Raw genomic sequence first — 115343 nt, forward strand, 5'->3', positions numbered from 1 at the left:
CGTCCCGCATCGCAGTTAGAGCGCAGGCGGTACTGCCCCAATGGCTTGCGCGAATTGTTCGGGCAGGTAGGTCAATAGGCCGGGAAGGATGCCACCGAACTCCGCGCCGCCGAGAGGGAAGGGCACTCCGGGCGTGATGTCTGTGATGAGTTGGCCACCTTGCAGCGGAGTGAGTATCCCGCCCAGCGGCAGATACGTCGTCGAATTTAGAACCCCACTGCCTCCTGGGAAAGAGACCCCAGCATTCAGTGGCAGCGCCGTCTGCCCGTTGAGGAAGCCGTTGGCAACGTTCGCTGGGGCCGCCAGGATTGCGGCTGCGGCCCCGGCCACATCGCCGGTTTGTACCGCTGCCGACAATGACGCCAGGCTCGATTGCATCGCATCGCCGGTGGTGAGCACGGGACCTACAGCGTCGAGAGCCAGAACGACGGGCAACCCGACGTGCAAAGGGATAGGAAGGCTGCTCACACCGAGGTTGATCCACTGTGACGTGTCGGTCGCGGTGTCGATGACGTTGGTGAGGTTCTGGGAGATCATCGCCGGAATCGAACCGGCGGGCAATAGGTTGGTGAAGTTCTGTGCCATCTGTCCAGGGATGGCGAAGATCGGGGTCAGATCTCCGAAGGCGCCCTCCGGCGTTACGTTGACGAAGCCGGTGCCGAAGTCGAGCTCACCACTGAACCCGGTCAGGAACAGATTGACGAAGCCGGCCGACACGTCGTCGACCGCGCCCTGCAAATCTCCTGCCTGCAGGGCTTGGCCAGCTGCCTGGAAACTGGCGGGCAACGCCTGCAAGCCCGCCATGAAATCTTTGCCAGCAGCTTGAAGTGACGTCGAGATCGTGTTGAAGTAGCCGATCTGATTGTTGATCACCGACTGCGCAAGAGCGCTGGGTTGGAAATTCGCGAGGACCTGTATGTTGCCCTGAATCGAGAGCGGTAAGTTGGCTATCGCAGCAGGCGCGTTTCGAACAGCATCGACGAACGCGACTGCGGCTGTCTGCAGGTAACTGCCTTGATTTGCGATTAACTGACGCAGGAACGGCATCGGATTCGCCGCGATGGCACTACCCAGGCTCTGTAGGTTCGCGACGGTGTTTGCGAAAAGCGTCTGGTAGGGGGCCGCGACAGCACCCGCGAATGACGACAGCGGCTCCACGGGCGACGTCCCCGCACTGGCACCGGAGCCGGCGAGCAGCGCTGCCGCAGTCGCTTCGGCACTGGCATACTGCGCCGCACCTGAAGTCAATAGGCTGACAAACTCGTTGTGAAACAACGTGGCCCGGGTACTGAAAGCCTGAAAGGCTTGGCCATGAGCACCGAACAGTGCGGCGATCGCCGTGGACACCTCGTCGGCTCCGGCCGGCAACACAGATGTCGTCGCAGCCGCCGCGGATGCCGTCGCCTCCCCCACGGCTGATCTAATGCCCTCCAGGTCTTCGGCTGCCACCTCTACCAACTCGGGTACGGCGATCACGAAAGACATCTACGTCTCCTTTGATTAGCTGCGGGCAATGACCAGTGGTCGCTGAACGAAGATGAATTTAATGCGCGACGGCACGGTAATCGCTATTCTCAGCCAACTGGCAGGAACTTTTACTCAAGTACCAAGATTGAATCTTGAGCAGCGCCTATTGCCCCCCAAGAACATCACTTGGGGAGTGCCTAATATGCATGAATAGAGCAGCCATTCCGCGCGCTCTGCGATCGAACGAAGTTAGCTGGAGACCATTCCCGTCCAGCCGATCACCGGCGCAACGCGCGGTTGATCGACGTCGTGCTCGTGACGAGTCGTGGACCTACTTCTCAGGCGACCCCCCAGTAACTTACCGCAGAGTAATATTCCGAAGGCTAACTGCTGTTCCATACGTGCGCAATAGGGTTGGTCGTAGCAACAGACTGACCGACAGCCGAAGGAAGCAGATCGGTCGGGCCTGCGAAGCTGGCTATGCTGAGCCCGTAATGGCGAGCACCGGCCCCGACCCGACGACACCGCTGTGGCGCGCGGCGCAGCTGTTTCGGCTGCTGAGCTGCCTCTACGCATTGGGCTTTCACGTCGCTATCAGTTCGGACCTGCGTCATCCCGCGGTGGGCTGGTTGCTGTTCGGCGTGCTGCTCGGCTGGAGCGCAGTGTGCGCATTCGCATACCTGCGCGGGTTCGGCCGGCGGCCGGCGTGGGTGGTCGCCGAACTCGTGGTGGTGGTGGCGCTCATGCTGTCGACCGAGTTGGTCGCGTCCGGGCAGTGGGCCCACAACAATCAGACCTGGCCGACGACCCTGTGGGCCAGCAACGCCACCATCTCGGCGGCCCTGCAGTTCGGCCCTACCGGCGGCATGTTGACCGGGCTGGCGGTCACCGCAGCCAGTGAGTTCGTCAAGGGCTACATCAACGTCAACCTGGGACGCAACGCGACGATCATCGTCGAGTTGGCGGCCGGTCTCGCGGTGGGACTCGCGGCCAGCACGGCCCGGCGTGCCCACGACGAACTGCAACGCGCGGCCCGTCTGTCGGCAGCTCTGGAAGAACGGGAGCGGCTATCCCGCCAGGTGCACGACGGTGTCATTCAGGTGCTGGCGCTGGTCGCCAAGAGAGGCCGCGAAATCGGTGGCGCGGCATCCGAACTCGCCACGCTCGCCGGCGAACAGGAACGGGCGCTGCGCAGTTGGGTGACCTCCACCGAGATGGAACGCGAGAGCGACCGGACGGTCGACGTGCGGGCGCTGCTGCGCCGCCGGGAAGGCGAGCGCGTCTCGATGAGCCTGCCCGGCACCGCCGTGGTGCTGGACGGAAATGTCGCCACCGAACTGGACGCGGCGGTGGGTAACGCCCTGGACAACGTGCGGGCGCACGCCGGGCCGGAGGCCCGCACCTTCGTCCTGCTCGAGGACCTGGGCGATGCCGTCACGGTCAGCATCCGCGATGACGGCGTGGGCATTGCGCCCGGACGCTTGCAGGAGGCGGTTGACCAAGGGCACGTGGGCATTTCGAAGTCGATTGTGGGACGGTTGAAATCGTTGGGCGGCAGCGCCGAACTGCACACCGGTGTGGGAGAGGGAACGGAATGGGAATTGAGCGTGCCCCGTCATGACTGAGGCGGCCGAGCCCACGGTGATGGTCGTCGACGACCACCCGATCTGGCGGGACGCGGTGGCCCGTGACCTCGCCGACGACGGTTTCAAAGTGGTCGCCACCGCCGACGGTGTCGCGTCCGCACGCCGGCGCGCGGCAGTGGTCAAGCCGGACGTGGTGGTGATGGACATGCGACTGGCCGACGGTGACGGCGTGGCGGCGACGACCGAGGTCCTGGAGGTGTCGCCGGACACCAGAGTCCTGGTGCTCTCGGCCTCCGACGAACGCGACGACGTGCTGGAAGCGGTCAAGGCCGGTGCGACGGGATACCTGGTCAAGAGCGCCTCCAAGGCCGAACTCGCAGACGCGGTGCGGGCCACCGCGGCCGGGCGCGCCGTGTTCACGCCGAGCCTGGCCGGGCTGGTGCTGGGCGAATACCGGCGTATCGCAACGAACCCGACCTCCGACCCGGCCACCCCCCGCCTCACCGAGCGCGAGACGGAGATACTGCGATTCGTGGCAAAAGGATTGTCTTCCAAGCAAATTGCGGAGCGGCTCTCGTTGAGCCATCGAACGGTGGAAAACCATGTGCAGGCGACGTTCCGCAAGTTGCAGGTAGCCAACCGGGTGGAGCTGACGCGCTACGCCATCGAGCACGGACTCGACGAATAGCGGCATTCAGGTAGTCCTACTCATCCGATGGCGCCGCCGCCCCGGCAGGGTGGGACACCATGACCGAGTCGCATCAGGCTGTGATCAGCCGGCTTTCGCACGAGTTCGACGCCCTGGCCCGGCAAATGTCCCGGGTGTCGGGCGAACTCACGCAGTTGGACAGGCTGTTCGCCAACACTGAGGCCACCCCCGCGCCAGCGCCCGCTCCGCAGTCAGCGCCCGCTTCGCCGCAGGCGCCCGCTCCGCGCCCGGCGCCCGTGTTCGTACCACCGCCGCCAGTCGCGCCCCAGCAGGCATCGCCTCAGCAGGAGGCAGCGTCGTACTGGCAGAACTACTGGCAGTATTGGCAGCCCGCATCGGTTGCGCCGCCCGCACCCCGACCTCCGCGCCAATACCCGCCAAGGCCGGTTGTGTCCCCTCCCGCCCAGCGCCCGGACACCGGGTCCGACCCCGCCGAATCCGGCTGGATCGGCAAGCTGCTCGCGGTCGCCGGAGTGGCGGTGACACTGATCGGCGTCGTGCTGCTGCTGGTGCTGGCCGCGCAGGCCGGGCTGCTTCGACCGGAGATCCGGGTAACCGGTGGCATCGCTTTGGCGGGTGCGTTGCTGGGGATCGCAGTCCGGTTGCGCGGACGGCCCGGCGGCCGAATCGGAGCAATTGCGTTGGCGGCCACAGGTATTGCCACCGCGTATCTGGACGTCGTCGCGGTCGTCACCATCTATAAGTGGGTGGCCGCACCGGCCGGGCTGGTCCTGGCCGCCGTCGTGGGCGGTGCGGGACTCGCCTTGGCCCGGCGCTGGGACTCCGAACACCTGGCTCTGCTGGTACTGGTGCCGCTGATCGTGCTGGCACCTGAGATCACCCACGGCGTGCACCTGTTGCTGATCAGCTTCATGCTGGCACTCTCCGCCGCCGCGCTGCCGGTGCAGCTGGGCAAGGATTGGACCTGGATGCACGCCGCCCGGATCGCGGCGACGACGCTGCCGTTGCTGGTCGCGTTGCCGGCGGCCCGCGACAACGCGTGGCTGCTCGGCGGTGCGTGCGCGGTGGCCGCAATCTTGGCGATCGCCAGCGGTCTCATTCTGCTGCCGTCCACCAAAAACCCCAGCGCGCTGGCTATTTTGACCTCGGTCGGCACTGCCCCGGTGCTGGCCGCTGCGATCTCGGTAGATCGTGTGTTGGCCGCCGTTCTTGCGGCCGCGTTGGCGGTGGGCATGTTGACGGCCGCGCTCATTGACCGGCACCCGCGGATCGTCACGCAGATCTGGTTGGTGTGGTCGGCGATCTCAGGGCTGATCGCCCTCACCGTCGCCTGCTCCGGTTACGTCGAAGGCCCGGTGCTGTTGGCACTGGCCATCGTCATCGCCATGGTGGGCCGCCAGGAGACCGTGGCCCGCTGGATTGCTTTGGGATTCGGCATCATCGGCTGCGGACTGTTCTACAGCTATGCGCCGCTGCACGCGTTGGTGCGGGCCACCGCGATGCCGGGTGCGGTCGCGGCGTCCACTCTGGCGGCCAGCCTGCTCGTCATTGCCTTCGCGGTGGTGATGACCCGGGTATGGCTGGACTCCGAAGCCGCTGGCTTGCTGATGGCCACCGCGGCAGCGCTGATCGTCTACGCCGTGACGGCTTTCACGGTGACGGCCGGTGTCTTCATCGGTGGCACCGGCGGCGGATTCCTGGCCGGTCACATGGCTGCGACAATCTGCTGGATCGGTATGGCCGCAGCACTTTTCGTCTACGCGCTGCGGCTGGCCGGCGGGGAGCGTCGTACCGAGTCGATCACCGCCGGTCTGGCGTTGACTGGTGCGGCCACCGGCAAGCTGTTCCTGTTCGACCTGGCCACCCTCGACGGCATCTTCCGGGTGGCGGCGTTCGTCATCGTGGGTCTGGTGCTGCTGAGCATGGGCGCCGGTTACGCCCGCAGCCTGGCTCGCTAACTCCCGCGGGTTTCCCGCGAGCTTTCCCCCGCCTCGCGCAGCGCCGCGTCCTCGGTGACCGGGTCGGCGAGCAGGAGGCCGCCGCTGCCCGGTGAGCCGCCGGAGCCCAGCCTGTTCATCCGCTTGGGCAGCGGTACGCCCTGATAGCTCAACGGAATTGAACGCGCCAACGGCTGGTGCACTTCGATATACGCGCCATGCGGGAGGCGCTTGATGATGCCGGTCTCGACGCCGTGTTCGAGAACGTCGCGATCGCTGCGCTGCAATCCGACGGCCCACCGGTAGGTGATGAAGTAGACCAGCGGCGGCAGCAGCACCATGCCGATACGCCCGATCCAGGTGGTGGCATTCAGCGAAACATGGAACGTGACCGCGATGATGTCGTTCATCGCCGCCAGGGTGAGCACCAGATAGAAACTGATCGCCATGGCGCCGATTGCGGTGCGCACCGGCACATCCCGCGGTCGCTGCAACACGTTGTGATGCGCGTGATCCCCGGTGAACCGTTTCTCCAGGAATGGATACGCGGTCAGCAGAATGAAGACCAGACCCATGATTAACGCGATCGCGACGGTCGCCGGCACCGTGTGGTGGCCGATGTACAGTTCCCAGCCCGGCCATAGGCGTTGCAGACCGTCCGGCCACATCATGTAGAAGTCCGGCTGCGAGCCCGCGGACACCTGAGATGGCTTGTACGGTCCGAGATTCCAGATCGGGTTGATCTGCAGCAGCCCGCCCATCAGACCCAGCACGCCGACGATCGACGCGAAGAAGGCGCCGGACTTGACCGCGAAGGTCGGCATCACGCGCACGCCGATCACGTTGTGCTCGGTGCGGCCCGGTGCGGGGAACTGGGTGTGCTTCTGGAACCACACCAACGCCACATGCAATCCGATCAGCGCCAACAGAATCCCCGGAATCAGCAGGACGTGCAGGGCGTACAGCCGCGGTATCAATACCGTGCCGGGAAAGTCGCCGCCGACCAATGCCCAGTGCAACCATGTTCCAATCACCGGTAATCCGAGCGTGATTGACGACAGCGCCGCACGTAACCCGATGCCGGACAGCAGGTCGTCGGGCAGCGAGTAGCCGAAGTAGCCCTCGAACATCGTGAGGATCAGCAACAGCGACCCGATCACCCAGTTGGCCTCGCGAGGCCGCCGGAACGCACCGGTGAAGAACACCCGCGCCAGGTGCACCATGATCGACGCGGCAAACATCAGCGCCGCCCAGTGGTGGATTTGGCGGACGAACAGACCGCCACGGACTTCGAACGAGATGTTCAGCGCCGTCTCGTAGGCCCGCGACATCTCGACGCCGCGCAGCGGCTGATACACGCCGTGATACGTCACCTCGGCCATCGACGGGTCGAAGAACAACGTCAGATACACGCCGGTGATCAGCAGCACGATGAAGCTGTACAGCGCGATCTCACCCAGCAGAAACGACCAGTGCGTCGGGAAGACCTTGTTCAGCTGCTGGCGCAGCGTTGCCGACGGATGGTAGCGGGAGTCGATTGCATGGGCCGTCACAGCGGTCATCCCCTCACCACCGAACCCGCGCCGTTGCGAGCCGGCTGTCGCACGTATTACTACGTTCGGTAGTACCACAAAGAGTAGTACTTCAGCCGCCTCGTGTAAATGAATTCATTCAGCCGCATAGTGCGGCTTGGCCAAACATGTTGCGCGGCAGTCTAGTACAACCACCGAGACTGCAAATCTGCAGCGAAAGTGCGAGTGAAAACCTGCACATTTACCGCGTCGGCGGAGACACGCCGACCGCCACCAAGGTCCCCCTCCCCGCCCGCGCGAGCAGACACAAAATCGCGTTGGAGCGCAAGGCGGGTTCACGCGGTCGTCGCAACACTCTCGATTTGAGAGGTTGCGGCGACCGTGTCGTTTTCCAAGGACTGTGTTCGGCTTGGTGATTTGTTAGCAAAGTTGGTGGATGCCGGTGTGCCCGTGAAGGAGGCCGCCGCCCAGTTGGGTGTCTCGCGGGGTCATGGGTATGCGATTTTGGCGGCCTTGGGCCGGCCCGTGGGTTCCCCGCGCCCGGATGTTAGTGGTGTGGATATCAGCCGGGTCGTGGCGGTCTTCGAGGCTACGGGTTCAGTCAATGCGGCGGCGAAGGCGGTCGGTGTGTCGCACAGTACTGCCCGGCGGATGCTGGTGGAGCTTGGCTTGGTCAGCCAGCAGCGGCGGCCGTTCGGTAAGCCGGTGGCCCGGGCCCGGTTCTTTGAGTTGCTTGAGCAGGGCTGGTCGGTCAGCCGGGCGGCGCGCGAGGTCGGGGTCCACGTAGGCACGGCCCGGAATTGGCGCGACGGTATCGTGCGGGTCGCCGACACGCGGGTGCGCCGAGACGGCACGGTCATCCAGTACCGCGCCGCCGGGCGCTACACACAGGTGGTGAACACCGACAAAGTGGCCGTGGCGGCGATCAGTGAGCGCTACCTGTCGTTATCGGATCGGTTGGCCATCGCCGACGGGTTGGTCAACGGATGGACCTTGACCGCGATCGGCGCCCGGATCGGCAAGCACAAGTCAACGGTCTCGCGTGAGGTCGCCGCGCGCAGTGTGCAGGGGGTGTATCTGCCCTATCACGCTGATCGGGCCGCCCACGCCGCTCGGAGCCGGCCTAAAGCAGCCAAACTGGTGATCAACCAGAAGCTGCGCCAGGCGGTGGAGCAGGGGCTGTCCCAACGGTGGTCTCCCGAAGAGATCTCTTACCGCCTGGTCAAGGACTTCCCCGACGATGAAAGCATGCGGGTGAGCACGGAAACGATCTACCAGGCCCTGTACTTTCAAGCCCGAGGTGGCCTCAAACGTGAACTCACACAGGCACTTCGCAGTGGACGCACAATACGCAAACCCCGTCGCCGCCCTGATCAGCGCACCCAACGGTTTATCGATCCGATGATCATGATCAGTGATCGCCCCGCCGAAATCGCCGACCGCGCGGTACCTGGGCACTGGGAAGGCGACTTGATCATGGGACAAGCCAACAAGACCGCGATCGCCACCCTGGTCGAACGCGCCACCCGTTACACACTTCTGGTGCCTCTACCCAACGGCCACCACGCCGAAGCCGTCCGTGATGGCCTGATCGCCACGATCGCATCGCTGCCAGCTCATCTGCGCGGCTCACTGACCTGGGATCAGGGATCGGAAATGGCAGGACATAAACAGTTCTCCATGGCCACCGACATGGCCGTCTACTTCTGCGATCCCGCCAGCCCCTGGCAGCGCGGCACCAACGAGAACACCAACGGCCTTTTGCGCCAATACTTCCCCAAGGGAACCGACCTAAGTGTCTATGGCCCCGAAGACCTCGAACACGTCGCCCAGCAACTCAACGGACGCCCACGCAAAACACTCGACTGGGATACCCCAGCCGAGCGCCTGCGTGATCTACTACTGGCCAACTAACCAGCAGTGTTGCAACGACTCCTAGAAACCGCCCAAGCTCCACGACGATTTTGTGTCTGCTCGCGCTACGAGGTCTCCAGGATCGCGACCGCGGCCGCGGTGTCGGCTTCGTGCGTCAGCGACACGTGAATGGTCACGTCGGCCAGATGCTTGGCGATCTCACCGCTCAACCGGACCCGCGGCCGGCCCCACATGTCGGTGACCACCTCGATGTCGCGGTGGATGTCCTCCGGCAACACCGGCCGCTGAGCGAACCGGGAACCGGACCACGCCTTGATCACCGCCTCCTTGGCCGCCCACCGGGCGGCCAGGTGACGCGCCGCCGACGAACTCTTGTCAGAGGCGTCGCGGCGCTCACCCGGAGTGAAGGTCTCCGCGAACACCGTTCCCGGCTGGTCGACCTGCTCAGCGAAATCAGGTATGGAGACAAGGTCAATCCCGATTCCGACGATTCCCATGGGTGGCCAGGTTAACGGATCCGGTGAGTCACTCGGCAGAGACCTGGTAGGCCCCATAGATCTGGTCGTCGCCCAACCGGGCGGCCGGGTTCAGCAGCATGGAAGCCTCCTGTCGCTTCTCCGGCGCGTCGTGGTCGAATCGGCGGTCCGGCGGTCGCTGGTACATCGGCTCGCCGCCGGCGATCGCCGACGCGAGACGGCGCTGACCGGCCAGCAGCCGCGCGTCCGCACGCCGCTGATAGTCAGCCCGCTGGCCGGCGTCCAGTGAGGCGATGAACGCCTGCGGGTGCACCAGCGCGACCAGACCCGACACATGGCCGAACCCGAGGCTGGTGAGCAGTCCGGCCTTGAGCGGGAACTTGTCGCCGAGCCGCAGCGTGTCGCGCAGCCAGACGAAGTGCGACGAACCGGCGAGCTCGTCGTCGACGCAGTCCAGGCTGCGGTTGGGCGGGATGACCCCGTCGCGCAGCATCTGGCACAGCCCCATCGTCTGGAAGACCGCCGCACCACCCTTGGCGTGACCGGTCAGGCTCTTCTGCGACACCACGAACAGCGGCGCCCCCTCGGAACGTCCCAGCGAGTCGGCGAGCCGCTCGTGCAGCTCCGTCTCGTTGGGGTCGTTGGCCAGCGTCGAGGTGTCGTGCTTGGACACCACCGCGATGTCGTCGGCGGTCACACCCAGCTTGGCCAGCGAGCGCGCCAGCGCCGAATCCCTTCCGCCGCGGCCGGCGCCCAGCGCGCCGAGTCCCGGCGCCGGGATCGAGGTGTGCACTCCGTCGCCGAAGGACTGCGCGAAGGCCACCACGGCCAGCACCGGCAGTCCCATCCGCAGTGCCAGATCGCCGCGCGCCAGCAGGATGGTGCCACCGCCCTGGGCTTCGACGAAGCCCAGCCGGCGCCGGTCGTTGGGCCGGGAGAACTTCGAGTCCTCGATGCCGCGCCCACGCATCATCGACGTGTCGGCGGTGGCGGCCATGTCACCGAAGCCGATGATGGCTTCCAGCGTCAGGTCGTCCAAGCCGCCGGCCACCACCAGCTCGGCCTTGCCGAGCCGGATCTTGTCGACGCCCTCCTCGACCGACACCGCCGCCGTCGCACAGGCCGCGACCGGGTGGATCATCGACCCGTAGCTACCCACGTACGACTGAACCACATGCGCCGCAACGACATTCGGCAGAACTTCCTGCAGGATGTCGTTCGGCTTGTTACGGCCGAGCAGGTTTCCGTGGTACATGGTCTGCATCGATGTCATGCCGCCCATGCCGGTGCCCTGGGTGCTGGCCACCAGGCTCGGGTGCACGTAACGCATCACCTCGGCCGGGCTGAACCCGGCGGACAGGAACGCATCCACCGTTGTCACGATGTTCCACAGCGCCACCCGGTCGATCGAGGTGGCCATGTCGGGGCTGATCCCCCACACCGTCGGGTCGAACCCGGTCGGGATCTGCGCGCCGACGACTCGCGACAGCTTGGTCTTGCGCGGAACCCGGACTTCGGTGCCGGCCTTGCGGGTGACCTGCCAGTCCCCCGAATCGGGCGCCGGACGGATCACGGTGTGCTCGGGGTCGAACTCGGCGAAGGACCGGGCCTCGGCTTCCGACGACACGACGAAGGTGAAGTCCTTGTCCAGGAACACCGACACCAGCAGCGGCGAGGCGTGGTCGGGGTCGATCGCGCCGTCGTCGACGAACTCGCGGATGCCGCAACGTTCCACGACGGCGTCGTGGTACCGCTCGACCAGTTCGGACTCGTCCACCAGATCGCCGGATTGTGTGTCGTACCAACCCGGTTGGGGGTCGTCCTCCCAGCGGATCAGTCCGGTGGTCCAGGCGAGTTCGAGAACGCCGGCGGCCGACAGTTCGTTCTCGACCTCCATCTCGAAGCGGGTGCGCGACGATCCGTACGGACCCAGTTCGGCACCACCGACGATCACCACCAGGTCGGCCGGGTCGACGTCGAGGTCGGCCCATTCCGGTGGCGGTGCCGGGGTGTATCCGCGGGGCGGTGACGGCAGCGCAGAAATGGTGCCTTCGGTCGGCGCGTCGTCATCGGCGTGCGACTCGGCGGTCATCTCCTCGCGGGCCTTGGCCGCCAGTTCGGCCATGTCGAGGTTGACCTCGGCCAGGCCGCCGGTCAGGTCCGCCCTGATCGGCGAACTGGCTGCAGCCACTTTGGATTCCACATCGCACAAGTCGAGCAGGAACCCGGCCATCTCATCAGTCGAGTAGGTCGTGACGCCGGCCTCTTCGACGGCGGTGACGATGGCGTCGTTGTGACCCATCAGCCCGGTGCCGCGGGTCCAGCCGATCAGCGCGTGCGCCAGGCTGACCCGTTCCGCCCACGACGTTTCAGCGTGCCAACGGGTCACCACGGCGTCCAGCGCCGACTTGGCCTCGCCGTAGGCGCCGTCGCCGCCGAACATTCCGCGGTTGGGCGAGCCGGGAAGCACCACGTGCAGTCGCGAGGCGATGTCACGTTCGGCGCCGATCTTCGACAGCCCGCTGATCAGCCGCTGCACGGCCCACAGCAGCACCTTCATCTCCATCTCGGCGCGGGCACCGACCTCGGACAGGTCACCGACCACGCGTGGGGCCGCGAACGGGAACAGCAGCGTCGGGGTCTGTGCGTCCTTGATGTGAATCGACTGCGGCCCAAGGCTTTCGCTCTGCTCATTGCCGATCCACTCGACCAGTGCGTCGATGTCGGAGTAGGAGGCCATGTTGGCCGGCACCACCCACAGCGCCGCGCCGTAGCGGGCGTGGTCGCGGTAGAGGGTGCGGTAGAACGCCAGCCGCTCGTCGTTGAGCTTGGACGTGGTGGCGATGACCGTGGCACCGCCGTCGAGCAGCCGGGCTGCCACCGAGGCGGCGATCGAGCCCTTGGAAGCGCCTGTCACCACGGCGATTTCGCTGCTGTGGGGACCGGGGTCGGGATTCTCCGCGCCGGCGGCGATCCGGCCGTACAGCGAGGCGTGGATCTGCTTGCCGGCGGCCAGCGACTTACCCTGCCACCAGGTGGCCTGGGTGGCGACGACGTGTCCGGCTCCCTCGAAACGCTCGGACAGCCGCAGCCAGTCGGCGTCGATGTCACCCTCGTCGGTGAGCCACAGTTTGACCAGGTCCTCACGGGCGCTGGCCCAGCGGTCGTCGAAGACGACGGCCTTCTTGCCGTCGAACGTCGGCGCCACCAAACGTGGCCAGTCCGCACCCAATTCGGCGGTGACGAGGTCGATCAGCTCGGCATCGCTAGCCCCGGTCGGAGCGGTGACCGGGTCGTCCAGGCCCAGCTGACCCAGCACCAGACGGGCCGCCGCGGCCAGCACGCCGTCACGGCCGGTGATCTGGTCGGTGAACTCGCTCAGCGCCGCGGCGTCGACGGTCGCACCGCCCCCTCCGCCCGCGGACGGCATCGAGACGGGGATCCCCAGCCGGGCGCCGACGGAGGTCACCGCGGCGTCGATGACCTTGTCCACCGACGCGGCGTCGGCCAGCGCGCCCTCGTGCAGGTGGCCCATTGCGCCGCCCCGCACGCTGGTGCCTTCGCGGGTGCCCAGCGCCACCTCGACGGTGACGTGCTTGGCCCAGCCCTCGCCCAGCTCCCACGTCTTCGTCACGCGTTCGGCGATCGCCGCCGGCCGCTTGCCCGAGGGTCCGAGCACCGTGCGCAGCTGGTCGTTGATCGCGTCGGAAAGCACTGGGCCGAATGGCTTGTAGGTGCGGGCCAGCTTGGTGACCTGCGCGCGCAGCCCGGCCAGGTCGGCCTCGGCGGCGCCGTCGATGGCGCCGAGGTTCAGCTCGGAGCCGAGGTCGACCAGCAGCTGGTTACGCCGCGACGAGGCGCCATCGGTGATCGACTCGATCGAGTCCAGCGGCTCGATCTGGTCCAGGCGCATCTTGGCCGAGATGGCGATCAGGGCCAAAGTGGCGTCGGCGGCGTCGAATCCGATGTCGTCGGGGCGCGGAGCTCCGGACGGAGCCGCTGGCGCCGGCGCGGCCGGCGCGGCCTCAGACGGTGCGGCCTCAGACGCGGCCGAGTCGGAATCCTCAACCGGTTCGTCTTCCGGCTCCGGGTCGGTGTCGGTGGCGAACAGCACCGCCGCGTCGCGCTCGGCGTTGAGCACTTCGATTGTGCTGTGCGCATATTCGGGCAACTTGAGGGTATTGGTGGCCAGGCCCGCGACGGTCGGCGCGGTCTTCACCCCGATCTCGACGAACCGCTCCACGCCCAGGCCGCCGGCGGCCTCCTCGATGAACAGCAGGTCCTGCGTCTCGATCCAGCGCACCGGGCTGGCGAACTGCCATGCCAGCAGCTCGATCAGGACCTTGCGCGCCAGGTCGCGCGGGCGCTCATTACGCCACGTGTCGTAGTCGGCGAGGATCTCGTCGAGCGGCTCGGCGGGCACCAGATCCCGGATCTCCTGGATGAAGTCGCGGTCCAGGGTGAACGGCCGCGGGACCAGGTTGGGGATGTAGCGCCCGATGATCACGTCGGGATCCTTGTCGCGCGGCATCAGGCGCTCGAGCGACCGACGGAACTCGGCCACACCCACCCGCAGCACCCGCGAGTGGAACGGCACGTCGATACCGGGCACCAGGATGAACGAGCGCTTGCCGCCGGTGATTTCGCGGCGCCGCTCGACCTCTTCCTCCAAGGCTTCCAGTCCGCGGACCGTGCCGGCGATCGCATACTGCGAACCGCGCAGGTTGAAGTTGACAATCTCCAGAAATTCCCCGGTGCGCTCGGCGATTCCGGCCACGAATTCGGTGACCTCGTCGTCGGGCAGGTCGATCTGGGAGGGCCGGATGGCGGCCAGGCGGTAGTTGGAGCGGCCCAACTCGTCGCGCGGCACGATGTCGTGCATCTTGGAGCCGCGGTGGAACACGGCCTCCAGCAACGCATCCAGTTCGAACACGCCGCTGACGCAGGCCAGCGCGGTGTATTCACCGACCGAGTGGCCGCAGGTGATCGCGGTTTCGACGAAGGCGCCCTGCTCGCGCATCTCGGCCACCTGCGCGGCCGCTACCGTCGCCATCGCGACCTGGGTGAACTGTGTCAGGAACAGCACGCCGTCCGGGTGGTGGTAGTGCACGCCGCTGGCGATGATGCTGGTCGGGTTGTCCCGGACCACGTGCAGCACCGAGAAGCCCAGCGTGTCGCGGGTGAAGCGGTCGGCCTCGTCCCAGACCTTGCGGGCCGCCTTGGACCGGGCCCGAACGTCCATGCCCATGCCCTTGTGCTGGATGCCCTGGCCGGGGAACGCGTAGACCGTCTTCGGCGAGGCCAGCCGTGCGGTCGCTGACATCACCAGATCTGATCCGATCCGGGCGGCAACCTCCAAAACCTCTGCGCCCTGGTCGATTCCGACCCGGTCGACCCGGAAGTCAACCTCGTCACCGGGGCGCACCATGCCGAGGAAGCGGGCGGTCCAGCCGATCAGGCGGGCGGGCGGCCGCGCCTGTCCGTCGGTGGCGGTCACCGCGTGCTGCGCTGCGGCGGACAGCCACATGCCATGCACGATCGGCGATTCCAGCCCGGCCAGCAGGGCGGCAGCCTTGTCGGTGTGGATGGGGTTGTGGTCCCCGGACACCTCGGCGAACGGGCGCATGTCGACCGGTGCGCCGATCGTGACGTCGCGGCGCCGGCGACGTGGGGTGTCGGTGGCGTTCTCGGAGACCGCGCCACCGGCCCGGGCGGGGTCGGTGAGTTCGGCGGCGCCGGTGCGACCCAGGATCGCGAACCGCTCCTCCATGGTGGCGACGGCGGCACCGTCACTCGCGGTGACGGCGACGGTGACCGGGACGACTCGTCCCATGTCGGTGTCGACGGCCTCGGAAGCGGTTGCGGCGATGGTCAATCGAGCCGGTTCCTTGGGCAACTGACCGGCCAACTGGACGGCGTGGTCCAGGTGCACAAGGCTGAGCAGGCCTTCCACCACCGGGACACCGGCATCCGTGGCAGCCGCGCCGATGGCGGCGAAAACGGCCGGCCAGCAATGTCCGACGAGCGCGTCGGGCACGGTGGTCAGGCTCGGGGCCAGGAGCTCGCTGAAAGTGGCGGTGACCCCGGTGTGGTCGGCGACCCGTTCGGGGTCCCAGTCCACCGTCAGGGTGGCGGTGCCGTTGACCACCTCGGGCAGCGAGTCCGGCCCGTCCACGCCGGCCGCGATGGCCAGCACGGAACGCATTGCGGCGGTGGCGTCTTCGGTGGAGACGACGGGGATGCCGCCGTCGATGGTGTTGGCGGGCAGGGTGAACTGGATGTCGATCCAGGTGCCCGAGACCGGCACGCTCAGGGTGACGCTGTCGGATGTCACCTGCAAGCGTGATCCGGTGGATGTGTGTGTCGCGGTGCGGTTTTCGTGTACCTGCCAGTCGCCCGGCTCGGCGATGCGGTGCACCGGGTTGATGGTGGTGCGACCCGCCCACAGCACGTCGGGCGCGTCGAGCACCACGGCCAGCGGTCCGCGGATGTCGGCGCGACCGAGCCTGCGTGCGGTCACGTCTTGCGGCTCGGCCCCGCCGCCCAACACCTCGTCGATAGCGGCCTGCTCGAAGCGGTCCAGCAGCTCGCCGACCGGTTCGTCCAGCCGGGTGATGCCCGCGACCGCCGCGGGGCCGGGGATGATGCAGACCTGGTCGGCGTCATAGCGCGCGTCGTGGGCCTGCCACAGCGAGTCGCTGCGCCACCAGCGCCGGACGTCCTTGTCGATGACCGGCACGAAGTTCACCGGCTTGCCCAGGGTCTTGCACAGGGAGATGAAGAACGGAACGTCGGCCGGGTGCAGCTGCACCGTCTCGGCGTCGGGGTAGTGCGTCACCAGCGTGGTGATGGCGCGCTCCGGGTCTTCCAGCAGCGCGGCGTCGCCGAACTGAGTCTCGATGGGACCGAAATCCTTTGCGTGCAAACGTGCTTCGGCCCGTTTGAGCATCTCCGCGAACCGCTCGCGCCAGGTGTCGGCCAGCCACGGGCTACCCGGCGCCGCGGTGTCTGCGGTCGAATTGCCTTCTCCAATGGCCAGTTCGACGTAGCGCCGGAGCCACTGCAGGTAGGTCATGTCGCCGACGTCGCCGAAATACGGCTTGGCGGTCTTGGCCATCGCGGCGATGATCTCGTCGCGACGCTCCGCGACGGCATCCGCGTCACCGGCCACCTCGTCGAGCAGCTGACCGCAGCGCGAGGCGCTGTTATCGATCTCGTGAATGTCGGCGCCCAACTGGCTGCGGCTGGAAGCCATGCCGCCCTGGGCTTTTCCGGCGCCGATCCATTGATCGGTGCCGCCGGTTTCCACCAGCATCTTCTTCACCGAGGGTGACGTGGTGGATTCCAGCGTCGCCATCGCGGCGGTACCGACCAGGATCCCGTCGATCGGCATCAGCGGGAAGCCGTAGTCCTGCGCCCAGCGCCCCGACAGGTAGTCGGCGGCACGCTCCGGCGTGCCGATCCCGCCGCCGACGCAGACGGTGATGTTGGAGCGCGAGCGCAGCTCCGAGTACGTCGCCAGCAGCAGGTCGTCCAGGTCTTCCCAGGAGTGGTGCCCACCGGCGCGGCCGCCCTCGATGTGCATGATCACCGGGCGGGTAGGCACCTCGGTGGCGATGCGGATGACGGAGCGGATCTGCTCGATGGTCCCGGGCTTGAAGACGACGTGGCTGATGCCGATGTCGTTGAGTTCCTCGATCAGCTCGACGGCTTCTTCCAGGTCCGGGATTCCGGCGCTGACCACGACGCCGTCGATGGCGGCGCCGGACTGGCGCGCCTTCTGCACCAGGCGCTTTCCGCCCAGCTGCAACTTCCACAGGTACGGGTCCAGGAACAGCGCGTTGAACTGATAGGTGCGGCCGGGCTCGAGCAGCTGGGACAGCTCCGCGACGCGGGCGGCGAAGATCTCTTCGGTCACCTGCCCGCCGCCGGCCAGCTCGGCCCAGTGCCCGGCGTTGGCCGCGGCGGCCACAATCTTGGCGTCGACGGTGGTCGGGGTCATGCCGGCGAGCAGGATGGGCGACCGGCCGGTCAGCCGGGTGAACTTGGTCGACAGCTTGACCCTGCCGTCGGGCAGGCGGACAACCGTCGGAGCGTAGCTGGACCAGGCACGGGCCACCTCCGGGGTGGCGCCGACGGTGAACAGGTTGCGCTGGCCGCCGCGGGTGGCCGCAGGCACGATGCCGATGCCCAGGCCGCGGATCACCGGCGCGGTCAGCCGGGTGAGGATGTCACCGGGGCCCAGGTCAAGAATCCAACGGGCGCCGGCGTCATTCACCTTGGTGATCTCGTCGACCCAGTCGACCTTGCGGACCAGGATGGCCTCGGCCATCTCTCGGGCGAGCGCGACGTCCAGGCCGACCTTCTCGGCCCAGCCGCCGACGATGTCGATGCCGTCGGACAACCGCGGCGTGTGGAAGCCGACCTCGACCTTGACCGGATCGAAGACCGGCGCGAAAACGTCGCCGCCCCGCAGCTTGTTCTTGCGGTCGGCTTCCTCTTTCTCGGAGATCTGCTGGCAGTAGAGCTCGAACCGCGACAGCTGCTCGGGGGTTCCGGTGATGACGACGGACCGGCGGCCGTTGCGAATCGACAGCACCGGCGGGAGGACCGTGCGTACGTCCTGCGCGAACTCGTCGAGTAGCTGGCTGATGCGCTCGGGGTCGGCGTTGGTGACCGACACCATCGGTGGCCGGTCGCCGAGCACCGAGATACCACGACGGCGCGCCACCAGCGTGCCGGCCGCGCCGACGAGCTGAGCCATGGCCAGCAACTCCACGTCACGGGTGCCGCCGGCTTTGAGCGCCTCCACCGCCAGCACGCCCTGCGAGTGCCCTGCCAGCGCTACCGGCGGGGTTTCGATCAGGTCCATGCCCTGGCGTGCCAGCGCGCGAACCGCGGCCACCTGGGTGAGCAGGACGCCCGGTATCGACACCGCCGCCGACGTCAGGTGCTTTTCCGAGGGAACGGTGTCCTCGGCCGCCAGGGCACGGACCCATTGCAGCGGCTCGAAGCCGATCGGACGGACCACGACCAGTTCTTTGGCGACGGGCTCGAGCAGCAGCTGCACCTCGCCGACCAGCTCAGCCAGTTCCGATTCGATGCCGGCCCCCGAGACCAGCTCCTCGAGCGTCTCCAGCCAGGCGCTGCCCTGGCCGCCGAACGCGACCGCGTAGGGCTCGCCCGCTGTCAGCCGATCGACCAGAGCGTGGGCGCTGTGCGGTCCACTGCCGTCGCGGTCGGCCGAGAGGCTATCTTGCTCGTGGATCGTCACCTTTTAATCTCCTGTATGCGTCTGTGTCGCGCGTCTGCGTGTGCCACGTGTCGTTCGTTCGGGCCGGCCCCTGCCAAAAGGCCCCGTCACAATCCGGGCGATTCCACACCGAATCGCAGCCGATAGTCGTCTGACCGGTGCTTTGTCGGCGCCTGGACCCTCCGTGAAGAGGCGGCATCGACCTGCATCGGACCCCATAAGAGTGTCATAAGGGCCTGTACGTTTTCTTGACGTCGGAAGGTTACTGACGAGTTCTACGCGCGGGTAACCGTGTCGCGGGTAACACCGGCCCAAACGGGCGGCACGAGCGTCCAGAACAAACGTCCTGCATGCAGGTGGTTACGGTCGAGTAGCTATAACGGCGCTGTTCAAAGCAGCATTGTTACCAAATCGTTATGTCAAAAATTTCAGCTGTGTCGGCAACCGTCGATGTCACGGGTCGCGGCCGACCCGATTCATCGGTGTAGGCGACGGTGTGCACTGAGCGAACGAGTGTTTGCTGGAATGTTTGTCGAAGTCTTAGAAACCGGCCGGCTCACGCCCACTGGCCGAACTGCGGCTTGAGAATCTCGTTGACGTCGACGCCGACGCCGCCTACCGACCGTTTGTCGATCTCCACCTGATGCAGATGCGCCGCGGGGTGGGTGTAGCCCTGGGGCGAGCCCCAGTTGTGCTGCCAGAAGTAGCTGCCCAATCCGTCCTGCACGGCCCAGTCGATGGTCTTGGAGTTCGCGTACACGCCCGTGCGCTGGTGCCCGATGACCGATTCCCAGGAGCGCAGATACGGCACGATCTGGTTCTTGTACTGCTCCAACGACGGGTTGTCGTCGATCGACGCGTAGATCGGGGCCGCGGCGGGACCCCCGGCCGCGGCGTGCAGCTCTGCGCCCCGCTTGGCGTGCTGGATGCCCGCCGCCGCCCCACCCAGCCAGTCGGAGGAGCTGCTCTTGCCGAATTGGTAACACGAGACGATTTTGAGACCGCTGCCGTGCAGGTCCTGGGCTTCAGCGAGCTGAATCGGCTTTCCGAGCATCCAGTTGCCACCGGGCCGGCGATCCGACACGTATCGGATAGCCCCGACCGCACCCGCTGCCCTGATCTGACTGGCTGGGATGACACCTGCCGCATAGTCCAGCAATGTGCCCAGCGAGGCCGACGCCGGTGCAGCGCACACCGATGCCGCTGCGACCCCGAGCCCGAGCAGGCCCGGCGTCGCGGCGGCGAGCTTCAGCACGTCACGTCGCGATACCGGCACATCGCACAGGGTACGCAACAACCTCAACAGGCTCAGGGACCTCACAAGTCACAGGTGTGTCACTTTGTCGCAACGCCGCCAGGCAAGCTCCGACCCGACGGGGTAGGTACGGCCGCATTTTGTTGTCACTATAAAGTTAGTAAAGTTAGCCACAGGCAATCGCTAAACCCGGGGGTTTCGGGATGCAACATGACCAGCTCATCGACCTCACCCGCCGCGCCCTGAAGCTGGCGCGCGACAAGACAACTGACCTGGCGCCCGCCGAGCATCTGATCGACGCGCGCGAATACACCTCGGCAGAGCGGCACGAGCGCGACCGCGCCATGGTGATGGCCAGCCCCCAGTTGGTCGGCTACGCCTCCGAACTCGGCCGCCCGGGCGCGTACTGCACGAAGACGGTGATGGGCCGATCCATCCTGCTGACCAGAAGCACCGACGGTTCGGTCCGGGCTTTCGACAATGTCTGTCTGCACCGACAGGCACAGGTGGCATCGGGCTGTGGCGTGGCAAAGCGCTTCACGTGCCCTTACCACGCCTGGACATACGACAACACTGGCCGCCTGGTCGCCGTCCCGGGGCGCGAAGGCTTTCCCGATGTGCCGGTGAAGGCCGACGGGCTGACCGAGCTGCCCGCCACCGAATTCGCCGGATTCCTCTGGGTGGCAATGACTCCCGGGTCACATCTGGACGTGGCGGCGCACCTGGGTCCGCTGGCCGAAGAGCTTGATTCGTGGGGCGTCGGCCGGTGGTCGCCACTGGGTGAGAAGGTGCTCGACTCCCCCATCAACTGGAAGCTCGCGATCGACACCTTCGCCGAGAACTATCACTTCGCCACGGTGCACGAGAAGACCTTCGCGACCATCGCCCGCAGTAACTGCACCGTGTTCGACGCGTTCGGGCCGCACCACCGATTGATCTTCCCGCTCAACACAATCCATGATCTGGACGGCACTCCTGAGGACCAGTGGATTCCGCTGAACAACCTGGTGGTCATCTACGCGCTGTTCCCCAACATCGTGATTTCGGTGACGATCGCCAACGGCGAACTGTTCCGCGTCTACCCGGGCGACCTGCCGGGCCGGTCGACCACCGTTCACCAGAACTCCACACCGCTGGACATGTCCGACGAATCGGTCGCCGCCGGCGCACAAGCCGTGTTCGAGTACGCGCACGCTACCGTTCGCGACGAGGACTACCGCCTGGTCGAGGGTCTGCAGGCGAATCTGGAATCCGGTGCCCGGCAACGGCTGCGGTTCGGCCGCAATGAGCCTGGCCTGCAGCATCGACACATCGCGTGGGAGCGTGCGGTGGACAAAATGGACAACGGATCGGTTAAGGCATCCTCCGCATCCTGACCACGTGTTCACCCAGCGGCGAACCAGCAGCCCAGGATCACAGCCGTGACCACCGCGGGCCATGCCTCGAAAAAGGCACGTACCGGCAACGGCGCTTGACGCAGTTCCATGAAGTCCAGGATCACGTACCTGACCTTCACGGCGGCGATCAGGAAGGTCCCCACAACCGTCACCGCCGGGCTGAACAGATCCTTCGACAGCCCCCAGGTCGTCAGGCAGGTCAACGCGATCAAGGCCAGCCACACTCGGGTGATCCGCTCCTGCAATACCGACATCAGGCCGCCTTCATCAGGTAAAGCAACGGGAACAGCACGATCCACAACAGGTCGACCAAGTGCCAGAACGAAGCCACCGATTCCGGAATGGCCCGGTGCGCGCTGCTGAAGGCCCCGCGCCGAGATTTGACCCACAGGAAGGTGAGCAGGCTGGTGCCGAGCAGCACGTGTGCGAGGTGGATCCCGGTCAGAGTGAAGTACCACATGTAGAAGGGGTCCGTGCCCGGCGTGATGCCGTGAGCGAATTTCTGAACGTATTCAGTCGATTTCGACACGACGAACATCAAGCCGGTAAGCACGCCCCCGAGCAGATAGCGGGGCACGCGTTCGATGAGATCTCGCCTGAGGGCTTGCATCGCCAAGGCGACTGACCACGAGCTGGTCAACAGGATCAGCGTGTCGATGCCACCCAGATTCACGTTGAGCGTGTGGCGGGAGGCCTCGAAGAGAGCCGGATCCTTCAGCCGATCCTGCATGAATGTCAGGAACAGGATCCCGAAGATGACCGAGTCGGCTCCGATGAAAACCCAAACGCCTTCCATACCGGGAAGGCGTCTGGGTTTCACCTGCTCTGCGGTGAAAACACTCATGCTCGGCAGCTAGGCATTCAGCCGTTCCGCTGCCTCGTCCTCGGCCTGCAGCCGCGGGATCGCCTTGAGGATGTAGTAGGACAGCCCCGGGATCCAGAAGAACCAGGTGAAGAACGCGATCCAGAAACTGATCACGCCGTTGAAGGCTAACGGTCCAGTGTTGACGAATGGGATGGCGCTGACGACGAAGAACGACAGGATCGTGATCCAGCCCCACCAGCTGACGAAGTTGGGGACCAGCTTCTTCTCCCGCTTGTCACGCATGAAAACGATGCTGGCACCGGCGATTTGCCACGAGGTGACGAAGTAGGCCAGGTCGATCAGAAGCCAGCCGAACCAGTAGAAGGTGTGCGCCATTGCGGGACTGAGGTTGTCGATCTCGTGTGCGGCGGTGAGCCAGATGGCGCATGCCGTCATGATCGGGGCGCAGGTGATTGTGCCGCCCATCATCTCGAGCTTGGACCACACACCCCCGGGGCCCTCGATGCGTTCCATCACCCGGGAGACGGCCACGCTCCACACCATGTACAGCGCCGTCATCGTCAGGCAGACGCTCATCCCGATCATGATGGGCACCCTGAGGTTCTTGTAGTGGTCCCAAACCGCCTGCGGCTCGGCCCAAGCAGGGAAGGGCGAGATGTTGCGGGCCAACAGCCCCCATAGGCAGAAGAATGCGGTGATGAAACCGAAGCCCATCCACGCCATGACCTTCCATGAGGTGTAGTCAGTCCGGGCTGCCGAGTCTCGCATTGGCGCGCGAACGGTAGGTGGGGATTGTATTGCCATCGGGCCTACTCCTTAGGCGGGTTGTGTCACGCACCGCGCGCTGAACGAACGCAATGCTTCTAGGGCATCACCATCATCTGCAGTTACGGCGGTTGGCGGCTTCCCCCGAATGAGTCAACTTTCGCTACCTGTTCGGGGCATCCCTGGCATGTCCGCGTCGAATGGCGGGGGCGCCCCCCTTAACCTGCGCCGAAAAACCGGCAGGCAGAGTGCGTTCGCTTTAGAAGCCTGCTCCGTCAATCTCATGGCCGGGTTTCTCGGCCGCGAGGCCCCGGTACGCCATATCGGGGGTGGAGCCGTGATTGATGACGGCGTCGACCTCGCGGGCGATCGGTAGCGCAATGCCGCAGTCACTGGCGAAATCCATGATGACGCTGACCGCCCTGACGCCTTCGGCGACCTGATTCATCGAGGCGATGATCTCGTCGATCGACTTACCCGAGCCGAGTTGCTCACCGACATAACGGTTACGGCTGCGCTCGCTGGTACATGTGACGATGAGATCGCCGATACCGGCCAGGCCGGCGAAAGTGTCCCGGTGCCCGCCGAGCGCTTCGCCGAGCTTGGTCATCTCACGGACCGCGCGGGACATCACCATGGCACGGGTGTTCTCCCCGATACCGATCGAATAGCCCATACCGACGGCAATGGCGTAGACGTTCTTCAGGGCCCCTGCCATTTCGACGCCTATCACATCATCGGTGGTGTATGTCCGAAATCTCCTGGTGCGGAACAGCTGTGCAAGGGTGGCAGCCATATGCCGGTCGGGCATGGCCAGCACCGCCGCGGCCGCGTATCCCTGGGCCACCTCAATGGCGATGTTCGGCCCGGCGAGGATGCCGGCCGGATGCCCGGGCAGCACCTCATTGACGATCTGACTCATCCGCAGGTTGGTGCCCTGCTCGAGGCCTTTGACCAGCGACACCACCGGCACCCAGGGGCGCAACTCCGTCGCTAGCTCCGTCAGCACCTGGCGAAAACCATGCGACGGAACGGCCATGACGACCACGTCCGCACAGTTGGCGGCCTCGGTGAAATCGGTCGTGGCGCGCAGCGTCTCGCTCAGCGCGACATCGTTGCCCAGGTAGTGGCTGTTGCGGTGGTTGTCGTTGATGTCCTTGGCCGTCGTCTGCGAGCGCACCCATTGCAACGTGGGCCCGCGTCGCGCGCAGATGGATGCGATGGTGCTGCCCCAGGAACCGCCCCCCAGGACAACGACATTAGGTTGGCGCTGAACAACATTCATCCTGAGCGCACCTTGTCGCTCCGCTGTCGGAGGCTGTGATCAGACGTGCTCATCAGCGCATCCGCTGCTGTCACTGTCTTCACGAGGCCATGTGCACTTTCTGTATTGGGCGGCTGCGCCGGGCCTGCTCGACGCCCGGACCCTGGTGGGCAGGCACCCCAGCCGTCCGAGGTATCGCAATCCTTGCCGATCTGAACCGCGCGGGCTTCCCCCGAAGAGCGCATATTGCTCCCCACTTGGAGGCATCTCCGACGTGCTTCGAAGGTCGTCTCGTCCGAGGCATTGTTTTTGGTCAGTCCATTCGTATGATTAGACCGTAGCTCGTCAGTCCATTTCAGCAGGGAGCGTGAGTATGCAGGACTCCGGACGGCTCGGGTCGCAACAGTTCGGGCTCTGGTGCAACTGGATATTCGTTCTACTGACGGCAGTTGGCTGGCTGGGCATCGCGCACTTCTACCAGCCGGCGCGGGCAGACCTCGGCCTGGAAGCCACCAAGGTGTGGTTCAGCGAGACGCATCACTGGGGAACGATCGTCGGTTGCAGCCTCTTCTACATCGCGGCGGGAATCCTCACACCCGGCTCGATCATGTTCGGCGTCATGCTGGCAAAAATCGAGGGCCGGTGGCCGGTGTGGTCACTGACCACCGCAGTGTGCGGGGTCTTCATTTCGTTGATCGTCTTCCTGAACGCGTGCGCATGGATCGTCTCCGCTTACCGAAAGGAGACCGGGCCCGACGTGGTCCAGGCGTTTTCCGACTGGGCGTGGTTCGCTTTCCTACTCGGTTGGATATACCTGGCCATCGAGATGCTGGCGACCGGGGTCGTGGAGTTGATGGACCACCGGCCCGAACCGATGATCCCACGCTGGTTCACCTGGCTGACGTTTGCCGGTGCGGCGACCCTGTTCTTCGCAGCCGGCCCGGCATTCCTGAAGAGCGGACCGTTTGCCTACCACGGATTGCTCGCTTTCTATCTGCCGGTGGTCATCTGGGGCGCATACATCACTGTGACGACGTGGTTCATGCTCAAGGAACTCGGCCGTGCACCCGAACCAACCGCCAGCCCCGAGTTCGCCGCAAACTCAGCTTGACCAGAACCCCGACACGAATCATTGCCGCGCAGATAAAGCCGCGAAGCAAGGAGAGACACCGATGCACCTCGAGCTTTCCGACGAACAGGACATGTTCACTGCTTCGCTGCGAGACTGGTTGAGCGAACGTGCCGGCCCACCGAAAGTCCGGGGCTGGTTGGACACCAACAACCCCGCCGCCTTCGAACACCTCTTCGTCCAAGACGGCTGGGCCGGTGTCGGTTTCGACGAGGAGACCGGGGGCCAGGGCGGTGGCCTACTGGAATTGGCGCTCACCTCGCGTGAACTCGGACGCGCGGCGGCGCCGGCGGCGGGTTGGCTGCAGTCGGCGATCGTCGTCCCCGCACTGGCCGGCGAGCCCGGGCTGGCGCGAGCGGCGGCGGAATCCGGTGAGGTGACTGTGTTGGCGGTGCGGTCGGACCGCATCCCGACGGCCGTCACGTCGGTGCACAGTAGTGCCGGCCGTCTCCGGGGGCGGATACCGTGCGTCCTGGGAGCCACCCGGTCGCAGCATCTGGTGGTCCCCGTTGTCGACGAGGGGGCCGCGTCGCTATGGCTGGTGGATGCCGCCGAGGAGGGAGTCGAGGTACTACCCCGCGCGCTGTTGGATCGTTCGCGCGACGTCGCCGATGTCGTTCTCCAGAACGCGACCGGACGCCGGCTCGATGTCGACGCCGCCGTTGCCCTCGGCGAAATCGCGGCGAGGGCAGCGGTTCTCGTGGCCGCGGACGCGCTGGGCGCCGCCGAACGGATGTTGCAACTGGCCGTCGAGTACAGCAAACAGCGCCACCAGTTCGGCCAACCGATCGGTTCATTCCAAGCGGTGAAACACGCCGCCGCGCAGATGCTGGTCACCGTGGAATCGTCGATGTCCATCGTCTGCTATGCCGCACAGTCGGCGGAAGAGAACTTGCCCGAACATGCGACGCATGCTGCCATAGCCAAGGCCCAGGTAACCCGCGGCGCGGCCGAAATCGCCGACAGCGCACTGACTTTGCATGGCGCGGTGGGTTACACCTGGGAACACGACCTGCAGCTGTTCTACAAGCGCGCCAAACTCGACCGTGTTCTCTTCGGCGCTCCGGCGTCGTGGAACGAGCGCATCGCAGACTCGCTCCCACTGCTTCCCGCCGCGGGCTGACCGACCGAAGGTCAGGCAGAGCCGGTCTTTTCTTTTGGTCTGTCCATTAGTATGATTTGCATGTACGTAGATTAATCAGCGTCGTGGAGCGGAGATCGGCATGGACTTCGAATTGACTGAGGATCAGCAGACGATTCGCGCCGCGGTTGCTGAACTGGCGGGCAAGTTCGACGACCACTACTGGCTCCAAAAGGACCAGCAGCACGAGTTCCCGACAGAGTTCTACGACGCCTTCGCCGCGGGCGGTTGGCTTGGCATCACCACGCCGGAGGAATATGGCGGCCACGGTTTCGGTATCACCGAGGCGTGCCTCCTGCTGGAGGAGGTCGCCGCCGCAGGCGGCGGGATGAACGCGGCGAGCTCGATGCACCTATCGATATTCGGCATGCACCCGGTCATCCTGCACGGCTCCGAGGAGCTCAAGGCGCGCACGCTGCCTCGCATCGTCAATGGCGATCTGCACGTGTGCTTCGGTGTCACCGAGCCCGGCGCGGGACTGGACACGACGAGGATCACCACCTTCGCCCGTCGCGCGGGAGATCACTACGTCGTCAACGGCCGCAAAGTCTGGATCTCCAAAGCGCTTGAATCCGAGAAGGTCCTGCTGCTGACCCGCACCACGAAGTTCGAAGACGCCGCGCGCAAGACCGATGGCCTCACCCTGTTCCTGACCGACCTGGACCGCAACAAGATCGATATTCGCCCGATCCCCAAGATGGGCCGCAACGCCATCTCATCCAACGAACTGTTCATCGACGGCCTCGAGATCCCGGTCGAGGACCGCGTGGGTGAAGAGGGACAGGGTTTCCGGTACATCCTGGACGGCCTGAACCCCGAACGTTGTCTGGTGGCGGCCGAGGCGCTCGGCATTGGGCGCGCCGCGTTGCGCGCGGCGGTCCGATACGGCAACGAGCGTGAAGTGTTCGGACGGCCGATCGGAATGAATCAAGGACTGCAATTCCCGCTTGCCGATTCGCTGGCCCGCCTGGACGCAGCGGAGCTGATGCTGCGCAAGGCCACCTGGCTCTACGACAACGGCAAACCCTGTGCCCGTGAGGCCAATTCGGCCAAGTACCTGTGCGCTGACGCCGCATTCGACGCAGCCGACCGCGCGGTGCAGACACACGGCGGAATGGGCTATTCCGAGGAGTACCACGTCGCGCGCTATTTCCGTGAAGCCCGCTTGACCCGCATCGCCCCGCTCAGCCAGGAGATGGTCCTCAACTACCTGGGCGAGCATGTGTTGGGCCTGCCGAGGAGCTACTGATGACCGCACCGCGGGATGTGTTCAGGCTCGACGGCCGATCGGCGCTGGTGACGGGTGCTGGCAGCGGCGTCGGCGAAGCGGTCGCCCGCGCATTCGCCCTCGCCGGGGCCAAGGTGCTGGTGACCGATGTCGATAAGGATGCCGCCGTGGCCAGCGCGGAATCGATCACCGCGGCAGGAGGCGTCGCGCGCCCGTTCGTACTCGACGTGCGCGACTCCGCCGCTGCGACCGAAGCCACCGCCACCGCAGCGGAACTCGGCGACGGTGCACTGCACGTGCTCGTCAACAATGCCGGCGCCATCTCACCGGCCATGTTCGGGGATATGTCGGAGGACAATTTCCGCCGTATCGTCGACATCCACCTGGTGGGCAGCTTCGTGTGCAGCCAAGCCGCACTGCACCACCTGCCGACCGACGGCACCGGCCGCATCATCAATGTCACCTCCGCCGCCGGCCTGACCGGCACCATCGGTCAAGTCAACTACGGCGCCGCCAAAGCCGGCATCATCGGGCTGACCAAGTCACTGGCCCGCGAATTGGCCCGACAATCCATCACCGTCAACGCTGTCGCGCCACTGGCCGCCACCGCGATGACCGAGAACATCCGCAGCAACGAAAAACTGGCCGCCAAAACGCTGGCCCGAATCCCCCTGGGACGTTGGGCATTGCCAGAGGAGATTGCGCCGGCCTTCGTCTTCCTTGCTTCAGATGCCGCGTCCTACATCACCGGCCAGGTGTTGCCGGTCGACGGCGGAACGGTGATCTGATGGGCCACCATGTCACGGGGCCGTTCGCCTCGACGGGCCGCGAAGTGTATGTCGCCGAGGCGGTGCGCACCCCGACCGGCAAGTCACATCCCGATCGCGGGTGGTACCGCGACATTCACCCCAACGCCATGCTCGCCTCTTGCTACACCGAGCTGATCAGTCGCACGGGAATCGACCCCGCACTCGTCGAGGACCTCGTGATCGGCTGTACCGCTCCGTTCGGTGAACAATCCCGCAACATCGCCCGCAACGCGTGGCTGCAAGCCGGCTATCCGGCGGAGGTACCGGCCACGACTCTCGATCGGCGGTGCGGCTCGGCGCAGACCGCGCTGGCCATGGGCGCGGCCCTGGTGGCCTCGGGCACTCATGAGGTGGTGATCGCCGGCGGCGTCGAGCACATGGGCCACGTCCCGATCGACTCTCCCGCCAAAATCTCGGAACTGTACGGAGACCCGTGGCCGGCCGAGTTGCGCGACCGCTACAGCTTCGTGCACCAGGGCGAGAGCGCAGAGTTGATCGCCGACCGCTGGGAGCTGGGCCGCCCGGAGATGGACGCCTTCGCCGCGCGGTCGCACGCAAACGCCGCCAAGGCCATCGCCGACAACCGTTTCCACGCCGAGATGGTGCCGATGACACTTGACGGCCAGGTCCGCAATGCCGACCAGTGCGTGCGCCCCGAGACCACGGTCGAGACGCTGGCCGATCTCAAACCGGTGTTCCGCAAGGCGAACGGACGGATCACGGCGGGGTCGTCGTCGCCCATCAGCGACGGCGCCGCCGCCGTACTGCTGTGCTCCGGTGACGCCGCACGCCGGCTCGGGTTGCGGGTGCGGGCCCGCATAGTCGACCAGACCACCGTAGGCGTCGATCCCGTCATCATGCTCACCGGACCCATCCCTGCCACGCGGAAGATTCTGCAGCGCAACAATATAACCGTCTCCGACATCGATCTGTTCGAGGTCAACGAGGCGTTCTCGTCCGTGGTGCTGGCCTGGCAGCGCGAGCTGCGCCCCGACATTGATCGAGTGAATGTCAACGGCGGCGCGATCGCGCTGGGTCACGCGGTGGGCGCCACCGGCGCCCGGTTGACGGCCACACTCGTCTCCGAACTCGAACGCCGCGATGGCGACCTCGGTCTGGTGACGATGTGCTGCGGCGGGGGTCTCGGCACCGCCACGTTGCTGCAACGGGTTTCGACGTGATCGATTTCACCAGGTTTCTGTCCCGAGGTGACGGTGTCTGGTGGGGTCAGGCCGCCGCGGAGCCGCGGCCGCTTGTCGACGCGCTGATATTGCAGAATCCCCGGATCGGCCCGATCCGCACCTTCACCGGAGTCAGCTGGAACGACCAACTCGCGGTCACCATCCCCGGCCGGATGTCCATGGTGTCCTACGGCGGGCTCGGCGAGCTTCGCGAACTGAGCCGGTCCGGACGCCTCGACGTGGTGCCGTGCCACTATTCCGCGCTGCCCCGGATGTTTGCCGAACGCAGGCTCCCCTGTGATGTAGGCCTTCTGCAAGTGTCCGCTCCTGACCAGCACGGAACGTGCTCGTTGGGGATCGGTGTCGACTACGTCGCGGATGCGATCCAGCACACACCGGTGCTGATCGCCGAGATCAACCGCAGAATGCCCGAATCCGTTGGGACGCCTCGAATCCCGCTCGAGCGTTTTGCAGCGACCATCACCACCGACCGGCCGCTGGCCGAAGATCCCAAACGCCCACCGGGGGCGACCGAGCAGCGAATCGCCGCCCACGTCGCCGGACTCGTCGAGGACGGCGACACCGTCCAATTCGGGGTCGGCTCGCTGGGTGACGCCGTGCTTGACGCGCTCAGCGGCCACGCGGACTTGGGATTCCACACGGGCATGGTCACCGACGGGCTGCTCCGGCTGGTGGACAAGGGGGTGGCCACCGGAAGGCGCAAAGAGATCGACCCGGGACTGATTGTGGCCGGCACCGCGCTGGGTTCTGCCGAGCTGTACAACCGGGTCGCCGAATTGCCTGCCCGGTTCCTGCCGACCAGCTACACGCACAGCCCGCGAGTGCTGTCGCAGCTGCAATCGCTGGTATCGGTGAATTTCGCTGTGGAGGTCGACCTGACCGGACAGGTCGGCGCCGAGATCAGCCGCGGCGTGTACATCGGCGCCGTTGGCGGACAGGTCGACTTCACCCGCGCCGCCTCGCTCACCGGCAAACGGTCGATCATCGCGTTGCGGGCCACATCCGGTGGCCAGTCCACGATCAAAGCCATGCTCGACGGCGGGGTGGTCACCACCACGCGCTCCGACGTCGACACCGTCGTCACCGAATACGGTGTCGCGCATCTGCGTGGCTGCAGCCTCAAAGAACGCGCACGCCGACTCATCGAGATCGCCCAACCCAGATTCCGCGACCGGTTGGACCGTGAAGGGAGCACATTGTGACCAGACTGCCCGGGCACGTCGACATCCGAGAAGTCGGACCCCGCGACGGATTTCAGAACGAACCGGACATCATCGCCACCCGCGACAAGATCGAGCTCATCAACCGGCTCGCCCAGACCGGTCTCCGGCGCATAGAGGTGGCCAGTTTCGTACGTCCCGATGTCATCCCGCAGTTATCAGACGGCGTCGAGGTGCTGCGCAGCATCACGGTGCCCGACCATGTCTCGCTCATGGTGCTGGTACCGAACAGCAAAGGGCTGGACAACGCACTCAAGGTGCGCCAGACCTTCTCCGAGGTAGCGATCTTCGTCAGCGCGTCAGAGACGCACAACAAGAAGAACGTGAATCGCACCATCGCCGAGTCGATGGCCGACAATGCGATCATTGCCAAACGCATTGTCGCCGAGGATCTGCGCTGCGCCGCCGTCATCGCCACGTCCTACGGTTGCCCGTTCGAAGGAAAGGTGCCGATGAACCGGGTGCTCGACATCGCCGAGGAATTCGCGGCGGCAGGCGCCACCGAAGTGGGATTCGGCGACACCACCGGAATGGCCAACCCCGCCTATGTCGGTGAATTCTTCTCCGCCGCAATCGAAAGACTTCCCGGCGTTGAGGTCACCGCCCACTTCCACAACACCCGCGGACAGGGACTGGCCAACGCCTACGCTGCACTGCAGGCCGGGTGCACCAGCTTTGAATCCAGCTTCGGCGAACTCGGCGGTTGCCCCGTACCAGCCGGTTCCACCGGCAACATCGCCTCTGAGGATCTGGTCAGCATGTTCGAGGAGATGGGGGTATCCACCGGGATATCGCTACCGGCGTTGATCGATACGGCTCGCGCCGCCCAGGACGTGCTCGGGCGCACCCTGACCAGTCACTCCCTCGTTGCCGGTCCGATCGACTGGAGCCCCGGCCCCCACGCTCCGTCCTGCCGCTAGCGCGCCCAACCAACCACTACAAGGAGATTCTCAATGAACCACCGCGTCGCGTTCGTCACCGGCGGAGCCCAAGGAATCGGCCAGGGCATATCAGAGACGCTGGCATCCAACGGTTTTCGGGTCGCGGTCGCCGACCTGAACCTCGAGGTGGCAGAGGCCACAGCCAAGCGCATCGCCGACTCCGGCGGTGAAGCCATCGCCGTCCACGTCGACGTCACGAACACCGAATCGGTTCGCAGCGCAGTCAAAACCGTCACCGCCGAACTCGGGGACATCGAGATCGTCGTCAACAACGCCGGCTGGGACGACTTCATGCCCTTCCTGAACACCTCAGAAGAGTTCTGGGACAGGATCATCGACATCAACTTCAAGGGTGCGCTGCGCGTCATCCACACCGTTGTTCCCGGCATGGTCGAGCGGGGCTTCGGCCGGGTCATCAACATCGGTTCGGACGCCGGCCGCGTCGGGTCATCGCTGGAGGCGGTGTACTCCGGAGCCAAAGGCGGCATCATCGCATTCACGAAGACACTGGCCAGGGAGGTGGCCACCAAGGGCGTCACTGCCAACACCGTCTGCCCGGGTCCGACCGACACACCCGCGCTGCGCAAGTTCGCCGACAGCTCAGGTCAGGATGCCGACAAGGTGATCGGCGGCATGACCCGCTCCGTACCGATGAAGCGCCTGGCCCAGCCCTCCGACATCGCCGCCGCCGTCGCGTACTTCGCGTCAGATGCGGCGGAGTACGTCACCGGCCAGACGCTCTCCGTCAGCGGTGGCCTGACGATGTCCTGACCCAATCCTCACGCGATCAAAGGAGATCCTGTGGCACAACCCCAAACCCGCGAGGCCGTGGCCTGGAACCGCGATGGGGCGTTCGTTGAATTCGTCATCGACAGTCCTCCGGCCAACGCGCTCGGCCCGGCGGTCATCGCCGGCCTGCACAACGCCATGGACTACGCCCAGAGCGTCAAAGCCAAAGTCATCGTGGTGACGTCGGCCGTAGACGGCTTTTTCGCTGCCGGCGCCGACATCAAACACATGACAACGGTTGACGCGGCCTCATTCCGGGCGTACGGAGACTCACTGCGCGGCGCGCTGGAACGCCTGGCCGCGCTGCCGATGATCTCCGTCGCGGCGATCGACGGCCTCGCCCTGGGGGGCGGTCTCGAACTGTCGATGGCGTGCACGTTGCGAGTCGCCTCGACACGGGCCCGACTGGGTCTGCCGGAAGTCAAGCTCGGGTTGATCCCCGGCGGCGGAGGCACCCAGCGACTCCCCCGCCTCGTCGGACGCGGCCGGGCACTGGATCTGATGCTGACCGGCCGCCAGGTCACGGCAGAAGAGGCGTTCCGGATGGGGCTGATCGACCGTCTGGCCGACCCCGCCACCACCGCGCAGGCGGCAGCGCGGCAATTGGCCACCGAGTTGGCCGCAGCCTCGACGCCTGCCCAACTGGCCGTGGTGCGGACCGTCGACGCAGCCTACGACCGACCACTGCCCGATGGCCTTCGCTTCGAAGTCGACCAGATCCAGAATCTCTTCGAGCAGGGCGAGGCGGCCGAGGGACTCCGCGCGTTCATCGACAAACGCAAGCCGCAATTCGGCTGAGCAACCGTCAGATTCGACGCGATCCGGGCCCTTCGAGGTTCGGACGTTGAAGGATTGGAATGGATAAGCATGATCGATATCGAACGGCGTTATGAGACACTGCGTCTGGAGTCTCCGGCTGACGGCGTGGTCCAGATAACTCTCGACCGGCCCGACCGGCTCAACGCCATGACGATGGCGATGTTCGGCGAAATCGAGTCGGTGGCGCACGCCGTCGCAGCCGATCGCGATGTCCGAGTCGTCATCCTGACCGGCGCCGGCACGGCGTTCTGTGCCGGCTACGACCTCGACGAAGCCGAGGAGTTGGCGTCGTTGTCGGCCCTGAACATGTTGGAACGCCAGGAGCGCGCCGCCCGGGCCCTCAGCGCGGTGCGTGCCGTCCCGGTTCCGGTGGTCGCCGCGATCAACGGTCCCGCCGCGGGCGGCGGCATGTCGCTGGCCCTGATGGCCGATATCCGGCTGGGATCGCCAGCCGCGAAGTTCAACGCCGCGTTCGTGCGTATTGGGCTCTCCGCGGGCGACCTGGGTGCCTCGTGGTTGTTGCCACGGTTGATCGGGCCGTCCGCGGCAGCGGAGATGGGCTTCACCGGACGCATTGTGGAGGCCGTCGAGGCCGAACGACTCGGCCTGCTCAACCGGGTGACCGATGCCGAGGACCTGCTCGACCAGACCCTGACCCTGGCCCGGCAGATCTGCGCCAACTCCCCCGGCGGCATCCGCATGTCCAAGCGGGCGCTGCAGGCGAATATGGAGGTCACCTCCTTCGCCGCAGCGCTGGAACTGGAGAATCGCGGCCAGGCACTTCTGACGCGCTGTGCGGATATGAGTGAGGCGCTGGACGCCTTCAAAACCAAGCGCGTACCGAACTTTTCCGGGCGGTGACGATGACCACGGCGCGCTGGAATCGGGTGTCGCGGCGCCCGGTAGCCGACGTCCTGGACGAGCTACGCGGCGCCGAGACGCTGTCCTTCGACCAACACGGTCCCGACGTCGTGGTGATGTCGGTCAACCGCCCGCATCGGGCAAACTCGCAAACCATCGACATGTTCGGCGAAATCGCCTGGGCCACCCACATATTGCGGAGCGCTTCGGCACGGGCGCTGATCATTACCGGTGCGGGCGGAAAGGCGTTCTGCACCGGCTTCGATCTCGACGAGGTCGATGTACTCACCCGGATGTCGGTGTCGGACTTCACCGATCTGGTGGAGACGGCCGCCTCAGGATCCACCGCATTGCGGGCTTTGCCTTATCCGGTGATCGCCGCGGTGAGCGGCCCAGCCGCTGGCGGTGGTCTGTCCCTGGCGCTGGCGGCCGACATCAGGATCGCCGACCGGACAGCCAGTTTCAGCGCCGGCTTCGTGCGAGTCGGGTTGTCGATCGGGGAATTGGGTACGTCGTGGAATCTGGTTCGGATCATCGGACCCGGCCGCGCCGCCGAGATGGCGTTCACAGGTCGCACCGTCCGAGCCCCCGAGGCGTTGCGCATCGGGCTTGCTAATCGGCTCACCGAAAGCGGGACCGCTCTGGAGGCGGCGCTGGGGTTGGCCGAGGCCATTGCCGACAATTCAGACGACAGCATCCGCTCCACCAAGAACGCGTTGACCCGCAGCATGGAGAACAGCTCCTTGCAATCCGCCCTGGAGATGGAGAACCGCGGGCAGGCGCTTGCCATGCAGGTTCCGGGCACCCGCCGCGCGCTTGCCCCTTAGCGACACCAGACCCATCGACCGGCATTACTTCTTTTCACGACATCCGTCAATTTCCGTTGGTGCGGAGTCACTCTCGTCAGGGAGAAAGCTCCTCTCATCGGGGGACGCGGGTCGATGGCCTCGTCTCGTAACGTGACTGTGTGCCACCAGTCGATCATGCATTGAATCTCACCACGCAGGCGATCCTGACGGATCTCAGTTGGGGTCTGACGGGGGTGCTCCTGCTGATCGCCATCCGGATGGGCGTGCGCGAGCGCACCCCCGTCTACGTGCTGATGGTGTTGGCCACACTGGTCGGTGCGTTCGCCGAGCCGCTCTATGACGTGGCGATGATGCTCTACTTCTACTCCACCCCAGGCATGTGGACACATTTCACGGCATTCGATATCCCGCAACCGATTTGGACTCACAGCGGCTACGCGGTGCTGTACGCCGCACCCGCGATCTACATCTCGCGCCAGATCGCCCGCAACCTGATCACCCGCCGCGCATTGTTCGGCTGGGCCGGCGTCGCACTGCTCGAATCGGCCGCCTTCGAGATGATCGGCATCAACGGCGGTCTGTACAGTTATTGGGGGCCACACGTATTCCGGATCGTCCAGTACCCGTTGGTGATCGGTGTACTGGAAGCCGCTCAGGTGATCTGCTTCGCGATGGCGGCATCGCGGCTGCGGGCCGGCTGCACCAATCAGTGGCAGCTGCTGGGCCTGTTCGTGTTGTTCCCCTGCACGTTCTTCATGGCCAATTTCGGTGCGGGCTGGCCCACTATCATCGCAATTCACCTCGAGCACACGTCGACTGCGGTGACCGCCGCCGCGACAGTGCTCAGCATCTGCTTCGCGGTCGCGCTCGTGCGCGCTGCCTCGTCGTTCCTGCCACCGACCTCAGGAAAGCCCCACCCCGAACCCGGGCATGCCGTCGTCAGCGCGCCCGCGAAGACATTCGGTCCATGAAGCACCCAATGTCGCGGACCGCCCTGATATTCGCCGCCGCCGTCGTATGCGCGATCCCCGTTGCGGCAGCGCCCGTACCGGCCTACGCGGCTCCGGCCCCCGAGGTGGAATATCTCTACAACGTGACCGCCCGGCGGCACTACACCTTTCCCGACGGCGACGCGCTCAACTACGGATACGGAATCTGCGGCAAGGTCACCGCGGGCGAACGCTACGCCCAGGTGATGAGCGACGTGAAAAGCGACATCACCCCGAACGACGAATTCGCGGCCAACTACCTGGTCTCGTATGCAGTGAATCTTCTTTGCCCAGAACAGATCTGGGCGTTGCGGAACTCCGCGGCAAACTACCAGCCGCCGACTCAGTAAGCCGGCCTACTGCGCCGGCATTCCGGGCGGCGGGTACACGCCGCGCAGAATCCACGGGAGCCAACTGATGCCGAATTCGACCTCGTCGGTGGCGTCGTAGTCCGGGCTAGGGTCCAGTGGAACATTCTGGGGCAGCACCACAATCGGTGCGGGCCCCGATTGCTGCCCGACCGTCGTGCTCTGGGCCGGCCGCTCCGACTGCCCATAAACCGCCACCACGACGGTGCGATCCGGACTGTTCTCCGACCACACCCCCACCTGGCTGTTGGCGCAGTTGGACATGATCGCGAAATACGCGGGGTTGTAATACCACTGGTTCATCAATTCGACGCCGCTGATGGCCACCGCGGGATTGATCGCCACGGTCTCGGCCACGCCGCCTCGGAAGCCGGCGGCGTTCGCCCGACTTTGTGGCGTCGAACCGTCAGATCCGATGTCGCCGTCGATATTTCGGTTGTTCAACATATCGACTGCGTGCCATTGCGCGGCCAGTTGCAGTTGCAGGTTGATCTTGACGTCATTGGTGCAACCTGCCTGATGCTGAACGGTGTAGACGTTCGCGACCACGCCGTCGTTGAGCCGCTTGTTGTCGGCGTGCGCCGCGGGCGCACACACGAGGGGGCCGCACGCCATCGCGCACAGGATCAGCGGTCGATAGTGCATGTCAGTTCCTTTGCGTCCGCCGTTGGCTTCGTCGTGGGCTCAGACCGGGTCGAATTGCGAGATCAGCCAACGGCCGCCGATCTTGTCGAGGGTGACCCGAACACTGGACGCGGTGCTGGCGGGCGCATCCTGCCCGACGATGACGGTCTGATTCACCAGCAGCAGGACGACGGCGTGCTCGGCCGTCGCCGAGGTCGACGCGGCGGCAGGAACGGTGGCCACGGCCGAAATCTGCTTCTGCTTCGCCCCGGGGATCACAACGTCGTGGGTCAGAGAGGTATACGCCTGCAGGAACGCGCCGGTCAGTCGGTCCCGCGCGCGCTCGAGGTCGGCCTGCACGGTGTCGGGCCGGTAGGACAGCAGCGCAATGGTCCCCTCGGTGGCGGCACGCACGGATTCCGCACGGGCCGCCGCCGCGTCGCGAGCCGACGTGTCCTGCCATTTGAGGTAACCCACAGCCAGCGACAGCGCCAGCGCCAGCCCGGGCAGCACACCGTAGGCAATTGCCCGTGACCAGCTGGGGCGCCGCCGGACGCGCGGTGGCGGCGCATCGAGCGTCTCCTCGGCGACGGACTCTTCGTCGACAGGCAGGTCCATTGTCCCAGTGGAGATTTCAGCCACCGACTCACCGCACTTCGAGTTGCGGTTCCGGCGCAATCTGAGCCGGCTCATGACACGAATCCGACGTTGGAGACCTTGATCTGATCGCCGGCCCGCTGCACGGAGATCCGCATTCGCCACGACCTGGGCGCCGGGTCGGGTTCGCCGGCATTCGACGTCTGAACGGCCACCACCACCAGTACCTGTGCGCCGTCGGCGGTTTGCGACTCGATCCCAGCCTCCGTGATCGAGCCCACCGTCGTCGCCTTGGCTTGCTGGAGTACCTCGATGAACGGCTGCGACCGTTTGGCGAAGTCGTTGTAGAACTCTCCTGTCGCCCCGTCCAGGATGCGGCGCACGTCGGCGTCGGCGTGCTGCCAGTTGATGGTCGTCAAGTTCAGGGCGCCCTGCCTGGCCACCTGCAGGTACTGGCTCCGCTGGGCTTGCAGCTGGTGGGACTGTTGCAGTCGGAAACCCCACCACCCGGCCAGTGCCGCCATAGCGATAACAGCGGTGAGGCCGAACAACATCGCACGGCGGTGCACGGGCACGCGTTTTCTGATCCGGGTCGCCGGCGGGCTGTCGGTGTCGTCCGCTGCGGACTCGGCAGAACTGTGCTCGACGGCCTCGACGTCGTCGGTGCTTTCGTCTCCGATGTCCACCGACAGTTCGGGGTCACTCAATACGGTCATACCGCCCTCCGTTTTTCGTGGGTCTAGGTGTCGTTGCCGTCACGGGGGTGGCAGCAGCATCGACTGCCACGTCCTGTCCTTCGGCGCGGTCTGGGCCAGATCGGACCGGGTGTACTGATGTCCGTCGGGTCCGACGTAGCTGCCCGTCGCCGGGTCGTACTGGGCGGCGGCGATCGGCGGCAGTGGCGGATCGGGTCCGGGCGCGGCCCCGGGCACCGGCGGCGGGGATCCGGGCGGCAGCTGCGGGATGCCCTGACCGGACAACGTCGCGTTGGGGTCGCCCTTCCAGTTGTTGCCGTCGTTGAGTGGCACGTACTGTTCGTTGCTTTCGCACAACTTGACGGTGGGTGCGCGCTTGCCGGGCACGGTTTCACAGGGAGTGTTGCGGGCACCGCGCACGTTGAGCGGCGAGTCCTGCGGAACCCTGCAGTACAGGTCGCCGGGTGCTCGCTGCGGGTAGTCCTCGAAGGTGGGGTTCCGCTGCTGCTGTGCCGGCAGGAAGCCGGTGGTGCACGGCGGCGGCAGGTTGAGATTGAGGTTGAAGCTCAGGTACTGGCCCCGGTAGGCCTGTTTGGTATTGACGTTGGCGAGGATGCCCGCCTGTTCAGCGGCAATGGATTCCGGGAATACGACCAGCAGTTGCTCGATGTCGTTCTGATAGGTGAGCGCCACCTGTCCGACGCTGACGAGGTTGGCGAGCAGGATCGGCAAGGTGGGTTGAACCCGATCGATGAGTTGCCGCATTTCCCCGAGCGCGGGGCCCCCCTGGTCGATGGAGCCCGCGACCGCGCTGTCGTGCGTCTGCAATTCCGTGGTCACGGCGGCCAGGTGTGACGCCCACCCCGCAATCGCACCGGATGTGTGGGTCTGTGAATCCAGCACCGGTTGCGCCTGGTCAATCAGCGTGACGAGCGGGTCGAGGTTCTTGCGGGCGTCGATCGCCAGGTTCGACGAACCCGAGATCAAGCGGGAAAGCTCGGGACCCAGCCCACCCACCGCCGTGTACGACTCATCGACGACGGTCTTCAGGTTGTCGCGAGGTATCGCCGCCAATGCGGTGTTGGCAGCGCTCAGCAATTGGTTGATGTTCGGCGGCACGGAGGTGTCGGGGCGCCGGATCACGTCGCCGTCCTTGAGCGGTGGCGAAGTGGCGTTGCGCGGCAACAACTCGATGTAGGACTCACCGATCGCCGATTGACTGTGCACCTCGGCCTTGAGGTCGGACGGAATGTCGATGCCGGATTTCAGGGACAGCACCGCTTCGACACCGTTGTCGGTCAGACTCACGGACTGCACCTGGCCGACTTCGGTGCCGCGGTAGGTGACGTTTCCCGTGCTGTAGATCCCGCCGCTCTCGGGCAGTTCCACCTTCACTGTGTAACGGCCGACCCCGAACAGCATGGCCGGCAGTTTCACGAAATGCAGCGACATCACGGCGAGGGCGGCCAGCGCGATCACGGTGAAGACTGCCAGCTGGATCTTGACTCGTCGGTGCAGATGCAGCATCTAGGACCCCTGGTCAAAGTGGTACGGGATGGCCAGCGGGTTGCCGGGAGTACCCCGATAGCCTGCTGTGCAGGGGCTGGGGTACTGGCCGATGGTGCGTCCCCACTGCAGCTCCAGCTCGGTCAGATGGCACTCCCATCGGGTTCCGGTGAATATGCCCTGGTCGATTCGGCTGAGCGTGAGGTCGATGATCGCTGTGAGGTTTGCGTAGTCACCGCGTTGAAAGTTCTGGAAGGTTTCGTTCGGAAAGGGGAAGGTGGCGATCAGGCTGAGCGCCCGGGTCAGGCTCGGACCGGCGTTGGCGAGCGACTCCAGCACGGGCCCAAGGTCTTTCAATTCTTTGACCAGGTTCGCTTTGGTTTTGTTCACCGAGTCGACGGTCAGTGCGCTGAATTTGCTCAATTGATCGGCCGCCTCGACCAGGGTGTGCCGCTCGTCGTTGAGTACCGCGAGCGCGTCGGGAATGGTGGCCAGCGCCCGGTCCAGCACGGGTTGCTGGGCGGCGAATGTGCCGGCCAGGCGGTTGAGGCTGTCGGTGGCCGCGATGATGTCACCGGACTGGTTGTTGAGGTTGGCGGTGAATTTGTCGAGCTGCCCGATCAGGCTGCGCAGATCCTGTTCGCGGCCGCGAAACGCGGTGCTGAACGCCTCGGTGATGTCCTGGATCTGGCCCAGGCCGCCCCCGTTGAGCACCAGCGACAGTGCAGCCAGTGTTTGCTCAGTACTCGGGTAGGCGGCCCCGCGGGACAGCGGAATCAGCGCACCAGAACGCAACTTGCCTTGCGGCGCTTCACCTTTGGGTGGGCTGAGCTCAATGTGATAGGAGCCCAACAGGCTGGTGGTGCCGATCTTGGCTGTTGCGTTGGCCGGCAGGTTCACATCGCCGTTGAGCCGCATCGTGACCAGCGCGTGCCAGCCCTCGCGCGCGATTTTGGTCACATGACCGATCGTCACGTCGGCGACGCGCACCCGGGAGTTCGGTTGAATGTTGTTGACATCGGGCATCTGTGCCTGAATCTCGAAGGAGTCCGGGCCGTCACCCTGGGTGCCCGGCAGCGACAGCGAGTTCAGCCCGTGCCAGCCGCAGCCGGATGTCCCCGCCACGGCCGCGAGCAGGGCCAGAGTTGCGACCAGGTGGCGCCAGCGGCTGATCCTCATGAGCCACCTCCTGGCGGGAGCATCAGACCGCGCAGGCCGGCGGCGGGGTCGGTAGCCACCGCCTCGGCCGGACCGGCGGTCGTCGCCTCAGTGCCGGGCGCTGTCGGGGGCACTGGCGCGGCCGGCGGTACGAAGTCGGGTCGCATCCAGTCTTCGCTGTAGGTGACCTCGTTGGGTCTGGCCTGCGCGCCGACGAACAGGTTCTCCCCAATGGGCGGAAAGTTGTACTGGCGGTTCTTCAGGATGGGCGCCATGTACTGGGCGCAGAGCTTCGCCGCTTGCTCGCCTCCCAGCCGGGAGGCGGCCTGCACCGCTCCGCAGAGGAAGGCCAAGGGATTGGCCATGTTATTGCCGGCCAGCGCGCCGGTCAGCGCACCGTTGGCCGGTTCGAAGATGTTGTTGAAGTTCTGCAAGACCGTTGGGCCGATGTGCAGCGTCTGCTTGATGTCGTCAAGGCTGCCGACCAGCGCCTGGGTGATCGACGCCAGTTTGTCCGACGCGGTGCCGACTGCCTCTCGGTTGTCGGCGGCGAAGCTCCCTACGTCCCCCAGGACGGCATTGAGGTCCTCGACTGCCTGACCAACCTTGTTCGGGTCGTCGGCCAGCACCGAGGACACGGCGGCGAGGTTCTGATTCAGCTGCTCGAGCAGATCTGCGCTGTCGTGCAGCGCCGACACGAGCGTCGACAGATCCCGGAAGGTGGCGAAGATGTCCTTGCTGTGGTCGCCGAGCGCCGACACCGCCTGGGACAGCTTGATGATCGTGTCGCGGATGGTGGAGCCCTGTCCGCGCAGGTTGTCGGCGGCGGTGTTGATGAGGGAGCCCAATGTGCTGACGCCGCCCGGCTGATCGGGTTTGAGTAGATCGGTCAGCCGCTGCAGTTGGGTCCGTAAGTCATCCCACTCGACCGGCACCGCGGTGCGATCCGAAGGAATCACCGCGCCGTCCTGCATCGTGGGCCCGCCGCTGTACGGCGGCGTGAGCTGAATAGCGCGGCCCGTCACCAATTGTGGCGACAGGATCGCGGCTTTGGCGTCAGCGGGCACCTTGTATTTGCGATCGAACCAGAACGAAACCTTCGCCCGCAGCGGCTGCGGTTCGATCTTGACGATCTTGCCTACCGGCACGCCCCGGATGCGGACGTCGTCGCCGGCAAACAACCCGTTGGTGTTGTCGAAATAGGCGACCACGAGTGTCCGGTCCGCCTTGTCGTTGGCTCGCATTGCGACCACGACGCCGGCCACAAGCATCAGGACGAGGGTCGTCATCAACACGGCACGGGCCCGCCGCAGGTCCTTGATCACGGTTGGCCTCCCGGATGCTGAGAGGACGGCAGCTCACCCGGTGCCGGCACGTAGACCGGCTTGGGTGTCGGTTCGGGCGTGGACTGCAGGCTCGCCGGCGGTGGCGCCGGCGGTCCCGGCGGCGGCCCTCCCGGCGGCGGTGCGGGCAACGGTTCCCGATAGGGATAGCGCGGATCGCCGGGGTTGCCGGTGATCGCGTCGGGCAGTGTCAGGCGCGGCTCGCCACCCTGGCCGGTCCGGGGGTACGGCATCGGCAACGGCGGGGTCCCGGGCTGGCCGGTCGGCGGGTCGGTCAGCTGCGACGGCAGCAGGGTGGCCGGGTCGAGTCCCAGATCAGAGAATGCGGCACCGATGAACGGCTGCACGAACTGCCCCGGAAGCAGATTCACCACGTACGCCTTGAAAAATGGCCCGGACGAGACGGATTCGCCCAGCGACATCACGTAGGTGTTGATCAGTGGGATGGCCTGTTGCAACCTCTCTTTACGCTGTTCGACGATCGCCAGCACCCCGTTGAGCTTGTCCAGCGCGGGCCGCAACTGCTGCCGGTTCTCGGCGATGAACCCTTCCAGCTGCCGCGACACCGCCGAGATGTTCCGCCAGATCTGGCCCAGCGCGGCGCTCTGTGTCCGCAGTTGGGCCAGCAACGCGTTGGTGTCGCGCACCAAGTCGACGATCTGGTCGGTGCGCTTGGCCAGCACGCCGGTTGCCTTGGCCGCGTTGCTGAGCAGATTGCGGAGTTGGGCGTCGCGCTCGTCGAGTGTTTGTGCGAATCGCGCGACGCCCTGCAGCGCGTTCTTGAGGTCGGGCGGCGTATTGGCAAAGGTCTGCGCCAGGGTGCTCAGCGATCCAGACAGCTGCTGGGTGTTCAGCCCGCTGATCGTGGTGGCCAGGTCACCGAGGGCCTCGGGCAGCTGGTAGGGCGAGATGGTCCGCTCCATAGGTATCGGACCTTTGAGCTGACCGTCACCGCGGGGCAGCACATCAAGGATCTTGCTGCCCAGGAGGCCTTTGGTTTTGATGGCCGCCTCGGTGCGATCGCCGAGCCGGATGTTCTTGCCGACCTTGAAACTGACCAGCACCCCGGTTCCATCGAGTTCGATGCTGGATACCTTCCCCACCGGATAACCCGAAACCTCGACACTGTTTCCCGTCCGGAGCCCGCCGGCGTCGGCGAAATAGGCGGACACGTCTCTGCCTTCGTTGAAGAACGGCAGCTTCTGGTACTGGAGAGCGCCCACCGCGATTCCCGCGACTGTCACTATGCCGACGGCGCCGATGACCAGCGGGCTGCGTTCAGAGAAGGACTTCATTTCGGTGCGCACCGTCCCGTGGCCTGACCGGCCACTTTGATGTAAACCGGTTGCCCCCCTTTGCCGTTGACCTTGAGTACGACATCGCAGAAGTAGAAGGCGAAGTAGTCGCCGTAGACGCTCTGGCGGACCAGGGCGCGGTACCTGTCCGGAAGCGTGTTGAGCAGATTGTCGAGATAGTCATGGTCCGCCAGGGCGATCGTCGCGGTCCGGTCGGTCTCGGCAACCACCTTCTTCACCGGTTCACGGGCCTGCGACAGGAGGTCGGCTACCGACCCGGCGGCGGCATTGGTGTAAGCCACCGCGTTGGAGATGTCCGTTTTTCGTTGTGCCAGGCCGTGAATCAGCTGCGACAGCGATGTCACCGCTTTGTCCAACCGCTCGGTCTGGCCGCCCAGCGAACCCAGCACCACGTTGAGGTTGGTGACGACCTGCCCGATCAACTGATCTCGGTCCGCCAACGTGTTGGTCACCGCCGCCGCCTGGTCCAGGAATGAGGCGATCGTGGGGCCTTGCCCTTGAAATGCCTGCACCAACTGCCCGCTCAGGGCGTTGACCTGATCCGGGTTCAGCGCACGGAACAACGGGCGGAATCCACCGATGAGCGCGTCGAGATCCAGCGCCGGTTGCGTGCGCGCCACCGGAATCGTCTGCCCCGGACTCAATACCTTGAGTCCCCCGGTGCCCTCCTGCAGCGCCAGATATCGGTCACCGAACAGGTTGTCGTACTGGATCACCGCCCGGGTTCCCTCGGTCAGGACGACCGAATCGTCGGCGGTGAATGCGACCCGCACCGACGCATCGGGGTTGATGGAAATGGTGGTGACCTTGCCGACCTCCACGCCGGCGATGCGGACCAGCTTGCCCTCCCGGAGATTGGACACATTGCTGAACTCGGCGAAGTAGGTCTTGCCTTCGCTGAACCGGAGCTGACCGAAAATGGCGACCAGCGAAAACGCGGCCAGCAGGCATACCGACAGGAAGATGCCCAGGCGCACGACGACGCCTCTCAGGTTTTCCCGCATGGCTCCTTCTCCTGCTTGGGTGGAAAGTCGGCGGTCATGGTGGCGGCGCCATTTCGGCCGTCGGTGACGGCACGGCCGGAAGCTGGCCGGATTCGGGTGCAGCCGGCGGTATCCCGGGCCACAGCGGCACGCCACCCGGCCCGTACAGCGGCGCCCCGTACGGCGGAGCGCCGGGATACGGGATGGGCCCGACCGCAGGGCCAGGAATGCATTGGCGGATGGACGGCGGTTCCGGCACGGCGCGGGTCACCGGCAGGTAGTCGGCCCAGCAGGGATGTCCGAGACCGGGATTCGGACGGATGTCGAGTCCGGTTCCCCACCCGGTGTTCGTAATGAGTTGGCGTACCGGGAAATTCTTGGTGGCATCCGGCAACGATCCGCAGCCCGGCTTTCCGCCCGGCCCACCCTTGGCGGCCACGATCGGCAGGTTCTCGGGATACTCGTAGGGGTCGTTACCGAACAACAAAGCGACATCGAGTTGGAGCGTGCGACCATCGCCGCCCCACGCGGAATAGCCGCCGTTGTCCAGATACCACTTGGCGCCCTGCAAAAAGCAGGTGTACTCCGGGCTGTACTTGTTCAACAGGTTCGTCGTGGGCTCGAGAACGTTGACCGCGGAGACGAGATTGTCCCGGTTGGGACCGAGCAGGTTGGTGCCGGCATTTGACAAGCCAATGACGTTGAGCAGCAACGAATCCAACGATCTAGAATGATTGACCACGGTGGTGCTGGTGGTGCTGGTCGCGTTCAGGATCTTCACGATGTCTTGAGCGGCCGCGCCGTAGGTGTCGTTGAAGTTCCGGAAGGAACGCCAGTCCTGGCGCATGGTTTCGCTGCGCGCATTGAGCGCCTGCAACACCTCGTTGAGGTCGGTGGTCGCCTCCCCCATCCGCGCACCCTGTCCGCGCACACCGTCGGCCACCGCGGTCAGCACCGCGTTCAACTTGACCGGATCGATCATGCCGAGCAGGTCGACGACGTTCTCGAAGACGGTGTTGATCTCGGTGCTGACATTTTCCGACTGCAGCACCGCACCCGCCTTCAGCCGGGCCGGACTCGGGTTCTCCGGGTACACCAGTTCGACGAACTTCGCGCCAAAAGCGGTGGTGGCGCTGATCTTTGCCTTGACATTGGCCGGGATGTAGCGGATCTGGTCAGGGTCGAGTTCGAGGGCCAAGCTCGCCCTGTTCCTAGTGTCGCCGATCTGGCCAACCCGGCCGACCTGCACGCCGCGCAACTCGACCTTGGCCCCGGTCTCCATCACCAGACCCGCACGCTCCGAGCTCAGGGTCACCGGTACATACGACCTGAAGGTCCCGGCGAATGCCGTCGTCGTCACGACCATGAACAAGACGACGGCGAGCAACAGGATCACCGTCCACCAGGCCGGCGAGATGCGATGCACTCCTGATTTGTGGGCCATTGCACTAACCGGCCAGGTGGAAGTTGCCAGACTGGCCGTAGACGGCCAGCGTGATCATCACGATCTCCACGGCCGCAACCACCATGGAGGTCCTTACCGCGCGCCCCACTGCTTCACCAACCCCCGCAGGACCGCCGTGCGCGGTATAGCCGTAGAAGGTGTGCACCAGCATGACCACGATCGTGATCGCCACCACCTGGAAGAACGACCAGATGATGTCGCGCGGGCTGAGGAAGGTGTTGAAGTAGTGGTCGTAGACGCCGGAGCCCTGGCCGTAGATTGCGGTGGTACCACTCCGGGATGCCAAGAACGCCATCATGATTGCCACGCAGTACAGCGGGATGACCACAACGATACCGGCAACGACCCGGGTGGATGCCAGGTAGCTGATGCTGCGAATGCCGATCACCTCGAGCGCATCGATCTCTTCGTTGATCCGCATGGCTCCCATCTGAGCGGTGGCTCCGGCACCGATGGTTGCCGACAGCGCGACTGACGCGGTTCCCGGCACGATCAGCCGCACGTTGAAGTAGGCCGAGGCGAACCCGGTGAGGGCTTCGATGCCGACGGACGCCAGTTGGTTGTAACCCTGTACCGCAACCAGCGCGCCGGTGGTCATCGTCAGGAATCCGACGATCACCACAGTCCCGCCGATCATCGCCAGAGCCGCCGCACCCAGGCCCATTTGGGCGATCAGCCGCAGCAACTCGCCGCGGTAGTTGACCACGGCATCGGGGATTGAACCCAATGTGCTTGCATAGAAGCGCATCTGGGTCCCGACGCGATTCCATTCACTCCGGGTGCTGTCGAACGTGCGCCGGAGCCGCGGATGGAGCATCGCCGAAGGTCTCGCCGCGGTAATCTCTGTCATCGGTTCACCTCAGGTAACCGTGAACTGAATACCAACGGCCGTCACGATGACGTTGATCGCGAACAGGACCATGAACGTGAACACCACGGTCTCGTTGACCGCATTGCCGACACCGGCCGGACCACCGCCGACCGAGATGCCCATATAGCAGGCGATCAAGCCGGCCGCCATCCCGAAAAGCATTGCCTTGACCAGCGATACGATGACATCGCCGAGGCCGGTCAGCGTCGTCAGCCCCGTCACGAACGCCCCCGCCGAGACGTGCTGCACGTACACGGTGAAAAAGAACGCGCCGCTCAGTCCGACCACGGTCACCGCCGATTCCAGCGCCAACGCCACCGTGGTGGCCGCCAGCACGCGCGGGACCACCAGTCGGTGGATGGGATTGATGCCAAGCACCCGCATCGCGTCGAGTTCCTCGCGAATGGTCCGCGCACCCAGATCGGCGCACATCGCGGTTGAGCCGGCGCCGGATACCACCAAAACCGTGACGATGGGGGCAATCTGGTTCACCGTGCCGATTGCCGCGCCGGTTCCGGAGAAGTCTCCGGCGCCGATTTCAGTGAGCAGAATGTTGAAGATGAAGGTCAGGATCACCGAGTACGGGAGCGTCATCATCAGGGCGGGCACCATGGACACCCGCGCCACGAACCAGGTCTGAATCAGGTATTCGCGCCACGCGACCGGCGGCCTGAACATCAACACAAAGGTGTCCAGCGACATCGCGAAGAAGCCCCCGACCGCGCGGACTGGTTTGGTGAAGGCAGCCGTCATCAGCACAGCTGCCCCCGCCACCACCGCGTGCGAACCGCCACCCTGAGGACATCCCGATTCCCGCAGGGTCGCATACAGTCGCGTCCAGCCGATGGCATGGGTGAACGCTATCGAGGCAGCAGTCGGGTGACTGCTCCATCAAGAGGGATAATGAGTACCCCAATGGGGTCACTTCTCCGCCCTGCATCCCTCGCAGATTCTGGCGCTGCCGCGCACATCGAGGTCAGCGCAGAGGCCCGACCACGACACGCTCCCATCGTCACACGGTCGCTACTACATCCGTCAAATCGTCTATGTCGTAGCCGTTTTGAGGTATCGCAGCGCCATGCCCCGCATCCTGCCGTCGGCGTTTCCTGGTACTTGCGAGCGGACTTGCACGCGCCGAACGCGTTGGCGGCAAGCACGTTTGCCTTCAGAACAGGCAGAATCGCGTCGTAGGCCGCATTCTGCGGTTCATTCTGAGAAGCTTGTGCTGCGGTGTCGTGACGGCACCGGATGCGACCGGAAAGGAGGCTGCGCGTGCAACGTCGCGACCAGACACTCCGCTCGTCCCGGGCTGAACGTGTGGCTGCCGATCTGGAACACGAGATTCTGACCGCCCGCCTGCCCGTCGGAGCCCACCTGGGACGCCGCTCGGAGATCATGGACAGATTCGGCATCAGCCCGACGGTGATGAACGAGACGTTGCGGATACTGCGCGATCGCGACCTGGTGGCGGTTCGACCCGGTCCGGGCGGCGGAATCACCGTGGCCAGTGCCCCCCCGCAAGTTCGCGTAGGCGCGCTGGACCTCTGGTTTCAGCCGTCCAACCCGCATCCCTTGGACCTGTTCGAAGCTCGCCTGTACCTCGAGTTTGGCCTTACCAAGGCGGCGTTCGAACGCGCCGACGCCGATGACGTCACCGCGATGCGCGCAGCGATGGTTACGCTGCGGGCCAGCACCGATGCCGCGCGGTTCTTCGATGCCGTACTCGCGTTCCACGGCGTCGTCGCCGCCGCGGCGCACATCCCCGTCCTGGAGGGGATGCATCAGACGATCGTGACCAGCATCAAGGCGGTCCTGACGCGGGTGAGGTTCGTCGACCAATACGAACCGTTGCTCGCCGCCAGCCTTGACGTCCACGACGACATTGTGGCGGCCATCGCGCTGCACGATCAGGCGTCTTTCGTCGCCTCGCTCAACCGCCACGACAAAGACCTGATCCGCGCTGACGACCCGGACCGCACCCCCAACACCCCTCAGCACCCCTGACTGAACGGTCGGTTCGGCCGACCACTGCGCAGGCATGCCACCACCTCCGCCGCCGGGGCAATGTGATCTCAACATTGTGCATGCATATCTTGAATTATGTATGCACAATAGCTATCGTCGGTACAACTGCCTTTCCCACTTGTTGCGTGGAGCGACTGCCATCAACACTCAAACGCCCGCCGCCATCGGCATCATCGATGTCCATACCCACGCGATCGATGAGGTCCTACCGGATCTGCACGCGTCCTATCCGGACGACCTGTGGCCCGGCATCGAGCGGATCGGCGACACCGAGGCGATTCTGCTGTTCGGCGGACAGCACTACCGTCGCATCGATCACCGGTGCTGGTCCCCGACCCCCCGCATTGCCGATATGGATCACGAAGGCATTGCCGTGCAGGTGCTTTCACCAATTCCTGTCACGTTCTGTTACCGGGCATCGGCGGGCGGCGCGGCCGAACTGGCGTCGGTTCAGAACGAGTTCTTCGCTCGAATTATCCACCAGCACCCGACCCGATTCGCCGCGCTTGGCGCGGTTGCCCTGCAGGATCCCGACCGTGCCGTCGACGAGATGCGCCGGTGCATGCGCCACCGAGGCTTCCTCGGCGTGGAGATCGGTTCGCGCGTCGGCGACACCGAACTCGCCGATCCCAGCCTGGATCGGTTTTTCGCTGTCGCCCACGAGCTCGGCGCCCTGGTTCTCGTCCACCCCAGCGACCAGGACCTTGCACCGCGGATAAGGAATCTGGGACTGGGCTTCGGCGCGGGTATGCCGATTGAGACAGCCTTGGCGGCGGCGGCGCTGTTGATCGGCGGCGCACTCCAGCGCCGCCCCGAAGTGCGAATCTGCCTAGCGCACGGAGCAGGTGCGCTGCCGGCGCTACTCGGGCGACTCGACAAAGGGGCGGTCGTCGCCGGCATGGCAGCCGACTCACCCGAGTTGCCAAGCCGACTGGCCCGCCAACTGTGGTGTGACAGCTTGACCTACGACCGCGGGGCATTACAGACCGCAATCGACGTATTCGGCACCGACCACGTCGTCTTCGGCTCCGACTACCCCTTCGCCGCGATGCCCGAACCGCTCGACGACATCGTCGCCACCCTGCCCGACGGTCTGCGTCGCAAAATCTGCCGGACGAATATGGAGGAGCACAATGGCCGAGTTCCTGGGTCTGGGCCTGACTCACTACCCGCTGCTGGCCGGCACCGACGAGCACATGGCGGACCTGTTGCGCTGGACGCTGGCTGATCCCGATATCCCCACCGCGGCAAAGGATCCCGCCAACTGGCCGGCGGCGATGCGGGCCGAGTGGGACAGCGGCGTCGCCGCAGCGGCCAGACACCGTAAGTTACTGGTAGAGAACCTTTCCCGCTGCCGCGATGCCCTCGACGACTTCAGCCCCGACGTCGTGGTGGTCTGGGGTGACGATCAGTACGAGAACTTCCGCGAGGAGGTCGTGCCGCCGTTCTGTGTGCTCGCCTACGGCGACGAGACCGTCCGCCCATTCGAGTTGATGACCCGTCGCGGTAGCCCGAACGCGTGGGGCCTGCCCGACGACACCACCATCACGTTGCACGGCGACGCCGAGAGTGCTCGCCGGCTGGCGAACGACCTGATCGGCCGGGGATTCGACGTCGCCTACTCCTACCGAAAGCGGCGCGACGCACCGTTTCCCCACGCGATTGTCAATACCCAACTGTTTCTGGACTACCCCGATGCCGGAGCGCGCTTCAACTACCGACTCATCCCGATCACCGTCAACTGCTACGGCCAGCACGCGATCGCCCGCCGAGGGGGCCTGGCGCGATTCGCCGACATCGTCGACGAGCGGCTCGACCCCTGTGGGCCCACACCCGCACGCTGTTTCGCGCTGGGCCGGGCGGTCGCCGAAGCGTTCCGCGACACCGATCTGCGTGTGGCATTGGTGGCTTCCTCGAGTTGGTCGCACGCGTTTCTGACCGACAAGACCTGGCACATAACCCCCGACACCGCCGCCGACCGGCGGCTGTACCAGCAATTCGTCGACCGTGACTACGCCACATGGCAAGCCACACCCAGCCGCGACATCGTCGACTCGGGCCAGCACGAAATGCTCAACTGGTTCTGCCTGACCGGCGCGGTTGATGAACTGGGTCTGGACCTCGCCTGGTCAGAGCTCGTCACCACGGATGTCTTCAACTCCAACAAGTGTTTTGCGGTGTTCACCGAAGGAGGATCACGATGACGGCAACCGTCGCAGCCAGCGTGCTGCAACCACGCACCATAACTGCCGGAGGCATCGAAACCAGCTACCTCGAGGCCGGCGCCGGCGAACCGGTTGTGATGCTGCACGGCTCGGGCCCCGGCGTATCAGCGATCGCCAACTGGGAAGGAAACATTGGCGTGCTGTCCCGGCGATTCCGAGTACTCGCGCCCGACATTGTCGGATTCGGCGATACCGCGCGACCGGATGACGTCGTCTATTCCCTGCGCAGCTGGACCGATCACATCTGGGCCTTCGTCGATGCACTCGGCATCGAAAAGGCCGCTATCGTCGGCAACTCGCTGGGCGGGCGCATCGCGCTGCAGATGGCCACGGACAACCCGGACCGGATCACCAGGATGGTGCTCATGGGCGCACCCGGTGTCGGCATGACACTTACCGACGGTCTTGCCGCGCTGCGCGCCTACACACCTTCGCGTGGTGCAATGAGTGATCTGCTGCGCGACTACTTCGCCGTCGATCCGGCGATGATCACCGACGAGCTTGTCGAAATCCGTTACCAGGCAAGCATCGCCGATGGCGCCTACCAGGCGTATCGCGCCATGTTCTTCGATCCACGGCACGCCGGGTCCCAGCTTGGTATCACCGAAGACGAGGTGCGCGCCATCACCACGCCCACCCTGCTGGTGCACGGGCGCGAGGACAAGGTGGTGCCAGTGCAGGTCTCGGTCACGATGCTGGGGTTGTTACCGAATGCCGACCTGCACGTGTTCAGCGCGTGCGGGCATTGGACTCAGATCGAGCGCGCAAACGAATTCTCCGCGCTGGTCACCGACTATCTGTCCCGCCGATGAGCACCGGCATCCAACCGCGGCCGAGGAACGAGGTAGCGGCGCAGCTGCCTCTGGTCGTGGATGACCCGGTGTCCCAGCGCTTTCGGGTGCACCGCTCGGCCCTCACCTCGCCCCAGGTGCACCGGGCCGAGGTGGAGCGGATTTTTTCCCGATCGTGGCTCTACGTCGGACACGAATCCGAGATTCCCGAGCCGGGGGACTTCGTCCGGCGGCCGGTCGCCGGGCGGCCGATCTTCATGGTCCGCGGGGTGAAAACCGGTAACGTCAACGTGTTCCACAACACCTGCACGCATCGCGGCGCGGTAGTGTGCCGGCAGGAATCCGGCAATTCCAAGGTGTTCCAGTGCTTCTACCACGCGTGGACCTTTGACTCCGAAGGCCGGCTCAAGGGGGTGCCAGACCGCGACGGCTACGCCGGCGGGCTGAACTTCGACGAGCTGGGACTCAAGCGGGTGGCGCGCGTGGAGTCCTACCGGGGCTTCGTGTTCGCCTGCTTCGACCCCGACATCGAGGATCTGCCGACCTATTTGGCCGGTGCCAGACATTACCTCGATCTCGTCGTCGACGGCTGCGGCGGCTCGGTCGAGATGGCGCGCGGCACCAATCAGTACAGTTTCGCGGCCAACTGGAAGCTGTTGGTGGAGAATAGTTTCGACGGATACCATGCGGAGTCCACGCACGACACCTACTTCAAGTACCTGGTGTCCATCGGCACCGATCTGCACGGGGGTGTCAGCGGCCGAGCCGTCAACCTGGGCAACGGTCACGCCGTAATCGAATACAGCTCCCCCTGGGGGCGCCCGGTCGCAAAGTGGGAGCCGCTGTTCGGCGATGATGCCCGCACCGAAATCGACAGGCTGCGCGCGGATCTGGTTGCCCGCTACGGTGAGCAACAGGCCCACGCGATGGCCGAGGTCAACCGCAACCTGCTCATCTACCCCAACCTGATCATCAACGACATCATGGCCGTGACCGTGCGCACCTTCTACCCGCCCGCACCCGATACGGTTGACGTCACCGCATGGGCATTGGCTCCCAGCAAGGAGGCCCCTTCCCTGCGTCATCGCCGACTCGACAGCTTCCTGACATTCCTGGGCCCGGGCGGCTTTGCGACGCCCGACGACGTAGAGGCGCTGGAGTCCTGTCAGCAGGGCTTCAGCAGCGGCGGAGTCGAATGGAACGACATCTCCCGCGGCATGGGCCGCGTTCCGATGGCCAACGACGAAGAACAGATGCGCGCATTCTGGCGCCGCTGGCAGCAGCAGATGGGCACCGCCGCTGACCTGACGGGTGCCCAATGACCGCCGCGCCCGTGCCGCAGCAGGCGTTCTCAAGAGAGCAGGTCGAGGAATTCCTGTATGCGGAGGCCGCATTACTGGACACCTGGGCCCTCGACGAATGGCTCCTGCTGTTCGACGGGGACGCCAAGTACGAGGTGCCCTGCAACGACGCACCCGACGGCGACCCCGCCCACGACCTGATGCTCATCGACGACAACCACGTGCGTCTGACGGCCAGGGTTGCCCGACTCAACAGCCGACGCGCCCACCGCGAATACCCGCATTCCCGAACCAACCATCAGGTTTTCAATGTCCGGGTGAATCCATCAGACGACGGCATCGCGGTGACCGCGTCGTTCACGGTGTGGCGGTTCCGCGCCGGACGGACCAGTTGTTATGTGGGCCGATACCACTACCGGCTACGCCACCGCGACGGCTGCTTCCGGATCGTCAGAAAGCGGGCCGAATTGGACATGACCGACTTACGTTCGGTGGCCGACGTGGCGATCATCCTGTGAGCGGCGCACTCCGCGGGCGAACGGCCGTCGTCACCGGCGCCGGATCCGGCATCGGCATGGGAATCACGGCGCGACTGATCGCCGATGGCGCTGCGGTTTTCGCGGCCACACGCTGCCAGGAAGACTTGGAGCGCGCCTGCGAACATGCACCCGTTGCCGGCGGATTCATCGGCGATCTCCACCGTCCCGGCACGGCCGATGACCTCGTGACCGCGGCGATCCGGGCGCTCGGCCATGTCGACATCCTGGTCAACAACGCCGGCGGCGGCGTGATCCGCCCCACCCTCGAGCACACCGAGGAGACACTGCGGGCGACCGTCGACAACAACCTGTGGACCACCATCTACTGTGTGCGGGCGGCGTTGCCGCACATGGTGTCTCGTCGTCATGGTCGCATCATCAACATCGGCGCCGACTCGGTGCGCACCGGGTTGATGGACCACGCCATGTACAACGCCGCCAAGGGCGGTGTGCACGCGATGGTTGCCGGGCTGGCACGCGAGTTCGCCGCAGCCGGCATCACCGCGAACACCGTGGCGCCGTGCTATGTGCGCACACCGGAATTGGCAACACTGCTCGAATCCGGCCGAACACCAACGCGACTGGCGCAGGTCATCGAACAGGGTACGGCCATGGTGCCGCTCGGCCGCCCAGGCGATCCGACCGAGGTGGCGGCGGCGGTCGCGTTTCTGGCCGGCGAAGACAGCCGGTTCATCACCGGGCAGACGATCTATGTCAACGGCGGCAGCAGCATGGGCTGATGGCGATCTCGACCACCGTCCGTTGCGCGCCGGCCACATCGTGCTCTCCGGCGCACTGGGCCCTATGGTGCCGGTGTGTCCTGGCAGTACGTACGCGGCCCGGGTCGACGAACTCGGTTCGGTCGAAGTGTCTTTCGCTGAATCTGTTGTCCCGGCGAAGTCATGATCACGCGTCGTCGGCGTGACCTGTTCGGCACGGCGAGCAGTCCGGAATACCTCCCGTTAGGGGGACGAGTCACCTTCGGTGACGGCGTTAGGGTGGGTGCCACGCTTCAGACCGGCCAATCACGAAAGGACGCTTGCCATGGCGGTTCAAATCGCCGACGTCTCTGCCTATCCCGCACGCTATTTCGCCGCGTGGAACCAGCGTGATCTCGCCACCGCCCTGGCCGCGATCGCTGAAACGGTGCACTGGGAAGATCCGTCGTTGCCCGCACCGATCACCGACCACGAGCAGGCCGGCGGATTCTTCACCGCAGCGTGGACCGGTTTTCCCGATCTGACCTTTCACGCTGTCGGTGAGCCGCTGGTGGATGTTCTCAATCGTAGGGTGTCACAGGAGTGGCGGATGGTCGGAACCCACAGCGGCGAAGGGTTTCCACCCGGTGTCGCGCCGACCGGCCGTCAGTTCGACATCCCGGGAACCGACGTCTGGCAGGTCGACAACGATGGGCGGGCCGTCTCAGTGCACGCTTACTAAAATCTCGGCACGCTGCTGACCCAACTCGGCCTGGCCTGAGAATCTATCCGCTCAGCCGGGCCGTCATCTCCGCCATCCGCCGCTTCCCGACGCGGTCCGTGTCTGGTCGGCCAACGCGCCCAACAAAACAGCACTGATCGACGCCAAGCGCGTCATCACCTACGCCCAGCTGAACGAACGGTCAAACCGCATCGCCAACACGCTGTTGGTGGCGCCGGTTCCTCACGCCGGTTGAGGATGTGCGCTGAGCCCGGCACAGGTCTCTCCCGCCCGCAGAAATGCAGCCACCAGCGCGGGGTCGGCGAAGTATGGATCTCCGGAGGGCGTTTCGGCGCGGCGGCGCCCATACTCGTAGAGCGCCGCCAATTTGAATTGCGCCATGGCCGAATACCATTCGATGTTTCTCGGAAGAGTTCCGGTCCGCTCGCTGTAGCGGGCGAGCAACTCGACGCGGCTGGGATAACCCTCTTCCAGAACTGCGACACCCATGCCGGCCGTAGGCGTGAGCGCCTCACCGGGGGCCGGATAGGACGACAGGAAGTAGCCCAGGTCGAACAGCGGGTCCCCGATCGTCGCCAACTCCCAATCCAGCACCGCCGCCACCCGCCCCGGCGGTGTCGGGCGGATCATCATGTTGCCCAACCGAAAATCGTTGTGGACGATAGCCGCCCCTGATTCCGCCGGCGTGTGGTGCACCAGCCAGTCGGCCAACCGCGCAAAACCATCGGGAAGTCGGCCATCGCGCTCGATGAGTGCGCGGACCCGGCGCAAGTGCCGGGAATTGAAGCCTTGGGGTTTACCGAAGTCGCCCAGGCCGATCCCGGCCCAGTCGACGGCGTGCAAATCTGCCAGTGCGTCGATCACCGATTCAGCGATCTGGCCCCTGGCGGCCGGGTAGTTCAGCGGTTCTGGCGTCGACTCGGTGATCACCACGGCATCGATGAACTCGGTGACGACGAGTGGCACGTCCACGATCTGTCCCGGCTCGGCTACCGCGAGAACCCGCGGCACCGGCACCGGAGTGGCGGCCAGCGCCGTCAGCAGCCGAACCTCTCGCACGACGTCATGGGCGCCGACAGGCACCGGAGGGGGCGGCGGGCGACGGACCACCACCGTTCGGTCGCCGTCCGACACCACATAGGTCAGGTTGGAATGACCGTCGCCGACCGCCCGGGCGTTCACCCGGGGACCGCACCCGGCCCGTTCGGCCAGGAACTTGCCCAGCCGTGAAAGTTCATCCGGCGACCATTCCCATGTCACCGGAAACTCCCGGACTGCACCAGATGCTCCAGGTATGAACCCACCCAATGTGTTTCGAACTGGCCCGCGCCCTGTTCGCCGTCGATCGTCGCCCGGCACGCGGCCTCCCGGATGACCGTGGCCATCGGGTCATGGCTTGGTAACTCCACGACCCCGAACGCCTCGAGTTCGACGTTGGTGCTGCCACCGGCGACATCGATCAAGGTGGCCGAAAGACGCTGTTGGCGCATCTGGCTGTCATACTCGGCGCGATGATCGATGCTGCGGACGGCAACCGTCACCCCATCGCGCGCAACATACCCACCGAAGCCCCATTCCCCCTTGGCTATCCAGATCCATCCGTTGACAGCCACTCCGTTCGGGGTGTACGCGACAAACCACTTCCAGTGCTGTGGAGCCCCCCAATCCCGGACCCCCCACGAGTGGTCCCGGTGCCCCGGTCCGTTCAGTTCGATGCGGCGATCACCGACGCGCACATAACCCTGCACCAATCCGGTCTGCTCCATCCGGTTCTCGGCAAACCATGCCGGCAGGCCGTCTGGATTCACGCGATAGCTGAACGCGTCGTGCAGCCCGTCGAATTCATACTCGATCGCGACATCGTCACGGTGATAACTCAGGCCGCACGACTGCAGCGGCTTCGGCTGCCGCAACGACAAACCGTCGAATTCAAATCGGTCCAGGTCGACGTCGTCAGCGATGCGTCCCGAGTTCAGGTGCAGCGCTAAAGGATCAGGCCCGGCACCCCACACGACGACGTTGTACCCCACGCGGCCGCGATCGGTCATGTAGAGGTACACCTGCACACCCAGCTCTTCTTCCGGCACGACCACTTCCCAGAACAGACTGTCGCGCATCCGCTTGCCGGGATCCGGGCGGTGCCGCAGATCGTCGAGCGCACGGAGCGCCGTTGTGGTGTCAACCATTTCGCGACTCCTCCGGATCGGCTGCGCGCAATCAGTGACCGCGCCGGGAGCACCCACCGACCCCTGTCCATCACGCTATAATGGTCAGACCATTTACTCAAGCCGGTGTCTTGACGAATTCGGTCTGACCATTTTAATGTTGCACTGTGCCTTTCGAGCCCTGGCGCCGACTGCCGGACGCGCTCCGGTGATGGATCCCATCGCGCTGCCCTTCCGTTCCGCGGACGGTAGCCGACTCGTCGGCTACTACTGGGCAGCCCCGGATGACCGGCCGCGCGTCGGCGTTGTCGCACTGGTCCACGGTATGGGTGAACACGTCCGCCGATACGACCATCTCGCCGAGATCCTCAACTCGCACGGCTTCGAGGTGTACGGGCATGACCACCGCGGACACGGCACTTCCCTGGGCCCTGACCAGGAACCTGGACACCTGGGTCCCAACGGTTGGCGCGCGCTGGTCGACGACTTGAACCTGGTGATCGCCCGGGCACGGTCGGACCATCCGGACCTGCCCGTCGTGATGCTCGCGCACAGCATGGGTTCGTTTGCCGCTCAACAGTTTCTGCTCGATCACCAGGTGGACGGGGTCGCTCTCACCGGAACGGCGGCCGTCGACCTGCTGGAACCGGCGTTGAATCTTTCGGGGGACCTTTCGAGTGATCTGGACCTGTCGGCCTTCAATGCGGGCTTCCGCCCGGCCCGGACGGAATTCGACTGGCTCTCCCGTGACGAGGCGATCGTCGACGCCTATGTCGCGGATCCGTTGTGCGGGTTCGGCATCGACACCGCGTCGCTCAAGGACATGTTTGCCGGTGCCCGGCGGCTCGCGGATCCCGACCAGGTGGCACGCATGCGCCGCGATCTGCCGGTGTACGTGGCAGTCGGATCCAAAGACCCGGTCAACGGCGAACTCGCCTTGTTGTGGGCACTGGTGGATCGTTACCGAGCCGCCGGCCTCGACGACGTCACCGTTCGCGTCTACGACGAGGGCCGCCACGAGATCCTCAACGAGATCAACCGGGCAGAGGTGATCGACGACCTGGTGCAGTGGCTGCGGCGAATATCCGCGCCCGGCGCCATCAGTGCCACTTCGCCTGCGTCACAGCAGACTCAACAACCGTGAGGACGGATCGATGACTGATAACCGCACCGAACTGCCGGCACCCAAGCACCTTGACGCATCGACCGCGCTGATCGTCGGGGGCACCGCCGGGATCGGGCTGGCTTCTGCACAGGCACTGGCCGCGGCCGGCGTGCCCCGGATCGTGGTCGTGGGTCGCAACGCCGAGCGTGGCGAACTCGCCGCCAAATCGATTGCCGAACTGGGTGCGGTAGCTCACTTCGTCGCCGGCGACGCGACCTCTCCGGCAGGCGCGGCCGCTGTGGCGGCACAGGCCGACGATATCCTTTCGGGTATCGACATCCTAATGTGCACCACCGCCGCCGACGTCCGGCCGGAGCTGTTCATCAACATCCCGTCAGCCGAAATCGGGCGCATACTCAATGAATTGGCGCTGCCATCAATGCATATGGCCAGTGCGGTGCTACCGGGCATGCGTGATCGCCGCGGCGGCGTCATTGTCAACGTGGCGTCGGATGCGGCCAAGACCGCCACGCCGGGCGAAGCGGTCATCGGGGCCGCGAAGGCGGCCATCGTGATGTTCACCCGAACAATCGCGATCGAAGAGAAGCGTTATGGCATCCGCGCCAATGCGTTGACCCCGTCGCTGGTGCACGGCACCGCCTCGACCGAACGCATCACCTCCGACGGGTTCAGCGGCAAGCTGTTCGCCCGAGCAGCTCAGCAGGCACATCTCGGTGTGCCGACCGCCGACGACATCGCCGCTCTGACGGTGTTTCTGTGCAGCCCGGCGGCCGGCCGGCTGACCGGGCAAGCCATCAGCGTCAACGGAGGCATCTCTGCGGCATAGTCGCCGCCTGAGGCACCTAGAAATACCGCGGGAACGGCGTCCAGTCCGGCGCGCGCTTGTCCAGGAACGCGTCGCGGCCCTCTACCGCCTCATCGGTCATGTACGCCAAGCGAGTCGCCTCCCCGGCGAACAGTTGCTGACCCACCAGCCCGTCATCGAGCAGGTTGAACGCGTATTTCAGCATCCTCTGCGCCTGAGGGGATTTCGCGTTGATCTCGGCCGCCCACTGCAGTGCCACCGTCTCCAGATCGATGTGGTCGACCACCTCGTTGACCGCACCCATGCGATTCATCTGCTCAGCCGTGTACGGCCGGCCCAAGAAGAAGATCTCGCGGGCGAACTTCTGACCCACCTGACGGGCCAGGTACGCGCTCCCGTAGCTGCCGTCGAAACTTCCGACATCTGCATCCGTCTGCTTGAAGCGGGCATGCTCACGGCTGGCCAGGGTGAGGTCGCAGACCGAGTGCAGGCTGTGCCCGCCACCCGCTGCCCATCCGTTGACCAGGCAGATCACCACCTTCGGCATGAACCGGATCAGCCGCTGCACCTCCAGGATGTGCAACCTGCCGGCGCGCGCGACGTCAATGGTCTCGGCGGTCTCACCGGCGGCGTACTGGTAGCCACTGCGGCCGCGGATGCGCTGGTCGCCACCTGAGCAGAAGGCCCACACACCGTCTTTGGGCGACGGCCCATTGCCGGTCAACAACACGACTCCGATTTCGGGGGACATCCGGGCGTGATCCATGGCGCGATAGAGCTCGTCGACGGTGTGCGGCCGAAAGGCGTTGCGCACCTCGGGCCGATTGAAGGCGACGCGCACCGTCGGCTGCGTTACGTGGCGGTGATAGGTGATATCGGTCAGATCGGCGAATCCGTCCACCGGGACCCACGCTGACGGTTGAAAAGGGTTGTCGTTCAAAGTCACCCGCGTGGCCGCCGTGGTTTGACCTCGTCCATGTAGAGTGCGATCGCCTCCGACCGATTGATAGCGCCGATCTTGCGCAGGATCCGTTTGACATGAGTCTTGACCGTTTCGACGGTGATGACGAGTTCCTCGCCGATCTCCGCGTTGGACGCTCCCAGGACCAAGAGCTCAAAGACTTCACGCTCACGGTGCGACAGGGTGGCGGCCAGCGCGGAATCCGCCGCGTTGTTCGCGGACTCGACCCGGGTGTCGTATTCGTCGTCGAAGCTGATCGCTGCCGCGGCGATACGGTCTGCCTCCTCGGTCAGCCGTGCCGCTGCACGGGCGATCGTGGTCCGCTGCTGCTGCACCCGTTCGGTATTCAGCATCCTCTCGTGGAGCAACGAGTAGGCGGAGGCAAATGCATCGAGCAGATCGACGTCCTCGGCAGATACGCCTTCTTCGGTGCGACGACCGACGTGGAGCAGCGCTACCACCCGCGATTTCGCGATGACGGGAGCGACGAGATACCGCGCCGAGCCGAGCAACTCCCGATAGCCGGGCGCCCCGGGCATCTCAGCTTCGTTGGTGCGCACCGTGTCGCACAGGCGAATGCAGGACCGTTCGGCTGGGCAATCGCGACGTGCGATCACGGTGGGCCCGCCTACGCAGTGATCGGATTCCTCGACGACAAAACCGTCGTCTTCGACAAACGACAACAATGCCGTATCGAAGCCGAGCACGTCACACAGTTCTGTACAGGCTTGGCGGCCCAGCCCCTGCAATGAACCGGCTTTGCGCATACGGCGCACGCCCGCGGTCAGCCATCGCACCACATCGACGCGGTCACAGTCCCGCATCTGGCGCGCTTCGACCTGCGCCTGCAGGAAATCTATGACAGATCGGTGTGCGCTCGCTGAGACGGCATCACGCTCACTGCCTACCAATCGTTCTGTCGTGGCGGCCGACATCGAGATGGCCTCGTCGAGAGTCGTCGCACCAGCGGAGCGGGCGACGCCGAATTTGTCACACACCTCTTGATCGAGTTCGTTGAGCCGGGCCACCATGGCGCGAGCGTTCATCGCGCCACTCCTACCTCACCGGCGATACCCGCATAAGTCGCGACGGCGGCCGCCCGACTCGACGTATTGAGCTTCTTGGCAATGTGTTTCAAGTGGGACTTCACCGTCCCTTCGGAGATCACCAGGTACCGGGCGATCTGGCTGTTGGTCGCCCCGGTCGCCACATGAGACATGATCTCCCGCTCGCGTTGAGTCAGGGCGTGCACTGCGGGTTGACTGACAACAGTTTTCGTCTCGTGACGCCGTCCGGCGGCCTCGGCAGGCAGCGACCACAACACCGATCGCGACGAGCGACTGAGTAATCCATCCACGTCGCCGCACAGGTTTTCGACTTCGATGCGCTGTTGTGCGGACTTCTCTTCCAGTGCTGCACTTTCAAAAGCCACCGACAGACACTCGGCGAAGGCCTCCAATTGCTCGAGGTGCTCCATCGTCACTATGCCGTGGGGCTCTGGACGGTCGACGTGAAGAATCCCGATCGCCCTGCCCTGAACCGTGATCGGAGCGCCGATATAGCCGAAGCAGCCGGAGACCTCCATGATCTCTCTGAATACCCGTTTGTCGTTGACCGGCGAGGGCGCGAAGACGCCGCACCGCTTTCGCACGAGTTCGGTCTCCAGCGGAGCGTCCGCCAACTGAATGTGACGTCCTTTTATGTACTCACGCAGCGATCGTGAATGACGATCGGACCCTTGGTCTTCGATATGCACATGCTGGGGCAGCCACAGCGAACCGCGCACGCTCGAGATCATTGCCCGCGCGAATGCCAACTCCCGACTCAGCACCTGCGGCGCGGCTTGGATCATCTGGCGTGGCGGTAGACCTCGCAGGTACCCCAGCGCATGACGAATCTCAGCCATGGATCTGACCCGGCGAGCCAGATCGTTGTCGAGAAGTTCGCACTGCAACTTCAGGATCGAGATCAGGATCTCGGCAGTTTTCGCCCAGTCGTCTGTCGGATCGGAGGGCAGCGCGATCCGTTGCTCGAGCGCCTGCCGGAGGTTGTCCAACTGGTGTCCGAACGCAGCCGGCGTCAGATCGGGAGCAGATACTTTGAGGTGTTCAGCGGCGGCCGCGACAGTAGCCTCGGCGCGCGCAACCACCCGCGGGTCCTCGGCGATTGCGGATATAAGCGTTCGCGAGTCCATCGTCACTCCTCTGACTGGAACGGCTTCGTTCGGATAAACGGTCATACCATTGAACCAAAGCATAACGCAGGTGTAACCGAGGCCACAATGGGCGCCCGGAAGTTTGTCTGTGCGGCCGTTGCCCTCCCGATCGCTTGTATCCACCGTGGCTGCAATGGTCTAATGGTCAGACCGAAGGAGGCCTTGTGCACGCTGTCGTCATGCATGAGTTCGGCACCGCGGCGGTGCTGCAACCGGGTGAATTTCCCAACCCCGACCCGCGTCCCGGCTGGGTGACGGTGGCGCTCCGCGCCAGCGCGCTGAACTGGCACGACGTATTGGTTCGCCAGGGCCGCTACCACTCGCCGCTGCCCCACGTCATCGGCGCCGACGGAGCCGGAGTGCGCACCGACACCGGAGAGCCGGTGGTGGTCCTGCCCTCGCTGAACTGGGGCGCCCGCAACGAGGCGCCCGCCAGGGGGTGGGAGATTCTGGGCGACCGCACCCCCGGCACCTATGCCGAACTGGTCAGCGTGCCCGCCGAGTGCCTGGCCCCCAAGCCAGCGGGACTGAACTGGGCCGAGGCGGCGGCGCTGCCGCTCGTCGGCCTCACCACTTACCGTGCTCTGTTTGTCCGCGGACGGCTAAGGGCCGGTGAATCGATGTTGGTGATCGGTGCCGGCGGCGGGATCGCCACGATGGCGATCGCGCTGGCAACCGCCGCCGGCGCGAGCATCACGGTGACCTCGTCGTCCGACATCACCATCGAGCGGGCCGTTTCCGCCGGAGCGCGTGGCGGCGTGCTGCACAGCGAGCCGGAGTGGCCCGAGCACGCCCTTTCCATGTCACCCGAGAACGGGGGATTCGATCTCATCCTCGATCCGGTCGGCCGCTGGAGTGAATCCGTGCGCGCGCTGCGGCCGGGGGGCCGGCTGGTGGTCTTGGGAGCCAACGCCGAACAGACCGCCCAGATGGACATCCGCGGCTTCTATTTCGGCCAATTCGATCTACTCGGCACCACCATGGGCAGCGGCAGGGATTTCGCCGGGCTGCTCGACATGATCGATCGGTGCTCGGTGCGCGCACCGACGATCGACCGCGCGTTCAGCCTCGACCAGGCCGCCGAGGCCCACGAGTACCTCGAGCACGGGCGCGCGTTCGGCAAATGCGTACTGACACACGACTAGGAGGCCGACCGTGAACCAATCCCCCGAGCTGGTCAACTACCGTCTGGAAACGGCGGTCCAGGGCGCCGCCGAAGACGGCGCGGCCATGGTTGCCTACCTGACGCTCAACGACCCCGACCGCCGCAACGCGTTGTCGGACACGCTGCTCGATCAACTCGGAATAATGCTGCAGCGCGCCGCGTCCGACCCCCGGGTCAGGGTCATCGTGCTGACTTCGTCGCACCCGCGGATCTTCTCTTCGGGAGGAAACCTCGACGCATTCGCTGACGATCGCCCGACGATGGCCAAATATGCCGGACTACAACGCTTTCCGGCTCTATTCCGCACACTGACCGGCATAGAAAAACCGGTGGTGTGTGCCGCCAACGGTGACGTGCTGGCCGGCGCGCTGGGCATCGCATTGGCCTGCGACCTGGTCATAGCTAAATCGTCGATCCGGCTCGGCTGCCCCGAGATCAACGTGGGCGCCTTTCCATTCATGATCTCGGCATTGATCTTCCGAGCCACGGGCCGACTGATCGCCAACGAGCTGATGATGACTGGCCGACTCATCAGCGCCGGCGAGGCGGTCGGCGCCGGGTTGGTCAACAAGGTGGTACCCGATGCAGACTTCGACGACGCCGTGCGCCAATGGGTTTCCGACATCGCCGTCAAGTCACCATTGCTGCTCGGCATGGGCAAGCGCGCACTGGCCGCCACCCGGGATCTGCCGCTGGAATCGGCGCTGGACTACCTGCAGGCCCAACTCGCCCTGGCTTTCACCACTCAGGATCTGGCCGAAGGAGTACTGGCCTTCAAAGAAAAGCGATCCCCGCAGTGGCGCAACGCCTGACCGTCGACTATCACAATATATCGTTGCCGTTTCGGTCTGACCATTATATAGTTTGATCGATTGCGGCTCCTCGCCCGTCCGGCGGGCGGATCCCGAGAACCAAGGACATGCGCGATGAAACCGAGTCCGTACACCACCCGCTACAACCCTCACGAGATCGAGCACTACTACCGCTCGGGGTTGTGGTCCACCGAGTCCTTCCACGACCTGCTGACTCGCCGCGTCGACGAAAGCCCCGACAAGGTCTTCGCAACCGATGGAACGCGATCGCTGACGTACCGCGAGCTCTTCGAATCAGGCAAGCGACTGGCTGTCGGGCTACACCGCCGCGGCCTGCGAAGCGGTGACACCGCCGCCGTGCAGTTGCCCAACTGGGTGGAGTTCGTCCAGGTGCTGACCGCGCTATCGCGATTGGGCGTCATCATGGTTCCGATCATGCCCATCTACCGGCATGAAGACGTCAGCTACGTCTTGTCCAATGCCGGGATACGAGCCGTGTTCACTGCGGCATCCTTCGGCAAGTTCGACTATCTGGATATGTATCTTGGCCTGCGGCAGGAACATCCAGATCTGATGGTCGTCGTCGCGCGGCCCGACGGCGGCGCCGAACAGGCCGTCAGCGCCAACGCCGGCGTGTTCACCCTGGAGCAGCTGGAAGCCGACACCGACGACGACAGTGCCCAGAAGGAACTCGGCAGCCCGCCCAGCCCGGACGACCCGTTCGTCATCGTGTACACCTCGGGAACCACCTCACGATCCAAGGGGTGCGTGCACACCTTCAACACGTATTGTGCGGGCTCGCGCGCGCTGATCGAACCGTTCGGCTACACCTGCGACGATGTCCAGTTCGGCCCCTCACCCATCGCCCACACCACCGGGCTGGTCACCAGCGTGTTGCTGCCGATGCTGACCGGGGCGTCGACACACCTCATGGCAAAGTGGGACCCGGTTCGTGGCATCGACGAGATCCACCGCTTCGGCTGCTCCGCGGCGGTCACCGCTCCGACCTTCCTGCACGGCCTGTTGGCCGAATACGACCCGGAACGCCATGACCTGTCGACGTTGCGTATGTGGACGTGCGCCGGCGCGCCCATCCCCGCCGCGGTCGTCGAGCGAACCTGCGAAAAGCTGCCCGACGTCAAAGTGCTGAGCCTTTACGGACGCAGCGAAAATCTGGTCACGACAACGTGTTCAGTCACCGACGACGTCTCGCGCGCCCTCACTTCCGATGGCAGGGCACTTCCTGGATCCGAGGTCAGGATCGTCAGCGCGGACGGCAACGAAGTTCCCCGCGGCACCGAGGGCGATATCGCCTATCGCGGCCCTGCCCACATGATCGAATATCTGGCCAACCCCGAGGAGACTGCCGCGCTGTTCACCAACAGCGGCTTCTCCCGGTCCGGCGACCTGGGAACGATGACCGACGACGGGTACGTGCGGGTCACGGGACGAACGAAAGACATCGTCATCCGCGGCGGCATGAACATCAGCGTCCGCGAGATCGAGGACCATCTGGCGCACCACCCGTCGCTGCACTCTTCGTCTGTCGTGGGCATGACCGACGAGCGACTCGGCGAGAAGGTGTGTTGCTATCTGGTCGCCGCCCCGGGTCACGACGCCCCGACGGTCGACGATGTCCGCGAGTTCCTGCTGGCACGCGGCATGCCGATCCAGAAAACACCGGAACGAGTGGTCGTGGTGGACTCACTGCCCATGACGGCGACCGGCAAGGTCCTCAAACACGAGCTACGCAAAGACATCGAACAGCGCCTCCGCGACGAAGCCGCCGCGCAAGAGGTAGCGGGCACCCGCTGATGGAACTCAAAGACAGTGCAGCAGAGGCACAATTCCGCGCTGAGGCGCGCGCATGGCTGCAGAACACGTTGCCGCGTCTCGGTGGACCCGAGCCCGCACTCCTCGAGGACAAGCTCGACTACTGGCGCACCTGGCAGCGACTGCTCCACGCCGGCGGATACGCGGGGTTGTCCTGGCCGCGGGAGTACGGCGGAGGTGGGGCCGATGCCAAGCTGCGTGCGGTGTTCAACGAAGAGCTGGACCGTTCCGGCGCACCGGAGCGGCTCAACATCATTGGTGAGGACTTCGCCGGGCCCACGATCATCGAGTTCGGCACACCCGCCCAACAACAGCGCTACCTCCCGCCGATCCTCACCGGCGACGAGATCTGGTGCCAACTGTTCTCGGAGCCCGAAGCGGGTTCCGATCTGGCCTCGTTGCGCACCACCGCGACGAAAGTGCCCGGGGGGTGGCAGATTCAGGGCCAGAAGATCTGGACCAGCCGCGCCCAATTGGCCGCCCACGCGATCCTTCTCGCCCGCACTGGCGGAGGCCCGCGGCATCGCGGCATCACGTATTTCCTGCTGAAGATGGATACTCCGGGCGTGAAAGTCCGCCCACTGGCCCACATGCTGGGCGAGGCCGAGTTCAACGAGGTGTTCCTCGATGCGGTGTTCATCCCCGATGACTGCGTTCTCGGTGATGTCGACGGCGGCTGGCGGGTGGCGATGGGCACTCTGGCTTACGAGCGGGTCGCCATCGCCACCGGCCGGGTCAACACCACAGGTGCGGTCAACGATCTCGTTCGTGAGATCGCGGACCGCAGCGCCGACGACTGCAGTCCGCTGGGCGCCGATCCCCTGGTACGGCAACGGATCGCAGATCTGTACGGACGGGCTTTCGTGCACTACCTGATCGGACAGCGGGTCATCGCCGGTGCCGCCGGTGCCGGGCCGCCGGGGCCCGTCACCTCGATAGGCAAGCTCTACTTCTGCCCGCTGGTTGAAGACATCGCCGACTTCGGTCTGGAGCTCGATGAGATGGGGGGACAGTTCGCGCTGGCCGAGAAGGGTTCCACCAATTCGTCATCAACGTCCCAACAGCGGTGGCTACGGCTCGCGTACCAGGCCCGGGGCACCGCCATCGCCGGCGGGTCAACGTTCATTCAGCGCAACATCGTCGCCGAGCGCATCCTCGGCATGCCCAAAAACTGAGGCGGGTGACGATGGACAAGGTCGTGGCCACGACAGCGGACGCCGTTGCCGACGTGCGGGACGGGTCGTCCATCGCCGTCGGCGGGTTCGGATTGTGCGGTATCCCCCAGGCGCTCATCGTGGCGCTGCTGGAGCGGGGAGTCGGCGATCTGGAAACGGTCTCGAACAACCTGGGCGTTGACGGGATCGGCCTGGGGGTGCTGCTGCAGCACAAGCGGATTCGCCGCACCATCAACTCCTATGTCGGGGAGAATAAGGAATTCGCCCGGCAATACCTGGGCGGCGAGCTCGAGTTGGAGCTGACTCCGCAGGGCACGCTGGCCGAGCGGTTGCGCGCCGGCGGAGCCGGCATCCCCGCCTTCTACACCCCGGCCGGGGTGGGGACCCAGGTGGCCGAGGGCGGTCTGGCCTGGCGATACCACCCGGACGGTACGGTGGCGGTTGCCTCACCTCCGAAGGAGACCCGCGAATTCGACGGTCTTACTTACGTTTTGGAGAGAGCCATCCGAACCGACTTCGCGCTGGTGCACGCCGTCAAAGGTGACCGACACGGCAATCTCGTGTACCACGCCGCGGCCGCGAACTTCAACCCTGATTGCGCCGTAGCGGGACGCGTCACTATCGCGCAGGTCGAGCACCTCGTGGAACCGGGCGAGATCGACCCCGCCCAGGTGCACACCCCGGGCATCTTCGTGCAGCGGGTGGTGCATGTGCCCAATCCGGTGAAGCAGATCGAAAAAGAGACGGTACGTAGATGAGTACCGCCGGCGACGATGCAGCGCGAAGCGATGAGGTGGGGGTACCGCCCGCGTGCGGGGGAGAGCGGCGTAGATGAGTTGGAGCAGAGACGAATTGGCTGCCCGAGTCGCCACCGAACTGCGCGACGGGCAATACGTCAACCTTGGTATCGGGTTTCCCACACTGATCCCGGGCCACATCCCCACCGACATCACCGTCGTCCTGCACTCCGAAAACGGGATTCTCGGCGTGGGGCCGTATCCACGGCGCGAGGACCTCGACGCCGACCTGATCAACGCCGGCAAGGAGACCGTCACCACGTTGCCAGGAGCCGCGTTCTTCTCCTCGTCGTCGTCCTTCGGGATCATCCGCGGCGGGCACCTCGACATCGCCGTGCTCGGCGCCATGCAGGTGTCAGCGACCGGTGACCTGGCCAATTGGACGATTCCCGGCAAGATGATCAAGGGCATGGGCGGAGCAATGGACCTGGTGCACGGCGTTGACAAGGTTTTCGTGATGATGGAGCACGTCGCCAAGGACGGCAGCGCGAAGATCGTCGAGCGTTGCACGTTGCCCCTGACCGGCAGACGCTGCGTGAACCGAATCTTCACCGATCTCGCCGTCATCGACGTTGCCGCCGACGGTCTACACCTGATCGAGACCGCACCCGGTGTCAGCGTTGACGAGGTAGTCGCCAAAACCGAACCGCCCCTTGCGCTTCCTGCCGTGCGGTGAAAACCACCGACGGCAATCGGGGAACTACCGCTCAGTCTCCGACGGTGATCGCATTTCGGTCGTCCACGGCAAGTGCAGCCTTGGCATAGCTGTGCACGTGGCGACGCATTCGCCTGCTTGCCGCCTCGGCGTCGCGGTTGCGGATGGCTGTCGTCACCGACTTGTGTGCCCGCAAGGTGATGCCGCGCACGTTGTCGTCGACGAATGCCGCATTCTCGGTTCCGGCATAGATCGCCTGCGACAACGCGGTCATGAACCCGATCAATAATTCGTTGTGGCTGGCCTTCGCGACGCCTACGTGCCAGTCGAGATTGGCCTGCAGGAATGCCGACAGGTCCGCGTCTGGGTCGGCGATGTCGGCGTTGGCCTTGTCGAGTATCGCGAGATCTTCGTCGGTGCGTTTGCGGGCAGCCGACTCGGCACAGAAAGGCTCCAGCGCCTCACGGGTTTCCATCAAATCAGCCAACTTGATGCGTTGGCCCCTGATCAGCAGACTCACCGAACTCGCCATTGATTTGGTCGTCGGTCGCTGAACGACTGCCCCACCCGACCGGCCAGTCCGTACCCGAACCAGATTCTGCACCTCGAGGATCCGCAACGCCTCACGAACCGTGGCCCGGCTCATCTGCGTCTGCTTGACAAGCTCGCGCTCGGCTGGAAGCGCAAACCCTTCCGCCAGCTCGCCGCTGAGTATGCGCTCGCGCAGCTCTCGCGCCAAGACATCAGACGCCTTGGGCACATCGACAGGCTTGAGCAGAACATCCGAACGTGCTGTGGCCGAATCAGCCTCGACTGCGTCCATCAGTCCTCCGTCCGGGTCCATTCACCCTGCGTCTTGGCCAGCCTTTGATAAAGGTAAGGCCAATATTAAGGTTAGCCCATTGGGGCGAAATCGCACGCCGGGGGCACGGGGGTTGCGTCACCCTAGAACACCATTCGAGCGATCGACTCCGCCACCGCAGCCGGCTTGACCGAGCCCTCGAGTTCGACCGTCTGACTTACGGTCAGGTCAACGGTGGTGTCGTTCACCTTGGCTGCGTCGACGAGTTCAGATCGGAGGCGCACACGCCCACCGGCGGGAACCGGCGTCAGGAACCGCACTCTATTGAGTCCGTAGTTGATACCCATTTTCGCATTGTCGACGCGGTAGTTTGCCTTGCTCAGACCCGGGATCAACGACAGCGTCAAGAAGCCGTGAGCGATCGTCGACAGATAGGGGCTTTCGGCGCGGGCCCGCTCGACGTCGACGTGAATCCACTGATGATCGCCCGTCGCGTCGGCGAAGGCATTGATGCGGTCCTGATCGACTGCGAACCAGTCCGAGACGCCGAGTTCACTACCGACGGCATCGATGGCGTCCTGGATGGAGGAAATGATCCGCATTTGCACCTCTCTGATTGCCGCCGGCTACACCGACCGGGATGCCTTCGTCGCCGCCGATGCCGCTTTGCTGCGCTCGCGCGCGTGCGCCCAGTCGTCGTCACTCATCGCCGACAGCCCGGCGAACGTGTTGGGGCCGGCGAGCCGCTGACCCCCGTCCATCGCTATCGTCTCGCCCGTGAGGTAATCACACGCGTCGCTGAACGCGAAGATAGTCAGGTTGGCCAGTTCCTCGATGGTTCCCGGGCGGCCCAGCGGAATCTGATCGGACTGGGTCGCACCGACGGAGCTGGTCTCGGTCGGGTTCAGCATCTCCCAGGCATAATCGGTTGGAATCGGCCCGGGCGCAAGGGCATTGAGGCGAATGCCGTAGCGGCCCCACTCGACCGCCAACGACATCGTCATCGCGTGCACGGCCGCCTTTGCCATGGCAGAAGGCACGACGTAGGCCGAGCCGCTCCAGACCCAGGTAGTCAGGTTCGACAACACCGATCCGCGCAGGCCCTCAGCGATCCAGCGCCTACCGACAGCCAGCGTCGTATTGAATGAACCGGTCATCACCGTCGACGTGACCGCATCGAAGGCGCGGGGGCTCAAACTGGCCGTGGGCGCAATGAAGTTCGCGGCCGCGTTGTTGAGGACACCGGTCAAGGGGCCGTGTTGATCCCAGATCTCTGCGACCGCGGCGTCGACGAGGTCGAAGTCCCGCACGTTCACCGGCTGCCAGTGGACGGCGCCGGCCCGCTCGGCCGAAATCTCGGCGGCTGCCTCGGCCAGAACAGATTCCCGTCGGCCCCACAGATGTACCTGGGCCCCATGGGCGACAAGCTTGGCGGCAACCCCGCGGCCCAGCCCGGTGCCGCCTCCGGTGATCAAAATGCGCTTGCCGTCCAGCACCATCGGATCGAATATGCGGGTCATAATCCCAGGCTCTTCCCGATGATCTCGCGCTGAATCTCGTTGGCGCCGCCGTAAATCGGCGGCGCCAAGGCCTTGCGGACCTGCGCTTCCATCCCGAACTCGATGCTGTAGCCGTTCCCGCCCATCAGCTGCACCCCCTCCAGCGCCGCCCGTTTGGCAACCTCGGTGCACTTGAGTTTGGCGATGGAGCCCTCCCGCGCGAGCTGATCTTCGTGACCGGCGTCGATCTGTGCGGCCACCTGATACACGTATGCGCGACAACATTCGATCTCCGCGACCAGGTCCGCCAGCCGATGGCGAACCGCCTGGAAGCTGCCGATCGCCCTGCCGAACTGCTCGCGGGTGTGGACGTAGGCGATGGTGTCCTGCAGCGACCGGCGCGCCGCACCCAACGACATCGCCGCGATGATGAGCCGCTCGACGTTCAAGCCGCGCATCAGCCGGTGCCAGGCGTCGCCGATCCCGCCGACGACATTGGCGGCGGGAACGGCGACGTCGGTGAAGAAGACGTCGTTGACTGTATGACCGTCCATGGTCTGGATGGCCTTGATGTCCAGTCCGGGTGTCGAGGTCGGCAGGTACAGCAGCGTCAGGCCGTGGTGCTTTCCGGCGTTGGGGTCGGTACGGGTGAGCACCAGCAGATGATCGGCCAGGTGTGCGGCCGTAATCCACGTCTTCTGGCCGTTGACGACGAAGCGGTCACCGTCGCGGACCGCGCGGGTTCGCACGGCGCCCAGATCGGATCCCGCGCCCGGCTCAGACAATGCGATCGCTTCGAACCGCCCGGCGCACAGGTTGCCCACCACCTCACTCTTCTGCGCCTCAGTGCCGTGGCGCAGATAGGTCTGCGCCGCCGTCAATCCGGTTCCGTAGGCGTGGATCGGCGCCTGGCCCCGCGCGGTCTCTTCGAGGAAGATGCACTCTTCGACCATTCCCGCACCGCCGCCGCCGTACTGGGAGGGTATCGAAACACCCAGCCAGCCAAGGTCGGCGAGCTTGAGCAGCAATTCGGAGCTATTGGATAGCTGTCCGCCATCGGTCAACTGTGCTCGCTGCTCGGCGGTGCCGCAGGTATCAGCGCAGAAACCCTCGATGGCGCGGGCGAACCCGCGCTGCTCGTCGGTGAACATCGCGGCGGACGGCATAACTCAGTTGCCCCGGTACGCGGCGAATTCGGGGGCCCGCTTCTCGTTGAACGCCGCGACACCCTCCTGCGCTTCCGGCGTGTCACCAAACATCTTCAGCGTCGAGTACGCCATCTGACCGACCGAAGCGAACTGCTCGGTGTCGGTGTTGAACGACTGCTTGAGGACCTTCAACGCCGTCGGCGAGAGCATCAAAATCTCATCGGCCCACGCTCGCACCTCGGACCTGAGCTGATCGGCCGGTACCACCTTGTTGACCAGCCCCCAGTCGGCAGCCTGCTGCGCCGAATACCTGCGGCACAAGAACCAGATCTCACGTGCACGCTTTTCGCCGACCACCCGCGCCAGAAAACCGGTGCCGAAGCCCGCGTCGAAGGAGCCGACCCGCGGGCCATTCTGACCGAACACCGCCGTCTCGGCGGCGATGGTCAAGTCGCACAACACATGTAGGACATGGCCACCGCCGATGGCGAACCCGTTGACCGCCGCGATGACCGGCTTGGGGACGTCCCGGATTACCCGATGCAGCGTATCCACCTCGAACAAACCGGTTTCGGAGGGCCCGTAGTCGCCGGTCTCGGCGCGCTGCTTCTGGTCGCCGCCCGTGCAAAAGGCCTTCTCGCCGGCCCCGGTGAGGCAGATCACCCCGACTTCTGAACTCCCCCAGGCCAATTTGAAGGCCCGGATGAGCTCGTCGAGGGTGCGAGCCCGAAATGCGTTGTAGCGCTCAGGCCTATTGATGGTGATCCAGGCCAGGCCCCTGTCGACCTCGTAGGAAATATCAGTGAACTCGGTCATCAAGTTGCCTCTCCACGTTGAAAGTCACAGCCAGGTTTATGGTCAGACCATATTACCAAAACTCAATCAGGTGGCGCTACACCCGGTTGCTGAGCCACCCACTTGCGCCGGCGCGAAACCCCGGTACATGCCAGCAAGTTCACCGATCGAGAACTGCAGTTCCTCGAGTTCGGTGACGAGAGCCGCCCGGCCGGCCCCGCTGTCGGAAGCATCTGAGTCCAGCAAGCCGCGGTGCCGCGCCAACTTCAGCGCGGTGGCGAACATCTCTCCCGACACCGACTCTTCGGTGATGCGGTGCTGTAGTGACCATTGCCGGGCAAGGCGAAGGCACCGTTCCAGCAGGACCTGTTCGTCCACGGCGGAACCGGGACCGAGTTTGAGTAACTCTTCGGCCATCACCCGATATGCATCAACGAACGGCCTGAGCACGAGATGCGCAACGAGTAGCTCACTTTCGTCGAGACTGCGTGCCGCTTCCTCGGTATCCAGCGGCGCGTTGCGGTCGTGGCTGCGTTGCGTCATGATCGCGAACTCATTCCACAGTTCATCGGCGAACTCGGCGCGCGCGGCAAAGAAGAAGTCGAACTTGAGAAGTTCGCGAACGGCCAGCGCCTTCTCCCACCCCGTCCGCTTGGTTGCCCCCGGCGTCCGCGTGATGGCCAGCAGCGCCAACTCGGCGATCGCTCTCATCACCAGAACATGAATCGCGCTGTTGCGGTACACCGCAACGATAAGATGCTGGTCGTCGCCGATTCCCCAAACAGTGGTCGGCCCAGCGGAATAACTAGTCAGCACTCCGGAGCCAACCAGGTCGTGCAGCGTCTGCGACACCGTCGCACGGTCAGTAAGATCGGCGCCGCCCGCCACGGGCCACCCGCGTGCACGCAGGTAGCGGGCCAGCGGCGCCACGGTGGCGCACACTTCGTCCAGGGTCAGTGCCCGGTCCGCGCCCAACATCGCCACACATACCGCGGCCGTCGCGGTAACGGGGGTGGCCTGGTTGAGACGGTGACAGATGTCCAGGGCGATGCGTTCGACAACTTGCCGGTCGCCCAGCCCTTCGTTGCGCAACGCGACGGTGCGCTCGTAGAGGGGCACCGGCGAACCGAAGTCGATGTAGATGCGCCCCAGGCGATGCCGAAGGCCGCGAGCGTAACTCAGCAGCCAGCGCGCGTTCTCGGGCTTCTTGGGCAGGCCGCGTGCCTCCGCGGCCATCAATTTGACTTCATGCAAAGGCAATTGGTCGAAAAGAATGGAGACCGGGACCGCCAGCGTCTGCTCCGAGCGCACGGATTCCACCGCGTCGGTCACATAGCGCAGCAATCCGTATCGCGGAGGCCGCAACTTGCCGGTGCGGGTCCGGCCTCCTTCGATCGACCACACCAGATTACGGCCGCTGGCCACCATCTGGCCGACCAGGGCGCGCAGGGCCAGCCGGTACACCGGCACATCACCGGTGGCACGCCGCACCGGTATGAACCCGTTCCGCCGGGCCAATGTGCCCAGCGGAAAGAAGTTGAGGTTGGCGCCGGCGAGCCCGAACGTCGGGGAGATCCCACCCTGGGTAAGCCGCGGCGGAAAGGAGAATTGATCCAGGTAGGAGCGATGCGAGATCAAGAAGATCAGGGCATGGTCGCGATCCAGCTCGCGCAACCTGGCCAGATCGTCGTCGTCGATCACGACCTGGAACCCGCGCACCATCCACCTGGAAAGCGCCTGCCAGGCGCGCACCACCGGGGGCACGTGCGAGGCCGCCATCTCCCGGATGTAAACGGCGGCCTCGGCCCTCACATCGGCCACGTCACGGTCCAGCTGTGACGCCAATTGTGCTGTAGCAGTACGGAGTTCATCGGTTTCCAGCACAGCGATCTCGGGGCGGTCCCCGGCCCGCAACGTGGTGGCGGCCGACCAGTTCGGTCGCAGCAGCCTGACCAGGCCATTCGGCGTCGCCGTCATGTCGGAGTCGCCACCGGCCGCGACGCGGCGATTGCCGCGGACCATGTGCGTCCGGCCTCGGTGCCCGGCCAATCGTCGAGGGTGTCCACATACAGCTGGCGCATCCTCGGCACCCACTCATCGAGATCCCCGCGAGTCCAGTCAGCCGTCGGCACCGGCTCATGGACCACCACCTCGATAGTGCCCTCCTGGGCCACTTTGGCGTTGCGCCACATGATTTCTCCGGCGTTGCGTATCACAATCGGAACGATCGGCACCGCGGCGTCCCGGGCCAGGTGAAAGCCGCCCTTCTTGAACACGCCGACGCGCGGGCTCAACGACCGAGTGCCTTCGGGCGAGAGGGCGATCGAGACGCCCGCACGCAGCCTGTCCACTGCCGGCTGCATCGCCGAAATGGCTTTGGCGGTGTTGGAGCGGTCGATGAACGCGACATCGGCCATTGTGAGCAACTGCCCCAACACGGGTATCCGCTTCACCTCATCCTTGGCCACCACGGTGAAGCCTCGCTGGACAACTCGCGAAACAACCAGCGCGTCGATCAGGGTGCTCTGGTGATTGATGAAGAACACCGCCGGCCGGCCCCTGGTGTGCTGCTCGCCGGTGACCTCGATGCGAACATTGCCCAATTGTCCAGCAAGACGGCCGAACACCGACGTTGCCATGTCCATCCCGCCGCGCCGATCGAAAGTCAGCACCCCCGCGACTGCGCCCGCCCCCACTGCCGCCGCGAACCCGCCGAACAAGCCGGTAGTCCGGGCCAGCGCCATCGGATGCAACGTGCTCCGCCTGGTCCGGAACCGGATGACCGGCCAGCCACGCTCACTGGCGCGGCGCGCCAATTCAGCCCCCGGGTTGACGGCGTGCGGATGGCCGACGCCACTGAGGAACGGCACGTCTTCGCCCCCGTTGGCATAGGCGTAGCAGTTCTGCAGCGGAATGCGTTTGCGGCCGGCGAATTCTCGGACCGCAGCCAATTTGCCTTCGCCCCAGGGCGGGCGCCCGGCGATTTCCCCGGTGAGCACACCGTTTTCGGACGCGAGTTCGGTGCACAAGATGTGGTCGATGCCTAATTCCCGGGCCATGGGCTGCACCTGCATCCGCGTCGCAGAGGTGGCGATAACAACCGTGTGGCCCCTGTTTTGGTGGGCGCGCACCAGCCGCCAGGTGCCATGGAAGAGTGCGCCGGCGACCTCCTGGGCAAACAACTGCTCACCCAGCTCCATGAGGTCGTCCTCGGTGCGTCCGGCCCAGCTCCGAATCCCCTGTAATAGAAGCTCTTTGAATGCGCCTTCGTCCAGGGGCCCGCCGAGCGCGGCGAGCATCGTGCGGACGAACTCGTCGGGTCCGAGTTCGAAATTGCGGGCGCGGTGCGCGATGAGGGCACTGGCCGAGTAACCCTGGATCAGGGTTCCGTCGAAGTCGAAGAAGGCAGCCACCTTCGGGCCAGCCGGAGCCGACTTGATGCGCTCGATAAGCTCATCGACCGCGATCACCGGCGGTGCCGTACCGGTCATCTCATTCTCTCGATCCCCCGCACGCGAGGGCGCGGTCATGGTGGCCACAAACCCGACCCGGCAGCAAGAGCACAAGGGCGGGTGGCTCGCGGTTATCAGCAATGCTGTGACCATCCCACTATGAAGAGCCGAGATGGTTCGGGCCAAGGGCGTCTGGGCGATATACCCCTTCTGCGGGGTAGAGAACTGCCCGATGTGGTGACGCGGGGGTGCGGGTCGTTCGACCACACTCGCAGCATCGGGTTCGGTGAGTCGATCCGTACATCTCGCCGAGTCCGCCCGGGAAGCGCCGGAAGGTGCGGTCAGCGAGGGAGATCAGGTTCCGGCGTCCTCCCACCGAGGCAATCACGGCGAAACAGAAAAAGGGGCAGCCGATGCAGATCTCAGCGGCAGTGGTGCAGGAGGTCGGCGCGCCATTCACCATCGCCGATGTCGAACTCCAAGAGCCGGCACCCGACGAAGTACTGGTGAAGATCGCCGGAGTCGGCATCTGCCACACCGATATCGCGGTCAAGGAGGGGCACCTACCCTTCCCGCTGCCCGGTGTCCTGGGGCACGAAGGCAGTGGCACCGTGGTGTCGGTCGGCAGCGATGTCACGATGGTCACTGCTGGCGACCACGTCGCGATCAGCTTCCACAGCTGCGAAAGGTGCCCCCATTGCGCAAAGGGGGAACCGGCGTACTGCCACAACTTCCTCGAATACAACTTTGGCGGACTGCGCGCCGATGGGACGTCCGGGCTGGACTCCGCCGGCACGAAACTTGCGGCCAACTTCTTCGGTCAGTCGTCTCTGGCCACACATGCGCTGGCTCACGAACGTAACGTCGTCAAGGTGCCACCGGATGTACCGGTCGAGCTGGTGGGGCCGCTGGGATGCGGCATCCAGACCGGTGCAGGCGCCGTGTTCAACTCGCTCGACGTCCAGCCCGGATCGACGGTGGTCGTCGCCGGCGCGGGCGCGGTAGGACTGTCCGCCGTGATGGCCGCTGCCGTACGCGAAGCCACAACGATTATCGCCGTCGATCTCCACCAAAGTCGGCGCGCGCTGGCAGCCGAACTCGGTGCCACCCACACCGTCGACCCACAGGTCGGGCCGCTGGACGAGCAGATTCGGGAGATCGTCCCGGCGGGAGCCGATTACGCGATCGACACCACTGCGGTGACTCCGGTCGTGGAACAGCTGCTCGCCTCCCTCGGGGTGCGAGGCATGCTCGGATTGATCGGCGTGCCGGCCAACCCGCAAGCCACCTTCTCGGTCGGGCTGTTCCAGCCGCCGCTACTGGGCCTGACGATTCGGGGCATCGTCGAAGGTGACTCAGATCCACAAACCTTCATCCCCTACCTGCTCGATCTCTATCGCCAAGGCAAGTTCCCCTTCGACAAGCTGATCACCACGATGCCCTTCGCTCAGATCAACGAGGCAGTCGACGCCCAGCTCCGCGGCGAGGTCCTCAAAGTCGTCCTCAAGCCGTGACGCGAGTTTCGACGACCCCAATGGAAAACCACCCGCGCCGAAGATCGGCCACAGTGGCCACCGCCCTGCTGGCCGGGAGCACCGTGGCCGCGGGAGCCGCACTCGCCCGGCACAATTCCGGCGGACCGCGGGCCGTCGTCGACGGGCTGGAGCTGACCCCCAGCCACCGCGCCGGGGCCGGGTCACCCCTGCTGTTGCTGCACGGCATCGGAGCGATCTGGCGGGCCTGGTCACCGGTGCTGCCGCATCTGGAACCGCATCACGATGTAATAGTGCCGACGTTGCACGGTCACGCAGGTGGGCCATCGCTCAATTCGCAGGTCGCGCCGTCGGTTCAAGCTCTGGTCGATGCACTCGAGGAGGAACTCGATCGTCTGGGCCTGGACAAGGTGCATATCGCCGGCAACTCCCTCGGGGGGTGGATAGGGATCGAGCTTGCCCGCCGCGGACGGGCGCTGTCGCTGGTTCTGCTCAGTCCTGCCGGGGCCTGGCGCTCGCCTCGTCGCCTGCGGGTGACCGCGCACGGTGTCCGCTTCTCCCTGAATGGGCTGGCTCGATACTCGTCGCGAGCCGACGCGATCGCCACGCGGCGGGTGCTTCGCTGGGCGCTGCTGGCAGGTCAGGTCGCGCATCCTCGAAAGGTGCCGCATGAGACGTTGGTGACCTATATCCAGGCAATGGGGCATTCGACGGTCGTCGACCCGCTGCTGCGGGTGCTGCACCTGAACCCGGTGGAGCCACTACCCGAGGACCGCGACTACCCGGTCAGGCTGGTGTGGGCGGAGCGGGATCTTGTGCTGCCGTTCAAGCACTTCGGCTCTCCGATGCTCGAGCGTCTGCCGGGAGCCGAGCTGATCCGCCTCAGCGGCGTGGGCCATGTCCCGATGTCGGATGATCCGGCCGGCGTCGCCGAGCTGATCCTGGATGTCACCCGTGGCGTTGACGCCACAGCAGCACCGGCGCAGAGAGTTGTCGACAATGTCTGACGATGCCGAGGTGTTGGCGTCTTGGGGCGGCGGTCAAGACCTCAGCGCGTGGGAAGCCCTGATGTGGCGCACCGACGGCGACTTCCGCACCCGCTCCACCGGTGTGATGATCGAGTTGCTCGACACCGAACCGGACTGGGATCGGCTGGTGGCCGCCCACCATCGCTTCATCCGGCGGGTCCCCCGGCTTCGCGAACGCGTCGTCGAACCGGTGCTGCCCCTGGTTGCACCGGCCTGGTCTCCGGACCCCCACTTCGACCTGGAATACCACCTGCAACGAGTGCGGCTGCCCGGCGACGGGTCGATAGCCGAGCTGCACCTGCTGGCCGCCCAATTCGCCGCTCGCCCACTGGATTCCGAACGTCCGCCATGGGAGGCCCTCCTGGTGCTCGGCCTCGCCGGCGGACAGGCCGCCTACCTGTTCAAACCGCATCACAGCCTCAGCGACGGGATCGGTCTGCTGCAACTGCTCGACCTCGCCCATGGCCACAGCCGGGAGCCGGGGCCCTCCGACGATCGACGGTTTCCGGAGCCGCGACCGACGGAAACACCGGAAGGGCTGTTGATTAACCGGTTGGCCGGCAAAGCGATAGACGCGCCCGGGACTGCACTACGCGAAGCCCTGAACGCGGCCGGCCGGTTTGCCGGCGACCCTGTCGGAGCGACCAGCGATGTGGTGAAGTTCGCGATGTCGCTGCGGCGGGTCCTGACTCCTCCGGAGGCGCCACACTCCCCCGCGTTGACGGGTGGCGGATCCGGCTATCGACTGGACACCTTTGACGTCGGACTCGATGATCTCAAAGCCGCTGGCCGCGCCGCCGGAGGTTCGGTCAACGACGCATTCCTGGCCGGACTGCTCGGCGGAGTGCGACGCTATCATGAAAAGCTCTCTCTCGAAGTCGATTTCATACCGGTGGCGGTGCCTGTCAGTCTTCGCACCGACGCCGACCCGATGGGCGCCAACAAGTTCGCTGGTGCTCGGTTCGTAGCGCCGGTCGGGGAATCGGACCCCGGTGAACGCATCGCTGTCATTCACAAGTTCGTCGCCGATGCGCGCATGGAGCCCGCACTCGGATTCCTGGATCTGCTGGCGCCGGTGCTGAGCCGCCTGCCGGGCATCGTGCTCACCCGTATCGCGGGCGGGATGACGGGCCTGTCCGACCTGCAGGCCTCCAACCTCGGGGCGATCGCGCGTCCGCTGTATCTGGCGGGCGCGCGGGTAACCCGCATCTACCCGATGGGTCCGCGTCCAGGCGTCCCGGCGATGTTTGCGATGCTGACCTACGAGGGAACATGTTGCATCGCAGTCAACTTCGACCCCGAAGCAATCTCCGACTCCGCCGCGTTCTTGACGTGCCTGCGGGAAGGTTTCAATGAGGTCATCGCGCTGGCGAGGCCGGATTGACGGTCGATCGAATGGAATGCATCGAGTTGGCCCGCGAAGTCGTCAGCGCCGCCGAGAAATTACTCGGCAGCGCGACGCCGCGTCCCGGGTACTGCGATGACGACCTCGATTCGGCCGCGGTGGCATTATCAGCGGTTCGGCGCGCGCTCAATGAACGTCTGAGCACCTACGGCGCAGCCCCCGACGAGTGGGACACAGCACAGGCCCAGCAGATTGCCGCCCTGCTGGTGCGATCAGAACATGCTCAGGCAACGGTCCTCGACGCGGTCCTGGCCCGGCGGGCCGCCAAGGTTCTCGCCCTGCGCGACGCGCTGGAGCGGCTCCGCCAGGCCGGATCCACAGCAGACCTCGTCGAGCGAGCGGCCGCGGAAGCTCACTACATGGGATTTGACCGAATTTTGTTCTCGCGCATCAACAAGGGATTGTGGCTGGCGTCTTCGGCATATGCCGGAGCCGATGAAGGGTTCGCCCATACCTTGGTGGAAGTAGGTCTCGCGCACCCGCGCAAACTGACCGGCCCGCTGCTCGAGGCCGAGATGGTGCGCCGCGGTGCACCGATGGTTGTTCGCGATCCGCAGGCAAACCCCCGCGTCTACACCGAGCTGGTCGCCCTTACCCAGACGAATGCCTACGTCGCGGCTCCGGTGCTTGCCTGGGACCAGCCGATCGGTCTGCTCCACGCAGACCGGCACGAACGCTCGGTACTGGTCGACGAATCGGACCGCGATGTCTTGGGCGTGTTCGCCGAAGCGCTCGGCGTCGCATTCGAACGAAACTTGTTGCTGGGCAAACTCAAACAGGTGCAGCTCGCCTGTAGCGAATACTCGCGCGGTGTCGATGCTCTCGTCGATGACGTCACTGTTGCGGTGGCGGAAAATGCCTCCATCAGCGCGAATGCCGAGCCTTCCACGCCCGCGGTGTCTGCCGTCACCCAACCGCAAAAAGACTGTGGCGGTCGCGCCTCTGAGAAGCTCACCCGCCGCGAGTGGGATGTGTTGCGTGGTCTCGCTGCGGGAAAGACCAACGCGCAGATCGCGATCAGCTTGTTCGTGGCTGAGGGGACGGTCAAGACGCACGTCAAGCACGTGTTGAGGAAGCTCGGAGCGGCAAACCGGACCGATGCCGTCGCCAGGTATCACCGCCTGCTCAATTAACTCAGAATCTGATCACGCCGCGAATATTGCGGCCCTCCAGCATGTCCTCACAGCCCGTGTTGATCTCGTCCAGCGAGTATTCGCGGGTCACCAGTTCGTCGAGCTTGAGCTGGCCGAGGTTGTACATCTCCAGATAGCGGGGGATGTCGTGGCGCGGATTCGACGACCCGAACAGCGAACCGTGAATCGACTTCTCGTAGAGGGTCAACTCGAACAGCGAACCACTGATAGCTAATTCGGTCGGATGCCCGATAGCGGTGACGACGACCTTGCCACGCTTTCCTACCAGGCTGAGCGCTTGGCCGACATAAGCACCCTCAGCCACATCGGTCGTGATGATGCACGCATCCGCGAGCTGTCCGCGGGTCAGTTCCGCTATCACAGACCGCGCCTCGTCAACGGTGGCCGACGTGTGGGTAGCGCCGAAGTCAACGGCGCGGCGTCGCTTGTAATCAATCGGATCCACCGCCACGATGTGCCGCGCACCTGCGGCCTTCGCGCCCTGGATGGCGTTGCTGCCGATGCCGCCCACACCCAACACGACGACCGTGTCGCCCGGTCGCACCTTCGCGGTGTTGATCACGCTGCCGAAACCCGTTGGCACGCAGCACCCGATCAACACAGCACGATCCAGGCGACTACCGGCGTCGACCTTCACTACCGACGCGGTCGGAACCACCGTGTACTCAGAAAATGTTCCCAATAAACACATCTGGCCCACGCCGGTGCCGCGAGCGTGAAATCGGTGTGTCCCGTCGAGTTGCGGGCCCTGAACTATCGCGGCGCCGAGGTCACACAGATTCGTAATGCCGCGCGCACAGTACGAGCATTTCCCGCACGCGGGCAGGAAGCTCAGGACGACCGAGTCGCCCTCGGCCACGTCGGTTACCCCGGGTCCGACGGCGGCTACGATGCCGGCACCCTCATGTCCGCCGATGACCGGAAACGGCACGGGTATGTCGCCGGTGACCAGATGGTAGTCCGAGTGGCATAACCCCGAGGCGGTCAATTTGACCATCACCTCGTCGGGTCCCGGTGGATCCAGGCTGACGTCTTCCACTTGCCACTTCTCGCCGACGCCCCATAACACCGCGGCTTTCGTCCTCATATGACCAACCTTCCATGTCGTCGGAATGCCCACGCGGCCAACTCATCCGCCCCGTTCGCGACCGGGTCATCGATTGTTGTCACGCCGCAGGGTTCCCATGCGTCTCCCCGACGGGGTGTTTTTTCTCCCCTCATCGGGACGGCTGGCAGGACCCACCCCACGTCGCCTCTCATCGCCCGATAGAAATACCGATCCCGGGGTAGGAAATTTAGCCCGGGTGGGAGATGTGCCACGGGTCACAGCCACCTACCGTCGGCTCATCCACCGCCGATCGTGCGGGTCGGCAATCACGACGATGGGAAAGATCATGGCTGTAACCGATGAAGGCGTCAGAACCGATCTGAACACGATGGCGTTCTGGGAGCGCCCCCGCGCCGAACATCACCGGACCTTCAAGTGGCTTCGGGCGAACCGGCCGATCAGCTGGAACGATGCGCCCGAGGCACTCGACCCGAACCTGGATAATGCCAAGGGATTCTGGTCGGTTGTCAAACATCGCCACATACAAGAGGTGTCCCGCAACCCGCAGGTCTTCAGCTCTGCCGAGGGAGTGTTCATCGACGACTTCCCGCAATTGGAGACGATGCTGTCGTTCATCGTGACCGACCCGCCCCGGCATACCGAGATGCGCAACATCGTCAATGTTGCCTTCGCACCACGCAATATCAACCGGATGGTCGACCAGATCAACGGCCTGGTCGCGAAGATCATCGACAAGGTAGCCCCACTGGGCGAGGGGGACCTGTGTCAATTGATCACCAAAGAAGTGCCCGGCCGGGTCTTCGCCAACTTCATGGGTATCCATGACCCCGACCACATTCAGTACGTGATGGACGCAGCCGAACAGTTCGCCGGGTGGCTCGACCCCGAGTGGGCTCACATCGGTTCACCGTTGATGGTGTTCGCCGACGCCTCCAGCAAGTTGTCGACGCTCGCGCTGGAACTGGCCAAGCAACGCAAGGAGAAGCCCGGCGACGACCTTCTCACGTGGGTGGCCCAGGCCGAGTACGAGGGCCACAAACTGACCACCGAAGAGGTAGGGGTCTTCTTCGCATTACTTGCCGCCGGCGCCAACGACACCACCCGGCACGCAATGGCGCACGTGGTCACTCTTTTCCAGCGCAATCCTGACCAACTCGATTACTTGATACAGGATTTCGACGGCCGGGCCGACGATGCTATCAACGAGGCCTTGCGCATGGAGCCGCCGCTGATGCACTTTCGCCGCACCGCACTGCGCGACTACGAACTGGGCGACGTCACCGTAAAAGAAGGCGACAAAGTGGTGATGTGGTATATCTCCGGCAACCGGGACGAAGAGGTCTTCGAACGGCCAGATACGTTCGACATCAGCCGCACTCAGAAGCACAATCCACACCAGGCGTTCGGCGGCGGCGGTCCCCACTATTGCATCGGCCACGCGCTGGGTAAGGCGGTGCTGAAGGCCCAGATGCGACAGGTGTACACCCGGATGAAAAATCTGCAGTCCGAAGAGCCAGAGCTGTTGCTCTCGAACTTCATGAACGGCGTGAAGCGTCTGCCGGCGAGGTGGACACCCGAACAACGCTGAATTCGACTGTCCTGGTGGCCTTTCGCGCAACCTCGGCGTTGCGCTTCGCCCGGATCACGGCGAACTGATACCCCCAACGTGGGATCTATGTCCCCCCGTCATGGTGACGCGCGAATGACGACCTGACGCCGAGACTTGACGCCATCATCTCCGCAATTGCCGGCGAAGGATCTTCGTGAACAGCGTCGCACCGAGTATGACGGATGAGCGCGCACGCTGACCTGCCGGAGAGCGACAAGCGCCGGACATCGAAGGAAGCACCATGAATTTCAGGGACGTCATAGAGATCCTGGACGAATCGGTCGGCGGCCCGGACGCTGATGTGGCTTCCCACGGCCCCTTCTGGCGTGATGTCACACGAGACACATTCGTCGAGATGAAAGTCGGTGGAAGGAAGCTCGTCATCCTTGGTGACGGTGCGAATTCAAGCCTGGTGCTGTCTTTGAAAGGCAGAGCACCGTTCGGTTCAGATCTCGACGACCCCCCCGCGGGCGCAGTGACACCACAGATGCCCGCGTACCTCGACCCCGTGCCGGGGGAATCGATCAAAAAGATCGAGGAATGGATCGATGCCGGCTGCCCGGCTGATTGACCACCGCGAACAGTCCAATTGAATGCCCGGTCACTCCCGATTACCCCCAACGTGGCAGGTATGACCCCCCGTCATGGTGACGCAGGAACAGGCCCTACGCGAAGAGACTTACCTCACCGGCATCGGCGAGCCCACCGATGTCTCGGGGACACGGTGCTCAGGGCACCTACGGCCGTAGAAAGAGGACACCAGTGACGACCACCCAGCACACCGACTCAGCCATCCTGCCCGCCGAAATCGCGCAACAGATCGTGCTCCCCGCCGGCCATTCCGACCTCACCGCGCTGTACGACGCCTATGCATGGCTGCGCAACAACATGCCGGTGGCGAAGGCCGTTGTAGACGGTTACGACCCCATATGGCTGGTCAGCAAGCACGCCGACATCCAAGAGGTCGAGAGCCTGTCGGAAGTCTTTGCCGCCGGCGGGGGCACGGAGAATCCGGGCTCGCACAATCCGATCCTGCAGAACATCGCCGGTGACGAGTTCACCAAGCAACTCCTCGGCGGGAGTCTGCGCATCCTCGATGCCCTCCCTTACATCGACCCGCCCGAGCACACGCACGCCAAGAACATGGCTTTCGGTTATTTCAAGCCCCCATCGGTCAAGAAATTGGAAGCCTCGATCCGCGACCTCGCCGATGAGTCCATCGAGCATCTCAAGGCGCTTTCGGCGAGGGGCGAAATCGACTTGGTCGACGACTGGGCGCTCGGTTTCCCGCTGCACGTGATAATGACCCTGGTGGGAGTGCCGCGGGAGGACGAGCCGCGGATGATGGCACTCACCCAGGAATTCTTCGGAGCCGCCGACCCGGAGCATCAGCGCGAAGACGTCGCGGCGCTCTCTCCGGAGGCGATGGCACAGCAGTTCTCCGCCACCATCCAGGACTTCTTCGGCTACTTCGACAAATTGGTCGAAGACCGCCGCGCCAATCCTCGCGACGACCTGGCATCGGTGGTCGCCTGCGCCAAGGGCGCCGACGGCGAGTACTGGCCCAAGTCATTCGTCTACGGTTGGTACACAGCGATTTTCACGGCGGGCCATGACACCACATCGGCAACCCTGGCCGGCACGCTCCAGCAATTGGCCCTGCATCCGGAGGTGCTGGCCCGCGTCAAAGCAGACCCGGGTCTGATTCCCGACTTGATCCAGGAGGGCCTGCGTTACGTTGCTCCGGTCAAACACTTCATGCGCCGGGCCCTCAAGGACCACACCATCCGCGGCCAGACCATCAAGGCCGAAGACCGGGTGATGCCCCTGTTCCAGTCGGGCTGCCGCGACGAGGAGATCTTTGACAACCCCAACAACTTCGACATCGGCCGCAAGCCCAACAACCACCTCGCATTCGGCTTCGGCGCGCACACCTGCGTCGGCCAGCATCTGGCCAAGCTCGAACTGAAGGTGATGTTCGAACAACTACTGCCGCGCCTGGAGTCCATCGAAGTAGCGGGACCCGGCAGCGTGACTCAGACGAACTTCGTCGGCGGCCTCAAGCACCTGCCCGCAAAGCTCACCATCTCCTGAACGGCCGACACATCCATGAGCACAATCGATTACCCCCAATTGTTCATCGGCGGCACCTGGACCGCCCCCGCGGGCCACGACACCATCGAGGTCCACTCCGCGGCGACCGAGGACCAGATCGGGTCGGTGCCCCGCGGCAGCAGCGCCGATATCGACGCCGCCGTTGCGGCGGCAAGGGCGGCCCAAGACGCCCCAGACGGCTGGGCGACCTGGGAACCCAAGGACCGCGCGGACGTCCTCGAGCGGTTCGCGGTGGAACTGGAAACGCGAGGTGGCGAGACGGCCCGGCGGGTCTCGATGCAGAACGGGATGCCGATCTGGCTAGCACAGCAATTCGAGGCCGGCTTTCCGCCGTTGCTGTTGCGCTACTACAGCGACCTGATGACCAGTGCACCTGCCGAAGAATCTCGATCCGGCATGTTAGGCGGTACCTCGCTGGTATCCAAGCAACCCATCGGCGTCGTCGGCGCGATCGTGCCCTGGAATGTGCCGCAGGGGATTTCATTCCTGAAGATCGCACCCGCGCTGGCCGCGGGCTGCTCGGTGGTGCTCAAACCCGCCGAAGAAACCGTGCTCGACGCATTCCTGATGGCCGAGGCCGCTGCCGCGGCGGGCCTGCCCGACGGCGTGCTCAACGTTGTTCCCGGTGGCCGCGAAGTGGGCGCTTACCTGGTCGAGCACCCCGGAGTCGACAAGGTCTCATTCACCGGCTCGACTGCGGCAGGCCGCTGGATCGCCGAGGCCTGCGGCCGGCTGCTGCGGCCGGTAACGCTCGAGCTCGGTGGCAAGTCGGCGGCGATCGTCCTGGACGACGCCGACCTTGCCGCCGCGATGGAGCAGTTCTTCGGGGTCACCTTGCTCAACAACGGTCAAATCTGCTGGCTCAACACGCGGGTGCTGGTCCCCCGTGGCCGGTACAGCGAAATCGTCGACACCATAACCGATTTGGCGCGCTCCTTGACCATCGGCGATCCCCTTGACCCGCAAACCAAAGTGGGACCACTGGTGTCGGAGCGGCAGCGTGAGCGCGTGGAAGGTTACATCGCGAAGGGCAAGAGCGAGGGCGCGCGAATGACCACCGGCGGCTCGCGGCCGGCGGGATTGGACCGGGGCTGGTTTCTCGAGCCCACGATCTTCGCCGACTTGGACAACAACGCCACGGTTTCGCGCGAAGAGATCTTCGGTCCGGTGTTGTCCTTGATCCCATACTCCGATGAGCAGGAAGCGGTCGCGATCGCCAACGACAGCGTCTACGGGCTCGGCGGCAGCGTCTGGTCATCCGATCCGGAACGAGCGGTCAACGTCGCCCGCCGCGTCCGCTCGGGCACTGTCGGAGTCAACCACTACGTCAACGATCCCGTCGCCCCATTCGGTGGGATCAAGCAGAGTGGCATGGGACGCGAACTCGGTCCCGAAGGGTTGCAACCGTTTCAGGTGTACAAGACCATTTATCTGCCACCTTCGCCGGATACCGGCGAGCAAGCGGCCGCAGCACAGTAGCGTGGTGGTCGCACGAAATCCAATATCTCTGGGGTCGAACTGATTTCGTGCCAAACCACGGATCGGAGGAAGTAATCAATGTCTGCGCCCTCCGTTACGACGCCCAGCGCAAACGTCCATGAATTCACGACCGATCTGATTGTTCTGCGCCGGAGCGCACCCGCCGAAGGTGTGGTGGTGCTCGACCTAGCCCATCCCGAGAATGAAGACCTGCCCCGCTGGGAGCCGGGAGCTCACATCGACTTGATGCTCGGGGACGGAGTGACGCGCCAATATTCGTTGTGCGGTGATCCGCGCGATTCGAGCGTCTGGCGCGTCGGGGTCTTGCTCGACCCCAACAGTCGCGGGGGCTCACGATACGTTCATGAGAACCTCGTCGAGGGAGCAACTGTTCGAGTGCGCGGCCCCCGCAACCATTTTCCGCTGGTGGACGCGCAGCGCTACCGGTTCATCGCGGGCGGAATCGGCATTACCCCGATCATGGCGATGATCGAAACAACCGAACGCTCGGGCAATGACTGGACACTGCTTTACGGCGGACGGACCAGGGCGTCCATGGCATTCGCAGAAGAGCTCGCCAAGCGATACCCCGAGCGAGTCACCGTGTGGCCGCAGGACGAAAGGGGTCTGCTCGACCTTGAATCGATTTTCAAGGAACCCGAAGACCACACCTTGGTGTACTGCTGTGGACCGGAAGCGTTGCTGTCGGCGGTCGAGCACCACAGCGCACACTGGCCGGCGGGAATCCTGCACATCGAGCGGTTCGCCGCCAAGGCGCCGACCGCGGAGGAGGCCGCCGGAGCACTCGACCACTTTGAGGTGGTGTGCCAACGTTCCGGAGTCAGTTTCGAGATCACATCGGACCAGTCGATCCTCGAAGTCCTTGAGGAAGAGGGCATCCCGATTCTGGGCAGCTGCTACGAAGGCGTGTGCGGCACGTGTGAAGCTCGCGTGCTGCAGGGCACCCCTGACCACCGCGACTCGGTGCTCAGCGAAGCTGAGCGCGGCACCGGTGAAGTGATGCTGGTCTGCGTGTCGCGCTCACGCACCGAAAGGCTGGTGCTGGACCTGTGAAGACCGCGAAGAACAACTACCCGAAAAAGTGCTGGTATGTCGCAGCCACCAGCGAGGAGATCGGTGAAGCGCCGTTGGAGCGACGCTTGCTGGGCGAGGATGTCGTGTTGTGGCGCGGGACCGGCGGGCGCATCACCGCTTTCGTGAACCGCTGCGCGCACCGGGCGTTTCCGCTGTCGCACAGTCGCGTCGACGGAGATCGACTGGTATGCGGGTATCACGGATGTACCTACGACACCGAGGGCAAGTGCGTTCACATCCCATCTCAGCCGCAGGTGCCGACCGGGATGAAGGTGCGTGTTTTTCCGCTCCTCGAGCAACCGCCGTTCGTCTGGATCTGGCTGGGGCAGAAGGCCGCTGCCGCCGGCAGTGAACCACCACGCACACCATGGATCAACGACCCGGCGTGGTCGACCTTCGCCAGCTCCTGGCGGGTGAGCGCCAACTATATGATGGTTCACGAACACTACCTGGACTTCAGCTACGCACCCATTCTGCACAGGCGCGACATTCCCGCGGAGATCCGAAGCATGCCGGCTTTCAACGACGTTGAAGTGACCGAAACCACCGTGTCTTACACACGGCTGCTGCCGGAGGCCTCCCTCACCGACTGGCAGGCCGACGCCACCGGGCTGGACCCTGCCGGCATCTACAAGCACCGCGAGAGCGGCACCTTCGTCTCCCCCGCGATGCACCGCCAATATTGGGAGATTGCGACCGCGAACGGCGATTTGTACACCACCACTCGAACTCACGCCATCACGCCTGAGGACGAAACGTCGACCCACGTGTTCATGCAGGGGTCACGCGACTATCGCACCGATCGCGATGAGGTGACCGCCCGATTGAGGTCGTTTCTGTCCGGGGTTGCCGAACGCGACACCGCGGTCCTGGAGATGGCGTCCGACCACTCCGGATATGACCGATGGCGGGGCGGAGTCGAATTCCTGGCGGATGCGGCCGCCCTGCGTGCCCGCCGCATCGTCGGGGTGATGCTGGCCAAGGAGGCCGGACGAGCGGCGATTCGCCCCGGTCTGGCTCCCACCACCCGGAGTGACGCGCTCAGTCCGCGACAACCCAGCACAGCACGGAGCTAGCAAGGTCCGTGGGCGCGGAGCATCACGAAGGACGCGGCGCCAATCAGGTGACGGGCTCACTTTCCGGGGGCAAATCCCCGATGGCGTGCCGCCCTGCACCGTAGAGCAGGACCTCACCGCGCACCCCTTTGAGGCGACGGGACTCAGCGGCCGACCACGCTATGTCAGTCGTGTCGCCGATAGCGTTGCGTGCGGCTTCGGTCACCCGCACAGTGCCGGCCGGTGCGGCGCTGGTGACCCGGCTCGCCAGATTGACCGGGCTGCCGTACCAGTCACCTCCTCGGTTGACGGCGGGGCCGAACGCGAGTCCGATTCTCAGCCGCGGGAAATCGTCCGCGGCCGCGGCATCAATCAGGTCCAGCAGAGTCAGCAGCAATTTGAGCGGGTCTGAGCACACCAGCATCACCGCATCGCCGATGGTCTTGACGAACTGGACCGGGCTCGCGACCACAGTCCTGGCCAGGTCTGCCAATCGAAGGGCCACACCTACGAGTTCTTCCGGCGGCAGCTGTTCGCCCAGCCGGGTGAAACCGACCAGGTCGGCGAAACCCACCGCGACATCCCGCGCACCCGGCAGAGTGCCGGCGGCGCGCTCCATCGCATTGATCGCCTCGGTCTCCATGGAGTGCCGCAAGGCCACGCGCAACAATTCGTCGACCATCGGGCCCAGTAGCGGCTCGGCGTCGTGGGCCAGCATCTCGAGGGCCTGAGCGAGTTCCAGCTCCGTCGCCCCCGGACGCAGCAACGCCTGCAACGCCGCCTGCCGTAACATCACCGCGACACCCGTAAGGCCGTCCATCAGCAGGCGCACAATCAAGGCCAGCTGAGTGGGGTCGAACCCAATCTCGACCAATCGTGCTGCGCCTAAGACGGATTCGGCGTCAGCACGCGAGAGCAACGGCGCATCGGAGTCTTCTGCGCGAACCAGCCCAATGGCGCTGTGCAAGCGCTGCACCAGATCGAGGCTCACACCACTGGACTCCGCGACTTCTCGCGCAGAGGCCACCGTGCCGTCATCGCCGATCATGCGAATGGCAGGCAGCAGCATGGGGCTGAACTCGCGGCGGATCTGCTCGACATCGAAGCCGCGCGCAAGCAGCCATCGAACAAGATCGGCGCGCTCCTGACGGGCGCGCCCTTCCAGATCGTCCAGCAGCCCTGATTCCTCGACGTCTAGGTCATCCCGGTCCGCGGCCATCGCGTCAACGTACAACACTGATTCGGCCATCGGCACCTTTGTGCCTTCAGCCCCTTGACAGTTCGGTGATCAAATCCTGCACGACGGTTGCGAGCAACTCGTCCCGACCGGGATCCAACGTCTTCAACAACTCCCGAGCCTCGCTGTGACGCCCCGAGACCACCAGCGAACGGACCCGTTCGACCAATTCATCCAGACCCGGTTGCGCGGATCCGAGTTCGGTGACGCGTGCTGCCAGCACGTCTACCAACTCCCAATCCCGGTACATCGCCAGCGACCGCTCGTTGAACGCGAACCCGGTCACCGCCTGGCCCGCCAGGGTCCCGCGGTAGCGGTACGGACCTTCCATGTATTCGATCGGCAGGCCATGCGCCGGCGCCGCTACCAGCGGCTCACCCACGATGTCCAAATCCAGTGCAGCACAGGTTATCCGGTGACAGTCCGGCATGTACCTAGCCTTGCTGGGTGGACGGATGAGGGTCCGAATCGCATCGGGCCACCGGACGTAGCTGCTGATCGTGACCTCGAAGTCCTCGGCGCACTGCGGCGGCCGGTCGTCGGGATAGCTAGTCGTGACTCCGCTAAATGGTTGGAGCGCATTGCCTTCGGTGCGCAGGAACTGTCGCCAGATGCTCATGTCGACGCCATTGTCGAAGTTGATCGTGCGCCACTCGTGCGACCGGGTGCGGGGCGGTTCACCGGTTCCCCCACCCGCGTACTTGGGAAACCACTGCCGGTCAACGTGCCCGGCCGTGCCACTGACCTGTTCTTCCGTCGCGCCCCAACGCAGGGTCCCGGACATCGTCATACCAGTCTGGAAGTACGAATACGTGTCGTCCTGGCCGAAGCAGGCGATCTTGCCGTTATACGTCGACGCCCCCAGTGGGGTCGGCGCCCGGGTGGGGGTGACGGTGAGGTCCAAACGCATGGGTTGGCCCACCTGGTCGGTGCCCACCAGGCTGATCTCGTAGCTGTAGGGCCGCAGCGCACCGTCGGCGTCGCGCAACGTCGCCCAGCGAGCGGTTCCCGTGCCGGTGTCGTAGGCCACGTCGAGATATCCGACGGCACTTGACATTTTCGGTGTCGCACCCGGTTCCATGCTCGCGGGCGGCATGTCGTAGTCGGTGTAGGTGCCGTACTCACCGGTGTCGAGATCGAACAGCGCCAGCGTGTAGAAGTCGGCGACGATGCTGCCACCGGGCCGGTTCCTGTTGAAGATGGTCAGAAACGCAAACGATCGGTCGGCTGCGGCGAGTTCGCCGGCGATGAACCAGGTGTCGGACTCCTGATCAGGGTGCTGACCTTCTGCCGCGGGAAAATCCATTTGGCTGTCCCCGGGCACCAATTCGAACGGGTAGTTACGCCAATCGCCGGTCACGTCACGCCTCGCGTCGAAGGAAACCCCGCTTTTTTGGCTATGTTAGCATCAATAGCGAAATTACCGTCGCCTGCCCTGAGGTGGTTGCCCCCATGACGGCGAGTCTCCGTTCCTACGACAAACTGTTCATCGGCGGACGGTGGCGCAAACCGTCCACCTCGCGACGCATCACGGTCGTCTCGCCGCACACCGAGGAGCCCATCGCGGAGGTACCTGCCGGCTCGGCCGGTGACGTGGACGCCGCGGTCGCCGCCGCCCGGCAAGCGTTCGACCACGGCCCGTGGCCGCGGCTCGAGCCGCATGAACGGATGCGCAAGGTCGAACAGTTGGCCGCTATCTATGGGCGCCACATCGAGGAGATGGCCGACCTGATCACGGCGCAGATGGGGTCGCCGCGGAGTTTCAGCCGGCTCGGTCAGGCTGCCGGGGCGGCTTCGATGATTCATCTGACACTCGCAGCCGCCCGCGAGTTCCCCTGGGTCGAGCGCCGCAGGGGCGTGCTGGGCGAAGCACATCTACGCCGCGCCCCGGTCGGTGTGGTGGGCGCGATCGTGCCGTGGAATGTGCCGCAATGCCTGATCATGCCCAAACTCATTCCGGCGCTGATCGCCGGATGCAGTGTGGTCATCAAGCCTGCCCCCGAAACCCCTTTGGACGCTTTGTGGTTGGCCGAGATGATCGAGCAGCTCGAGCTGCCCGGCGGCGTCGTGTCGGTCGTGACCGGCGGCCCGGACATCGGCGAGGCGCTGGTTCGGCATCCGGGGGTGGACAAAATCGCTTTCACCGGATCCAGCGCCACTGGACGGCGCATCGCGGCGCTGTGTGGCGAGCAGTTGAAGCGGGTGAGCCTGGAGCTGGGCGGAAAGTCCGCGGCCATCGTGCTCGACGACGCCGACATCGCAAAGACGGTGGCCGGGCTGAAGACCGCCGGCCTGATGAACAACGGCCAGGCCTGTGTCGCCCAAACCCGCATCCTGGTCAGCCGACACCGTCATGACGAACTCGTCGACGCCTTGGCCGACATGATGTCGAGCCTCACCGTCGGCGACCCGACCGACGACAACACCGATATCGGACCCCTAGTCGCGCAACGTCAACAGCAGCGCGTGCAGGACTACATCCGGTCGGGACAACAGCAGGGCGCCCGCGTGGTGGTCGGCGGCGCCGACTCCCCCGGGCCGCGCGGCTGGTACGTGCGCCCCACGCTGTTCACCGATGCCGACAACGGGATGCGGATCGCGCGCGAGGAGATCTTCGGTCCGGTTCTGACGGTGCTCACCTACGCCGACGAGGACGACGCGGTCCGGATCGCCAACGACAGCGAGTACGGCCTGGCCGGCTCGGTGTGGACGGCCGACACCGCCCACGGACTGGATATCGCGGCCCGCGTACGCACCGGCACCTACGGCATCAACATGTACATGCTCGACATCAGCACGCCGTTCGGCGGATTCAAGCACTCGGGGATCGGGCGCGAGTTCGGGCCGGAGGGTCTCGACGAATACGTCGAGTTGCAGTCGGTGGCCTGCAACGGAAAGTTACCGCCGCTCAAAGCGGTTGGGGAAGCTGCAGAGTGATCTGCACCGGGCAGCACAGCACATCGTGCTGGTTGCGCACCTCGATGTTCAGGTCGACGAGGTAGCGGGGCGGGTCTACGGTGTCGTCGCGGCGCTTGGCCACCGCCCGCCCGCGGCCGACCATCGTGTCGCCCGCATAGATGGAGCCCACCAGCCGCATGGAGCGTCGCACCACGCGACTGGCCGGTCCGGCCCAGTCGGTGGCGATCCGGTCGGCGAATCCCGCCAGGTGCATCGTATTGACGAAAATCGTTGGGTTGCCTTGACTTTGCGCGTAGGCCGGGTCGAAGTGGCCGGGGAAGTAGTCCCAGGTAGCACCGGCGTTTTCGACCACCCGTTGGTAACTGATGTCGTCGCGCACATCCGGGAGCTCGGTGGGAATGCTGATCGCGTTCCAGTCCAGTTCGCTCACGGAGCCTGCTCGGGCGTGAATCGGAACAGCGTGTTGCGGGAGGTGGCGACGACAGCGCCGTCCTGGCGGCGATAGGTCTCCAGCGTCTCCACGAAATGTCCTACGCCCAGCCGGGTCCGCTTCTCCGGCGACACCGACACCAACTCCTCCACGGCAGTGAGCCGATCGCCCTCCAGGATCGGATGCAGAAACTCCACGTCGTTGGCGGCGTTGATGAATGTGGTGCCGGGCAATGGAACCCGCAGCGCCAGCGACGCGGTCGGCGCGCGACCCCCCGGCTGCCACGGTGGCGGAATCAGCCAGCCCATCAACAATGCCGGCGGCGCCGGCAACCCTCCCCACCGCGCAACGGCGAATTCGTGATCCCAATAAGAACGGTTGCCGTCGCGGACCATAGCGGCGAACAACTGGATACGCGCAGCACTGATGGGTGTGGCCGCCGTGCGGGGTTCACCCGCCGTGCCGACCATCCGCAACGCGTCTTCGTAGGTGCCGAAGGCCAGCTGGTAACTCAGCTCCACGGCGCCGCTCACATGACGAGGTGGCGGCTCGGCACGGAATCCCACACGAGCTCGCGGGACGTGAAGTACCAGCCCCCGCGCTCATAGATCAGCTGATCGCGGTAGGTGCCGGTGGCCTGCAAGGTGGTGTCGTTGTGCACGGCGGCGAAAAGTATTGCCAAACAATGCTGTGTCGCGTGCACGCCGTCGATGTGGATCTCATGGTCCACGGCGACCAGGCGCTGCCCGTCGCCGCCGTCGAAGGCCGACCACAGATCGGTGAACGTCTCACCCCCACGGATGTAGCTGGCACCGGAATGGCGGAAGGTGCCGATCCACGCCTCGCGGTTCCCCTCCGAGTAGGCCCGGTTGTGCCGAGCGGTCAAGTCCAGGATGCCCGCACGCCCCGTCGCGGCCTGCAGCATCTGCTGCTCCTGATAGGTCATTGTCATCGTTGCTCTCCAACCTGTCTTTCACCGACTCAGTACGTATCCGTGGCGTTCACGATCCCATGCCCCTGCCGACAATCCCCGGGCCCGCAACAGGTCTTTGCGTATTCGCCCGATGACGTTCCGCGGAAGTTCGTCGACGGTATCGACGTATCGGGGCACGCAGAAGTACGGCATCCGGGTGGCACAGTGATCAAGCAACTCTGCGCAATCCAGTGCCGCGCCGGGCCGTAGCGTCACCACCACGAGGATGTCGTCTTCGCCGAGTTCACTCGGTACGGCGACGGCGGCGGCTTCGGCCACTGCCGGATGGGTCATCACCACCGTCTCCACTTCCACGGACGAGACATTCTCACCGCGCCGGCGCAGCGAGTCCTTGACCCGGTCCACGTACAACAGGTTTCCATCGACGTCGAGCCTGCCCAGATCCCCGGTGTGGAACCAGTCCGGATGGGGCTCCACCTGCAGGCCCGGTCCTCCCGCACCGACGTACCCGTCACTCATCACCTTCGGGAACCTGGGTCGGCAGGTGATCTCACCGACCGATCCGGCCGGCAACTCCACGCCCCCGGAGTCCACGATCCGCACCTCGAAGTTCGGATTCGTCCGGCCCGAGGAGCCTGGCACACCGTCGTAAGAGACACCGTTTACCGCGAGGGGAAATGCCTCCGTCATGCCGTACATGGTGACAATGGTGCAGCGGTAACGCTTTTCGATTGTCCGGTAGGACGCCGCGTCGATAGGTGCGGCCGAGATGAATCGCAACGGCAGCTGCGCGTCGCGCGGATCGGGCGGCAGATTCTGCAGCATCGACACCATCGCGCCGGCGCCGACGAAGCCGGCGGCACCGCGTGCCCGGACGTCGTCCCACACCGTGTCGGGGTGGAACGCGCCGGCGATCACCGTGGTTGCACCGACCAGCATCGGTGCGAGCACGCTCGGTGCGGCGCTGAGATGGAACAGTGGCATCGCCGTCCACAGCACCTCTTCCGCCGCCAGTTCCCAGGCTGCCACGGCGGTGGCTGCCACCGTGAACAGGTAGTGCCACGACGTGGCAACGGCTTTGGACGGGCCGGTGGTGCCCGAGGTGAAGAACAGCGCGCTCGGCCCGGTCACGGCAGCGGTCGGCACCGCGACGTCGCGGTCCAGTGCTTCGACCACCCAATCATCCTGCGCCACCAATGTTCTTATGCCGTCTAGCTGAGCGGTGATCTCATCGACGCGATGCCGCCGATCGGCATCGGTGAGAATCACCTTGGCCTGCGACAGCCTGAGATTGTGCAGGAGAAAGTCACCCTTGTTGGCCGCGTTCACCGCGGCAGTCACCACGCCGATCCGGGCTGCCCCGAGCCAGAAGTAGACCCATTCCGGGCAGGTTGCGGTGAACAATGCAACGCAGTCACCCGCACCAATTCCCATCTCCAGCAGGAGATTCGCCGCCGCACACGATCGTTGCCGTAGCTGCCCGAAGGTGATATCGGTCCCGGCTACCGACAGCATCACCCGGTCCGGATACTGCTCAGCGCGGCGATCGAGCACTGCCGCGACGGTGAAGCTGTCTACACCGAAGTCGGCGGGCTCCGGGGGTTTCATCAGGCTGCCATCAGGCCTCGGAGGCCGCCGGGTCCGGCTCGCCGTCTGCGGTGTAGCCGAAGTCGTTGGGCGACGGTTGTTTACCCGGGTAGAAACGGTGTGCCCAGCGCCGGAGTGCCGCATAGTCGTGCGCCTCTTCCGGTGCCAGGTTGGGCTTCTCCAGGTATTTCATGTTCTCCCAGGTGAAGAAGTCCTGCTTGATCACTTCCTGCTGCAGGGCAAGGAATTTGGCCGCGCGGCCGGTTGGCGCGTCACCGGTGTCGCCCGGCTCACGGATCGAGGCCTGGGTGTAGAAGTAGTCGGTGTAGTCCTCGTCGACCGGGGTCTGGCCGGTGACCTGGCAGGTGGCCACCAGGTCGCTCGGGAAACGCACGACGCCCAGTCCCAGTGAGTAGTTGTCGTAGATGATCTTGGCGTCCACCGGACCGTTCGGGGTCAACCAGGTCTTGGCCCGGCCGCCGCCGAAGTGGGCGTTGACCGTGGCGTGCAGGTGATAGCCGGATACCTCGAAGGATGCGGTGTTGGCGGGATTGGCCGCCTTGTGCACGTATTGCACGTGATACGGGTCGGCCGCGTTCTCGATGATCATCTGCGCGTGCACCTTGACCCGGTTGACCATCCGGGTGTGCGGATGCAGCGGGTAGTACTCGTCGGTCTCCAGCTCCGGCAGCACCGGCGGCTGCCAGTAGGGCGCGCGGCCGTGCCGCTCGTGCCAGACCAGGATGAAGCCGTACCACTCGGTGGCCGGATAGGTCCGGATGCGGACGTTGTTCTTGCAGCCGATCTTGCTGTACGGGATCAGCGCGTTGGTGCCGTCACCGCGCCACTGCCAGCCGTGCCACGGGCAGACGATGTTTTCGCCCTCCACCGTGCCGCCGACGCCCATGTTGGCACCCAGGTGCTGGCAGTAGGCGTCCAGTACGTGCACCTTCCCGGACTTGGTGCGGAACAGCACCAACTCCTCGCCGAAGTAGTGCACCCGCTTCACCTCGCCGGCAGCGAGATCGGAGGCGAAGCCGACGATGAACCAGCCCGTCGGGAAGCGGTAGGTGGACAGCGCGATCCCTGACGGTCCGAATTCCTGTTCCGAAGGGTCTTCGGCCGCTGCCAGGTCTGAGGATATTTCCGTCACGAGTTCTCCGTTTCCCACGCGGCGGCGCGGCGATGAGGCCGCCCACACTTCACCGCGGTTCGGCGCGTAAGTCTATTTTTACTATTTTAGACATTGAACGTCAACGCGGGGGTGCACGACCAAGTAGGACACGAACTCCCCTGGTCTAGGAACGCCGTAAGCCGATTCCAGCAGCGGCCGCTTTCTGCTGCTTTCACCCACCGCGAAATCGCTTGGGCCGAGGCTCTTTCAGCTTGCAGCGGGCAACGACTTGTCGGTGTCTCTTCGTAGGATTGGGGTATGCCATCGAGTTCGCCAGCGGAGATCGCCGAGGTCCTCGGCGGGCTCGAGGCATGTGCGGAGCGCTTGTGCGAGCTGACTTTTGAGGCCCCCGATACCGCGGGCCTGTTGGGCATCATCGAGGGCGTGCACCGGGTGATCCGTAAGCTGCGCGTCCCGGGCCACCGGGTCATCAACCAACTCACGACAGAGGCCACCAACGAGGAGTTGGGCGGCAACCTGGGGCAGGCATTGGCCGACCGGCTGCGGATCTCCAAAGCCGACGCGAACCGGCTGATCGCCGAGGCCGCCGACCTGGGCCCGCGCCGCGCCCTGACCGGCGAGCCGTTAGCCCCGGTGCTGCCCGCAACCGCCGCCGCGCAACGCCGCGGCCACCTCAGCGACGCCAACATCGCCGCTATCCGCAAATTCTTCGCCACGCTGCCCGATGCCGTGGACGCCGCCACCCGCGACTACGCCGAACGCCAATTGGCCCTGGCCGCCAGCGGCTTTCGCCCCGACGAACTGGCCGAGTACGCCCGCGTGCTCAAAGACTGCCTCAAACCCGACGGCGACTTCCTGCCCGAGCAACCCGAGCGAGCCCGCACGCGCGGCATCACCATCGGCCGCCAACAACCCGACGGCATGTCGCAGATCCGCGGGCTGATCACCCCCGAACTGCGCGCCACCCTGGAACCCGTCGTCGCCAAACTCGGCGCCCCCGGCATGTGCAACCCCGACGACGAACACCCCGTCACCGACGGCAAAGCGCCCGCCGACGCGGTCGACCGCGACACCCGCACCCACGCCCAACGCACCCACGACGCCCTGCACACCGGACTGCGCACGCTGCTGGAATCCACAACCTTGGGCCGACACCACGGGCTGCCCACCACCATCGTCGTCACCACCACCCTGGCCGAACTCGAAGCCGGCGCCGGACGAGCCCTGACCGCCGGAGGCACCCTGCTACCCATGTCCGACGTCCTGCGCCTGGCCTCGCCAGCACACCACTACCTGGCCATCTTCGACAAAGACAAGACCCTGGCCCTCTACCACGGCAAACGCCTGGCCTCCCCCGAACAACGCCTGACCCTGCTGGCCAGAGACCGCGGCTGCACCCGCCCCGGCTGCACCGTGCCCGGCTACTGGACCCAGGTCCACCACCTCGAAGGCTGGATCAACACCCGCCGCACCCACATCGACGAACTAGCACTCGCCTGCCCACCAGACAACCGCCTCGTCGAACTCCACAAATACACCACCCGCCGCAACATCCACGGCATCGCCGAATGGATCCCACCCAAACACCTAGACTTCGGGCGCCCCCGCACCAACTGCATGCACCACCCGGAACGGCCACTGAAGCCAGAGGCGGACGAACCTTAGCCGGCTTCAGCGTCGCTTTATTCGACGATGCGCAGCGCTGCCCTCGGACACTGTTCGACCGCGGCCCGCACGTCGATCTCGCGATCCGGCGGCACCGGGCCGTCGGCAATCTGCACCACGTCCTCATCCCCCAGCTCGAAGATGTCTGGGGCAATGGATTCACAGAACCCGTTGGCCTCGCACATATCTGCGTCAACGATCACCCGCATCAGAAGATGTCCTTCCTACTCAAAGCCCCACCGGACGGGTCCCGATCACCCCGCTGGCCGCGAGATGCGCGAGGTCCTGCTCTGTCAGCCCACACTGATCACGCAGCACGTCTTCATTGTGCTCGCCGAGCGTCGGCGGCGGACGCAACAACCACTGCTGTTGACCGTCCAGCAGGGCGAACGGTGGCGTGGGATAGAGACCGGGACCTGTCCGCGGATGATGCAGCGACTCGAAAAAACCACGGGCGCGCAGCTGGGGATTATCGGTGACCAACGACGGCGAACCGACGGGCGCGGCCGGAACACCGGCCGCCGCCAACGCTTCCACCGTCGCCTCGAGCGGTTGCGCGGCGAACCAGTCTTGCAGCACGCGGTCGATCTCGTCGGCCCGTTCGCGGCGCCCGGCCTCGCTGGTCAATCCCTCATCCCGCAACGTGCCGGTCACATCCACCAGCGCGGCCCATTGCCGGTCATCACAGACGCTGACGGCGATCCAGTCGTCCTCGCCCGCGCACCGGTAAATGTTCTGCAGGGCCCCACCCTGACCCCGATTTCCTCTTCGGCTCAATGTCTTCCCGAAGACCTCGGCCTCGATCGGCTGTATTGCGGTGGTATTCAGCACGGTTTCCAGCATCGGTATCTCCACCTGCTGGCCAGTGCCGGTGCGCTCGGCGAAATGCAGCGCGGCCAGTACCGCGAACGCCGCGTGAACACCGGCCAGTGGGTCGCAGGCACCGCGCGGTGTCACCGGAGGCGTTTCAGGCAAGCCGGTGACCCAGGTGAGTCCGCCGATCTGTTCCATGGTGGGGGCGAATCCCACCCGCTCGCGCCACGGTCCGGCCAGGCCGAAGGCCGGCATCCGGGTGACGACCAGGCGCGGGTTGATCTTCAGCAGCACATCGGCGGTGAGGCCGAAGTGATCCATCACGCGTGGCGAGAAGTTCTCGATCACCACATCGGCCTGGGCGACCAGGGTGTGGAACAGGCCGCGGCCTTCTTCGCTCCCCAAATCCATTGTGACAGAACGTTTGTTGGTGTTCATCGCATGAAACACCCAGCCGTATTCCCACCAGTCGTCCACGTCGGTGCGCATGCCGCCGGAATACCGGATACCGTCCGGACGCTGAATGGACTCCACCTTCACCACGTCGGCGCCGAACGCCGCAAGCAGGTGGGTGGCCGCCGGCCCGGCCCAGAAAGCGGTCAGGTCCACGATGCGCACACCCTGCAGCGGCAGCCCGTCAGCCCCAGCCGAGCCCCCGTATTCCCGCTGCTGCCAGGGTGATTCGTCGTTGTCCGCGCCCAGGCCCGGGGCGGCCCGTAGCGGTGCGGGCCCGCACTCCGCCATCAACCACGGCGGACGCGGCTGATGGAATCCCGCGGGGTTGCTGACGAATACCCCCCGTTCGGTCATGTACTCCATGTCGCGGATCGTGGCGCCGTTGCCCAGGGCCGCGATCGGCAGCCGAAAGAGCTGGCCCAGTTCGACGATCTCCGCGACGGTGCGCTCGGCCATCCATGGGCCGATCGACTCGTAGATGAAGTCGCGGTACTCCCAGCGGCCGATCTGGAAGCGGAGTTGCGGAATCTCCTCGAATTGCGGGCATTCGACCATCGCCGCGAAGTCCAGCCATTGCTGACCGGTGACCATCGTGATGCCGACATAACCGTCTTTGGCCGGCACGATCGACGGCACTTCCAGCGTCCGGCGGACAGGCGGGACGCGCAGCAACTGGGAGTGCAGCCATTCGCTGCTCTGCATCGCGGTGATGGCCTCGAGCATGGACAGGTCGAGGTGTTCACCCGGACCGCCCCGCTCCACGCGCCGGCGGACGGCAAGCGCGCCGAACGCCGCGTACACGCCGCCCATGTATTCCCCGAGGTCGCCGCCGATCGAGATCGGCGGCCCGGCCGGATCCCCCCGGAATCCGGTGCAACCCGACCAGGCTTGCAGGGTGAATTCGGTGGCGGCGCGGTCGGCGAACGGTCCGGTCCAGCCGAAGTCGGAGATGGTGACGATAACCGCCCGCGGCATATCCGCCAGCAGTCGCTGGGGATCGATGCCCAGTTCGGCGGCCCGGGCGGGCGCCAAAGCCACGATGACCACGTCGGCCCCGGTCAGAGCTTGCAATCGCTGTGATTCCGGCGACAGGCTGTGTTTGCCGGCATTGAGATAGCAGAACAGCGGCGAGGCGTGACCGGGCGGCACCGGCGAGCAGGTCGCCGAATAGCTCCGCAGCGGATCCCCTTGCGGCGGTTCTACTTTGCGGACCTCCGCACCGGCGTCCACTAACAGCTTCCCGCAGTAGCTGCCGGCCAGTCGGTCACTGATCTCGACGACCCGCAATTCCGCCAGGGGCGTCGGCCGGTTATCGGCCTGGTGACTCACGCGGCTATTTATACCATTACTGCTAAAATAGCTAAGCCAACCGAGTTCGCGGGTCAGTCACCGTGCGCTCTCTCCTGCTACAGGTTGCGAGGAACCGGATGACCGCCTTGGGCATTGGACCCGACGCCCGTCGCCGACTCTCGGCGCCCAGGATTGCCGAAATCGTAGCCGACGAACTGCGTCGTCAGATCATCGATGGTGAACTGGCCGACGGCGACCTGCTACCGCGGCAGGAAGTGCTCGTCGACCAGTTCAAGGTCAGTCTGGTGTCGTTGCGCGAGGCCCTGCGGATCCTGGAGACCGAGGGACTGGTCTCGGTACGCAGGGGAAACCGCGGTGGCGCCGTCGTCCATGCGCCCGCCAAGACCAGCGCCGCCTACATGCTGGGCCTGGTCCTGCAGAGCGAGTCGGTCGCGGTCAGCGACCTGGGCGCGGCGTTGCAGGAACTCGAGCCGGCCTGCGCCGCGCTGGCCGCCCAGCGGCCCGACCGCGCCGACACGTTGGTGCCCGAACTCAAACGGGTCAACGACGCTATGGCCGAAAACCTGGAAGACGGGCGGTTGTTCACCGAGATCGGTCGCGAGTTCCACAATCTGATCGTCCGCGGCTGCGGCAACCACACCATCATCGCCGTCGTCGGCAGCCTGGAAACGTTGTGGAGCAGCCACGAACAACAGTGGGCCGACGAGAGTTCCGCGCGCGGCACCTATCCTTCGCTCACCAAGCGGCGCGCGGCGCTCAACACCCACATCAAGCTCACCGAGACGATCGCCGAGGGCGACGTCGACCGAGCCCGTCGCATCGCCGGGCGCCACCTCGCCGACACCCAGACCTATGTGCTGTCCGGCCGTCCCGAACAACGCATCTACGCACTGTCCCCGCAAGCGTTGTCGCGTCCGCGGGATGTCCGCCGCCCTTGACGACGTCGCGCACCGCGTTGGTCACCGGCGGCAGCGGTGGCATCGGAAAAGGCTGCGCCGCCAAGCTGAGTGAACTCGGCTACGACGTGGTCGTGGTCGCGCGCCGGGCCGGCCCGCTGCATGCCGCGGCGCACGAGATCGGCGCTCGCGCCATCGTCGCCGACGCATCCGACCCGGACGAATTCGCTGCTGCGATAAGCCCACTGGAGCACATCGACCTCGTCGTTCACGCCGCCGGTGCGCTGGGCGGAACCTATGCGCGCAAGCAGACATTCGAGCAGTGGCGCACCATCATCGCGGCCAACCTGGACTCCTGCTTCGTGGTGACCTCCGCGGTGCTGCCGCGGATGCGCCCGGGGTCACGCCTGATCTTCATCTCCTCGTCGGCATCGCATGAGCCGATGATGGCGCGGACCGCGTACTCGGCGTCCAAGGCCGGCATGAACGCCTTCGCCCGTGCCTTGGCGATGGAAGTCGACCGGGACGGCATCGCCGTGCATCTGGTGACGCCGGGTCCGGTGGAAACCGAGATGCTGCAGGACGTTCCGTTCGAGATGTTCGCGATTCAGGTGTCCGACATCGCCAACGCGGTGGCATGGCTGGACACCGTCGATCCCTCGGTCGACCTCCCGGAGATCAGGCTCAGTGCGGTGCAGCGCGGGCCCTATGCCCGGCCGCCGGTGGTGCCTACCGAAGTGCACCGGCGCCGTTCGGGAAGTTCCTGATCACCGATTCGCCGAACTCTTCGAGGGTCCCCGGTGCCGCAAAGTCGGCAAACCAGACGTAGCACCGTTCCACCCGCTGGGCGGCCAGGCCCGCGAAATGGGCGATCAGCTCGCCGGCGTCGCCACAGACCAGACCTGACCCCAAATGGCCGAAGCGCCGGACACTCACCTCGCGCACGGTCGCGGGATCAGATCCCGCACGCGCAAAGCCGACCATCTGCTGCACCGATATGCGGGCCGATCCGGTGGATCCCGCCAGCCGCGGCAGCCGGTCCAGGTGATTGGCCTGTAGGTTCCACCAATCCGCATACTCGGCAACGAGTTTCATCATCCGAGGACCGCTGCCGCCGAGCACCAGCGGTATCGGGTGTGCCGGCCCCGGATGTTGGTCCCCGGCCCAGTACCGGCTGATCAACTCCAGATGGCGGCCGAGTTGCTCGACGCGAGCGACCGGATCCTGCTGACCGACATTGAATTTGGCGAACTCTGCGGGCCAGGAGCCGGACCCGAGGCCGAGGTCGAAGCGACCGTCGGAGGCGGCGGACAGCGTGACGGCCTGCTTGGCCAGCACCGCCGGATGCCGGAACGCGTCACACAGCACCAGGTGTCCGATGCGCAGCCGTTGAGTCTTGGCTGCGACCCAACTGGCAACGCCCATTGCCTCCCAGATGTTTTCGTCGGGCTGACCTGGCGCCTCGAGATGGTCGATGAACGCGATGCCGTCGAAACCGGCCGCCTCTGCGCGCTGAGCCCGCTCCACGATGTCGGCCACCGGCAATCGGACCTGCGGCAGGAACAGATACCACTCGACCATCCGACCACCTAAGCATGTTCGCCGCCGGCTGCGATTGCGTGCCGCTCGCTAGTTTACTATTTTTATTATGTTAGGGGTCTTATGGATGTTGGTCTGACTTCGGAGCAGCTGGAGCTGCGCGACACCGTGCGCGCCATCCTGCGCGCCGAGTGTCCCCCCGACGCCGCCCGCCAGGCGAGCGAGGATCCGGAACGCTGGCGCGCCCTGTGGAAGACGTTCGTCGACCTGGGCTGGACTGAACTGGCTGCGTATGAGGCCGACAGCGAGTTCGGACCGGTGGAACTGACGGTGGTGCTTGAAGAATGCGGCGCTGCGCTCGCGCCGGTTCCGTTGCTGAGCAGTGTGGGCCTGGCCGCCGGCGTTCTCCACGCGGCCGGCCCGCAGATCGGCGAGGTGCTTGCCGAGATCTCCTCGGGCGTGGTCGCAACTCTGGCGGTGCACTCTCCCGGCGTCCGGCTGCCGGGCGCCCCCATGGCGTTGCGCGACGGCCGGCTGCGCGGACGGGCGGTCGCCGTCCCCAACGCAGCCCGCGCTGAGCTGATCGTCACCCTCGCCGACGCCGACGCCGGCCCGGTGGCCGCGGTCGTGCGCGCCGGTGACGGCGTCACGGTGACGACCGGCGAGTCCACCGACCCCGCGCTGCCCGTCGTCGACGTCGAGATCGACGCCGCTCCCCTGGCCGTCGTGCCGGTGGAATCCATCGAAGCCGCTCTGGCGGCACCGCTGCTGGCGATTGCTGCGGACCTGGTCGGCGTGGCCGCGGCAGCCCTGCGACGCTCCGTGGAACACGCCAAGACGCGGCGTCAGTTCGGCAGCCCCATCGGCGCTTTCCAGGGCGTCAAACACGCATTGGCGGACAACTACGTCGGCGTCGAACGCGCCCGCAGTCTCACCTACGCGGCCGCGGCCCAACTCGGCACCGCTGACCTTGACTGGACCACGGCCGCGCTGGCCAAGGCCGCGGCCGCGGATGCCGCGAGCGCCTGCGCGCGCACCATGGTCCAGGTGCACGGCGCGCTGGGACAGACCTGGGAGCACGATTCGCACCTCTACGTTCGGCGCGCCTGGCAGGGGGCGGCAATGCTGGGCGACAGCCGCTCGCTCTACCACGAGGTAGGCCGCCGGTTCGCGGAAGGCACGAAATGACCTCCATCACGGCAGAATTCGGCGCCTGGTTGAGCGACTTCCTGCCGGAGGACTATTACCGGCGCTATCGCGAGTACCGCTGGGACATCCCATTGCGGCGCGACTATCAGCGGGCGGCGTTCGAAGCCGGCTGGCTGCAACCCACCTGGCCCCGCGAACACGGCGGCCGGTCCCTGGGTTTGCGCGACGCGATGGAGATACGCATCGAAGCCGCGGTACGGTCGGCGCCGAAGCTACCCAATATCCAGGGCCCCGGTGTCGCCGCGCCCGGGATTCGCCAGTTCGGCACACCCGAGCAGATCGACCGCCTGCTGGTGCCGTTGCTGCGGGGTGACGAATGGTGGGCTCTGGGCATGTCCGAGCCGGAAGCCGGTTCGGACTTCGCCGGCCTGCGCACCCGCGCCGAGCGTGACGGTGACATGTTCCGGGTCAACGGTCACAAGATCTGGACCACCCAGGCCCACGAATCACGCTGGTGCACCCTGTATGTCCGTACCGACCCGGAGGCGCCCAAGCACCGCGGCATCTCGTGTCTGATTCTCGACCTGGCGTCACCCGGTGTGCGGATCGAGCCCATCCGAATGTCGTCGATCTCCGATGAGACGTTCTGCGAGGTCTTCCTCGACGACGTCGAGGTGCCGGTGGCGAACCTGCTGGGTCCCCTGCACGGCGGTTGGGCAGTCGCGATGTCGTCGTTGCATCATGAGCGCCAAATGATCTGGATCATGAACTGGGTCGAGATCAAGCGCGGCCTGGACTCGGCCCGGGCGCACGCGACCGATGACCTGTACACCGAACTGGGCACGCTGATCGCCGACGCCGAAGCGTTGCGAGCCACCGGATACCGCGCCCTGGACAACGAGCTCGCCGGCCGGCCCAGCCCAGAGGCCGACATCATGAAATTGCTCGGATCGGTCACCTTGCAGCGTGTTTGGGAACTCAGCGCGGCCGCGGCGGGCCCGGCTTCGACGGCCGACCCGGACCTGTTGTTCGAACGGCAGGACGCCCTGGCCGCGACCATCTACGGCGGGACCTCCGAGGTTCAGCGCAACATCATCGCCGAGCGGCTGCTCGGGCTGCCGAAGGGATGACCACGATGGATTACGACCTCGGTGACGACGCGGGCGAACTGCGAAACCGGTTGCGGCAGCTGATCGCCGAACACATCCCAGCTGACTTCCTGGGTGCCTGCACCGACGACCCCGACGACCTCGCCACCACCGAATCCTTCTGCAAGTTGCTGGCCGCCGAGGGGCTGCTGGCCCTGGCATGGCCGAAAGAGCACGGGGGCGGCGGTGGTTCAATCTGGCAACAGACGGTGCTGCGCGAAGAGATGTGGGCCAACTACGAGCCCCGCGGACCGCAGTACATGGGGATCAACTGGGTCGGCCCGGCGATCATGCGCTACGGAACCGCCGAGCAGAAGGCCAAACACCTGTCCGGGATCGCGTCCGGGGAGGTGATCTGGTGCCAGGGCTTCTCCGAACCCGAAGCCGGAACCGACCTCGCGTCGTTGCGCACCCGCGCCGTTCCCGATGGTGACGGGTGGCGGATCACCGGCCAGAAGGTGTGGACGTCGTATGCCCGGATGGCGTCCTGGTGCGTGCTGGCCGCCTGCACCCACCCGGATGCGCCGAAACCCAAGCGGCTCAGCCTGTTCCTGATCCCGATGGACCGGCCCGGCTTCACCGTCCGCGGCATCCCGTCCATGCTGGGCCCTCATCATCTCAACGAGGTGTTCCTCGACGACCTGCCGGCGTATCCCGATGATGTGCTCGGCGAGCCCGGGGACGGCTGGCGGGTGATGCGGGAGGCGCTGGCGTTCGAGCGGGTCGGTATCGCCCGCTACGCCCGCTGCGAGTCGCTACTGCACCGGATGCAGGCCGAACTGGGAGCCGACTGGGACCGGTTGCCCGAATCGATTCGGGTGCGCTGGGTTCGGGCGCTGGTCGATCTGCGGGTCGCCCGGTTGATGGCCTACCGCGCCGTGTCGCTACAGGACGACCCCGCGGCGGGCGCGGCGGCCAGCGCAGCACGCATCGCCACCACCACCTGCGATCAACTGGTCGCCGAACTGCTCTTCGACGTACTCGGCCCGACGGCACTCGACAGCGGCAGCTCAGCGGCGCTGTACGGTGCGGTCGACGATCATTGGCGCTACGCGCAGGCGGCCACCGTGGCCTCGGGCACCATCGAAGTGCAGCGGATGATGGTGGCCCGTGACGTGTTGGGAGAGCACCGGTGAATACCGAACTGCCACAGGACATCACCGACTTCGCCGCCGTTGCGGTCAAGCGGCTGGCCCGCCTCGGCGGGCCACCGGCGGCGCTGCACGCCGAGACCGACGACGGCGTCCGGCTCGCCGCACGCGACGCGCTGACCGAGGTCGGCGCCTTCGACCTCGACGTCCGGTCCGGATCCGACGACCTGCTGGCCGCTGCGGTGCTCTGTCAGGCGGCCGGAGCGACGGCCCTGCCGTACCCGCTCGTCGAGGAGCTCTTGAGCGTCGACGGTGTCCGGCTGAGCCTGGTCAACCCCGAAGCGCCGCGAATCGACCACGGCGATCTGCAAGGACCCTGGCTCGCTGCCGATCTCGACGGCACTCGCTACCAGGTCCGCCCGGCACTGCGGACGACCGCCAAACTGGGGCCGTTCCTGGTGCCGGCCACGTTGTCGGCACCCGACGGCACGGTGCCGGCCGCCGACGTTAACCTTCATCTCGTGCTGGGATCATGGCGGATTCTGGGTGCGGTGCAGCAGGCGCTGGACATCGCCACCGGGCACGTGCAGGCGCGGGTCCAGTTCGGTAAACCCCTGGCCGATTTCCAGTCTGTCCGCTTCGCGGTCGCCGATGCCGCGGTCGCGGTGCGCGGCCTGCACGAACTTGCCAAGTACACCCTGTGCAGGCCGGAATCGTCACCGGCACAGAATCTTTCGTCAGACGCACTGATACTGCGGTTGAAGGCGGCCGAGACGGCGCGTCAAGTGCTGCGCACCGCGCATCAGTTGCTCGGCGCACTGGGCTTCTGCGACGAGTCCGACATCAGCGTCCTCGATCGCCACACCCAGCCGTTGATCCGGCTGCCGTTGAGCCCGGAGGCGCTGGCCCTGCGGCTGATTCCGGACGTGCGCGACGGATCCTTCGAAACGTTGTTCAACGGACGCGTCCCGGCATGAACCAGCCCGCCAGCGCCGCCGTCACCGGTAACGTGCCGCCCAACCCGTTCGAGGACGGCGTCCCGTTCGCCACGAAGCTGGCCGAGCTCGCGGAGCAGAAGCGAGACGACACCGCGGTGACGATCGTCTCGCTGGACGGCAGCGCACATGCGGTGACCTTCGGCGAACTCGACGCCCGCGCCAATCAATGGGGCCGGGCCCTGGCCGCCCGCGGCGCCGAGACGGGTTCGCTGGTGGCCCTGGCGATTCCCAACTCGATGCATCTGGTGCTGGCGACGCTGGGCTGCTGGAAGATCGGCGCCGTACCGATTCCCATGCACTGGGACCTGCCCGAGTGGGAACGCGACCGGGTGCGCGCGGTGATCAACCCCGCCGTGGTGGTCGATGAGACCACGCGCTGGGAACTGGACGCATTCGCGGCAGCGGCACCCGCGGGTCCGTTGCCTACCGCCGTCTCTCCCACCGCCAACGGCATCTGCTCCAGCGGCTCGACCGGGGTGCCCAAGGTGATTCTCAACCTGGCCCCGTCGCTGTGGATACCCCAGCAGGGCGAGCCCTTTCTGGAGAACTGGACACCGGTGCCCAAGCCACAGCGGATCATGGTGCCCGCCCCGATGTATCACACCAACGGCTTCGCCCCACTGCTGATGCTACTGGGCGGCGACCACCTGGTGATTCTCGAAAAGTTCCACGCACCAACGTTTGTCGACGCCATCGAGCGCTACCGGATCACCAACTTCACGGCCACGCCGACCATGTTGTCCCGCGTGGCCGCACTGCCTGATATCGGGCGGCGCGACCTGTCCAGCATCGTGTTCATCCTGCAGGGCGCGGCCGTCATGCCGCCGTCCCTGCTGCACACCTGGTTCGAGTTGCTCAGCCCGGAACAGATCGTGATGGCGTACGGCATGACCGAAAATCTCGGCCTCACCGCGTTGCGCGGCGACGAGTGGCTGAGCCACCCGGGCAGCGTCGGTCGCGGCTTCCGGGACACCGAGATCCGGATTCTGGACGCCGACAAACGGCCCCTCGGGCCGGGCGAGCACGGTGACATTTATCTGCGGGCTCCGATGAGCGCCGGCTATCGCTATCTGGGCGGGGCGCCGCCGCTGCCGTCCACCGAGGACGGGTTCCGCTCGGCCGGCGACATCGGCCACCTGGACGCCGACGGCTACCTGCACATCACCGACCGGCGCGCCGACATGATCATCAGTGGCGGCGCCAATGTCTTTCCCGCCGAGGTGGAATCGGCGCTCATCGGGCATCCCGGCATCGTCGACGTCGTCGTCATCGGATTGTCCGATACGCGATGGGGACGACGGGTCCACGCCGTCATACACGCGGCCGACCCGCTGACCGAGCAACAGGTGATCGACTACGCCAAGAGTCGGCTCGCTCCCTACAAGGTTCCGAAGACGGTGGAATTCGTCGACGCCATCCCGCGCACCGCGGCCACCAAGGTGAACCGTTCCGCGATGGTCGCGGCGCGCGGCGGGTAGCCAGGACACTCCCTCAGCCGCGGGAACTCCGGTCGGCGCGCTTGGTGTGGGCGAACCCGTCGGCGATGGACGCGGCCAGTTCCAGAAACGCCTGCCGGGTTCGGCCGGCCATCAAATCCAGGACGATCTCCGACCCTTGGGCCAGATGGTCGTCGAAGGGAATCACGTGCACCGCGCGGATCCGGGTGAGGAACTGCGCGGCCAGCTTGTCCAGTTCCACCGATGATTTCCCAGGCCGTGACGCGCTGATGACCACCGTGGCGTTGGGAACCAGATGCCCGCGGCCGTGGTGTTCGAGCCAGTCCAGAGTGGCGAACGCGCTGCGGGCGGCATCGATCGCGGGCGAGGCGACCAACACGATGGCATCGGCCTCGTCCAGCACCGCCGACATCGCCGAATGCACCAGCCCGGTGCCGCAGTCGGTGAGGATCAGGTTGTAGAACCGCTGCAGCAGGCGGATCACCACGCGGTAGTCGGCGTCGGAGAACGCTTCTGAGGTCGCCGGATCACGTTCGGACGCAAGGATTTCCAGCCGACTTGTGCTCTGTGACGTGTGCCGGCGGATGTCGGAGTAGCGAAAGATGTTGTCGTCCAACAACAGATCGCGCACCGTCGAGCGGCTCTGGTCGGGACCACGCTGGGCCAGGGTGCCGAAGTCGGGGTTGGCGTCGACCGCGATGACCCGGTCCCCCCGGATCGCCGCGAAGGTGGAACCCAGCCCGACCGTGGTCGTAGTCTTGCCGACGCCGCCCTTCATCGACAGCACGGCGATGCTGTAGTCGCCTCGCACCGGCTGGCTCACCCGCGCGACCAGCTTCTGCCGCGTGTTCTCCTGTTCGGACTCTTTGGGATTCAGGCCGGTGACCCGGTGCACCACCTTGCGCCATCCGCTCTGTGGGAGCGGCCGGACCCGACGTACCAGCCCCAACTCGGTGTGCGAAGGCATCCGCGGGTCTTGGGGATGCTGCGGCGGCGCGCCGGGCGCGGTCCGGGTGAACGGTGTTGCCACCGGCGGCGGGGCGGGCGGGTTCAGTCTTGGATCCGGCGGCTGCTGCGCGACGGGAGGCGGTGGCTGCTGCGGGACCGGAGGCGGTGGTGCTGGTGGTGGCGCCGGCGACGGCTCGGGAGCGGGCCGGCCGGGAATCGGCGCGGGGCGTACCGGCGGCTGCTCCGGAATCTCGATGACCGCGGTCGGCTCCGGTGCCGGGGGCTCCGGCGGCTCGATGAAAACAGGTGGCTCACTGAATACCGGCGGCCTGCTGAACACCGGAGCCGGACTGGGCGGCGGCGTGTCCGCCGGCGGTTCGGACACCGGCCGCCGCGGTAGCGGCGGCAGGTCCATCACCCGGGTGCCCTCGGTGGTAGGGGCCGGACGCACGGGTTCCGGCTCGGGTTCCGGTGCCGGCTCGGGCTCGACCTCCGCCTCCGGCGCGGGCTCAACCTCCGCCTCCGGCGCGGGCTCAACCTCCGCCTTCGGCGCGGGCTCTGGCTCCGGTGCCGGAGGCACATCGATCACCCGGGTTCCCGCCTTTGACGGAGCCGTGTTTTTCGGCACCTCCTCGGCGACCGTCGCGGCTTCGGAGTCGGCAGCCTCCTGGGCCAGCTTGGCCCGAATCTCGCGCACCGGAATGGGATTCGTGTCCGCGTCGCTGCTCCGCTTGAACTTGGGGGCGTCGGATCCGCTCACTATCGGGTTCTCGACATCAGCTGGCCGGTAGTCATACCGAGCACATTCTCCAACGCGGCGCGCATATCACCGGGCTCGATGCGCATCAGTTCGGTTTCGTCGAGATCCTCCACGTCGACGTCGTCGCGCTCGCTCAAGCGATACTCCCGCTCCTCCTCGGCCGATTCGATGACGTTGCGAACAAAGCGACCGTTACCCACCAGGTCGATCTCACGGCGCAGCGCTCCGGTGTCGTCCACCGACTGATTGCGGTAAAGCACCTCGCAGGCGGCGACCAGTTCGTCGTACGCCCCTTCGGTCAGCTCGGAGTCCCTGGTCTTGGCGATAAGCCTGCCGATGTCACCGAGTTCGGTCGGGTTGTAGGACGCGAACCGGATCCGTTTGGTGAACCGCGACGCCATACCCTCGTTGGATGCCAGGAACCGGTCGATCTCGGCGTCGTAGCCGGCGATGATCACCACCAACCGGTCCCGGTCGTTCTCCATCCGGGCCAGCAGTGTGTCCACGGCCTCCCTGCCGAAAGCGTCCCCACCCGACAACCCGGTCTGAATCAGGGTGTACGCCTCGTCGATGAACAGCACGCCGTCCATCGCGGAGTCGATCAGGGCCGACGTCTTGATCGCCGTGCTGCCGAGGTGCTCGCCGACGAAATCGCTTCGCTTGGCCTCGATCACCGCGGGCGTCTTCAGCAGACCGAGCCCGCAGTACACCTGCGCGACGACCCGGGCGATGGTGGTCTTGCCGGTGCCCGGCGGTCCGGTGAACGCAAGGTGCAGGCTGCGCGCGGCCGCACTCAGACCCTTGCCTTCCCGCACCTTGGCCAACTTGGCCGCCGAGCGCAGCTTGGCCACCTGCAGCTTGACGTCGGTAAGGCCGATCTGACGGTCCAATTCGATCTGAGCGGCGCGCAGGTACTCGTTGCCGCGCTCGGACAGGCTCTCGGCGCTGACCTCCCGGGCACTGCGCGCCGTCGACGGATCCCATTTGTCGGTGCGGGAATCGATGTCTTCCCTGGTGCTGACGATGAGGCGGTACTTCGGGTCGTGCAGCGCGGCGGCGTTGGCCTCGAAACCGGGCTCCTCGCTGTAGATGCGCTCGAAAATGGTTCGGGCTTCCTGCTCCTTGCCCATCTCGCGCAGGGTCAGCCCCTTGCAGAACTCGGCGGCCCGGCTCGCGGCCGGAATCGGCCCGTCGATCGCCTGATCGAGCCGGCGGATGGCTTCGCCGAACAAGCCCATCTGCGCACAGGCCGACCCCACCATCAGGTGCGCCCCGGCGGCGATGTACTCGTCGCTGAACGAAGACGAATTGGCAAGTGCAGTAAGGACATCTGGCCAGCGCTGAGTGGTGAAGTGCAGCACCGCGCGGAGGTAGGCACAGATTTCGTTGTTGGCGGCGTCGCCGTCGGGCATCGAGCGCCGCAAGGTCTCCAGTTCGTCGAGCACCCGCTGCGCCTCGTCGAAGTCCTTTCCCGCGATCATGCTGGCGGCATACGCGAGCCACACCTCGGTGAGGGTGCTGAGGGTGTAATCGAGATAAAGACCGGTTTGGAACCGGCCGCTGAGCGCATGCCGGGGCAGCCCGAGCCGGCGCTGCTCGCGGTTGAGATTTTCCTTGCTGGTCCGCCACAGGTTGTAGAGCACCTCGCTGCTGACGTCACCGGCAGCGGCGCGTCCCAGCCAGGCGTCGCTCATCTGGGGGTCGTGCTCGGTGGCACGCTTGAACGCCAGAGCCGCGTAGGCGACGTCACGGTCGGTCTCCAGCCCGTCGATGGGGATTCCGAGCGACAACACGCCGGCGTCGAAGACCCGCTGCGCGTCCCTGGTGCCAGGCATCTACTCGGTGTCCTTACTACTAGCGGCACGCGGCGGTCCTGCCGCTCAAACAAACCCGCTGCCCCTCGAGGTGTCCCGCGTAATCATGCACGTAAAACGTCCTGTGCATGACATAGCGGTAGAAAGTTATTGTACCGATCTGGCGACTTTGAATTCGTCGTCAAATCCTGCCAGCCAAATCGAGGCCGCATGCCACAACAGCAACAGCCGCAACAGCGGCCACCGGTACGGTCGCGCACCGGCACCATCGCCGTCGTCACCACCGAACGGGGACTGCCCACGGCCCTCAAGCTCGACCGCTCCGAACTCGCCCGGCCCCCTCAGGAGTTGGCCAACGAGATCCTTGCTTTGTGCAAGTTGTCGGCGCTGCGGGCCCAGGTCGCCTTCCGCCGGGAACTCGCGGGCAAGGGGTACACGGCCTCGACACTCCGCGAGATCGGCCTGCCCACTGAGGAAGATCTCGCCCGCGCCGAGCAAGAACTGTTCGGAGAAGACGACGACGAACTTCCGGCCACCTGGATGAGGTCGGTATGACCAGCCTGGCGCAGTCTGTGATCGCGCGGGCGATCAAACAACGCGACCTGATGCAGGCGATGACCGAGCAATCCAAGACCATCACGGCACGGGTGACCAGCCGTGAC

The 115343-nt window shown here is 65.4% G+C and carries 101 protein-coding genes (1 of these 101 cut by a window edge); 56 read left to right on the plus strand and 45 right to left on the minus strand.

The genetic code is table 11. The annotated features are described in order from the left end of the window. Positions 1-15: 15 nt before the first annotated feature. Positions 16-1485, minus strand: a complete 1470-nt coding sequence (locus tag QXK92_RS20715; RefSeq protein ID WP_306244782.1) for a PE family protein — start codon at positions 1483-1485, stop codon at positions 16-18. A 476-nt stretch (positions 1486-1961) separates the two neighbouring features. On the opposite strand from QXK92_RS20715, the gene macS reads away from it, so the two are divergent. Genes macS through QXK92_RS20730 form a run of 3 tightly spaced genes read left to right on the plus strand, consistent with a single transcriptional unit; the run spans position 1962 to position 5681 of the window. Beyond that, positions 1962-3092 carry a MacS family sensor histidine kinase gene (gene macS / locus QXK92_RS20720; protein WP_306244784.1) on the plus strand — a complete coding sequence of 377 codons (1131 nt, stop codon included), beginning with the start codon at positions 1962-1964 and terminating at the stop codon, positions 3090-3092. After that, positions 3085-3741, plus strand: a complete 657-nt coding sequence (locus QXK92_RS20725) for a response regulator transcription factor (RefSeq protein ID WP_306244787.1) — start codon at positions 3085-3087, stop codon at positions 3739-3741. Before macS ends, QXK92_RS20725 begins: the two co-directional genes overlap by 8 nt. A gap of 59 nt (positions 3742-3800) precedes the next feature. Beyond that, on the plus strand, positions 3801-5681 hold the full coding sequence (locus tag QXK92_RS20730; RefSeq protein ID WP_306244789.1) for a DUF2339 domain-containing protein: 1881 nt from the start codon (positions 3801-3803) through the stop codon (positions 5679-5681). Here QXK92_RS20730 and QXK92_RS20735 read toward each other — a convergent pair. After that, complete coding sequence (locus QXK92_RS20735; RefSeq protein ID WP_306246366.1) at positions 5678-7222, minus strand: cytochrome b N-terminal domain-containing protein; 1545 nt, start codon at positions 7220-7222, stop codon at positions 5678-5680. The genes QXK92_RS20730 and QXK92_RS20735 overlap by 4 nt on opposite strands. Before the next feature lie 621 nt (positions 7223-7843). Here QXK92_RS20735 and QXK92_RS20740 point away from each other — a divergent pair. Continuing rightward, positions 7844-9106, plus strand: a complete 1263-nt coding sequence (locus QXK92_RS20740) for an IS30 family transposase (protein WP_371934593.1) — start codon at positions 7844-7846, stop codon at positions 9104-9106. Positions 9107-9171: 65 nt separating this feature from the next. Here QXK92_RS20740 and QXK92_RS20745 read toward each other — a convergent pair whose 3' ends face one another. From QXK92_RS20745 to QXK92_RS20755, 3 genes are all read right to left on the minus strand, one after another. Beyond that, positions 9172-9564, minus strand: coding sequence for a holo-ACP synthase (locus tag QXK92_RS20745; RefSeq protein ID WP_055577800.1), 393 nt, complete (start codon positions 9562-9564; stop codon positions 9172-9174). A gap of 28 nt (positions 9565-9592) precedes the next feature. Continuing rightward, on the minus strand, positions 9593-18817 hold the full coding sequence (locus QXK92_RS20750; RefSeq protein ID WP_306244790.1) for a polyketide synthase: 9225 nt from the start codon (positions 18815-18817) through the stop codon (positions 9593-9595). A 535-nt stretch (positions 18818-19352) separates the two neighbouring features. After that, a complete protein-coding gene (locus tag QXK92_RS20755; RefSeq protein WP_306244792.1) occupies positions 19353-20072 on the minus strand; it encodes a DUF1906 domain-containing protein in 720 nt (239 codons plus the stop codon). A gap of 182 nt (positions 20073-20254) precedes the next feature. On the opposite strand from QXK92_RS20755, the gene QXK92_RS20760 reads away from it, so the two are divergent. Next, positions 20255-21427, plus strand: coding sequence for an aromatic ring-hydroxylating dioxygenase subunit alpha (locus QXK92_RS20760; RefSeq protein WP_306244794.1), 1173 nt, complete (start codon positions 20255-20257; stop codon positions 21425-21427). 8 nt (positions 21428-21435) lie between these two features. Here QXK92_RS20760 and QXK92_RS20765 read toward each other — a convergent pair whose 3' ends face one another. The 4 genes from QXK92_RS20765 to QXK92_RS20780 all read right to left on the minus strand — a co-directional run bounded on the left by QXK92_RS20765 (position 21436) and on the right by QXK92_RS20780 (position 24324). Further along, positions 21436-21702, minus strand: a complete 267-nt coding sequence (locus tag QXK92_RS20765) for a cytochrome C oxidase subunit IV family protein (protein ID WP_306244796.1) — start codon at positions 21700-21702, stop codon at positions 21436-21438. Then, on the minus strand, positions 21702-22292 hold the full coding sequence (locus tag QXK92_RS20770; RefSeq protein WP_306244798.1) for a cytochrome c oxidase subunit 3: 591 nt from the start codon (positions 22290-22292) through the stop codon (positions 21702-21704). The genes QXK92_RS20765 and QXK92_RS20770 overlap by 1 nt, the downstream gene beginning before the upstream one ends. 9 nt (positions 22293-22301) lie before the next feature. Next, positions 22302-23042: a hypothetical protein gene (locus QXK92_RS20775; RefSeq protein WP_306244799.1), complete on the minus strand. Its 741-nt coding sequence runs from the start codon at positions 23040-23042 to the stop codon at positions 22302-22304. A 256-nt stretch (positions 23043-23298) separates the two neighbouring features. Continuing rightward, complete coding sequence (locus tag QXK92_RS20780; protein WP_306244801.1) at positions 23299-24324, minus strand: NAD(P)H-dependent glycerol-3-phosphate dehydrogenase; 1026 nt, start codon at positions 24322-24324, stop codon at positions 23299-23301. Between the two features lie 352 nt (positions 24325-24676). Here QXK92_RS20780 and QXK92_RS20785 point away from each other — a divergent pair, with 352 nt between their 5' ends. From QXK92_RS20785 to QXK92_RS20845, 13 genes are all read left to right on the plus strand, one after another. Further along, positions 24677-25414: a hypothetical protein gene (locus QXK92_RS20785; protein WP_306244802.1), complete on the plus strand. Its 738-nt coding sequence runs from the start codon at positions 24677-24679 to the stop codon at positions 25412-25414. 61 nt (positions 25415-25475) lie between these two features. Beyond that, on the plus strand, positions 25476-26555 hold the full coding sequence (locus QXK92_RS20790) for an acyl-CoA dehydrogenase family protein (protein ID WP_306244804.1): 1080 nt from the start codon (positions 25476-25478) through the stop codon (positions 26553-26555). A gap of 100 nt (positions 26556-26655) precedes the next feature. Next, positions 26656-27822 (plus strand): acyl-CoA dehydrogenase family protein, encoded by a 1167-nt coding sequence (locus QXK92_RS20795; protein WP_306244806.1) that lies wholly within the window; start codon positions 26656-26658, stop codon positions 27820-27822. Next, complete coding sequence (locus QXK92_RS20800; RefSeq protein WP_306244808.1) at positions 27822-28589, plus strand: SDR family NAD(P)-dependent oxidoreductase; 768 nt, start codon at positions 27822-27824, stop codon at positions 28587-28589. The genes QXK92_RS20795 and QXK92_RS20800 overlap by 1 nt, the downstream gene beginning before the upstream one ends. Next, positions 28589-29791 carry a thiolase family protein gene (locus QXK92_RS20805; protein ID WP_306244809.1) on the plus strand — a complete coding sequence of 401 codons (1203 nt, stop codon included), beginning with the start codon at positions 28589-28591 and terminating at the stop codon, positions 29789-29791. The genes QXK92_RS20800 and QXK92_RS20805 overlap by 1 nt, the downstream gene beginning before the upstream one ends. Beyond that, entirely contained in the window at positions 29788-31014 is a 1227-nt protein-coding gene (locus QXK92_RS20810) for an acetyl-CoA hydrolase/transferase family protein (protein WP_306244811.1), read from the plus strand. Before QXK92_RS20805 ends, QXK92_RS20810 begins: the two co-directional genes overlap by 4 nt. Continuing rightward, positions 31011-31952: a hydroxymethylglutaryl-CoA lyase gene (locus tag QXK92_RS20815; protein ID WP_306244813.1), complete on the plus strand. Its 942-nt coding sequence runs from the start codon at positions 31011-31013 to the stop codon at positions 31950-31952. The genes QXK92_RS20810 and QXK92_RS20815 overlap by 4 nt, the downstream gene beginning before the upstream one ends. A gap of 33 nt (positions 31953-31985) precedes the next feature. Next, positions 31986-32744, plus strand: coding sequence for an SDR family NAD(P)-dependent oxidoreductase (locus QXK92_RS20820; protein ID WP_306244814.1), 759 nt, complete (start codon positions 31986-31988; stop codon positions 32742-32744). Between the two features lie 30 nt (positions 32745-32774). Further along, complete coding sequence (locus QXK92_RS20825) at positions 32775-33560, plus strand: enoyl-CoA hydratase/isomerase family protein (RefSeq protein ID WP_371934230.1); 786 nt, start codon at positions 32775-32777, stop codon at positions 33558-33560. 69 nt (positions 33561-33629) lie between these two features. Further along, positions 33630-34442 carry an enoyl-CoA hydratase/isomerase family protein gene (locus QXK92_RS20830; RefSeq protein ID WP_306244816.1) on the plus strand — a complete coding sequence of 271 codons (813 nt, stop codon included), beginning with the start codon at positions 33630-33632 and terminating at the stop codon, positions 34440-34442. Between the two features lie 2 nt (positions 34443-34444). Continuing rightward, the gene (locus QXK92_RS20835) at positions 34445-35269 is read left to right on the plus strand and encodes an enoyl-CoA hydratase/isomerase family protein (protein WP_306246372.1); all 825 of its coding nucleotides are present in this window, start codon (positions 34445-34447) and stop codon (positions 35267-35269) included. Between the two features lie 140 nt (positions 35270-35409). Next, positions 35410-36222: a hypothetical protein gene (locus QXK92_RS20840; RefSeq protein WP_306244818.1), complete on the plus strand. Its 813-nt coding sequence runs from the start codon at positions 35410-35412 to the stop codon at positions 36220-36222. Then, positions 36219-36590: a DUF732 domain-containing protein gene (locus QXK92_RS20845; RefSeq protein ID WP_306244820.1), complete on the plus strand. Its 372-nt coding sequence runs from the start codon at positions 36219-36221 to the stop codon at positions 36588-36590. Before QXK92_RS20840 ends, QXK92_RS20845 begins: the two co-directional genes overlap by 4 nt. A gap of 6 nt (positions 36591-36596) precedes the next feature. Here the strand turns inward: QXK92_RS20845 and QXK92_RS20850 are convergent, their stop codons facing one another. The 11 genes from QXK92_RS20850 to QXK92_RS20900 form a co-directional block, all read right to left on the minus strand. Then, positions 36597-37253: a CAP domain-containing protein gene (locus tag QXK92_RS20850; protein ID WP_306244822.1), complete on the minus strand. Its 657-nt coding sequence runs from the start codon at positions 37251-37253 to the stop codon at positions 36597-36599. Between the two features lie 39 nt (positions 37254-37292). Next, positions 37293-37850, minus strand: a complete 558-nt coding sequence (locus tag QXK92_RS20855) for a hypothetical protein (protein ID WP_306244824.1) — start codon at positions 37848-37850, stop codon at positions 37293-37295. 71 nt (positions 37851-37921) lie between these two features. Then, positions 37922-38545: a mammalian cell entry protein gene (locus QXK92_RS20860; protein WP_371934575.1), complete on the minus strand. Its 624-nt coding sequence runs from the start codon at positions 38543-38545 to the stop codon at positions 37922-37924. Between the two features lie 39 nt (positions 38546-38584). Then, positions 38585-40051 carry an MCE family protein gene (locus QXK92_RS20865; RefSeq protein WP_306244826.1) on the minus strand — a complete coding sequence of 489 codons (1467 nt, stop codon included), beginning with the start codon at positions 40049-40051 and terminating at the stop codon, positions 38585-38587. Next, positions 40052-41209 carry a virulence factor Mce family protein gene (locus tag QXK92_RS20870; protein ID WP_306244828.1) on the minus strand — a complete coding sequence of 386 codons (1158 nt, stop codon included), beginning with the start codon at positions 41207-41209 and terminating at the stop codon, positions 40052-40054. Beyond that, positions 41206-42513, minus strand: coding sequence for a virulence factor Mce family protein (locus tag QXK92_RS20875; RefSeq protein ID WP_306244830.1), 1308 nt, complete (start codon positions 42511-42513; stop codon positions 41206-41208). Before QXK92_RS20875 ends, QXK92_RS20870 begins: the two co-directional genes overlap by 4 nt. Then, positions 42510-43826, minus strand: a complete 1317-nt coding sequence (locus tag QXK92_RS20880; RefSeq protein WP_306244832.1) for a virulence factor Mce family protein — start codon at positions 43824-43826, stop codon at positions 42510-42512. Before QXK92_RS20880 ends, QXK92_RS20875 begins: the two co-directional genes overlap by 4 nt. Continuing rightward, complete coding sequence (locus QXK92_RS20885) at positions 43823-44851, minus strand: virulence factor Mce family protein (protein ID WP_306244833.1); 1029 nt, start codon at positions 44849-44851, stop codon at positions 43823-43825. The genes QXK92_RS20880 and QXK92_RS20885 overlap by 4 nt, the downstream gene beginning before the upstream one ends. 34 nt (positions 44852-44885) lie before the next feature. Further along, positions 44886-46274: an MCE family protein gene (locus QXK92_RS20890; protein WP_306244835.1), complete on the minus strand. Its 1389-nt coding sequence runs from the start codon at positions 46272-46274 to the stop codon at positions 44886-44888. Positions 46275-46278: 4 nt separating this feature from the next. Continuing rightward, a complete protein-coding gene (locus QXK92_RS20895; protein WP_371934228.1) occupies positions 46279-47145 on the minus strand; it encodes an ABC transporter permease in 867 nt (288 codons plus the stop codon). Positions 47146-47154: 9 nt separating this feature from the next. Continuing rightward, positions 47155-47919: an ABC transporter permease gene (locus QXK92_RS20900; RefSeq protein ID WP_306244837.1), complete on the minus strand. Its 765-nt coding sequence runs from the start codon at positions 47917-47919 to the stop codon at positions 47155-47157. A gap of 564 nt (positions 47920-48483) precedes the next feature. On the opposite strand from QXK92_RS20900, the gene QXK92_RS20905 reads away from it, so the two are divergent. The 8 genes from QXK92_RS20905 to QXK92_RS20940 all read left to right on the plus strand — a co-directional run bounded on the left by QXK92_RS20905 (position 48484) and on the right by QXK92_RS20940 (position 55487). Further along, positions 48484-49170, plus strand: a complete 687-nt coding sequence (locus tag QXK92_RS20905) for a FadR/GntR family transcriptional regulator (RefSeq protein WP_306244838.1) — start codon at positions 48484-48486, stop codon at positions 49168-49170. 139 nt (positions 49171-49309) lie between these two features. Beyond that, positions 49310-50419 carry an amidohydrolase family protein gene (locus QXK92_RS20910; RefSeq protein WP_306244840.1) on the plus strand — a complete coding sequence of 370 codons (1110 nt, stop codon included), beginning with the start codon at positions 49310-49312 and terminating at the stop codon, positions 50417-50419. Beyond that, complete coding sequence (locus tag QXK92_RS20915; RefSeq protein WP_306244842.1) at positions 50325-51395, plus strand: extradiol ring-cleavage dioxygenase; 1071 nt, start codon at positions 50325-50327, stop codon at positions 51393-51395. The genes QXK92_RS20910 and QXK92_RS20915 overlap by 95 nt, the downstream gene beginning before the upstream one ends. Next, on the plus strand, positions 51392-52228 hold the full coding sequence (locus QXK92_RS20920) for an alpha/beta fold hydrolase (protein ID WP_306244844.1): 837 nt from the start codon (positions 51392-51394) through the stop codon (positions 52226-52228). Before QXK92_RS20915 ends, QXK92_RS20920 begins: the two co-directional genes overlap by 4 nt. Continuing rightward, a complete protein-coding gene (locus QXK92_RS20925) occupies positions 52225-53529 on the plus strand; it encodes an aromatic ring-hydroxylating dioxygenase subunit alpha (RefSeq protein ID WP_306244846.1) in 1305 nt (434 codons plus the stop codon). Before QXK92_RS20920 ends, QXK92_RS20925 begins: the two co-directional genes overlap by 4 nt. Further along, positions 53526-54026 (plus strand): aromatic-ring-hydroxylating dioxygenase subunit beta, encoded by a 501-nt coding sequence (locus QXK92_RS20930; RefSeq protein ID WP_306244848.1) that lies wholly within the window; start codon positions 53526-53528, stop codon positions 54024-54026. The genes QXK92_RS20925 and QXK92_RS20930 overlap by 4 nt, the downstream gene beginning before the upstream one ends. Further along, positions 54023-54787: an SDR family NAD(P)-dependent oxidoreductase gene (locus tag QXK92_RS20935; RefSeq protein ID WP_306244849.1), complete on the plus strand. Its 765-nt coding sequence runs from the start codon at positions 54023-54025 to the stop codon at positions 54785-54787. The genes QXK92_RS20930 and QXK92_RS20935 overlap by 4 nt, the downstream gene beginning before the upstream one ends. A gap of 304 nt (positions 54788-55091) precedes the next feature. Next, positions 55092-55487 carry an ester cyclase gene (locus QXK92_RS20940; protein ID WP_306244851.1) on the plus strand — a complete coding sequence of 132 codons (396 nt, stop codon included), beginning with the start codon at positions 55092-55094 and terminating at the stop codon, positions 55485-55487. A gap of 222 nt (positions 55488-55709) precedes the next feature. On the opposite strand, the gene QXK92_RS20945 is transcribed toward QXK92_RS20940, so the two are convergent. After that, positions 55710-56747, minus strand: a complete 1038-nt coding sequence (locus QXK92_RS20945) for a phosphotransferase family protein (protein WP_306244852.1) — start codon at positions 56745-56747, stop codon at positions 55710-55712. Further along, entirely contained in the window at positions 56744-57673 is a 930-nt protein-coding gene (locus QXK92_RS20950) for a hypothetical protein (protein ID WP_306244854.1), read from the minus strand. Before QXK92_RS20950 ends, QXK92_RS20945 begins: the two co-directional genes overlap by 4 nt. A 190-nt stretch (positions 57674-57863) precedes the next feature. Between QXK92_RS20950 and QXK92_RS20955 the strand changes: the two genes are divergently transcribed. Together QXK92_RS20955 and QXK92_RS20960 are read left to right on the plus strand one after the other, a co-directional pair. Continuing rightward, positions 57864-58796, plus strand: coding sequence for an alpha/beta fold hydrolase (locus tag QXK92_RS20955; protein ID WP_306244855.1), 933 nt, complete (start codon positions 57864-57866; stop codon positions 58794-58796). Positions 58797-58806: 10 nt separating this feature from the next. After that, positions 58807-59604 carry an SDR family NAD(P)-dependent oxidoreductase gene (locus QXK92_RS20960; protein ID WP_306244856.1) on the plus strand — a complete coding sequence of 266 codons (798 nt, stop codon included), beginning with the start codon at positions 58807-58809 and terminating at the stop codon, positions 59602-59604. A gap of 16 nt (positions 59605-59620) precedes the next feature. On the opposite strand, the gene QXK92_RS20965 is transcribed toward QXK92_RS20960, so the two are convergent. The 3 genes from QXK92_RS20965 to QXK92_RS20975 are packed head-to-tail and all read right to left on the minus strand — an operon-like array spanning position 59621 to position 62738. Further along, positions 59621-60523 carry a 1,4-dihydroxy-2-naphthoyl-CoA synthase gene (locus QXK92_RS20965; protein ID WP_306246379.1) on the minus strand — a complete coding sequence of 301 codons (903 nt, stop codon included), beginning with the start codon at positions 60521-60523 and terminating at the stop codon, positions 59621-59623. A gap of 2 nt (positions 60524-60525) precedes the next feature. Beyond that, entirely contained in the window at positions 60526-61590 is a 1065-nt protein-coding gene (locus tag QXK92_RS20970; protein ID WP_306244858.1) for a LuxR C-terminal-related transcriptional regulator, read from the minus strand. Beyond that, the gene (locus QXK92_RS20975) at positions 61587-62738 is read right to left on the minus strand and encodes a LuxR C-terminal-related transcriptional regulator (RefSeq protein ID WP_306244860.1); all 1152 of its coding nucleotides are present in this window, start codon (positions 62736-62738) and stop codon (positions 61587-61589) included. The genes QXK92_RS20970 and QXK92_RS20975 overlap by 4 nt, the downstream gene beginning before the upstream one ends. Positions 62739-62923: 185 nt before the next feature. Between QXK92_RS20975 and QXK92_RS20980 the strand changes: the two genes are divergently transcribed. The 6 genes from QXK92_RS20980 (at position 62924) to QXK92_RS21005 (ending at position 69217) form a co-directional block, all read left to right on the plus strand. After that, on the plus strand, positions 62924-63904 hold the full coding sequence (locus QXK92_RS20980) for a zinc-binding dehydrogenase (protein WP_306244861.1): 981 nt from the start codon (positions 62924-62926) through the stop codon (positions 63902-63904). Between the two features lie 85 nt (positions 63905-63989). Next, positions 63990-64736: an enoyl-CoA hydratase/isomerase family protein gene (locus tag QXK92_RS20985; RefSeq protein WP_306246381.1), complete on the plus strand. Its 747-nt coding sequence runs from the start codon at positions 63990-63992 to the stop codon at positions 64734-64736. Positions 64737-64850: 114 nt separating this feature from the next. Beyond that, positions 64851-66551: an AMP-binding protein gene (locus QXK92_RS20990; RefSeq protein WP_306244863.1), complete on the plus strand. Its 1701-nt coding sequence runs from the start codon at positions 64851-64853 to the stop codon at positions 66549-66551. Beyond that, positions 66551-67744 (plus strand): acyl-CoA dehydrogenase family protein, encoded by a 1194-nt coding sequence (locus QXK92_RS20995; protein ID WP_306244865.1) that lies wholly within the window; start codon positions 66551-66553, stop codon positions 67742-67744. Before QXK92_RS20990 ends, QXK92_RS20995 begins: the two co-directional genes overlap by 1 nt. 11 nt (positions 67745-67755) lie before the next feature. Beyond that, positions 67756-68502 (plus strand): CoA transferase subunit A, encoded by a 747-nt coding sequence (locus QXK92_RS21000; protein WP_306246383.1) that lies wholly within the window; start codon positions 67756-67758, stop codon positions 68500-68502. 73 nt (positions 68503-68575) lie between these two features. Then, on the plus strand, positions 68576-69217 hold the full coding sequence (locus tag QXK92_RS21005) for a 3-oxoacid CoA-transferase subunit B (protein WP_306244867.1): 642 nt from the start codon (positions 68576-68578) through the stop codon (positions 69215-69217). 31 nt (positions 69218-69248) lie between these two features. On the opposite strand, the gene QXK92_RS21010 is transcribed toward QXK92_RS21005, so the two are convergent. The 7 genes from QXK92_RS21010 to QXK92_RS21040 all read right to left on the minus strand — a co-directional run bounded on the left by QXK92_RS21010 (position 69249) and on the right by QXK92_RS21040 (position 76931). Further along, on the minus strand, positions 69249-70019 hold the full coding sequence (locus tag QXK92_RS21010; protein WP_306244869.1) for a FadR/GntR family transcriptional regulator: 771 nt from the start codon (positions 70017-70019) through the stop codon (positions 69249-69251). 122 nt (positions 70020-70141) lie between these two features. Next, positions 70142-70600 carry a MaoC family dehydratase gene (locus QXK92_RS21015; protein WP_306244871.1) on the minus strand — a complete coding sequence of 153 codons (459 nt, stop codon included), beginning with the start codon at positions 70598-70600 and terminating at the stop codon, positions 70142-70144. Positions 70601-70624: 24 nt separating this feature from the next. Then, a complete protein-coding gene (locus QXK92_RS21020) occupies positions 70625-71518 on the minus strand; it encodes an SDR family oxidoreductase (protein ID WP_306244873.1) in 894 nt (297 codons plus the stop codon). After that, on the minus strand, positions 71515-72648 hold the full coding sequence (locus QXK92_RS21025; RefSeq protein ID WP_306246385.1) for an acyl-CoA dehydrogenase family protein: 1134 nt from the start codon (positions 72646-72648) through the stop codon (positions 71515-71517). Before QXK92_RS21025 ends, QXK92_RS21020 begins: the two co-directional genes overlap by 4 nt. An 18-nt stretch (positions 72649-72666) precedes the next feature. Further along, positions 72667-73461, minus strand: a complete 795-nt coding sequence (locus QXK92_RS21030) for an enoyl-CoA hydratase-related protein (protein ID WP_306244874.1) — start codon at positions 73459-73461, stop codon at positions 72667-72669. A gap of 66 nt (positions 73462-73527) precedes the next feature. Next, entirely contained in the window at positions 73528-75489 is a 1962-nt protein-coding gene (locus tag QXK92_RS21035) for a 1-acyl-sn-glycerol-3-phosphate acyltransferase (protein ID WP_306244876.1), read from the minus strand. Beyond that, positions 75414-76931, minus strand: a complete 1518-nt coding sequence (locus QXK92_RS21040; RefSeq protein ID WP_306244878.1) for an HAD-IB family hydrolase — start codon at positions 76929-76931, stop codon at positions 75414-75416. The genes QXK92_RS21035 and QXK92_RS21040 overlap by 76 nt, the downstream gene beginning before the upstream one ends. Positions 76932-77305: 374 nt before the next feature. Between QXK92_RS21040 and QXK92_RS21045 the strand changes: the two genes are divergently transcribed. From QXK92_RS21045 to QXK92_RS21060, 4 genes are read left to right on the plus strand one after another with little or no spacing between them, the layout of a single operon-like run. Beyond that, complete coding sequence (locus QXK92_RS21045) at positions 77306-78406, plus strand: NAD(P)-dependent alcohol dehydrogenase (protein ID WP_306244880.1); 1101 nt, start codon at positions 77306-77308, stop codon at positions 78404-78406. Between the two features lie 53 nt (positions 78407-78459). Next, positions 78460-79392: an alpha/beta fold hydrolase gene (locus QXK92_RS21050; RefSeq protein ID WP_306244882.1), complete on the plus strand. Its 933-nt coding sequence runs from the start codon at positions 78460-78462 to the stop codon at positions 79390-79392. Further along, positions 79385-80797: a wax ester/triacylglycerol synthase domain-containing protein gene (locus tag QXK92_RS21055; RefSeq protein WP_306244884.1), complete on the plus strand. Its 1413-nt coding sequence runs from the start codon at positions 79385-79387 to the stop codon at positions 80795-80797. Before QXK92_RS21050 ends, QXK92_RS21055 begins: the two co-directional genes overlap by 8 nt. Positions 80798-80808: 11 nt before the next feature. Further along, complete coding sequence (locus QXK92_RS21060) at positions 80809-81951, plus strand: LuxR C-terminal-related transcriptional regulator (RefSeq protein WP_306244886.1); 1143 nt, start codon at positions 80809-80811, stop codon at positions 81949-81951. Between the two features lies 1 nt (position 81952). Here the strand turns inward: QXK92_RS21060 and QXK92_RS21065 are convergent, their stop codons facing one another. Beyond that, positions 81953-83059, minus strand: a complete 1107-nt coding sequence (locus tag QXK92_RS21065; protein ID WP_306244888.1) for an NDMA-dependent alcohol dehydrogenase — start codon at positions 83057-83059, stop codon at positions 81953-81955. A gap of 307 nt (positions 83060-83366) precedes the next feature. Between QXK92_RS21065 and QXK92_RS21070 the strand changes: the two genes are divergently transcribed. From QXK92_RS21070 to QXK92_RS21095, 6 genes are all read left to right on the plus strand, one after another. Beyond that, positions 83367-84629: a cytochrome P450 gene (locus tag QXK92_RS21070; RefSeq protein ID WP_306244889.1), complete on the plus strand. Its 1263-nt coding sequence runs from the start codon at positions 83367-83369 to the stop codon at positions 84627-84629. A gap of 262 nt (positions 84630-84891) precedes the next feature. Then, the gene (locus tag QXK92_RS21075; protein ID WP_306244891.1) at positions 84892-85221 is read left to right on the plus strand and encodes a hypothetical protein; all 330 of its coding nucleotides are present in this window, start codon (positions 84892-84894) and stop codon (positions 85219-85221) included. Positions 85222-85412: 191 nt separating this feature from the next. Then, the gene (locus QXK92_RS21080) at positions 85413-86744 is read left to right on the plus strand and encodes a cytochrome P450 (protein ID WP_306244893.1); all 1332 of its coding nucleotides are present in this window, start codon (positions 85413-85415) and stop codon (positions 86742-86744) included. A 15-nt stretch (positions 86745-86759) separates the two neighbouring features. Beyond that, positions 86760-88244, plus strand: a complete 1485-nt coding sequence (locus tag QXK92_RS21085; RefSeq protein ID WP_306244895.1) for an aldehyde dehydrogenase — start codon at positions 86760-86762, stop codon at positions 88242-88244. A 78-nt stretch (positions 88245-88322) separates the two neighbouring features. Continuing rightward, a complete protein-coding gene (locus QXK92_RS21090; protein ID WP_306244897.1) occupies positions 88323-89318 on the plus strand; it encodes a PDR/VanB family oxidoreductase in 996 nt (331 codons plus the stop codon). Further along, entirely contained in the window at positions 89315-90415 is a 1101-nt protein-coding gene (locus QXK92_RS21095) for an aromatic ring-hydroxylating dioxygenase subunit alpha (RefSeq protein ID WP_306244898.1), read from the plus strand. Before QXK92_RS21090 ends, QXK92_RS21095 begins: the two co-directional genes overlap by 4 nt. Positions 90416-90458: 43 nt before the next feature. Here QXK92_RS21095 and QXK92_RS21100 read toward each other — a convergent pair whose 3' ends face one another. Then, entirely contained in the window at positions 90459-91643 is a 1185-nt protein-coding gene (locus QXK92_RS21100; RefSeq protein ID WP_371934576.1) for an adenylate cyclase regulatory domain-containing protein, read from the minus strand. A 16-nt stretch (positions 91644-91659) separates the two neighbouring features. Continuing rightward, positions 91660-92991, minus strand: a complete 1332-nt coding sequence (locus QXK92_RS21105) for a lipocalin-like domain-containing protein (RefSeq protein WP_306244900.1) — start codon at positions 92989-92991, stop codon at positions 91660-91662. Between the two features lie 92 nt (positions 92992-93083). Here QXK92_RS21105 and QXK92_RS21110 point away from each other — a divergent pair, with 92 nt between their 5' ends. Continuing rightward, complete coding sequence (locus QXK92_RS21110; RefSeq protein WP_306244902.1) at positions 93084-94568, plus strand: aldehyde dehydrogenase; 1485 nt, start codon at positions 93084-93086, stop codon at positions 94566-94568. Here the strand turns inward: QXK92_RS21110 and QXK92_RS21115 are convergent. Genes QXK92_RS21115 through QXK92_RS21135 form a run of 5 tightly spaced genes read right to left on the minus strand, consistent with a single transcriptional unit; the run spans position 94540 to position 98654 of the window. Continuing rightward, positions 94540-94980 (minus strand): MaoC family dehydratase, encoded by a 441-nt coding sequence (locus QXK92_RS21115; protein ID WP_306244904.1) that lies wholly within the window; start codon positions 94978-94980, stop codon positions 94540-94542. The genes QXK92_RS21110 and QXK92_RS21115 overlap by 29 nt on opposite strands. Next, positions 94977-95450, minus strand: coding sequence for a MaoC family dehydratase N-terminal domain-containing protein (locus QXK92_RS21120; protein ID WP_306246389.1), 474 nt, complete (start codon positions 95448-95450; stop codon positions 94977-94979). Before QXK92_RS21120 ends, QXK92_RS21115 begins: the two co-directional genes overlap by 4 nt. A 59-nt stretch (positions 95451-95509) precedes the next feature. Continuing rightward, positions 95510-95932 carry a nuclear transport factor 2 family protein gene (locus tag QXK92_RS21125; RefSeq protein ID WP_306244906.1) on the minus strand — a complete coding sequence of 141 codons (423 nt, stop codon included), beginning with the start codon at positions 95930-95932 and terminating at the stop codon, positions 95510-95512. Positions 95933-95953: 21 nt separating this feature from the next. Next, on the minus strand, positions 95954-97522 hold the full coding sequence (locus QXK92_RS21130; protein ID WP_306244908.1) for an AMP-binding protein: 1569 nt from the start codon (positions 97520-97522) through the stop codon (positions 95954-95956). A gap of 10 nt (positions 97523-97532) precedes the next feature. Further along, on the minus strand, positions 97533-98654 hold the full coding sequence (locus tag QXK92_RS21135; protein WP_306244910.1) for a Rieske 2Fe-2S domain-containing protein: 1122 nt from the start codon (positions 98652-98654) through the stop codon (positions 97533-97535). Positions 98655-98933: 279 nt separating this feature from the next. On the opposite strand from QXK92_RS21135, the gene QXK92_RS21140 reads away from it, so the two are divergent. Then, on the plus strand, positions 98934-100301 hold the full coding sequence (locus QXK92_RS21140; protein WP_306244912.1) for an HNH endonuclease signature motif containing protein: 1368 nt from the start codon (positions 98934-98936) through the stop codon (positions 100299-100301). 17 nt (positions 100302-100318) lie between these two features. Here QXK92_RS21140 and QXK92_RS21145 read toward each other — a convergent pair whose 3' ends face one another. Together QXK92_RS21145 and QXK92_RS21150 are read right to left on the minus strand one after the other, a co-directional pair. Continuing rightward, on the minus strand, positions 100319-100510 hold the full coding sequence (locus QXK92_RS21145) for a ferredoxin (protein ID WP_306244914.1): 192 nt from the start codon (positions 100508-100510) through the stop codon (positions 100319-100321). Between the two features lie 19 nt (positions 100511-100529). Beyond that, positions 100530-102911, minus strand: coding sequence for a CaiB/BaiF CoA-transferase family protein (locus QXK92_RS21150; RefSeq protein ID WP_306246391.1), 2382 nt, complete (start codon positions 102909-102911; stop codon positions 100530-100532). 86 nt (positions 102912-102997) lie between these two features. Between QXK92_RS21150 and QXK92_RS21155 the strand changes: the two genes are divergently transcribed. Continuing rightward, complete coding sequence (locus QXK92_RS21155) at positions 102998-103819, plus strand: FadR/GntR family transcriptional regulator (protein WP_306244916.1); 822 nt, start codon at positions 102998-103000, stop codon at positions 103817-103819. Next, entirely contained in the window at positions 103816-104544 is a 729-nt protein-coding gene (locus tag QXK92_RS21160) for an SDR family oxidoreductase (RefSeq protein ID WP_306244917.1), read from the plus strand. Before QXK92_RS21155 ends, QXK92_RS21160 begins: the two co-directional genes overlap by 4 nt. On the opposite strand, the gene QXK92_RS21165 is transcribed toward QXK92_RS21160, so the two are convergent. Then, positions 104507-105358: an LLM class flavin-dependent oxidoreductase gene (locus tag QXK92_RS21165; RefSeq protein ID WP_306244919.1), complete on the minus strand. Its 852-nt coding sequence runs from the start codon at positions 105356-105358 to the stop codon at positions 104507-104509. The genes QXK92_RS21160 and QXK92_RS21165 overlap by 38 nt on opposite strands. A gap of 81 nt (positions 105359-105439) precedes the next feature. Here QXK92_RS21165 and QXK92_RS21170 point away from each other — a divergent pair, with 81 nt between their 5' ends. The 5 genes from QXK92_RS21170 to QXK92_RS21190 are packed head-to-tail and all read left to right on the plus strand — an operon-like array spanning position 105440 to position 111180. Next, positions 105440-106504, plus strand: coding sequence for an acyl-CoA dehydrogenase family protein (locus QXK92_RS21170; RefSeq protein ID WP_306244921.1), 1065 nt, complete (start codon positions 105440-105442; stop codon positions 106502-106504). Then, complete coding sequence (locus QXK92_RS21175; protein WP_306244923.1) at positions 106501-107595, plus strand: acyl-CoA dehydrogenase family protein; 1095 nt, start codon at positions 106501-106503, stop codon at positions 107593-107595. Before QXK92_RS21170 ends, QXK92_RS21175 begins: the two co-directional genes overlap by 4 nt. After that, positions 107592-108749, plus strand: a complete 1158-nt coding sequence (locus QXK92_RS21180) for an acyl-CoA dehydrogenase family protein (protein WP_306244925.1) — start codon at positions 107592-107594, stop codon at positions 108747-108749. Before QXK92_RS21175 ends, QXK92_RS21180 begins: the two co-directional genes overlap by 4 nt. Then, positions 108746-109681 carry an acyl-CoA dehydrogenase family protein gene (locus tag QXK92_RS21185; protein WP_306244926.1) on the plus strand — a complete coding sequence of 312 codons (936 nt, stop codon included), beginning with the start codon at positions 108746-108748 and terminating at the stop codon, positions 109679-109681. The genes QXK92_RS21180 and QXK92_RS21185 overlap by 4 nt, the downstream gene beginning before the upstream one ends. After that, on the plus strand, positions 109678-111180 hold the full coding sequence (locus tag QXK92_RS21190; protein ID WP_306244928.1) for a class I adenylate-forming enzyme family protein: 1503 nt from the start codon (positions 109678-109680) through the stop codon (positions 111178-111180). Before QXK92_RS21185 ends, QXK92_RS21190 begins: the two co-directional genes overlap by 4 nt. Positions 111181-111193: 13 nt before the next feature. Here the strand turns inward: QXK92_RS21190 and QXK92_RS21195 are convergent, their stop codons facing one another. After that, a complete protein-coding gene (locus tag QXK92_RS21195) occupies positions 111194-112126 on the minus strand; it encodes a MinD/ParA family protein (protein WP_306244930.1) in 933 nt (310 codons plus the stop codon). Between the two features lie 46 nt (positions 112127-112172). Between QXK92_RS21195 and QXK92_RS21200 the strand changes: the two genes are divergently transcribed. Further along, positions 112173-112898, plus strand: coding sequence for a hypothetical protein (locus QXK92_RS21200; RefSeq protein ID WP_306244932.1), 726 nt, complete (start codon positions 112173-112175; stop codon positions 112896-112898). On the opposite strand, the gene eccA is transcribed toward QXK92_RS21200, so the two are convergent. Further along, positions 112867-114702, minus strand: a complete 1836-nt coding sequence (gene eccA, locus QXK92_RS21205) for a type VII secretion AAA-ATPase EccA (protein WP_306244933.1) — start codon at positions 114700-114702, stop codon at positions 112867-112869. The genes QXK92_RS21200 and eccA overlap by 32 nt on opposite strands. Positions 114703-114891: 189 nt before the next feature. On the opposite strand from eccA, the gene QXK92_RS21210 reads away from it, so the two are divergent. Together QXK92_RS21210 and QXK92_RS21215 are read left to right on the plus strand one after the other, a co-directional pair. Next, positions 114892-115236: a hypothetical protein gene (locus tag QXK92_RS21210; protein WP_306244935.1), complete on the plus strand. Its 345-nt coding sequence runs from the start codon at positions 114892-114894 to the stop codon at positions 115234-115236. After that, positions 115233-115343, plus strand: the start of a protein-coding gene (locus QXK92_RS21215; RefSeq protein ID WP_306244937.1) for a YbaB/EbfC family nucleoid-associated protein. Its footprint extends 240 nt past the window's final position; the window shows 111 of its 351 coding nt (coding positions 1-111); its start codon is at positions 115233-115235; its stop codon lies off the right edge, out of view. Before QXK92_RS21210 ends, QXK92_RS21215 begins: the two co-directional genes overlap by 4 nt.

The sequence above is a fragment of the Mycobacterium sp. TY815 genome (assembly GCF_030755135.1).
Lineage (GTDB): Bacteria > Actinomycetota > Actinomycetes > Mycobacteriales > Mycobacteriaceae > Mycobacterium.

Coding starts and splice junctions, on each gene's coding strand:
- QXK92_RS20860 (WP_371934575.1), bottom strand. CDS start 38,545: ATGACCGTATTGAGTGACCCCGAACTGTCGGTGGACATCGGAGACGAA.
- QXK92_RS20970 (WP_306244858.1), bottom strand. CDS start 61,590: ATGAACGCTCGCGCCATGGTGGCCCGGCTCAACGAACTCGATCAAGAG.
- QXK92_RS20890 (WP_306244835.1), bottom strand. CDS start 46,274: ATGGCCCACAAATCAGGAGTGCATCGCATCTCGCCGGCCTGGTGGACG.
- QXK92_RS21110 (WP_306244902.1), top strand. CDS start 93,084: ATGACGGCGAGTCTCCGTTCCTACGACAAACTGTTCATCGGCGGACGG.
- QXK92_RS21170 (WP_306244921.1), top strand. CDS start 105,440: ATGGATGTTGGTCTGACTTCGGAGCAGCTGGAGCTGCGCGACACCGTG.
- QXK92_RS21060 (WP_306244886.1), top strand. CDS start 80,809: ATGGAATGCATCGAGTTGGCCCGCGAAGTCGTCAGCGCCGCCGAGAAA.
- QXK92_RS20795 (WP_306244806.1), top strand. CDS start 26,656: ATGGACTTCGAATTGACTGAGGATCAGCAGACGATTCGCGCCGCGGTT.
- QXK92_RS20985 (WP_306246381.1), top strand. CDS start 63,990: ATGGTTGCCTACCTGACGCTCAACGACCCCGACCGCCGCAACGCGTTG.
- QXK92_RS20745 (WP_055577800.1), bottom strand. CDS start 9,564: ATGGGAATCGTCGGAATCGGGATTGACCTTGTCTCCATACCTGATTTC.
- QXK92_RS20995 (WP_306244865.1), top strand. CDS start 66,551: ATGGAACTCAAAGACAGTGCAGCAGAGGCACAATTCCGCGCTGAGGCG.
- QXK92_RS20800 (WP_306244808.1), top strand. CDS start 27,822: ATGACCGCACCGCGGGATGTGTTCAGGCTCGACGGCCGATCGGCGCTG.
- QXK92_RS20955 (WP_306244855.1), top strand. CDS start 57,864: ATGGATCCCATCGCGCTGCCCTTCCGTTCCGCGGACGGTAGCCGACTC.
- eccA (WP_306244933.1), bottom strand. CDS start 114,702: ATGCCTGGCACCAGGGACGCGCAGCGGGTCTTCGACGCCGGCGTGTTG.
- QXK92_RS20925 (WP_306244846.1), top strand. CDS start 52,225: ATGAGCACCGGCATCCAACCGCGGCCGAGGAACGAGGTAGCGGCGCAG.
- macS (WP_306244784.1), top strand. CDS start 1,962: ATGGCGAGCACCGGCCCCGACCCGACGACACCGCTGTGGCGCGCGGCG.
- QXK92_RS20850 (WP_306244822.1), bottom strand. CDS start 37,253: ATGCACTATCGACCGCTGATCCTGTGCGCGATGGCGTGCGGCCCCCTC.
- QXK92_RS20940 (WP_306244851.1), top strand. CDS start 55,092: ATGGCGGTTCAAATCGCCGACGTCTCTGCCTATCCCGCACGCTATTTC.
- QXK92_RS20870 (WP_306244828.1), bottom strand. CDS start 41,209: ATGAGGATCAGCCGCTGGCGCCACCTGGTCGCAACTCTGGCCCTGCTC.
- QXK92_RS20960 (WP_306244856.1), top strand. CDS start 58,807: ATGACTGATAACCGCACCGAACTGCCGGCACCCAAGCACCTTGACGCA.
- QXK92_RS21195 (WP_306244930.1), bottom strand. CDS start 112,126: ATGCCTTCGCACACCGAGTTGGGGCTGGTACGTCGGGTCCGGCCGCTC.
- QXK92_RS21125 (WP_306244906.1), bottom strand. CDS start 95,932: ATGACAATGACCTATCAGGAGCAGCAGATGCTGCAGGCCGCGACGGGG.
- QXK92_RS20790 (WP_306244804.1), top strand. CDS start 25,476: ATGCACCTCGAGCTTTCCGACGAACAGGACATGTTCACTGCTTCGCTG.
- QXK92_RS20880 (WP_306244832.1), bottom strand. CDS start 43,826: ATGAAGTCCTTCTCTGAACGCAGCCCGCTGGTCATCGGCGCCGTCGGC.
- QXK92_RS21145 (WP_306244914.1), bottom strand. CDS start 100,510: ATGCGGGTGATCGTTGACGCAGATATGTGCGAGGCCAACGGGTTCTGT.
- QXK92_RS20820 (WP_306244814.1), top strand. CDS start 31,986: ATGAACCACCGCGTCGCGTTCGTCACCGGCGGAGCCCAAGGAATCGGC.
- QXK92_RS21130 (WP_306244908.1), bottom strand. CDS start 97,522: ATGAAACCCCCGGAGCCCGCCGACTTCGGTGTAGACAGCTTCACCGTC.
- QXK92_RS21180 (WP_306244925.1), top strand. CDS start 107,592: ATGACCACGATGGATTACGACCTCGGTGACGACGCGGGCGAACTGCGA.
- QXK92_RS21070 (WP_306244889.1), top strand. CDS start 83,367: ATGGCTGTAACCGATGAAGGCGTCAGAACCGATCTGAACACGATGGCG.
- QXK92_RS20950 (WP_306244854.1), bottom strand. CDS start 57,673: ATGGTTGACACCACAACGGCGCTCCGTGCGCTCGACGATCTGCGGCAC.
- QXK92_RS21075 (WP_306244891.1), top strand. CDS start 84,892: ATGAATTTCAGGGACGTCATAGAGATCCTGGACGAATCGGTCGGCGGC.
- QXK92_RS21030 (WP_306244874.1), bottom strand. CDS start 73,461: ATGACCGAGTTCACTGATATTTCCTACGAGGTCGACAGGGGCCTGGCC.
- QXK92_RS20845 (WP_306244820.1), top strand. CDS start 36,219: ATGAAGCACCCAATGTCGCGGACCGCCCTGATATTCGCCGCCGCCGTC.
- QXK92_RS21055 (WP_306244884.1), top strand. CDS start 79,385: ATGTCTGACGATGCCGAGGTGTTGGCGTCTTGGGGCGGCGGTCAAGAC.
- QXK92_RS20885 (WP_306244833.1), bottom strand. CDS start 44,851: ATGCGGGAAAACCTGAGAGGCGTCGTCGTGCGCCTGGGCATCTTCCTG.
- QXK92_RS20865 (WP_306244826.1), bottom strand. CDS start 40,051: ATGCTGCATCTGCACCGACGAGTCAAGATCCAGCTGGCAGTCTTCACC.
- QXK92_RS20930 (WP_306244848.1), top strand. CDS start 53,526: ATGACCGCCGCGCCCGTGCCGCAGCAGGCGTTCTCAAGAGAGCAGGTC.
- QXK92_RS20920 (WP_306244844.1), top strand. CDS start 51,392: ATGACGGCAACCGTCGCAGCCAGCGTGCTGCAACCACGCACCATAACT.
- QXK92_RS21010 (WP_306244869.1), bottom strand. CDS start 70,019: ATGGACGCAGTCGAGGCTGATTCGGCCACAGCACGTTCGGATGTTCTG.
- QXK92_RS20900 (WP_306244837.1), bottom strand. CDS start 47,919: ATGACGGCTGCCTTCACCAAACCAGTCCGCGCGGTCGGGGGCTTCTTC.
- QXK92_RS20725 (WP_306244787.1), top strand. CDS start 3,085: ATGACTGAGGCGGCCGAGCCCACGGTGATGGTCGTCGACGACCACCCG.
- QXK92_RS20775 (WP_306244799.1), bottom strand. CDS start 23,042: ATGCGAGACTCGGCAGCCCGGACTGACTACACCTCATGGAAGGTCATG.
- QXK92_RS20735 (WP_306246366.1), bottom strand. CDS start 7,222: ATGACCGCTGTGACGGCCCATGCAATCGACTCCCGCTACCATCCGTCG.
- QXK92_RS20770 (WP_306244798.1), bottom strand. CDS start 22,292: ATGAGTGTTTTCACCGCAGAGCAGGTGAAACCCAGACGCCTTCCCGGT.
- QXK92_RS21090 (WP_306244897.1), top strand. CDS start 88,323: ATGTCTGCGCCCTCCGTTACGACGCCCAGCGCAAACGTCCATGAATTC.
- QXK92_RS20715 (WP_306244782.1), bottom strand. CDS start 1,485: ATGTCTTTCGTGATCGCCGTACCCGAGTTGGTAGAGGTGGCAGCCGAA.
- QXK92_RS20830 (WP_306244816.1), top strand. CDS start 33,630: ATGATCGATATCGAACGGCGTTATGAGACACTGCGTCTGGAGTCTCCG.
- QXK92_RS21140 (WP_306244912.1), top strand. CDS start 98,934: ATGCCATCGAGTTCGCCAGCGGAGATCGCCGAGGTCCTCGGCGGGCTC.
- QXK92_RS20780 (WP_306244801.1), bottom strand. CDS start 24,324: ATGAATGTTGTTCAGCGCCAACCTAATGTCGTTGTCCTGGGGGGCGGT.
- QXK92_RS21190 (WP_306244928.1), top strand. CDS start 109,678: ATGAACCAGCCCGCCAGCGCCGCCGTCACCGGTAACGTGCCGCCCAAC.
- QXK92_RS21100 (WP_371934576.1), bottom strand. CDS start 91,643: ATGGCCGAATCAGTGTTGTACGTTGACGCGATGGCCGCGGACCGGGAT.
- QXK92_RS21120 (WP_306246389.1), bottom strand. CDS start 95,450: ATGGTCGGCACGGCGGGTGAACCCCGCACGGCGGCCACACCCATCAGT.
- QXK92_RS21000 (WP_306246383.1), top strand. CDS start 67,756: ATGGACAAGGTCGTGGCCACGACAGCGGACGCCGTTGCCGACGTGCGG.
- QXK92_RS21020 (WP_306244873.1), bottom strand. CDS start 71,518: ATGACCCGCATATTCGATCCGATGGTGCTGGACGGCAAGCGCATTTTG.
- QXK92_RS20805 (WP_306244809.1), top strand. CDS start 28,589: ATGGGCCACCATGTCACGGGGCCGTTCGCCTCGACGGGCCGCGAAGTG.
- QXK92_RS20785 (WP_306244802.1), top strand. CDS start 24,677: ATGCAGGACTCCGGACGGCTCGGGTCGCAACAGTTCGGGCTCTGGTGC.
- QXK92_RS20835 (WP_306246372.1), top strand. CDS start 34,445: ATGACCACGGCGCGCTGGAATCGGGTGTCGCGGCGCCCGGTAGCCGAC.
- QXK92_RS20740 (WP_371934593.1), top strand. CDS start 7,844: ATGCTGGTGGAGCTTGGCTTGGTCAGCCAGCAGCGGCGGCCGTTCGGT.
- QXK92_RS21025 (WP_306246385.1), bottom strand. CDS start 72,648: ATGTTCACCGACGAGCAGCGCGGGTTCGCCCGCGCCATCGAGGGTTTC.
- QXK92_RS21165 (WP_306244919.1), bottom strand. CDS start 105,358: ATGGTCGAGTGGTATCTGTTCCTGCCGCAGGTCCGATTGCCGGTGGCC.
- QXK92_RS20915 (WP_306244842.1), top strand. CDS start 50,325: ATGGCCGAGTTCCTGGGTCTGGGCCTGACTCACTACCCGCTGCTGGCC.
- QXK92_RS20895 (WP_371934228.1), bottom strand. CDS start 47,145: ATGACAGAGATTACCGCGGCGAGACCTTCGGCGATGCTCCATCCGCGG.
- QXK92_RS21175 (WP_306244923.1), top strand. CDS start 106,501: ATGACCTCCATCACGGCAGAATTCGGCGCCTGGTTGAGCGACTTCCTG.
- QXK92_RS20760 (WP_306244794.1), top strand. CDS start 20,255: ATGCAACATGACCAGCTCATCGACCTCACCCGCCGCGCCCTGAAGCTG.
- QXK92_RS21040 (WP_306244878.1), bottom strand. CDS start 76,931: ATGACCGGTACGGCACCGCCGGTGATCGCGGTCGATGAGCTTATCGAG.
- QXK92_RS21005 (WP_306244867.1), top strand. CDS start 68,576: ATGAGTTGGAGCAGAGACGAATTGGCTGCCCGAGTCGCCACCGAACTG.
- QXK92_RS21155 (WP_306244916.1), top strand. CDS start 102,998: ATGACCGCCTTGGGCATTGGACCCGACGCCCGTCGCCGACTCTCGGCG.
- QXK92_RS20730 (WP_306244789.1), top strand. CDS start 3,801: ATGACCGAGTCGCATCAGGCTGTGATCAGCCGGCTTTCGCACGAGTTC.
- QXK92_RS21015 (WP_306244871.1), bottom strand. CDS start 70,600: ATGCGGATCATTTCCTCCATCCAGGACGCCATCGATGCCGTCGGTAGT.
- QXK92_RS20990 (WP_306244863.1), top strand. CDS start 64,851: ATGAAACCGAGTCCGTACACCACCCGCTACAACCCTCACGAGATCGAG.
- QXK92_RS21210 (WP_306244935.1), top strand. CDS start 114,892: ATGCCACAACAGCAACAGCCGCAACAGCGGCCACCGGTACGGTCGCGC.
- QXK92_RS21085 (WP_306244895.1), top strand. CDS start 86,760: ATGAGCACAATCGATTACCCCCAATTGTTCATCGGCGGCACCTGGACC.
- QXK92_RS21045 (WP_306244880.1), top strand. CDS start 77,306: ATGCAGATCTCAGCGGCAGTGGTGCAGGAGGTCGGCGCGCCATTCACC.
- QXK92_RS21065 (WP_306244888.1), bottom strand. CDS start 83,059: ATGAGGACGAAAGCCGCGGTGTTATGGGGCGTCGGCGAGAAGTGGCAA.
- QXK92_RS20765 (WP_306244796.1), bottom strand. CDS start 21,702: ATGTCGGTATTGCAGGAGCGGATCACCCGAGTGTGGCTGGCCTTGATC.
- QXK92_RS20855 (WP_306244824.1), bottom strand. CDS start 37,850: ATGGACCTGCCTGTCGACGAAGAGTCCGTCGCCGAGGAGACGCTCGAT.
- QXK92_RS20975 (WP_306244860.1), bottom strand. CDS start 62,738: ATGGACTCGCGAACGCTTATATCCGCAATCGCCGAGGACCCGCGGGTG.